This window comes from Myxococcus sp. MISCRS1 (assembly GCF_026626605.1).
Classification (GTDB): domain Bacteria; phylum Myxococcota; class Myxococcia; order Myxococcales; family Myxococcaceae; genus Myxococcus; species Myxococcus fulvus.
The window spans coordinates 6,252,135-6,367,477 of the sequence record NZ_JAPNKB010000001.1; the positions used below are offsets into that span (position 1 = coordinate 6,252,135).

A 115,343-nucleotide genomic window follows, 5' to 3' on the forward strand; every position below is an offset into this window, starting at 1 on the left:
CGCACGACGCTCGAAGGGCTGGAGGCCGCGGCGCGCTGGTTCCCAGGGGAGGTGGTGCGCGTGCAGGTCCGCGAGCCCGCGTTCCACGGCAACATGGCGCTGCTCCCACTGCCCGCGGTTGACCGGATGCTGGTGTGCCCGGAGGTCATCGCGCCTGAGTCCTTCGTCCGATTGCGTGAGCGCTTCGGTGACGCGCGGCTGCTCGTGGTGACGGAGGACGAGATTCGTCGCTACGCCACGAATGGACTGCCGCTGGGGCGGGAGCTGCTCGCGCCCTCGGTGGTGCCCGGGTCGGTGCGTGCCCGACTGGAGGCGCTGGGGATGCGGGTGGTGTCGCTCGACATGGGGGAACTCTGCGAGAAGGGCGGTGGCTCCTCGCGCTGTCTCGTGTCGCGAGCGGTGGTGGAGGATGGGGCGGTGAGCATTCCGGACGAGGCCCGCCTGGCGGCCGTGGCGAGGGACATCGAAGCCGATGCGTGACACCGAGGCCTTGACGCGACAGGCGGAGGCCTTCTTCTCCGCGCACCCGGGCGTATCGCTCCTGGCGCTGGGCGCGGGTGAGCACGCCGAGTCGATGGACCTGTCTCCGTTGGGATTGCCGGCGACGTACCTGCCAGCGGAGCGCAACCTGTCGCTGGCGGCGCAGTACCTCGCGCTGAATCAGTTCGCGTTTGGGGGCATCGGCGTGCCGCGCTGGGTGCTGTCGGACCTGTACCTGATGCCGGGAGCGATTGGACTGCTGCGCTGTCCGGCGAGGATGCTGAAGCCGGAGGCGCGCGCGCATCTGGGGCTGGAGGACGAGGACCCGGCCATCGGCGCGGCGTACTACGCGGCGCCCTCGGTGACGCCGGGGCTGTTCATCGGCGTGTCGCTGTTGAGCTTCCTGCCGGGGACGGGCGCGGGCGCGTGGGTGAAGACGCTGACGTTGAGCATGTTGCGCGCGAAGCGGCTGCGCGGCGTGGCCCAGTGGGACAACCCGAGCGTCCGCGTCCACTCACGACTGGGGCCGTTGCGGCTGGTGGGCCGGGTCCCCGGAGGACACGAGTACGGGGAGCGGACGTTCGTCTACGAAACGGACCTGTCCGACGGCGCGCGCGTGGCGGAGGCGATGGCGCGTCGGCTGTCGCTGCCGCACTCGCGTCGAATCGCCGTCACGGACCTGGCGGAGCTGAGTGAGCTGCTCGACCGCGCCGAGGCGGGCGAGCAGCTCTACCTGGTGCCTCCGGGGGTTCAAGACGGCCATGTCCTGGTGAGCGAGGACGTGACCTGAGTGACTCCGCCGTGCTCACGGTGAGGGCGCGGCGGGGGCGTCCATGTCCTCCTGGAGTGCTCGACGTAGCGCGCTCGCGCCGTCCTTCAGGATGGGCTCGCCGTGCGCGAAGCAGAGGACGTCCACGGTGAGGTGGTCGAGGATGCGCTGGACGCTCTGCCGTGTGCGCAGGGGTTCATCCTGGTACTCGCTGGGGACGAACTCGGGCGTGCCCTGGCTGTCGTGGGTCAGCAAATCCGAGATGAAGGCGACACCGCGAGGATGCTTCTGCATCCACAGCGTGAACATGGCCACGGCGGGTCCAGGCGTGTGGAAGGGGAGCAGTCCGCCCGGCAGCGTGTCTCCGGCCACGTAGATGAAGTCGGGCTTGTCCTCCAGCCCGTACGCGTTCTCCGGGGCCCACACCGGCGCGCCGAACGCCTTCCGGAAGCGCCACGCGGAGCGCTGATGGTTCCCCGCCGTCAGGATGATGGCGGTGACATCGCCGAGCTCGCGCAGCTTCGCCTCGTCGATGGGCAGCGGGTCGATGAGGATGACGGAGCCATCCACGTCCACCACGGCGTAGGCATCGCTGCGCGTGCCGCCGATGCGGTTGTCGGTCACGGTCCAGTGGTGGATGCCCGGCACCAGCTCGACCAGTCGCTTCGCCTTCCCCTTCGGCTCACTCATTCGGTGAAGCTAGGCACCCCCCGGCGATGTCCAGGGGGCACCAGGTCTTCCCGCTCGCCCGCCCGCCACCCCGGCCCTGGAGCGACCACCGTCGGAACCCGGGTGACGGGCCTCACTCCCTGGCCGCGCCCATGCTTCGTTCATGGTGGGTTCACACACGCTCGAGCAGGGTCCCTCGCTGCTCCTGTACGACGCGGACTGTGGCTTCTGCCGCCGTTGGGTGGCGCGGTGGAAGCAGCGCAGCGACGGGGGCGTCCGTTTCCTGCCGGGGCGGAGCTGGCTGCTCCTGCTGCTCGGCATTCCCCGGCGGAACATGCGCCGCGCCACCCAACTGGTGGAGCCCTCGGGACGGGTGACGCAGGGTGCGGAGGCGGTCTTCCGCGCGCTCGCCCGCTCGCCGCGCTGGCTGACACGCGGCATGGCGAAGCTGGGGTTGCTGCCCGGCGTGCTGGGCGTGTCCCAGGTCGTGTACGGCGTCATCGCGCGCAATCGCCGCGCGGCCTCGCGGGTGGACCGCTGGCTCTTCGGGCGCACGGTGGTTCCCCGGGACGGACGCCAGGTGCACTGGCTCTTCCTGCGACTGACGGGAGGCGTGTTCCTCATCGCGTTCACCTCGCTGCGGCCGCAGGTGCTGGGGCTGTTCGGCGCGCGCGGCATCCGTCCCGTGAAGGACCTCGTCGAGTCGGACCTGCGCGAGCAACCGGCGCTCGAGCGCTGGAGACGGCTTCCCACCGTGTTCTGGTTCGACGCCTCCGACGCCGCGTTGCTGCGAGGCTGCCGGGTGGGGCAGCTGCTCTCGCTGGCCGTCATCTTCAATGTCGCGCCTCGGAGCGCGCTCGCGCTGCTGTGGGGCCTGTATCTCTCGTACGCGGCGGTGGGGCGTGAGTTCCTCTCGTTCCAGTGGGATGTCCTGCTGCTGGAGATGGGCCTGCTGTCCGCGCTCACCGCGCCCTCGGGGTTGAGGCCGGGGCTGGGGCGCGCCTCGCCCACGTCGCTGGAGGTGTTCCTCTTCCGGCTGCTCGTGTTCCGGCTCTACTTCGGCTCGGGGCTGAGCAAGTGGCAGTCCGGGGACAGGACCTAGCGTGAGCTGACGGCGTGTCGGCACTACTACGAGACCGCGCCCCTGCCCACGCGGGGTGGATGGTCCGCGCATCATCTGCCCGTGAGCCTGCAGCGTGCGTCGACGGGGGCGGTGCTCGCGCTGGAGGTGGCGCTGCCGCCGCTCGTGTTCGCGCCGCGTCGGCCGAGGCAGCTCGCGTTCGGCGCGTTCTCCGCGCTCCAGCTCGCCATCATGGCCACGGGCAACTACGGCTTCTTCAACGTGCAATCGCTGGTGCTCGGCCTGTGGCTCCTGGACGACGTGAGCCTGAGGCGGATGCTCCCCTTCCTGCGCGAGCCTCCGCCCCCGTCGAGGCGCGGCGCGGGCTGGGGCAAGGTCCTGAGCGCGGGGCTCTTCGGTCCGTTGCTGGTGCTCGGCGCGGCGGACATCCTCCTGCGGTTCGAGCGGAGCGCGCGTCTGCCAGAGCGGGTCCAGCGTTCGCTGTCGTGGCTGCACGGGTGCGCGCGTCCGCTGCGCTCGGTGAATCGCTATGGGCTCTTCAGCGTGATGACGGTGGAGCGGCCTGAAATCATCGTCGAGGGCTCTCGCGACGGCGAGCACTGGGAGCCTTATGGCTTCCGCTACAAAGTGGACGACGTCACCCGGCCGCCCGTGCAGGTGGCGCCGCATCAACCCCGGCTCGACTGGCAGATGTGGTTCGCCGCGCTGAGCGCGCCGCCCAGTTGGTTCATCATGTTCCTGGCGCGACTGCTGGAGGGCTCGCCCGAGGTGTTGTCCCTGCTCGCGCGCAACCCCTTCCCGGACGCGCCGCCCCGCCAGGTGCGCGCGGTGCTGTACGACTACCGCATGACGGACGTGGAGGAGCGTCAGCGCACGGGTGCGTGGTGGACGCGTGAGCGGCGGGGGCTGTACCTCCAACCGCTGGCCCTCGCGCCAGGAGGTCCCTCGCTGGGGGGTGTCCCTCGCCTGCGCTGGTTGGCGCCGGGCGAGTGAACGCCACTGGGTAACAGATGCCCCAGCGGCCGAGGATAGGAACTGGCGGGCTTCCGCGCGGGGTGGCTAGCGTGTCCTGGCGATGTCCACCTCGAGAAGCCCTGTCCCTCTCGTCTTCGGCCGGTACGCGGTGCTCAACCGGCTCGCGGTGGGCGGCATGGGCGAAATCTTCTTGGCGCGACAGGTGGGCGTCAGCGGCTTCGAGCGCCCCGTCATCTTGAAGAGCCTGCTGCCGGACCTGCTGGAGCAGGAGGGCTCGCTGGAGATGTTCCTCGACGAGGCGCGGGTGGCCGGGCGCCTCAACCATCCCAACGTCGTCCACGTGTTCGAGGTCGGCGAGTGGGAGGGCACCTTCTACATCGCCATGGAGTACATCGAGGGCGAGAACCTCGGACGGCTGGCCCGCGCGGCCTCGCGCTCCGGGGCGGCGCTGAGCCCGGGCGTCTGTGCGCGCATCATCCGCGACGCCGCGCTCGGGTTGGACCATGCGCACCAGGCCGTGGATGCCCAGGGCGTGTCACTGGACCTGGTCCACCGTGACATCAGTCCGCAGAACATCATGGTGCGACTGGACGGCGTGACGAAGGTGGTGGACTTCGGCGTGGCCAAGGCGAGCAATCGCTCCACGCGCACGCGCACCGGCATCCTCAAGGGCAAGCTGCGGTACATGTCACCCGAGCAGGTGCGCAACCATCCGCTCGACGGGCGCAGCGACCAGTACGCGCTGGGCGTCGTGCTGTGGGAGCTGGTGACGCACCGTCCGCTGGTGGAGACGGACAACGCTCCCGAGGCGATGCGGCGCATCGCGCTGACGCCCGCGCTCAAGCCGTCGATGCTCGTCGACGGTGTCTCCCCGCTGCTCGACAGCATCATCCTGCGCATGCTGGCCAAGCCGCGTGAGCAGCGCTTCGAGCGCTGCGGCGACGTGGCCCGGGCGCTCCAGCAGTACCTGGATGAGACGCCGCGCGGACCCGAGGACGACGTCGCCCAGACGGCCGAGCGGCTGGTGGGCGAGATGGTCCGCGCGCGGATGCGCGAGTCCAGCGTGGGCCTGGGCAGCCTGCTGCCGCGCGTCTCCGAGTCCAGCGTGACGTGCCCTCGATGTGGACAGTCCACGCGGGGCAGCAGTCGCTTCTGTCCGCACTGTGGCAGCGCCATGGCGGCCATCTCCGGGGGCGTGTCCGGCTCACCGGAGGCGAAGGCACCGCTCGCCACGGCCGAGCCGCCCGCTCCCGGGGGAGATGCCGCGTGCGCGACGCGGACGAGAAGCCTTCGTCCCGAAGGCGCGCGCTCGCAGGACGTCTCGGTGGTCTCCGACGGACAGCTCATCGACCTGGAGGCGCCGCCGACGGAGCTTCACGGCCCTGCCACGGTGACGACGGCCGCGTCCGTGCCGCTGGCGGAGGACGGCCCCGCGGCGACGGTGAGGATGCGGGGGCGCGAGGCCGGCTCCCTCAAGCGCAAGCTGGTCATCGTCACGGTGGCGCTGGAGGGCGCCGAGGCGCTGCGCAAGGCGCTGGGGCCCGAGGAGGGGATGGAGGCCGTGGGCCAGCTGATGGACCTGGCCGCGGCCATCGCCGAGCGACACGAGGCGGAGGTGGTGCAGCTCACCGAGTCGCGCTGGAGCCTGGCGTTCGGCCTGCCCGTGTCGCGTCGGGATGACCCGGCGCGCGCGGTCCGCTGCGTGCTGGAGCTGCTGCGCGCGGTGGAGGCCTCGGGCGTGTCTCCCGCGCCGACGCTGCGCGCGGGCCTGGAGTTCGACGCCGTGCTGGTGAGCGGAGGCGGTGGCCGCGCGCCGTGGCGCGTGACGGGCGTGGGACTGGAGCACTCCGCCGCGCTCGCGCAGGCGGCCGCCCCGGGAGAGGTGCTGGTGGGCTCCGCCGCGAAGGGCTTGCTGGAGGAGGGCGTCCGCTTCGGACCGGAGCGGAGCCTGGCCTCGGGGAGCGCCTGGCGCGTGGAGGGCCTGGGCGGCGTGATGCGTGGCACGCCCTTCGTGGGCCGTGAGGACGCGCTGGTCGCCGCGCGACGGGTGGTGGACGCGCTGAAGGCGGGGCAGGGGAGCGCCCGGCTCTTCTCGGGGGCGGCGGGCATGGGCAAGAGCCGGCTGCTCGAGGCCGTGGCGGAGCAGGCCGCACGCGAGCCGGGGCCGCGGGTGGTGAGGACCAGCGCGGAGGACCTGCGCGGCGCGGGGGCGATGGGGTTGATGCGCTCGGTGCTCACCAGCCTCGCGCGCATGCTGGGCCCCGTGCCCGAGGGGGCGCCGCTCCAGCCGCTCGCCCTGTTGGGCCTGTCCTCGCAGGAGGTCGCCGCGCTCTGGCGACGGTTGTCCCAGGGCGGACCCTCGGGCCAGCTCCAGGCCGCCGACGCCGCGCTGACGGAGACGCTGCTGCGCGCGGCACGCGTCGGCGGGCTGTTGCTGCTCGTGGATGACGTGCACCACGCGGACGTGGCCTCGCTGGAGCTGTTGGTGGCGCTGGTGAGCGCGCCCGGCTCCCGCGTCGCCTTGATGGCCACGACGGCGCCGGAGGCGTTGCCCGTCGCCATCACGTCGCTTCCCCTCTCGGTGCTGGGAGGCATGCCCAGGCCGGAGCTGCGGACCCTGCTCGCCTCGGCCTTCGGCGCGCCCCCGAGCGCCGAGGTGGAGTCGCTCGTCTTCGAGCGTTCGAGTGGCAACCCCTCCTTCGCGCTGGAGCTGATGCGGGCCCTCGTCGAGCGCGGCGCCGTGCAGCGGCTGGGCGGCGCCCTGCAGGCCACCCAGCCGCTGGGCGAGGCGGTGTTGCCCGACAGCCTCGGCCTCGCGCTGGGCGCGCGTCTGGACCTGCTGCCGCCGCCGCTGCAACGCTTCCTGTCCCGCGCGGCCGTCGAGGGGGCCGTCTTCTCCGCCGCGCTCGTGCGCGCCTCGCTGTCGGACGAAGTCGTGGAAGCGGACGTGCCCGAGCTGCTGGTGGTGGATGGGTGGCTCACGGAGGTGAAGGAGCGTCCCGGCTGTCTGCGCTTCACGCAGGAGCTGGCCCGCCAGGCCTTGCTGGAGCGGCTGCCCGTGAGCGCGCTGCGCCGCGCGCACCAGGCGCTGGCGGAGGCGCTGGGCAAGGACGCCTTCGCCGCCGAGCCCGCGCGCGAGGTCCGCGTGGCCGACCACCTGCTCGCCGCGGGCGCACCCGGAGCCTCCGCGGCCTGTGAGCGCGCGGGGGAGCGGCTCTCCGCGCGAGGGGAGTGGCGGGCGGCCTTCGACTACTTCCGACGCGCCATGGGCGACTCCCCTGGCGCCACGCCCGCGGCGCGGCTCTGGCAGTGGGGCATGCTGACGCGCGCGTGCACCTGTCTGACGCAGGTGGACCCCGCCTCCGTGGCGTCCATCGCGGAGCCGTGGCTGGGGAGGCTGCCCGACACCGAGGCGCCCGCCGCCCGCGCGGAGCTGGTGCGCCGCATCGCCGCCGCGGAGCTGAAGCTGGGGCAGGTGGCCGCCGCGGAGGCCCGACTGCTGGCGATTCGCGAGGCCGCCGCCACCGAGCCGGAGGTGGAGGCGTGGGTCCTGGGCGAGCACTCCCGGGCCCGCGAGGCGCGGGGGGACATCACGGGCGCGGTGGAGCTCGTCACCCGGGCCTTCCTGCGGATGGGCGGCAAGCCCGCCCGGGCGCCGGACTTCTACTGGGAGCACCTCAACCTGCTGGGTCGCCTGCAGCTGCGCCTCCAGCAGGCGGAGAAGGCCCGTGTCAGCTTCACCCACGCCGCCGAGCAGGCGCGCGCCACGGGCAGCCTCGTGGGTCAGGCGCGTGCGCTCTCCAACCTCGCGGGTCTGCGGGTCCTCGCCGGAGAACACGCGGCGGCCCTCACGGAATTGGAGCGTGCCCTTTCCCTCGCGGAGCAGGCGGGGGATTCACAGGAGGCGGCCCGAATCCACTACAACGCGGGCCGGTTGCTGGGCGCGGGCGGCCAGCTCGCCGAGGCGCGCGTGCGATTGGAGCGCGCCCGGGAGCGCTCCCGAATCGCGGGCTGGCGCGAGGGGGAGGCCCTGGCCACGCAGGCCCTGGGTGCCCTCGCTCCCCGGCCCTGAACGGTCCATCCCACAATCCCTGGCAGGTTTCTGGCTTTGGTGCGGTTCATTGAATTCAATGAATTGCTAGACCATGCCCACGCCCGCCTCTCGAAGTCCGATGGCCGTCCCGACGCCCGGTGGCGCGCCCGTGCTCACCGCGGAGGAAGCCGCGACGGAGGTGGGGCACGCGCTGAACAAGGTGCTGGGCGCGTACCGCTTCTATGCGGAGGGCCACGCCGCGCTGGCGGAGGTCCAGCAGCGGCTGGTCGAGTGTGTGAGCCGCTACCACGCGGTGACGGGGGAGGCGGTGGTGCTGCACATCCGCTCCTCGGCGTTGCTGTTGGGGGACGTGGTGCTGGTGGAGTCGGCGTCGGCGAAGGACTCCGTGACGCGGCCGCTCTTCCTGGAGGGCGTGCAGGAGGTGTTGTGGCAGCCGGGTGTGGAGGCGGAGGAACTGGGGGCGTTCCTGGCCATGTGGCACCGCGCGCTGCAGCGCACGCTGCCGCCGGAGTACGACTTCTACACGTGGTTCTGGGAGCGGGGGTTCGAGGACATCGAGCTCGTCGTCGCGGAGGTGCCCGCCTCGGCCGAGACGGGCGAGTCGGCGCAGACGGAGGCGCAGCTCGCCGAGCGTGAGGAGCAGCTGTTCGCGGACCTCACGCGGCGCCAGTCCTCGGGCTCGGGCCGGCGTCGTCCGGTGGGGCACGACGAGTGGCTCGCGCGCCTGGAGGCGGAGGTGCTGGCCCCCGTCAGCGCGCAGGACCTGGTGCGCTCGGGGGCGCCGGCGTTCGAGGGCGCCAGCGACGCGGAGGTGGCGGAGCTGCGCGCCCTGCTGGAGCGCGAGCGCGGCGGCGTGGGCGTGCATGAGCGGAGCGTGTGGATGGTGTGGGGCCTGCTCGCGGTGTGCCGCGAGGAGGAGCGCGCGGCGCTGCTGGGCTGGATGGAGGAGCTCCTGTCGGGGTTCGTCTCCCATGGCCGGTGGGCGGAGCTGTCGCAGGTGGTGCAGGGCATGACACGGGATGCGCGCGCATCCGGGGCCCGCGCGCCGGACCTGTACGCCGTCACGCGGCTGTTCTTCCTGGAGGCGCCTCGCTTCGCGCTCGCCCAGGCCACGGCCCAGCCAGGGGTGCTGCTGCGCGTGCTGGAGCTGTTGAGCGCGCTGCCTCGCGACGCGCTCCAGGGCGCCACGGACCTCTTGTTCGAGCTGCCGTCTCCGGAGGCGCGCGGCGCGCTGGCGAAGCTGCTCGTGCGCCGGGGTGTGTCGCTGGGCGTGCTGGTGACGCGCGCCGCGTCGCTGGGGGAGCGGGACCTGGACTGGCTGCAGTTCCTGCGCGAGGCGGGCCCCGAGGCCCAGCCGCTGACGGCGGCCTTGCTCTCGCACCCCAGGCCCCGGGTGCGCGCGGCGCTGCTGTCGCGGCTCAATCCCCGGGATATCGAGCCGCAGCGCTCGGCGCTCCTGCGGCTGCTGGCGGACCCGGAGGCGGAGGTTCGCGGCGCGGCGCTCGTGTTGCTGGTGCGGCACGGGGTGGAGGCGGCGGTGGGGCCGCTGGTGTCGCGCCTGGAGGTGAAGCTGGAGGCGCGTGAGCGGATGGCGGTGCTGCGCGCGCTCGCGGACCTGGGCGGGCCCCTGGCGGGCGCGGCGCTGCGCACGGCCTTCGAGCGGGAGCAGGACGTGGAGCTCAAGGCCCACTGCGCGCGGTGCATCGGCGTGCTCGGAGACCCCAGGGCCCGGCCGCTCCTGGAGGCCGTGGCGAGCAAGCTCTTCGCGCCGCGCGTCCTCAAGCAGGCCTGTCGTGAGGCGCTGGCGCAGCTGGCTCCGGTGGGCTGAGGCGCCTGGGGCGCCAGGTGGGGGAACCATGGAGACGGAGTCGAATCGGGACGACGCGGCGCGGGTGGGCCCCAGGTTGATGGGGTTGGTGGTGCGCTGCCTGAACACGGTGTCCCTGCACGACGTGGACAACGCGGGCGTGAAGGAGGGGCTCGAGGAGCTGGGCGCGCTGCTGGACGCGGAGCTGCGAGGGCAGAAGTCGGTGGAGCTGCAGTGCGTGGGCGGCATCCCCTTCCTCAACGGCGCGCGGATGAAGCTGGGCGAGGAGCACCTCGAGATGGCCGTCTCGCTGCGGCGCTACCTGGAGCACCTTCAAGTCCAGGAGATCTCCTTCGGCGCGGGGCTGCGCCGTGAGCACCTGCGCGCCTTCCTGCTCGCGTTCCAGAAGCACCGGCGCGCCCAGAAGCCCCAGGCCATCCTCAACGAGAAGCTGGGCCCCATCCGCCTGCGCGAGGTGCTGTCCTCCCACAACGTGCTCACGCCGCGTGAGGTGATGCTGCGCTACTACGCGCGGCTGGTCGTCCTCCTCAAGCACGTCATCACCAGCCAGTCGCCGGTGCGCGTGGAGCGCTTCCGGCGCGTGCTGTTGCGGCTGGCCGAGGCCTCGGTGGGTCACGAGGCGCTCCTGGTGGGCCTGACGCGCTTCCGGCGCACGGACGTGGACGGCGGTCAGCACGGCGCGGCGGTGGCGGTGCTCTCGCTGTTGATGGCGCGGCGGATGGGGATGTCGCGCGCGCAGCAGCTCGACCTGGCCCTGAGCGGCCTGTTCCATGACCTGGGGCGGGGCGCGTCGACGCTGCCTCCCGAGCAGGAGTTCGACCGGGCCTCGCACGAGCTGCTGGCGCGGCGCGGGCCGCTGAAGACGGCGCTGCGGTTGTTGCAGCGCCCGCTGGACGCGGGCCGGCTGGAGCGCGTGGTGGCCGCGCACGACTGCCTCCAGCCGGCGTGGAGCGGCCCGGTGCAGCGCCCGGTGGGACTGGCGGGGCGGCTGTTGGCGGTGCCGTGTGCCTTCGACCTGCTGACCTTCCCGGCGCCTCCGCATCCAGGGCTGGCGCCGGACACCGCCCTGCGGCTCATCACCCACCGGGCCGGGACGCGGTTCGATGCGCGCGTGGTGCGCCTGTTCACCTCGGTGGCGGGCTTCTATCCGGTGGGGACGCTGGTGCGCCTCTCGGGCGGGCAGCTCGGCGTGGTGATGGATGTCCCCTCGGACGCGGCCCAGGCGGCCAGGCCCCGCGTGCGGGTCATCCAGGGCGCGGGCCGCACGAAGGCGGACTACGTGGTCGACCTCGCGGAGCCAGGCCAGCGGCTGGACATCGTCGCGTCCCTGGACTCCACCGAGAGTGACTTCAACGTCCCGCACTTCCTCTTCGCCTGAGGGCCTCGGAGCCGCTGGGGGCGGGAGGATACCGCCTGTCTGGACGGGTGCTCCGGCGCGACGGGGGCGGAAGCTGTTCGTGGGTATCACCGGGGCCGGCGAGCGTGGTTAAGATGGGCGCTGCCCCCGCCCTCGCTACCGTTGTCGACGCCGCCGTGAAGACGCCACGCATTCCTTTTCGTTCCGTCCTCCTCGTTGTGCTCCTCGGGCTCCTGAGTGCTTGCGGTCCGACGCCCGGGTCCCTGACCTTCCAGCCGCTGGAGTCCCAGTTCCTGCGCACGCCCGGGCAGAGCGTGAAGCTGGACTACGTCGTCCTCGACACGGAGGGCGAACGCATGCGCGAGCCGAAGCTGCGCTGGACCAGCTCCGCGACGGACGTGGCCCTGGTCCAGGACGGCGTGATGACGGTGCGCAAGTCCGGCAAGACGGTCATCGGCGTGACGGGCGGCAAGGTGCGCGAGGCCCTCAACCTGGACCTGGTCATCCTCAACTCGCTCGACGTGCGCGCCCCGGGCGCGGACTTCCTGGAGGTGGGGCGCACCATCAAGCTGCGCGTGGTGGCTCGCAACGAGCAGGGCGCGTCGCTCCAGAACGTCACGCCGGAGTTCCGCTCGTCCGACGAGTCGGTGGCGAGGGTGGAGGACGGGCAGGTCGTCGCGGTGAAGCCCGGCTCGGCCACGGTGAGCGCGAGCCTGGGACATCTGGCGCGGCACATCGCGGTGCAGGTGGTGCCGGCGGACTTCGCGAGGCTCGGGCTGAACCTGACGCATCACCAGTTCCAGCGGCGCGGGCAGTCGGTGTTGCTGCTCGCGCGGGCCTTCAACCGCAACGGCGTGGTGCTCGACAGCGTGCCGCTGGAGTGGTTCACCTCGGATGCGTCCGTGGTGTCGGTGTCCAAGGATGGCCGCGTGACGGCCGTGGGCCCTGGGCGCGCCGTCGTCTCGGTGGTCGCCGGTCGTCGCCGCTCCGCCGCGGAGTTCGTCGTCCCCTGAGTCTGTCGCGGGCGGGCACGGGGAGCGGACTCCCACGTGCCCGCGAGCGGCGACGGCTCGGGCCTACCGCTTCGGCGCGGGAGGCTTGGGGCCCGGCTGCTTCTGCCGGGGGCGCTTGCCCTTCTTGTCCAGGTCATCCGGGCAGGGCGGACGGGGGCCGTCGCTCGGCGGCTGGATGGTGAACTCGACGCGGCGGTTGAGCGCCATGCCCTCCTCGGTCGCGTTGTCAGACAGCGGGCGGCTGCGCCCGAAGCCCTGCGAGCACACGCGCTCGGCCGCCACGCCCGTCTCCACGAGGAAGCGCATCACGCTGGCCGCGCGACGACGTGACAGGTCCAGATTGTACGCGTCGCTCGCGCGAGCATCCGTGTGGCCTTCCACCAGCACTCGGTCCATCTCCGGGTTCTCGTTCATCACCCGGGCGACCTCCTCGAGGATGGGGAACGACTCCGAGAGGATGACGTCCTGGTCCGTGGCGAAGTTCACCTGCTCCAGGATGACGATCTTGTTCTTCTCCCGGCGGGCCAGGGGGCACCCGTGGCGGCCGCGGCCACCCGCGGGCTCGTCCGGGCACCGGTCGAGTCGGTCCACCACGCCGTCGCTGTCGCGGTCCGTGTCCGGGCAGCCGGCGTTCTCCACCGGGCCGGGCACGTCCGGGCACTTGTCTCCCGCCCCAATCACGGAGTCCCCATCCGGGTCGACCGGGGGCGGGGGCGGGGGCGGCGGCTCGGGCGGCTCCTTGAAGCGCTCCAGCGCCTCCCACTCGCGCGTCTTCGCCGGAATCCAGATGATGGACGTGAAGAAGCTCAGCGTGGGCGAGGCCAGCGAGCACCCGCAGCCCGCGCCACCGCCGAAGGTGAACGTCACGCCGGTGGAGCTGTACCAGCGCAGGCCGATGAGCAGCTCCGCGGGAATCTGCCGCTCCGCGCCGGGGGCCTTCTTCAGGGCCACCGCGCCGTTCACCGCACCGAGCGCGGTGATGCCGCTGCCGCGCAGGATGGGGACCTCGGCGCCCAGGCCGAAGGGCGCCATGTCCCCGAGCGCCACGCCGTCGAAGACGCGGTCCGGCCGCTTCCAGAAGCCGCCGTTGAGCGCCAGGAGGATGCCGTTGCCGAAGCGGTAGTCGAGCACGAGGCCCGGTGCCCACGTCAGCTCGCCATCCCCCGCGAACGCGTCCTGCGCGCCCGTGGGGAAGCTCACGTTGAGCGTCATCGCGGCGCCCCAGCCCTTGCCCTCGGCGGGGCGGCGCATGCCGGGGATGGCCACCTTGCCGGTGAGGCGCAGGTCGCCGAGCACGAAGCTCTCCACGCTGCCCTCGGTGCCGATGACCTCCAGGTTCTGTCCGCCCTGCGCGAGGATGAGCGGCAGGTCCACGCCGAACTCGCCCCAGTCGAACAGGCCCACCATGGCCATGACGTCCAGTTGGAGGCGGTTGCCGACGAGGCTGATCTTCTCGAGGTCTCCGCCCTCGGGGACGAGGGTGAGGGGGTTGAGCGAGTAGCTGAAGTAGGGCCCCGCGGCCACGGACAGGTGCGACAGCGGACGGGACTGGGTGACGACGACCAGGTCCTGGGGCGCGGCCGACGGGCGGAACAGTTGGACGTCGAAGCGGGCGTCCGGTTGGGCGGAGGCGATGCTGGCCCCTCCCAGCGCCAGGAGGAGGAGGGGCAGATGGAAGGGTTTCATCGGACGCGGCGGTGGGAGCGCAGGAGCAGCAGGCCCGCGGCGAGCAGGAAGAGGATGGTGGCGCTGCCGGCCGGGGTGGCGTCCTCGGTGGTGCCGCAGCAGAAGGCGCCGCCCTGAGGGTCGGTGCCGGGCTTGCGACGGCCGCGCTCGCACTGCTGGGTCTTCGCGGAGCAGTGCTGGACGCCGAGGCAGTCGTTGCTGTCTTCGCAGGACTCGGAGCAGGTCTTGTTCGCGGTGTCGCACGTCCCGCCGCAGGGGCAGTGGGCGTCGGCGAAGCACTCCACGCAGGCGGCGCCGTCGCAGACGAGGCCCGCGTCGCACGTCACCGCGCAGGCGCCGGCGTTCTCGCAGGTGCGGGTGGTGGGGTTGCACTGGCCGCTGCCGCAGTCGTCATTGTTGCGGCAGCCCACGCAGGCGCTGTTCTGGACCGAGCCGTCGGAGAGACAGAAGGGCGCGTCCACGTCGCAGGCCTCGCAGCGCGAGCCGCAGTGTCGGTCGGTCGTGCAGGAGCTGCATTCACCGCTGAGGCAGAACAGGCCGTCGCCGCACTCGAGGTCGGTGCGGCACTGGACGCAGACCTGGCCGTCGAGACAGAAGGGGCGCTCGCCGGGGCACTTGGCGCAGGCGGGGCCGCAGGCCTCGGCGGTGTTGCACTCGGGGATGGCGGCGACGCAGGTGCCGTTGAGCGGGTCGCACTTCTGGCCCTCGGCGCACTGGTCGTCGGTGGTGCACTCCACGCAGGAGGGCGAGGCGCCGGGCGTCAGGGCCGCGCACTGGGTGCCGTTGGGGCAGCAGTTGCAGGAGTTGCCGGCGCAGGCGTCGTTGGTGGCGCAGGGGCCGCACTGGTGATTGCTGCAGACCTCTCCGCGAGGGCACTGCGAGTCATTGTTGCACTCGCGGCACTCGTGGATGTCGGTCGCGCAGACCTGACCGTTGGGGCAGTGGGCGTCCTCGGTGCAGGGCACGCAGGTGGCGGTGGGCTCGTCGCAGACGGTGCTCCCCGGGCAGTCGCTGTCATCGTTGCAGCCGGAGCACTGGTTGGTCGCGAGGTCACAGCGGCCGGTGTTCGGGCAGTCCTCGTCGCCGTTGCATCCGCGGCACGTGTTGTCGGTCAGGTCACAGCGGCCGTTCGGGCACTGTGAGTCCTCCGTGCAAGCCACACACTGGGTGACGCCGTTGAGGTTGGCGCAGTAGGGGGAGGAGGGGCCACAGCGGGTGCAGGACGCGCCGCAGAAGAGGGCGGAGTCGCAGGGTGCGCAGAGCGCAGCGCTGTTGCAGTAGTAGGAGGTGCCGCAGGTGCTGTTGCCCTGGGAGTTCACATCCGCGCGGTTGCATTGTTCGCAGCGATTGGGCGAACCGGCGTAGGAAGGAAGGCCGTTCTCCGTCTGGAAGAACTGCGCGGGCTGGAGCAACTGGAAGCCCGAGTTGTAGAGATTGATGATGGGCGCTTGATTCGCGGCACGCTCGAAGTCAGTGAACGCTCCCGTACGCATGGACAGCTCAAGCGCAGCGTGCTCGCTGACCTGGGCGTAGATGATCTCCACGGCGTAGAGCCCCGGCACGGTGAAGGTGACCGAGTTCGTGGTTCGCCATGTCGGGAGACCAAGCTGCGGGGGGCGATTGATGACCGTATAGGATTGCGTTCGGTCGTAGATGACGAGACTGATGGCATCGTCAGCGTAGAAGCCGAAATGCAGTACCTGGCCAGCGAGGCTTGAAGGGATATTCAGGTACCCGCGAAACCGCGAGACGAAGGGCGTGGTGTCATCTTCATCGTTGATGACGTTGAAGCTGCATCCGCCAACCGAGCATCCCGGTAATGTGGCTTGCCCCTCGAAATCGCCGTAGCTCAGCGTTCGGCCGTCGTTGAGGTTGTTGGATAGATCGAACGGCGTACGGAGTACGGTGGTGACTCGACTCTGCCTGCTCGCCGGCTCCTCGAAGAACCCGTTGATGACGTCGATGTATGTGCCCCGACTCTGGGGGAACTCATTGACGGCCCTCGTCCACACATTGGACGCGACACACAGGCCCTGTCCGTTCTCGTTCAGTGCGGGGACGATGGGCGGCCCGGAGACGACGACGTCAGGTAGCTTCTGGCCCCAGGCAGGGAAAGCCAGGAGGCACACCGATAGGACGGCGAGCGCGAGCCGCTCGATACTGAACAAGGGGGATTTCAAGGCGGGGGCCAGCATGCTGGAACCCTCTGACAAACTCAAATCCCCGGACACACGGGCCATCAAGCGAAGATGTGACGTGGCAGGTCAGGTGTTCCCAAGATGACCTGAGCCTCAACTCCGGCGCGGATGTGTCAGATAACCGGAAGAGTTGGAAAGTCCCGCCTCCTCGCGTGTGCGCACGAATCCTACGCGGCGCGGACCTCCCCGTTCCGTGCCGGAGACGTCACGCCCGACGGCAGGCCACATCCCCATCCTGCGAGCGGATGAACGCGGCGGTCAGCTCGGTGCCCACGGCCGCGCCCAGGACCTCATAGGTGCGTCGCCGCGCGCCCCCCACCACGGAGGGCTCATGTGCGAGCGACTCCGGGTGTCGCACGAAGATGTTGTACCCCACGATGCAACCATCGGCGCGCAGCACCGTGATTCCATCCGTGGCCATCATCCCGCGCAGCAACTGCCCCGTGGCACGCACCGCCGTCGCCGCCGAGAACGTGGCGTCCACGTGGTAGCGGTCCAGCAACGCCACCACGTCCAGCGGCCGAGGCAGGATGATGCCATCCACGAACAGCGTGGAGCCCGCGCGCTCGCGAGGCAGCACCGCCACCAGCGTCCCATGGGACGTCTGCATCACCTCGAACAACACCCGTCGGAAGAACCCCCGCGCTCGCTCGCGACTGGCGCTCGCCACGCCCTGGGTGATGGCGTCCGCCAGCTCGTCGAGAATCACCGGCGGCGACGCCGACTCCACACGCGCTCCGGACAGGTACACGTGCCGGCACAGCCCACCGCCGGCGCGCAGCTCCAGCATGTTGTCCGCCAGCTGGAGCACGCCGACGACCCCCGCCTGCGCCTCTTCGACGCGGCGCAGCCGCTCCAGCGGTGACTCCGCGAGCGGGAACGGGTCCGTGCGGAACACGCCGTACGCGAACCCCTCCGGCACCCGCAGCAGGTACAGCGCCCACCACCGTCCCTGTCCCAGCTGCGCGCACTGCTTCAGCGCCCGCTGGATGGTGGCGCGCGTGCGCGGCCCGATGCCGATGGCGAGGGGGTCATGCCCGCCCAGGAGCGTGAGCATCCGCGCCAGGTCATCCCCCACGAAGGCCATGGGGAACAGCGGGGCGCCCTCCTCGCGGTAGCGCGAGAGCGTGACGATGAGCTCGCCGATGGAGTCCGCCGTCTGCGCGCACGTCATCCCGGCTTCGTCCAGGAACGTGCCGACGGCGTCGGTCAGCAGGTGGCGGAAGGAGAGGACCGGAGGTGGGGAGCCCGGTGCGTCGGGGTCCGAGCCATTCATGACGCGCGCAGCATGACGCATTGTCGCCGCACACGCACGGGCGGAATATCGCCCGTCCTGTCCGTCCGTCCCGCCCCTTCCTCAGCGTCTCGGTTTCTCCCAGACGAAGAGGACGACGGCTCGGTCTCACGCCAGCTCGGCCCGGGTCGCCTCCAGGCGCGTCGCGGTGTGGTGCCACGCCTCCGCCAGCCCGTCGAGGTGCCCGAGCACGCCCGAGAAGAACCGCGCCTCCAGCGCCCGAGCCAGCGTGGCGCCGTGCGCGTCCGCCCACTTGCGGGTGACGCGGGCACGCACCTGCGCGCCCAGGAGGTCCACGAAGCGCTCCATCAGCGGCGTGGACAGGAGCGTCCCCGCCCACACCACCGCGTCATGCCCGAAGCCCCCGGTGGCCACCGTCACCACCGCTGCCGCGCCCGACGGCACCGAGTACACCAGCGTCGTCATCGCCTGGAGCAGCTCCTCGCGCATGCCTCCCTGCAGCTCGGCCGCCACCAGGTCGCGGCAGTACGCATACAGCGTGGCGCGGTCCGCCGCGTGGGCATGCAAGGCCTCGAAGCCCAGCGGCTCCTCCAGCTTCGCCAGCGTCACCGGCCCGAAGGCCTCCGCCAGCAGCGCTCGCGTCGCCGGGTCCCCGCGCCACGCGGCGACCTCCGGCGCGAAGGCATCCACCAGCCGCCGCACTCCATCCGTCAACGTCGCGTCCACCGTGCGCGTCGGCGTCTCGGCCCCCTCGGGCTCCGGCCCCGTGAAGGACTGCCGCACCTTGCGGCTCACGTACGTCAGCGCCGTGGCCAGCCCCCGGAACGGCAGCCGCACCCACTTGTGGAACTGACTGCGCGCATCCAGCTCGTCGCGGAACGCATCGATGAGCACGTCCGCGGGCACTGCCTTCAGGGCCGCCGCGGCGCCCACGCCCTCGAGCTCGTGACGCAGCCGTTGCCGCAGCCGCTCCGGCTCGCTCGCCGCGCGCCCCGCCGCGAGCGCCACCGCCCCCATCTCCGCGCGCGCATCGGCGAGCGAGGCCTCCAGCGCCCGGGCCTTCAGCTCGCGCGCGTGCTCGGCCTCTCCCAGCAGGGAGCCCAGCGCGGGCTTCCCATCCAGCGGCACCGTCGCCAGGGGCCGCAGGCCCGCCTCCACCTCCGGCTGGTGCGGCGCCAGGTAGCGCGCGAGCGGCGGATGGCCGACATCCGAGGCCAGCTTGTCCAGGTGCCCGCGCGCCACCTCCTCGCGAGAGGCCTCGTTGTAGACGAGCAGGTATGGCCGCCCATGGCCGACCGCGGCGCGCAGGAAGTCCACCAGCGCGGCGTTCTGGTACGTCTGCCGGCTCACCACGAACACGAGCACGTCCACCGTGACGAGCAGCGCCTCGGCGCGCTCGCGGTTCTCCCGGTACACGCTGTCGAAGTCCGGCGTGTCCATGACGAGCAGCCCGCGCGGCACATCCTCGGCCAGCACCAGGTACAGCCGCCCGGAGGGCCCCGGCTGGTCCACCGGCGCCGACTCGCCCGACGCGACCGGCACCGTGTCGTAGCGGCGGGTGAGGAAGTCCTTCAGCGCGCCCGTCCAGGTCTCCGGGTGGGCCGCCGCCAGACACTGCTTCGTCAGGCCTCCCTCGGGCCTCGCGGGCGACAGCGACGCGCCCACCAGCGCGTTGAACAGCGTGGACTTGCCGACATTGTTGGGGCCGGCGATGGCCACCAGCAGCAGGGGCGCGTCCGCCGAGCCGAGGCGGGGCAGCAAATCCCGCCGCAGCCGCTCCGCCAGCCGGCGGGCCAGGTCCGCGTCGGAGGGGTCCGGGAACCGCTCGGCGGCAGGGAGGGCGTCCAGGGCGGACGCGAGCGCGTCACGCAGGGTGTAGGGGTCTCGCGTCATCGGAGGTCCGCGCACACCAGAGCATGCGAACGGGCAGGTGCCCAGATGCTTGCGCGGTGGATGTCAGTTTCGGAGCAGGCGCGAGCGGCGCCATCCCGGGTGTAGGGTTCGCGCCATGCGCACCCTTGTCGCCAGCCTGCTGCTCTGGGGGCTCGTCGGCTGCACCGCCGCGAACACGAACACGCCCGTGTCCACGGAAGCGGCGCACGCCGGAGCTCCCCTGCCGTTCATCGAGGATGACTACGCCCGAGCCCTCGCGGAAGCGAAGGCGAAGGGGGTTCCCCTCTTCGTCGACGTCTGGGCGCCGTGGTGCCACACCTGTCGCTCCATGAAGGCGTACGTCCTGTCGGACAAGTCGCTGGCGCGCCACGCCGACCGCTTCGTCTGGCTGGAGGTGAACACCGACCTGACCCAGAACGCGGCGTTCCAGGAGAAGTTCCCCATCGAGTTCTGGCCCACGCTGTACGTCATCGACCCGCGCGCGGAGAAGCCGCTCCTGCGCTTCGCGGGCAGCGCCACCGTGTCGCAGCTGGAGAAGCTCTTCGAGGACGGCGAGCGCGCCTACAAGGGCGGCGTCACCGGCGCGGAGGCGCTGCTGGCGCGCGGTGACGCGCTCCATGCCGAGGGCCGCTCCGCCGAAGCGATAGAGACCCTGACGGAGGCCCTGGCCGAGGCGCCCGCCGACTGGTCCCGCCGGGGGCGCGCCCTGGAGTCGCTCATGACGGCCATGTACGGCGCGATGCAGGTGGAGCCGTGCGCGAAGAAGGCGCTCGAACTGCTTCCGGGCACGCCCCGCTCGCTGTCGTGGGCCAACGCCGCGATGTTCGGCCTGATGTGCGCGGTGTCCATGCCCGAGGACGCGGCCGGGGTGAAGGAGCTGCGAAGCGCGCTGGAGGCCAAGGTGGTGGACGCCATGGGGGCTCCCGTCATCGAGATGTCCGGTGATGACCGCTCGGGGCTGTACGAGGCGCGCCTCATGGCGCGCGAGGTGGCCAAGGACGAGGCCGGCAAGAAGGTCCTCGCCGAGGAGTGGCTGGCCTTCCTGGAGGCCGAGGCCGCCAAGGCCCCCAACCCCGAGGCCCGCGCCGTCTTCGACGCGCACCGCATGGGCGCGGCCATGAAGCTGGGCACGCCCGAGCGCGCCATCCCCGCGCTGGAGCAGAGCGAGAAGGACCTGCCCCAGGACTACAACCCGCCCGCGCGCCTGGCCACGCTGTACCGGACCGTGGGACGGCTGGACGACGCGCTCGCCGCGAGTGACCGCGCGCTGGCCCGGGTGCAGGGCTCGCGTCGGCTCAGCGTGATGTCCGGCCGGGTCGACATCCTCATCGCGCGCAAGGACAGCGCCTCCGCGGTGAAGACGCTGGAGGAGGCCCTCGCCTTCGCCAAGACGCTGCCCGCCGTGCAGACGTCGCCGCGCATGGTGAAGAACCTGGAGAAGAAGCTCGCCGGTCTCCAGGCCGAGGCCCAGCCCGCGCCCAAGTAGCCCGCGGGGCTCAGCGCGCCGTCGTCCGAGCGGCGGCGGCGCGCGTGTCCAGGTCGAACAGCTCGTAGGACTCGACGGGGCAGTGGCTCATGCCTCCGTCGACGAAGACCAGCGCCGCCTGGGTGTCTCGCGGTGGCGGCGGCGCGCCGTGGGCGCAGTCCACCCGGGTCCCGTCCGTCACCAGGTTTCGCACCACGCCGTCGCGCGGCGTCAGGTTCGTGACGCCCATCAGCTCCAGCACCCGCTTGTCGCGCGTGTGGCCCACCACCTGGGTGAGCCCCCTGGGCAGTCGCCTCGGGTCGAAGCGCCGGCGCGGCGTCTGTCGGGTGCGCTCGGCGTCGTCGGGCTTCAGGCTGGGGCGCTGGTAGAAGATGCCCGTGCCCTCGCCCCGCGCGGCGTCGCCCGGCTGGTGCAGGTGGGGCACCTCCAGCGGTCCGCCCTTCCACCGCGCCACCGCGTCATCCACCGCGCCGTTGAGCGCGCGCGCCACCGCGTCCGCGTCCGCGTGCTGCTCGGGGGCGAGCCCCACCAGGTCCAGGTCCTCCCGCGTCACGCCCGCGTGGAGCACGACGAGCCCGGGGCCCGCGGCGTGGGCGGTCCGGAAGCGCCGCGCGCGCAGGAGGAACTCCACCCACGTGCGCTGCGGCTCACGGAAGTTGCCGAAGTCGCGCGCCACCAGCTCCGCGGTGGGCACCTGGGGCCAGCGCTTCAAGAAGGCCTGCTCACCCGCCTCGTCCGTGTGGCCCTTCTGGTAGACGCGGTCCGCCTCCGCCTGCGCGGTGGCGAAGCTCGCCGCGTCGAAGCCCGCGAGCTCGCCCACGCGGCCCAGGTCATGATTGCCGAGCAGCAGGGTGACCTGGTCCGCCGGGTGCGCGGAGAGCCACGCCACCAGGGCCAGCGCGCTGTCCGCGGCGCGCTGACGCTCCTCGGGCGGACCCCAGTCGAAGTGGTCCCCCACGGAGACGAGCTGGACGTCGGGCAGGAGCCAGCCCTCCGCGCTCAACAGCCCGTGGTGGTCGAGGATGCCCAGCACCTTGTCGAAGTCCGCCTGCGGGTCCCCCATCACGAGGCGGCGACGCCGGGGGACGCCCTCGGGCGGGGCGGAGAAGGGGCCCGAGTCCAGCGCGTGTCGGGCGCGGGCGCGGGCGGCCTGGAGTCGGAGGGCTGCGGAGTCGTTCACTCCGCCCATTGTAGACGCGCGGGCCCCGCGGGCGCGCGCGTCATCAGGACGTCTGGAAGAAGCGCGCGATGAGGGCCGAGCGGCTCTCCACGTGGGCCTTGGCGAGCAGGTGCGTGACGTGGACCTCGACGGTGCGCTCGGCGCAGCCCAGCCGGCCGGCGATGGACTTGTTCGTCTCGCCCTGGACGATGTGCGTGAGCACCTCCGACTCGCGCGCGGTGAGCGACCAGCGCGCGGCCAGGGCCTGCACCCGCGCCGCGGCGCTCGAGGCCGTGCCCGTGTCGATGGCCAGGTAGTGCGGAGGCAGCCCGGGAGTACGCAGCGGCGTGAGCGTCAGCGGGCCCGAACAGGGCACCCCCTGCGCGCCCCGGCGCAGCTGCTCCATCAGCTCCGGCTCTCCACGGTCCAACCACACGCGGCCCGCGCTGTTGGCGTGCACCACGCGGCCGCTGCGGCTGACCACCCAGGCGGCGCGCCCCAGGGCCTCCATCGCCACCTCCAGCGCCGTGGACATCAGCCCCGACTCGCGCAGCCGCGTCTCCATCGTCAACCGCCGCTGCAGCGCGGGCGTCAGCGCCTGGAGCACGCGCTGCTCGCGCTCGGTGAAGGGCTCCTCGCGCATCAATCCCATCCAGCCCAGCAGCGCGGGGCCCTCGCACACCAGCGTGCGCAAAAAGGCCATGCGCTCCATCCCGAGCTGGCGATACACCGCCCCGGAGCGCACGTTGACTCGGTCCCTCTGCGCCTCCAGCTCCGCCTCGCTCAATCCCAGACGCCGCCCCACCTCATACGCGGGCAGGTCATGCAAGGGCATCTGCCGCGCCTCGGACTCCTGGAGCGAGCGGAAGTGCAGCGCCCGGTTGCGCTGGGCGGGCGCGGGACGTGCGGGGTCGTACCAGCCCCAAAGACTCTCCCGGTCCGACAGGAAGGTCTCCAGCGCGTCGAAGACCGCCTCCGTCGGCTGCGGGAAACCCGAGCTGTGGGAGTAGCTGACGTGGTAGCGGTCAGGTCCCACATCCACGCCGTAGGCCACCGCGCGCTCCGCCTTGAGCGTGTCGCGCAATGCCTCCAGGACCATGGGCAGGGACTCAGACCCCGGCTCCGCCTCGACGAGCAGGGCCTCCAGGTCCGCCAGGATACGCTGTTCCTCGGAATTCAAACGAATCAAGGTATCCTGAGTATACGATGCCAATGAGTGGCTCCCACTATCCCACCCGGACGTGGAAGTTGTGAGCTGTTGAGCATTGAGCTGCGACATGCCCTGGAGTCTGAGATGTCCGGGTGGAATCCGACATCAGGGGTTCCCCGGATGGTATTCCCATTGCGCTCGAAGAGACAATGAGGGGCAGGCCCACCGGGGGGGAGGGCCTTTCGCGGTAGGTTTCATGTGAGCGCGCGCCGGGGTCGAAAGTCGATGCCCGGCGCGTTGCCCTTGAACCCCGCACCTCCCCGCCGCGTAGCGCCCGACGCACCTCCTGGGATGCCCGCTTCGCGCCTGGGGCCTGTCCTGGCCTCCCAAGGCCGCGAAACATCATGTGTTCCAGGCTCGGCACGTCACTGGCTAATTGATTCATGGAAATGAATTCCTTCCGTGAAATTGCACGGTGTCTCGTCATGCTTTCACGTCGAACGAATGCTCATTCACCAGGGAGGGTGTCTGGAATGACGACCAGGAGCTCGGCGCGTGCGTTGGGAATGGCGGTGTTGTTGGCGGTGACGGGGTGCAGGACACCCGGGGCGATGGGCCATGGCGGGATGAGCGCGTCGGAGGGCTCGTCGGATGGCTCTGGTTCCGGCTCGGGCTCGGGGGACTCGTCGAACGGGTCCGGTGACTCGTCGAATGGTTCGGGCGATTCGTCGAACGGGTCTGGGGACTCGTCGAACGAGTCGGGGGACTCGAGCGAGCGGACCTCGCACAGCTCGGAGGAGGGCGGCTCCAGCGAGTCGCGCTCCAGCGACCGCAGCGAGACGGGGACGAGCGAATCGGAGAGCGGCGGGGAGGGGAAGGAGTCGCGCTCGGAGACGAGCAACAGTGACAACAAGGATGGGCGCGTGGTGTCGGCGACGACGGTGGCGGCCACGGTGATTGGGCTGGGCGTGGTCATCTGGCGCGTCGTGGCGGCGGCGGAGCGACGCAAGGGGCCTCCTCCCGAGGAGGTGGGGCGCGCGGCGCAGGTGTATCTGCAGTCGAGGACGCACCAGCTGCGCGAGGACCTGGCGCTGGGCGCGGGGCCCACGGTGGAGGACCTGGCGGCGGCGGCGAGCATCCGTCGGGAGAACCTGCCGACGTTCGGCCGGCTCCTGCGCGCGAACCGGCGGGAGCTGCTGGCGATGGCGGACACGCGGACGCTCACGGCCGAGCGCGCGCTGGCGTGGCTGGCGCGGGTGGGGGAGCTGGCGCGAACGGACCCGCGGCTCGATGAGGACCGACGCGCGTTCCTCGCGGTGCATGGGGAGGAGGTGGCCGCGGAGGTGGCGCGGTGAGCCGCGGCGTGGTGTGGCTCGTGGTGCTCCTCGCGCTGCCCGTGTGGGCGCGAGCGGCGGGGGTGGTGCGCGAGGGGGACTCGGAGCCGGGGGCCTCCCCGAACGAGGACTCGCTGGCGGCCCGTGTCCACGCCCTGTCCCGCGCGGGACTGGTGCTGCGAGACGCCGCGGCACGCGACGCCGTGCTCGTGCGTGAGGTGGAGCAGGGACTCCAGTCCCTGCCCCCCGCGATGAGGCGCTTCCCGGGCGGCCCGCTGGAGCTGGTGCTCCACGCCGAGTCCTCGCCGTTGGGCCTGGGAGACGGAACGCAGACTCGCCCCGACTGGTCCGAAGGCCACGCGCGCTTCCATCTCTACCGGTACGCACCGTCGAAGGACCGTCGCGCCACGCTGCGCCTCTCCCGGCTGACGGACGAGGACGCCGAGCGGCTGTGGCGACGTCGCGCGGTGGTGCACGCGGTGACGCAGCGGTGGGAGGACGTCTTCGCCTGGAGTCGAGAGACACGGTGGCGCCGGTTGTCCGGCTGGATGAAGCCCTTCGAGCGTCCCCTGGTCTGGAAGGAGCAAGCACGCCTGCACTACGCGGGCGCCTTCAGTCGCGAGCGAGGTCAGCACAGCGCGGCCCTGGACCTGGTGACGTTCGCCGAGGAGCTGTTCGTCCCGGTGGAGTCCCTGCGCGAGGACGCGCTGTCCGTGGACGAGCAGGTGCGCTGCCAGGAGTTCTCCAAGACGCGCGCGCTGACGGAGTTGCTGGAGTCCTCGGGCCTGGGCGCCTGGCCCGTGCGCGCACCCTGTCCCGCCTTCGATGCCTGGGCCGAGCGCGACCTGCTCTCCCACCTCGAGGTGCTCATGGTCGCCGCCACGGGACGACAGCCCGAGTCCCTCTTCGGACATCTCCTCCTGCGTCCGGTGTGGCGCGAGGGCGCCCAGGTGCGCGGCCCCTCCTTCGAGCGTGTGGTGCAGCTCGTGGCCCTCACGGGCATGGAGCCCAAGGGCCTGGGCTACGTGGTGAAGGGGATGACGGGGAGCTACGACACCGTCTTCCTCACCGGCACGCTGGGCGACCTCGCGCACGAGTCGCTCGAGCTCGAGCAGCGCACCATCCGCCGCTTCCGCCTGCGCCTGACGCACGGTGAGGAGACGCGGATGCTCGAGCGCATCTGGGAACTCGAGCGGCGCGGGTACATGGGCTACTACTTCTTCACCGACAACTGCGCGAGCGCGCTGCTCTTCCTGCTCAACGGCGTCCTGGAGAATGACCGTCAGGTGCGCCCGCCCGGACTCATGTGGGTCCTGCCCTCGGCGACGCTGGATGTGCTCGCGAGGCTGGAGGTGCTCGGCAAGGCAGGGCCCGCGGGCCCGCTGCTGGAGCTCATCCCGGACGCCTTCGAGTCCACGGGAGAGCGCGCCGCGCGAGCGGACAAGACGCGCCGCGAGGCCCTGGAGTCGCTCTCCGGACACGTGGACGCGCGACCCTTGTCACGCCTCCTGTCCCTCCACGCGCAACTGCAATCCCGCGAGCCCGAGGTCCGAGGCGAAGCCTACGCCGCGCTGCCGAGAGTCGTGACGGCGGTGCTCGACACCGCGAGCCCCTCCGCGCGCGCCACCGTGCGCCAGACGCTCCACGCCTACGTGGCCCACGCGGTGCGGGTCGAGCGCGCGGCGGTGGACCGCATGGACGGCGAGCGGCTGCGAATCGAACGTCAGCGATTGCTGGCCCTGAAGACGCCCGTGGCCGGCTCGGCCGAGGCGGGGATTCGCGAGCGCCAGCGGGTCTTCGAGCGAGAGGACGCGCTCCAGCGCAAGCTCGCGGTGCTGGACCGCACGGCGCTGCTCCAGCAGGCCCTGGCCACCGCGCCCCGTCGGCCACCGACGCCCGAGGAGCTGAAGGTCCTGGTCCGCGCCGAGCGCACCGAGGCCACCTTCATCCTCGCCACCGACGCACAGGGCGCACTCAACGACGGCGTGTTCGCGGACGTGGACGCGGTCGCCTTCCTCGGTGAGGACCGTCGCCGCAAGGTGGCGGACGAGACGCGCTGGGCGGCCTCGGCGCTGCGCGAGTCGGGCGCGGCGCGCACGGTGGTGAGCGTGGGCGTTGGCTTCCCCGACACGGGCGCCGTGCGTCCCCTGGTCAGCGTGCGCACCGCGGGCCTCGCGGAGGCGCTGGGCGATGCGCGCCAGCACGGCTTCCAGGCGAGCAGCGAACTGCGCGTCCTCGACGGCGAGCTCTCGCTGGAGCCGCGCTGGGGACCGCCGCGCGTGGTGTCCACGGACATGACGCTGGTGGGCTACCGCACCTTGCAACGAGAGCCGCTCGCGCTGCATGGCTCCGCGTGGGACTCGCTGGGCTGGGGCGCGGAGGCGCGCGTCGCCACGGACACGGCGCGCGCGGAGCCCTACCGCGCCACCGTGCAGGCGGAGGCGCTGGTGGTCATCGACGAGGCCGCTCGCTTCTCGCGCTTCACGGCGGTGGGCGTGGGCGGGCTCGCGAGGATGCACTGGAGCCAGACCTCCCTCGCGCCCGCGGCGGGGCCTCGCTTCTCGCTGACCCACCGCACGGGGCTGCCGGGCTCCGGCGCCAACGCGGTGCGCCTGGAGGCCGCCTACGCACCCACCTGGCGCCTGGGCGACGCGCGCCTCACGCACGAGGCGGGCGCATGGCTCCAGGTGGAGCTGTGGCTGGGGCGCGCGGGGCCCTTCGGCGTGCTGCTCACTCCTCGCGCGCAGGCCCGGTGGGAGGGCTCACTCGCTCCACCGTCACGTCGGGATTCACCCGCACCGTCGACGTGGTGGTCCGGTATGTCGGACCGTCGGCTGCTAGTCGGGTTGGAGCTGCGCTGAGGTCCTCGGTGAACAGGGGGCGGCTGGCCGCGCCCGTCACGGCGCCGATGAACGTGCCGATGACATGCAGCGCTATCCAGCCTCCGAAGCCCAGCCCGGAGAAGATGCGCAGCGAGTTGTTGCCGGCGAAGAACGACAGCCCCGCGAGGATGGCGGGCACGGCGATGGAGCTCACCACCGCCGCGGCCAGCGCGCGCTTCAAGGTGCGCGCATGGAAGCCGCCGAACACGCCGCCGATGAGCCCGTTGAAGAGCGGCACGAAGAAGACGACGAGGCTGGTGAGGACCATCGTCACCACGCTCACGTCGAAGCGGTTGTGCTTGAGGTGGATGCCATCGGGCTTCATCCCGATGCCCGGCGGCAGCTCCGCGTAGGAGAACTCCCGGTGTACGTCGTGCACATAGGGCGGAGGCGAGGTGTCCTTGTCGGTGCGGACCATCTCCATGGGGTACGAGCCTTTCGCGGCGGGCGCGGTGCACCCGGCTCCCGTTCAGGTGGGGCTGGCGGCGGGCATCGGGAAGGGCCGCTGACTCCACCGGAGGGCGGGCCGGCTGGGTGGCCCCAGGCTCCTTCCGGGGAACAAACCCGGGAAAACCGCTTCCGTGCCCCGAGGGGCGGACGTGGTGGGGCTTGGCGGCCCGCCGTCTGCGGCTATGCTGCCGCGCCCGGTAGTCCCCTCACGTCCGTACGGAATTCCCATGAGCCTTCGTCGAGCCCTGCTGACCGTCGTCCTCTCCTCCACCGCCCTCCTGTCCGCCTGTGCCCTGCGCCCGACCTACCGGGAGCTGGTGGCGCCGAACGCCGCCGAAGTCACCGCGGGCCAGACGGTGGCGCTGCGCGTGGTGGACGGCGCTGGCAAGCCCGTGCAGGGCGCCAAGGTGCGCGCGGGCGAGCGTCGCACGCGCATGAACCTGGTCAGCGACGCGGACGGCCTGGTGACGCTGGAGACGAACGCCGACCTGCTGAAGGAGAACCCGCTGGTGGAGGTGGTGCTCCCCAAGGGCGTGTCGCAGTACCGCCTGCAGCTCGTTCCCTCGGGTCAGTCCCCCGCGGAGCTCGCGCCCCAGGCCCCCGCCGCCCCGGAGCAGGCGCCCGGCACCGAGGCCCCGGAGGCCCAGCCGACGACGCCCGCCTCGCCGGAGACCGCGCCCCAGGCTCCCGCCACGCCGGCGACCCCCGGCACCTGAGCCGGGAGTCGTGAGCCCCCTTCGCGCGAGGCTCAGCCGAGCTTCGCGCGGAGGAAGTCCACCGTCCGGGTCCACGCCCGCCGTGCATTGTCCGGCGAGTAGACCTCCGGACGGGTGTCGTTGAAGAAGGCGTGGTTCGCGTCGTAGCGGTGGAGCTCCGCCGGCACGTTCGCCTTCTTCAGCTTCGCCTCCAGCGCGTCCACCCGGTCCGGCGTGCACCAGTCATCCTGCGTCGCGAAGTGCCCGAGGATGGGCGCGCGGATGCGGGTGACGTCCACGCTGTCCGGCGGAATCCCGTAGAAGGGCACCACGGCGTCGAGCCCCGCGTCGTTCGCTCCCGCCAGCAGCGTCAGCGCGCCGCCCATGCAGAAGCCCAGGACGGCGACCTTCGTGCCGGCGCCGCCACGCTGGCGCAGCGCCTCCGTGGCGTCCTTGAGGGCCTGGCTGGCCTTGCCCCAGTCCATCTGGGACAGGAGCTTGTCGGCCTCCTGCGCGTCCTTCGTCGTGCGGCCGCCGTACAAATCGGCGGCGAAGACGGTGAAGCCCTCCTTCGCGAGCCGGTCGGCGATGCCTCGGATGTGCTCGTTGAGGCCCCACCACTCGTGGACGAGGACCACCGCGCCCTTCGCTGGAGTGGCTTCACTCAGATAGCCCGCCAGTTCCTGGCCCTGCTTGCCGGTCAGCCTTGCCTGCCCTGCCATGCGTGCACCCCTTGAGTGATGGACGAGGCGGCGTAGCTTAGTCTCACGGGTGCGAGGTGCCCGGGTCCGAAGTGGACTGTGTCGGAGGTCGGAATGTCGAAGGCGTTCACGAAGGAGGACTCGGGCGGGGACGAGGTGCTGGTGCCGCCGCGGCCGAAGTCCTCCTCGGGCGACAAGCGCTACATCACGCCGGAGGGCTATCGCGCCCTGCAGGAGGAGTTGGCGGCCACGCAGGGGCCGGACTCCGGGGCCGAGGGGCTGACGCCGCTGGAGGCGGGAGTCCGGCGCCAGGAGCGCGAGCGCCGCGCGCGCCACCTCGCCGCCACGCTGGAGGAGGTGCGCGTGGTGGAGCCGGAGGCGGCGCGGGAGGGCCATGTCTTCTTCGGCGCGTGGGTGGAGCTGGAGGACGAGGACGGCGAGCGCACGCGCTATCGCATCGTCGGCCTGGACGAAGCGGACGTGAAGTCGGGCCGGCTCAGCGTGGAGTCTCCGCTGGCGCGGGCACTGCTCGGCAAGGAGGTGGGAGATGCCGTGGTGGTGGAGCGGCCTCGCGGGGCAGTGGAGTACACCGTGGTGTCCGTGGAGTACGCGCCACATTGAGGCGCGGCGTCAGCGCTTCGTCGCGATGACGGTGGCCAGGGGCGAGAAGGGCTCGGGGAGGATGCCGTCGCGGACCTCGACGCTGAAGCCCTGCGCCTCCAGCAGCGCGCGGGCGCGAGGCACCAGGAACGTCAGGTAGTACATGACGAAGGGCGGCTTCCACAGGGCGTTGCGCACGCGCATGGCGGCGTTGAAGCTCCGGGCCACCCAGTAACCGGGGCGCAGCTTCGACGGTGGATGGCCGGTGACGAAGAGGAACCGCCCCCCGGGACGCAGGGCCTGGTGGATGCGCTGAATCAGCCGGGGCTCATCGGCTTCGAGGATGTGGCCGAAGGCGCCGAAGCACGTGGCCACGTCGAACGCGGCGTCGAAGGTCATCTCCAGCGCGTCACCCCGGATGAACTCGAGGGCGGCGGTGCCCGGTGCGCCGGAGAGCCTGCGGTCCGCTTCCTCGAGCATGCCCTGGCTCACGTCGATGCCGGTGACCCGCTCGCGGGCCAGCGGGCGCAGGTGGCGCATGGCGGCGCCGGTTCCACAGCACACGTCCAGCGCGGTGCCGACGGAGCCCGAGGGGCCCAGGGCTTCGATGGCGGCGCGGAGCACGGGGTCCGGTGTGCGGAAGGGCGTGTAGTCGAACTTGGGGGCGAGCAGGTCGTAGCCTTGCTCGACGGAGGAGAGGGCCTGCTCGGCCAGCTCGAGGAGGGTGGGCCCCTGACGGTGGAACATGGTGCCCGAGGATGTAGCGCACCCGGGGCCCGGTCAGGGCGGGTTCTCGGCGGAGATGTGCACCATGAACGCTCGGGGTAGGCTGGGCGGATGCGCCGTGTCGCCGTCGTCGCCTTCCTGGCGCTCCTCTTCGTCGACTGTCGGGATGAGCGATTGGTGCCGTCGCTCCCGCCGGGCTTCCACGTCGATACGTACGCGCAGCGCTCGGCGTCGGCGGTGGATGTGTTGTGGGTGGTGGATGATTCGGCCTCCATGGCGCCTCGCCAGGAGTCGCTCGCGCGCAACTTCCAGGCGTTCATCTCGCTCTTTCGCGAAGGGCGCATCGACTACCGCATGGGCGTGGCGACCACGGACACCTTCGCGCGTCCCGGGGAGCTGGTGGGCACGCCGCGGGTTCTGCGTCCGGACACGCCGGGGCTGGAGCAGGCCTTCGCGGACAGCGTGCGAGTGGGGACGGGAGGGAGCGCGTACGAGACGGGGCTGGAGGCCGCGCGTCAGGTGCTGGAGCGGCTGGCGCGCGAGAACGCGCCGGTGCTGGAGGCGCGAGCGGCCTGCGTGTCGAGCTGCGCCACGGATGCGTGTCGGGAGGCGTGTCGCGCGACACATGCGGTGGAGTTCCTGCGTCCGGACGCGTGGCTGTATCTGGCGTTCGTGACGGACGAGGACGACCGCTCGCCGCACGACGTGCGCATGTACTGGCGGGAGTTCTCGCGAGCCAAGGGGCTGGGCAATGACGGGACGGTGGTGGCGTCGGCCATCATCGGGGATGTGCCCTCGAATGGCTGTGGCGCGGAGCCGGGGGCGCGGTACGCGGAGCTCGTGTCCTGGATGGGCGGAGCGCTGGGGAGCATCTGCGACGAGGACTTCGCCGAGACGCTGCGCACGCTGGCGACGAGCGCGGTGGGGCTGAGGCGCTCGTTCGCGCTCGCGCGTGTGCCTCGGAAGGACTCGCTGAGGGTCCGTGTTCGCCACGCCTGTGGGACGCCGGAGTCCTCTCTGAGGGCCTGTGTGTCGGTGGACCGCGCGGCTTGCGAGGGGCGGTTGGCGGATGCGCTCGAGGTGGTGTGCGTCCCCGAGGCGGGAGGCGAGCACGGGTGGGTGTACCAACCCGAGCGTGGGACGGTGTTCTTCGCGGGGGACTCGGTGCCGGGGCTGGGGTCGCGGGTGGAGCTGGAGTACGTGGAGGAGGGGTCGTGAGGCGCGGGTGGCTCGTGTGCTGGCTGTTGGTGGCGGCCTGTGGGAGGGACGCGCCGCCGTCCTCGGTGGTGCCGCGCTGGGTGGCGCCCGCGTCCACACTGGATTTCGGTGCCGTGCCCGCGCTGAACGAACGCAAGGTGTCCCTGCCGTTGGTGAACGTGGGACGCGCGTCGCTGCGAGTGGTGAGCGCGGTGGTGAAGGAGGACGGCAGCCCGTTCCGAATCATCTCCGTTCCCGAGGAGGTGCCCGCGCAGGCAGAGACCCCACTGGTGCTGGCCTTCGTGCCGCCGCGTGAGTCGAGCTACACGGCGACGCTGGTGCTGCGCACGGACGACCCCATTCAAGAGGACGTCGAGGTGTCGCTGCGAGGAGAGGGGCGCACGGCCGCGGCGCTGGAGCTGGAGCCCGCGTTGCTCGACTTCGGGCGGGTCGCCGAGGGACATGTCGTGGTGCGGCCGGTGAGGCTTCGCTCGCGAGGGAGCGCGCCGCTCGTGCTGGAGTCACTGACGCTCGAATCGCCTGCGTCTCCTGTGTTCCAGCTCGTGGGCTCCACGCGGACGCCCGCGGTGCTGGACCTCGCGAGTGAGGTCGAGGTGTCGGTGCAATACGGGGTGCCGTCCGGTGTCGCCGCCGAGGACGTGAGTGGAGCCCTGGTGCTGCGGACCACGGACCCGGACCAGCGCGAGGCGCGAATGCAGCTGCGAGGCAGCGTGAATCTCGCGCCGGTGCCCGTGGTGAGCGCTCCGGGCGAGAGCGTGCCGGGAGGCGAAGTGGTGCTGGAGGGCACGGCCTCGATGGACCCGGATGGAGACGGTCCGCTCACGTACGCCTGGGAGCTGGTCTCGCTGCCCGTGGGCGCGCGTGCGCAGGTGTTGTCCCCAGGGGCGTCCAGCAGCGTGTTGCGCTTGGACCCGGTGGTGTCGGGTGAGTACGAGGTGGCGCTCACGGTGACGGATGCGGCGGGCGCGCGCAGCCTGCAACCCACGCGTGCGCGAGTCGTGGCGGTTCCCGCCCAACAACTGTGGGTGGGCGTGACGTGGAACCACGCGGAGACGGACCTGGACCTGCACGTGCTGCGAGGCGTGGACGCGGTGCTGGGGTCCGTCGATGACTGTCACTACGCGAACCCGCGTCCCGACTGGGGCGCACCCGGATTCGCTGAGGACCCGGAGCTGTTGAGGGATCGGCTGACGGGCTTCGGTCCGGAGGTCTTCGGCTACGAGCGCCCCGTGTCAGGCCCGTACCGGGTCGCGGTGGTGCTCTCGCGCGAGAACGGCGCCGTGGACCCGCGCAGTGAGGCCACGGTGCGGGTGTATGACCGGGGAGTGCTGAAGGGCGAGTTCCGTCGCACCCTGTCGCGCCAGGGCGAGGTGTGGACGGTGGCGGACGTGCAGTGGCCCTCGGGTGTCGTCACGGAGGCGCCGTGAGGACGGGGTGGTGGCTGTTGGGGCTGTGCTGGCTCTTCGCCTGTTCCTCCACGGAGAAGATGCCACCGGAGCCGGATGTGGACCCCGGCCCGAAGACCTGTGCACGGCGCGAGGACTGTGATGGAGGGCAGGTCTGCACGCTCGCCGAAGTGTGTGGCGCCTGTGAGTCGAGCGGTCAGTGTCGGCTCCGTGAGCGCTGCGAGGCCGGAGCCTGTGTCGCGCGCGAGGGCTGGGGCGAGGCGTGCGTGGCGCACGCGGACTGCGGCTTGGGACAGTGGTGTCGCCAGGGACTGTGCCGGGCGAGGGCCGACGTGGTGCTGTGCCCGATGGGCACACGTGAGGAATGTCCGACAGGTGAGCGGTGCAACGCGGGCACGCTCGTGTGCGAGGAGGACCTCGGGTGCATCGAGGACTCGGACTGCGGCGCTGAGGGGCGCTGCAATCCGGGCCTGCATGCCTGTGTGCCACGCTGCACCGAGGCCACCGCGTCGGCGGTCTGCGCGGAAGGGGAGCACTGCTCAAACGAGCGCTGTGTGCGGTGCGAGGAGGACTCGGACTGCGCGGTGGGCTTCACCTGTGACGCCGCGGGCCGCTGCACGGTGACGCCGAGGTGCTACTCGGACCGAGACTGCACGGTGCCCCACGTGTGTCACCTGGCGAGTGGGCAGTGCCTGCCGAGCCTGCCGCCCTGCTCCTCGGACGACGACTGTGAGTCAGACCGACGCTGTGACCTCGGAAGCAGGGCCTGCATCCCCAGGAGCTGCCAGCCGGACGTGCTGGAGCCCAATGACACCGTGGCCACGGCCCATCCCGTGAGCGCGAGTCGCCATGTGCGGCTCACCCTGTGCCCAGGTGACGTGGACCACTATTCGCTCACGTTGGAGCGGGGTGACCAGCTCGGTGTGAATGTGGAGGCGGAGGTGTTCGCGGAGCCGGTGTTCTCCTCGTCCCTCCAGGATGCGAGTGGAAGGGTGCTGGCGACGGGGCGCTTCCGGTTGTCGCATGTCGTCGCGGAGCGAGGCCTGTACACGGTTCGCATCGCCTCCCGGGACGCGGTGCCGAGAGCCTACGACGTGGGCTTCTTCCTCTCGCGGGGAACACCTTGCGACGATGACGACCACGAGCCGAACGACACGGTCGAGACGGCCACGGCGTTGCCGGAGGACCTGAGGCTGGACGGGATGCTCTGTCCCGGGGATGCGGACCACCTGCGGTTCTCGGTGCCGCCCTCACGTGGCGCACGGGTGTCACTGTCGGGCTACACGGCGGACCGCGGGCTGCTGCGCCTGTGTGTCCTGAAGGGTGGCACCGAGCTGGGGTGCTCAATCGACACGACGGGTGCCACGGTGGAGCTGCCCGCGTCGGCGGTGCAGGGCCAGTCGCTCACGGCCAGGGTCACTGGTGATGATGCGCGCACGACGAACGGCTACACGCTCCAGGTGGAGTGGCTCCCATGAGGACCACGTCATCGCGGGTGTTCATCCTCCTCGCCACGTTGCTCGCGGCATGTGGTGGCTCCCCACGCCCCTCAGGGATTCCGCCAGACGCAGGGAGTGTTCCTGATGCGGGAGCGCAAGACGCGGGGACCCACGCCGATGCGGGCGCACCGAGCGCGCCGGTGATTCAGTCCGCGCTGCCCGCGCGAGGTGGGCGGGGCGGCGGGACCTGGGTGACGCTGAAGGGCCGAGGCTTCGTCGAGGGCGTGGCCCGTACCGCACCCGAAGCAGCAGCGCGCACGACGCTGCGAGTCGGCTCGAATCCCGTCCGTGACTTCCAGCTCATCGACGACGCCACCCTCGACCTGCGCACGCCTCCTGGAGTGGCAGGCACAGTGGACCTCACGCTCCAGAACCCGAACGGCACGGCAGTCTGTGAGTCCTGCTTCACCTACGTCGAGAGCTTCGACGTCCGCGCGCTCTCGGAGGACACGGGGGCGCTCTCCGGAGGAGAGACCGTGTCGATGCTCGGCGAGGGCTTCCCTGAGGGGCCGGGGCTCCAGGTCCTCTTCGGTGACATGGCGAGTCCCTCGGTCACGCGAGTCTCCTCGTCGGAGCTCCGTGTCCTCGTCCCCAGGGGGCGCGTAGCTGGCTCCGTGGACGTGCGAGTCCAGGGCCACGGTGTCGGTGACGTGCTCCGACGCGCGTATCGCTACCTCGAGGACACGCGCGTCACCCAGGTCTCACCGCTCACGGGTCCAAGAGAGGGAGGCACTGTCACCGTCATCACGGGCCAGGGCTTCGAGGGAGCGACTCAAGTCCTCCTCGGAGACACACCCGCCACCGCGCTACGGGTGGAGTCCTCCACGCGAATCGTGGTGACCACTCCACCCGCACCGTCCATCGGAGTCGTGCCCATCCGCATCGTCACGCCGAGAGGCACCTGGACCGTGCGCCAGGGCTTCGCCTACGTGGACGACTCCCCGAGTGCACCGCTCGCCCTGCATGGAGTCTTCCCGAGAGTCGGAGCCCGGGACGATGGCACCGTGACGCTGATGGGGACCTCGCTCGATGCGCCCGACCTGTCCGTCACCTTCGATGCCGTCCAGGCGCAGCTCGTGAGTGCCACCGCGACGACCGCCACGGTCCGGGTCCCTCCCCGGGAGACGCTCCCGCGCACGGTCTCCGTGAGTGTCCAATCCGGCGCCATGAGCGCGAGCCTCACCCAGGGCTACACCTTCCGTCTCGCGCTCGACCAGGTGACGCCGGACCATGGGCCCGCGACAGGCGGAACCCAGGCTCGACTCACGGGAACCGCACTGCCTCCAGACGCCGTGGTGCACGTCGGCGCACTCTCCGCGCCACAAGTCACGGAGTCGAGCGAGACGGAGCTGCGCTTCCTCACACCACCAGGAGGCGCGGGGCCGCACTCGCTCCATGTCTCCTCCGCGAGCGACCCGGAGAACGAAGCGCTGCTTCCAGCGTCCTTCACCTACGAAGCCGCGCTCACCCTGTCCCAGGTCGAGCCCTCCCGTGGTGCCGTCGCTGGGGGCGCCCGGGTCACGGTAAGAGGCGCGGGCTTCGTCGACGGAACGTCCGTCACGTTCGGAGGAGAACCCGCCACCGACGTGCTCATCCACGACGCGCACACGCTGACCTGTCGCATCCCGGCCTCACGAATCCAGGGACCCGTGGAGGTCGCCGTCGTCCATGGCTCACAGCGCTCGGCGCTCCCCGAGTCCTTCCACTACTTCGACCCACGAGGCCCCGGAGGTCTCTCCGGCGAGCCCCTGATGGGCACGTTGAACGTCACGGTGCTCGACACGTCATCGGGGAGCTATGGCCAACCCGTCTCGGGAGCCACGGTGCTGCTGGGCCCGGACCCCACGCCCCTCCTCCATGGCGGCACGGACGCGCGAGGACAGCTCACGCTCTCGGACCCACGCATCGCGGGCGCGCAGGTCATCACGGTCTTCAAGCCGGGCCACGACGTGGTGACGGTGGCGGGCATCCGCTCGGAGAACCTGACGGTGTACCTGCGCCGTCTCGACCGTGAGGGCAACCCCGGCAATCCGCCCGTGCCCGCGACCGCGCGCGTCTCCGGCCGCGTGCGAGGCTTCAAGCCCCCGCGACCTCTTGGCGCCAATGAGGTGCTCGAGGCGCGAGTCTTCGTGGCCCAATCCAGCCCCGCGTCGGGTCCACCGTTCACGGGAACGGGCGACCGTCGCGCGGAGACCTGGCGAATCCGCGAGGACGGAGGCTCCTTCCTCGTCCTGGCCCAGCCCGGGCTGCGCGCCGTGTACGCGGTGCTGGGGGTGCTCAGGGACGGCGTGGACTTCGAGCCCTATCTGCTCGGCATCCGCCGAGGTGTCGCGGCCTCGGGGACGCGGGCGGCGGAGAACCAGGATGTCATCTTCGACATGCACCTGGATGTCACCGCACCGCTCACCGTGGAGGGCCCACTCGTCATCGCGGGAGGCGAGGGACGGCATCAGGTCTACGCCTGGTTGGACCTGGGCGCGGAGGGCCTCGTGCCCCATCCCCACAACTGGGGCACGGGCACGCGCCTCTACACGAGCATCGAAGGACCCGGACCGCGCCTCGCTTTCCCACAACTTCCCCACGTGGACGGCGCGAACCTGCTCTTCCTCGACCTGCTGCGAGGAGCCACCGCGTATCCCCAGAGCCTGCTGTACCACCGTCAGCCGGGAGCCCTGAACGGAGGCGTGACACTCGCGCCGATGTTGCCACTGCCTGTCTTCACCCAGCCGGGTGCTCGCTTCGAGGGCACGGTGTCTTGGACGCCCACGGCCTCCACCGCCACGCCCGAGGTGCAGTTGCTCACCCTGCTCGCGCCCGGAACGGAGGGCGGCGTCCGCTGGACGGCCGTGCTCCCGGGAGGGCAGACGCAGGTGACGCTCCCCGGACCCGCGCTCGCGGCACTCCGCGCAGAACTGCCCGAAGGCGCGCGACTGCGAGCCGACCTCTCCCTCGCGCGAGTCCCCCGCTTCGAGTACTCGCAATGGACCCATGACGCGTTGTCCACGGCGACCTGGACGGCGTATGTCCTCGGGCGCTCGGAGGTCTTCGACCCGTGATGCGCCGTTGGACGTGGCTCGCCGTGCCCCTGTTGCTCCTCCTCGCCGCGTGTCCGAGTGACTCCTCCGTGGACTCGGAGGGCTGTCGGGTGGACGCGGACTGTGGCTCGCCCACGGAGTGGTGCAACTCCGCGGGCTTCTGCCAGGACCGCGCTGGCTGCGAGTCGAACGCCGACTGCGCCGACGACTCCCTCTTCTGCGACACGAGCACCGGCACCTGTCTGACGCGAGGGCGCTGCGCCACGGATGTGCACTGCCCGTTGGGCGAAGTCTGCGACGTGTCGCGGACCACCTGTGTCACGGGCTGCCGCTCCTCCGGAGACTGTCCAGGCACCGCCTGTCGCTGCCAGGACGCGCCATGCCTCTGTGACGCCACCACGCCCGAGGGCCGCGCGGCCTGTGCGCTCGGTGTCTGCGACGCGGGCTTCTGCGCGGACGCGAGCGACTGTGCCTTCGGCGAGCGCTGCGGTGCCGCGACATGCTTCAGCGACTTCGACCCCGTGCGCCGTCCCTACTGCGCGAGCTGCACGTACGGCGGCGGCCTCCAGGTCTGCGGCCGTGGCGCCAACTTCTGTCTGCGGGAGACCGCGAGCCCCGGCACCGCCTTCTGCGGCGCGGACTGCTCGGAGGGACAGGGCTGTCCCCACGGCTACCAGTGCGCGGACGTGGTGGTCGTCGCCAGCCGTGCGCGCTGCCGCTCGGATGCGGAGTGCGCGCCCTCGCCGTCGCTGCCGTGCCGCGAGGATTCACACTGCGGACGCGGCGGTCAGTGCGTGAAGACCCAGGGCCAGGAAGTCGGCGCGTGCGCTGGGCGCTGCTCCATCGCGGAGGGCGACGTGGAGGGCTTCTGCACCTGCCAGCAGGACACCGACTGCGTGCAGGACGCGTGCAGCCAGGGCACGTGCACGGTGAGCCGTCGCGCGTGTGGCAGTGACGTCGACTGTCGCCCCATCCGCTGTGTGGACCACCAGGGCGCGGGGGGCTGCCTCGTGGGCCGCAACTGCGCGCCCGAGGAGGGCCTCACCTGTGCCGAGGTCGCTCCTCGCTGACGCCTCCGTGGAGTCCATGTCCTACATCGCCCCCCTATGTCCGGAGGGGGCGGAACTCCTGGTGTTTGAATGTTCCTGGGGGTGCCCCGTCAGAAGGTGCAACACGACGGAGGATGGACGACATGGCTTTCAAGACTGCTCTCGCGACCCTGGCTCTCGGCACCCTGTTCTTCGGTTCCTCGACGGCCCTCGCGGCCGACAGCAGCATGCGCGACTGGGCCACGCAGCAGGCCCGCCGCAACGATGACCGCCGCCACGACGACCGCCATGACGACCGCGGTCCCCGTCCCGACCGCTACGAGGCCCACGTCCACAACGGCCACTGCCACCACGCTCCGGCGCCGCGTCCGCCGCCGCGCTCGCAGGGCCGCTACGAGATGCAGACGGTGAGCCGCTGGGTCGAGGGTCGCTACGACCAGGTGTGGGTGCCGGAAGTCTGCCAGGAGCGCGGCAACCGCCGTCACCGCGTCACCCGCTGCACCGGTGGCTACTACGAGAACCAGTGGGTGCCGGGCCGTTACGTGCAGACCACGGAGTGGGTGTGGGTGTCCTACGACCGTGGCGGTGACTGGCGCTCCAACCGCGTGCACCCGGCCAGCTACGTCCGGTAGCACTCGCTGAAAGACCTCCAAGGGGACGAGGGGCGGTGCCGGGATACGGGGGTATCCGGCATCGCCCTTCGACTTTTCAGCGGGGCCTGTTAGTCAGTGCGCCGCATGGGGACGGCCTTCATCACCGGAGCAGGAATCCGCATCGGTCAGGCGGTGGCGAGGGCGCTGGCCCATGCCGGATATGACGTCGCGCTGCACGCGAACCGCTCGCTGGAGCCGCTGAGCTCGCTGGCGGACGAGCTGCGCGCCCTGGGCCGCCGGGTCACCGTGCACGCCGCTGACCTCAGCCGCCCCGAGGCGGTGGATGCCCTGGGCGCGAGCGTGCGCGAGGCCTGGCCCGCGCTCGATGTCGTCGTCCACAACGCGGGCCTCTACGAGCGTGTGCCCTTCGAGGACATCTCGCGCGAGCAGTACCGCACCATGCTCGGCGTCAACCTGGACGCGCCCTTCTTCCTCACGCAGGCGCTGTTGCCCTCGCTGCTCGCGGGGAAGGACCCCGTGGTGGTCCACATCTGCGACATCGCGGGCGAGCGGCCGGAGAGCCACTTCGCGCACTACTCGGTGAGCAAGGCGGGCCTGCTGATGTTGACGCGCGCGCTGGCGGTGGAGCTGGCCCCGCGCGTGCGGGTCAACGCCGTATCGCCCGGCGTGGCCGCCTTCCCGGAGAGCTTCGACGCCGTCGCGCGCGAGCAGATTCTGCGCCGCATCCCCATGGGGCGCGAGGGCAGCGTGGAGGACGTGGCGCGCGCCGTCGTCTTCCTCGCGAAGGACGCCCCCTACATCACCGGGCAGGTCATCGCCGTCGACGGGGGCAGGAGCGTGATGCTGTGAGCGCCGAGCTGGCCTTCCATCCTCCCGTGGTGCGCGACAGCCAGGGGCACTCGCTGGATGTCATCGAGCTGCGCGGCCTCACGGTGGACTGCATCGTGGGCGTGTACAACCGCGAGCGCGTGCTGGCCCAGCCGCTGCGGTTGGACGTGGCCCTGTTCCTGGACACGCGCAACGCCGCCACGGGCGGACGGCTCGCGCACACCGTCAACTACGGGCGACTGGCGGGCGAGCTGCGCTTCCTGTTGGAGGCGTGTCGGTTCGAGTTGCTGGAGTCCGCCGTGGAGGCGGTGAGCCGCTACCTGCTCGTGCCGCCCACCCAGGATGTGCCGCGCGCGCAGGTGCAGGCGGCCACGGTGCGAGTCATCAAGCCCCTGGCGCTCGGTGGGCTCGCGCTGCCATCGCTCCAGGTGCACCGCACGGCCGAGCAGATGAGCTACGCCTCCGAGGAGCGCTCCTTCGGCCGCCTGGACGTCATCCACGAGGGCGCGGGCTATGGCGTGCACCGTCTTCGCGTGAAGCCTGGTGGCAGTCTCCCGGCGAGCGAGGAGGCGGCGGTGGAGGCGAGCGACCTGGTGCTGGGGCCGGAGCTCCTGATGCGGGGCCACCCCGTGGCGCGAGGCATGGCGTTCCATGATGCCCCGTCCCTGGCGCGCCGTTACGACAACCCCTCGACGCAGGAGCAGACGGTGCTGCGGGTGTCTCGGCCCCGCGTCGTGACGTCCGAGGCGCCCCGGGTGCACGAGGCCCTCGTCGGGACTTCCTATTACCCTCTCGACGAGCCCGCGGCGCCGGGCCTGGCCGCCGACACGCTGCCCTGAGGACGACGCGACACCATGCAGCTCGACAGACGGATGCAGCTCTTCGTGGTGCTGGCGGCGGTGTTCGTCACGGCGCTGGTGGTGGGAGACCTCATCGCCGTGAAGCTGTTCGAGGTGCACCTGGGCGGCGTGGTGGCGGTGATGTCCATCGGCATCCTGCCCTTCCCGGTGACGTTCCTGCTGACGGACATCCTCAACGAGTTCTACGGCAAGAGGACGGCCCGCTTCGTCACGTGGGTGGGTTTCTTCATGGCCATCTTCGCCTTCGCGGTGATTGCCATCGCGGTGCGGGTGCCCATCGCGCCGCTGACGCGCGCGCCGGACTACCAGGGCACGGTGGAGAGCGCGTTCAACAACGTCTTCGACGGCTCGCAGCGCATCCTCGTCGCGTCGATGGCGGCCTATCTGGTGGGCCAGTTCACCGACATCGCCCTGTTCAACCTGCTCAAGCGCGTCACGAAGAACCGGCTCCTGTGGCTGCGCGCCACGGGCTCCACGCTGGTGTCGCAGCTCATCGACACCGTGGTGATGCAGTTCGTCGCGTGGACGGGCGTGCTGCCCACGAAGGTCATCGTGGGCATCGTGCTCTCGTCCTACGTCGTGAAGGTGCTCGTGGCGGTGGGCCTGACGCCGTTCATCTACCTGGGCCACTCGCTGGTGGAGCGCAAGCTGGGCATCAAGCCCCTGGTGTTGGGCGCGGACGGTGAGCCCGAGCCTGCCGCGGACCTCGCAGCCCCCGCGCAGTCGCGCGCCGCCTGAGGCGGGGCTCACGGCACCAGGCGCTGGAGGAAGGTGTCGGTGTCGTCGGCGGTGAAGGGCTCCTGGGCGCCGAAGGCCCGCGTGCCGGTGAACGAGCCCGCGCTCGCGAGGTCGCCTCCTGGCAGGAAGGTGATGTCCCGCAGCTGGAGCCCCGGCGCGCAGGGCTCGGTGGCATAGGGGGCTCTCCACGACAGCGCTCCCCGGGCGCTGAGTCGCGCCAGCTCCGAGCCGCAGCCATGGCGGAAGAGCACCGCTGTGCCGCCGTTCACATCCGACGTGAGCCGCGCGCCGCTGGCCTCCGCCGACGCCGTGCCCGTCAGCGCGTGTCCCCACAGGGGGCGTCCCGCCGCATCCGCCGCGAGGATGAACGCGGCGCGCGGACAGCCCCGCGCATCACAGGTGGGCGAGAGCACGGAGCCACCCCAGTGCAGGGTGCCCGCGAAGTCGCCGGTGAAGCGCAGCCCGCCGTCCGCGGCGAAGGCGACGTGCGTGAAGTTCGGTGCGTCGGGGCCCACCTCCAGCTCCCAGTACACCTCGCCGACGGGTGACAGCCGGGCGATGAAGCCGATGCTCTCGAACGGCGCCAGGGGCCGCTGGCCCACGAGCACCGCGCCGCCATCCGGGTCCAACGCCACGGCGGACGCCGAGGACATCGCGGGGAGCTCCTGGGACCACCGGACGGTGCCTCGCGCGTCGTAGCGCGTGACCAGCCGTCCGTGCGCCACCACCACTTCACCCTCGATGTCCGGCGTCAGCGCCTTGAGCGTGCCCGTCGAGCGGGCCCACTGCGGCGAGCCGTCCGCGGCCAGCTTCGCCACGAAGTGGCTGTCGGCGATGAGCGTCTCGCCCAGTCGCAGCCGTCCCTCCACCTTGCCGGCGATGAAGAGCTCCGCCGTGGAGGCGATGCCCAACAGCTGCGCGTGCGCGATGGCGGGGCCTCCCTCCGAGGAGGGCTCGGCCGTGAAGGTCCGCGTCCAAAGCACCTGCCCCGCGCCATCGTGATGCGACAGCACGAGCGACGTGCCGTTCGCCTCCACCGATGTGGGACCGGAGGTGCCCGTGGCCCGCGAGGTGCCCAGGAGCACCAGGCCGCCGAGCCCATCCGAGGCCAGGGCCACGACCTCCTGCTGTCCGGGGAGCCGCGAGTGGACGGTCCACCGCGCGTCACCGGGCTCGAGCTTCGGAGGCTCGGGAGGCTGCGGAGGAGGTTCCTCCTCGCGCGGAGGAGGCTCGATGGGGGCGTCGCTCCCACCACAGCCGAGCACGGTCCACATGCCCAGCATCAGCCCCGCCGTGCTTGCCCGCCACCGTCCCATGTTCATTCCCCGTGAATCTGCTCGTCCTCCGGCCGGTGGCCAAGCTGGGGTCCGATGCTCCCGGAGGCAAGGTGGGCGTTGGGGACTGAACGAAGTCAGGGCAGGGAGGCGCGCGAGCGGGTCAGCTCGCGCCAGCGCGCGAGGGTCAGCGCCGTGTAGGGCCCGCTCTCCAGGCCATAGGCGCCCAGCGAGAAGCCGTCATTCCACTCCACGAGGGCGGTCTCCCCCGAGGAGAGCACGCCGAAGTCCACGGCGTAGCCCGCGGTGGCCTCCCCGGAGGTCTCCAGCAGACGAAGGGCCTCGCGCACGCGCTCCTCGTCGAGCGCGACGGTGGGGTCCCCCGCGTAGTGACGGATGCCCACGGATGTGACCTGCGCCACGAAGACGCGGTACTCGGTGCGCCACTGCACCACGTCCGAGCAGAGGAGCGGCGTGGCCCGAGACGCCCTCTCGAGGAAGAGCAAATCGTCGGCACTCTGGAAGACATGCCCCGTGAAGCGCTTCCTGCGCCCCTGGGGCTTGGCGAACACAGGGGGACTGGAGACATCGAGCACCCTCGCGGTGAGCTCGCCCACCGTGCTGCTCCACAACCGGCGGTGGAGGAAGGGCGTGAGGCAGGAGGGATAGTCCCGGGTGGGGGGCGGCTCGATTCCGAGCTGCTTCAAGGCGCCCAGGACCGTGGGCACATAGCCCGCGACGAGCGTGTCCGGGGTCAGCGGGAGCTGTCGCCGCTCCAGGCGCTTGGCGGTGAAGCACTCCGTGGGGATGCCCAGCGCGCGCAGGCCCTCGAGCAGCAGGCGCATCTCCGGCTCCATCCGCCCGTGCGACTCCTCCTCGATGAAGGCCCGCGTCAGTCCGTGCATGCGGTGCCTCAGCCTCCCGCGCGCGCGAGCGGCGTGAGGATGTCGCGCCAGTGCGAATAGAGGGAGAAGTGCCCTCCGCCCGGCAGGAAGTGGGGCACGGCGGTGGGGATGCGCGAGGCGAGATAGCGCCCCATCTGTGGCGGCACGATGCTGTCGCCGTCCCAGTACCAGAGGTCCACGTCGCGGCGAATCTCCTCGAGCGGGAAGTCCCACGGCGACGCGAGGATGTGGGCCTCACGGCGGATGCCCGCGACACCTTTGCGCGTGGCCTCGCGTCGCCAGCCCTGCACCTGCGCGGCGATGAGCGGGTCGGACAGCACGCGACGGTCATCCGGAGAGGCGTGGGCCATCACCGCGGCGAGCGCGCGGTCGGGGTTCGCGCGCACCTGTCGGTCATGCATCGCGAGCAGCGGGTGCAGCACCCACTCGGGCCAGGCGGCCATGGCGTAGGCGTTGCGGTAGTCGCGATTGACGCCCTCCATGCCCCCGGGGCGCTTGAGCGGCGAGGCGCCGGAGACGATGGCCGCGCGGAGGATGCGGTCGTCCAGGTGCCACGTGGAGACCGCGGCGTAGGGGCCACCCGCGGACACGCCGAAGAGGGAGAAGCGCCCGATGCCCAGCGCGTTGGCGAGCTGCTCCAGGTCGCTCGGGAAGTCGAGCAGCGTGCGGCCGGGTTGATGGTCGGACAGGCCGTAGCCGGGGCGGTCCGGCGTGATGAGGCGCACGCCGAGCCCGTGGGTGATGCGGTCATCCGGGTGGCGCATGTAGCGCGAGCCCGGGTTGCCGTGGATGAAGAAGACGGGGACGCCGTCCAAATCGCCCGACTCCACGTAGGCGAGCCGTCGCCCGTCCTTGAGTCGCAGGGAGCCTTCGCGCACCTGCACGCCGGAGGTCCTGTTCGAGAACGCGGTGTTCATGACTCCATCGCTTTCGAGCGAGCGCCAATCCATTCGGCGATGGAGGGCCACACGTGGGTGGAGCCCTTGCTGGATGCGGACAGGCCGATGTGGCCGACGGGGTAGCGCCGCGTCTCGGCGTCCTTCGTGCCCACCAGCTTCACCAGGGGCTCGCTCATGGCGGGGAAGGCGATGGTGTCCTGCTCGGCGATGACGTTGAGCACGGAGGCCTGGATGCGTCCCAGGTCGATGTTCTCTCCGCCGACCTTCATGCGTCCCTGGTGGAAGAGGTTCTGCTGGTAGCAGTCCTTGATGTACTGGCGATAGACCTCGCCGGGGAAGGGCACGGGGTCGGCGCCCCAGCGCTCCATCGCGAGGAACGTGGTGACGAAGTCCGGGTCGTCGATGCGACGGCACACCTCCAGCCAGCGGGTGACGCGCTGCACGGGCGCCACCATGAGGAAGCCGCTCTCCAGCACGGGCGTGGGCACGTTGCCGTAGGCGTCCACCAGCGAGTCCACGTCGAAGTGGTTGGCGGAGGTCCACAGTGTGTAGACGCCGCCCTTGCTGAAGTCCACGGGCGTGGCCTGCGCCACCAGGTTGCGGATGCCCTCGGGATACAGCGACGTGTACGCGAGCGCGAGCGTGCCGCCCATGCAGTAGCCGTAGAGCGTCAAATCCCGGCTCTTGCTGACCCGGAGCGTCCAGCGCACGGCGGTCTGGATGAGCCCGCCGAGCAGGTCGGACCAGGTGAGGCGCTCCTCTTCCTGGCCGGGCACGCCCCAGTCGATGGCGTAGACGTCGAAGCCCTCGTTCGTGAGGTGCTCGATGAGGCTGCGGCCCGGCAGGAAGTCGAGGATGTACCAGCGGTTGATGAGCGAATAGACGAAGAGGATGGGCGTGCGGTGGCGTCGGCGGGGCGCGGCGTAGCGGAGCAGCCGCATGCTGCCGCGCGTGTACACCACGGTGTGGGGCGTGGCGCTGACGGGCGGCTCACGGACGCCGGACGCGCGCTCGATGAAGGGCTTGAGGTACGGGTACGGGTTGAAGGGGCGGGCCTTGAGCGCGTGGGCGACGGCGCGGGTGAGCTGGAGCTGGCCCGTGACGAAGGAGCGCAGGCGCTGGGGCGAGGAGGCGGTCATGGCGCGTCACCGGGCTTCTTCGCGGTGTCGGAGGCGGCCTCTTGTTTGTGGAGCAGGTCCACGACGACCTCCAACTGGGAGCCGAGGGCCTCGACCTGGTCGTTCACGCGGCGGAGCTGGTCGCGGAGGTTCTCGACCTCGGACGTGGTGGGCAGGCGCAGGGTGCGCAGCGCGCCTTCGACGAAGCTGTTGCGGCGGATGCGGGCGTTGAGGCCCTGGCGCATCACGGTGCCGCTGGCGCGCAGATAGGTGGGGCTCTCGGCGACGCGAGAGAGGGCGCGGGTGAGGCCCTGTTCGGCGCGGGTGAACACCTTGCCCGTGCGCGTCTCCGGATGGGTGAGGTGGCCCAGGAGCTTCAGGCTCCGGGCGAGGAGTCCCCGAGGAGGAGGCGGACGTTCCGAGTCGCTCATGGCCTTGAGGCTAGCCCAAGGGTGCGCGGGAGCGCAGGGGTCAGCGCTCGAAAAGTGAACCGAGATTCATGTTTTGGGCGATGAAGGGCTCGGCCCGGATGTTCACGGCGCCGGTGTGCGTGGCGCAGGGCGTCCAACGCCCGGCCTCCAGCCGGTAGACCTCCAGTTGCTGCTGGCGTGGGTCCAACAGCCACAGGTGCTTCACGCCCGCGCGGGCATACAGGTTCATCTTCGCGCCCCGGTCCCGGGAGGCCGTGGAAGGGGAGAGGACCTCACACACCCAATCGGGAGCGGTCGTCATCCCCACGACCTGTGGAAGCTCGGGCATGCGCTCGTGTCGCCATGCGGCCAGGTCCGGCACGAGCACATTGGGCCCCAGATGCAGCTCGGGCTCGGGCAGGAAGACCCAGCCCCCGGGGCCTCGCCTGCGGAGCCCCTGCTCGAACGGACTCAGCACGATTGCCAGCCGGATTGCCGCACGTCCATGGGGAGGCAGCGGACGCGGACTGACGTGCAGCTCACCGTCGATGATCTCTCCCACTACATGCTCGGGAAGCTCTTCGAGCACTCGGTAGAGGCTCCTGTCGATGGGTGACTCGTCACTCATGTCGCCCCCAGGATGAGACTCCACCACCACCCGTGCAACCCGACCCCTGACCTCGTGCTGGATGTCCTCGTTCATCCGTTCAGCATGCATCATACCTCTGACATCCTCAATCAACCTGAGGACTCATCAGGTATGAGACCCGGAGAGCACGAAAACTCCGGGCTGGCCCCAGTCCGCTCAGCCCTGACGCTTCACCGCGAGCGGCCCGAAGGCCTGCGCCACGGGCATCAGCGACATCACGTTGATGTTCACGTGGGCGGGCCGCGTCGCCACCCAGTGCACCGTGTCCGCGATGTCCTCGGGCGTCAGCGGCTGCGTGTTGGCGTACACCGACGCGGCGCGGGCGTCGTCACCGCGGAAGCGGACGTTGGAGAACTCCGTGCCGCCCACGAGCCCCGGCTCGATGTCCGTCACGCGCACCGCCGTGCCCAGCAGGTCCGCGCGCAGGTTCAGGCTGAACTGCTGCACGAACGCCTTGGTGGCCCCGTAGATGTTGCCACCCGGATACGGATAGTCCGCGGCCACCGAGCCCATGTTCACGATGTGCCCCCGGTTGCGCGCCACCATCCCGGGCAGCACCGCGTGCGTGCAGTACATGAGCCCCTTCACGTTCGTGTCGACCATCACCTCCCAGTCCTCGAGCTTCGCCGACTGCGCGGGCTCCAACCCCAACGCCAGCCCCGCGTTGTTCACCAACACGTCCACCTCGGCGAACCCGGCGGGCAGCCCGTCGACCACCCGCTTCACCGCCTCGCGGTCCGTCACGTCGAGCGTCACCGGCAACAGCCGCTCCCCCAACTCCGCGCGCACCTTCTCCAACAGCTCCGTGCGGCGTCCGGTGGCGATGACCCGCGCGCCCTCCTGGATGAAGCGTCGCGCGATGGCCAGGCCGAACCCGGCCGTGGCTCCCGTAACCAGCACGTTCATGACGTCTCCTTCGGATGCGTTGCCCGCGCGCTAGATGGCACGGCCCACCGGCTCGCGCACGGGGAAAGGCCCGCCCTTCCTCCACTCCACGGCTCGTCAGGGCCGGCTTCACGACGCGCCCCCGCTCGCACGCTCCCGCCCGGAGCGGGCTTCTCCCAGAGTGAAGTCTGCATTCCCATCTCGGGAATGAATCCGCCTTCATCCGCACACCTCCCGAAATAGCGAGGCGAATCCGAGGCCGTCCGAACATCAGCACGGCTTCTTCGTGCTCCACGCAACCGCCTGGAATCGCGTTTCTCGCCTTCTTCCCCTCCGGCCTGGCGAGCCTGGCTTGCCGTTGCATCGGGGAATGAACAGGGCGCGAGCCCCGATTGGCGGCCGTCCCCGCGAGCGCCCCACACGCCGCGACCCACACAAGGAGTCCGACCGGATGCGCCAACGCTTACCGCTGATGACGGCTTGCTGCTCCGTGGCCCTGCTTGTCCTCCTCGCCTGCAATGGCAAGAGCGAGCTGACGCAGAACACGGGCTCGAGGCCGCCTCCGGACGGCACACCCTCGACGGGCACCGGGAACCCACCCGCGCCCACCACTCCCACGACGCCGACGAACCCCACCCCCGAACCCTCCTCGCCCGACCCCGAGGAGCCCTCCGAACCCACCCCCACCCCCCAAGAGCCCACGCCGGAGCCAGAGCCGCAGCCGCCCCCCGAGCCGCCGAAGCCCAGCTACACGCGCATCCTCTGGGTGGCGCCCTCCGGCAGCGACAGCGCCTCCGGCACCGAGAACGCGCCCCTGCGCACCGTGACGCGCGCCCTGACGCTCATCGCGCCGGGCGAGGCCATCTATCTGAAGACGGGCAACTACGCCGAGCGCCTCAAGCTGGAGGAGCGAGGAGGCTCGGAGGCGAAGCGGCTCACCGTGAAGGCGGCGCCGGGCCACGCGCCCGTGGTGAAACCCAGCGGTGAGTCCGCGCTGGTGGACGTGCGCGGCGCGTACTGGAACGTGGAGGGGCTCACGCTGGACGCGGCGGGCAGCTCCACCTTCGCCGTGCTGTGGCGGGGCAGCGCCGCGCACCACGGCGTGCTGCGCGACTGCGTGGCGAAGAACGGCACCGCGGGCGCGGGGCTCAACGTGTCGGAGAAGGCCCACGACATCCTCATCGAGGGCAACACCATCTCCAACTTCAGCCGCGGCAGCAGCGACAGCCACGGCGTCATCGTCCAGACGACGTCCAAGAACGTCGTGGTGCGCGGCAATGACATCCACCACAACTCGGGCGACGCCGTGCAGTGCATCGGCCCCGAGGGCGGCGCCACCGTGTCCGGCACCCCGTTCGACAACCTGCTCGTGGAGGACAACGAGCTGCACGAGAACCGGGAGAACGGCGTGGACGTGAAGACGTGCACCCGCGTCACCCTGCGCAACAACATCATCTGGGGTCACAAGGCCACGTCGTCCTCGCGCGGCGAGGGCATCGTCATCCACCTGTCCGCGTCCGACGTGACGGTGGAGGACAACGTGCTCTACGGCAACGGGCGCGCCATCAACGTCGGCGGCAACCGGGTGAACGGGCCGCCCGCGCGCATCGTCATCCGCCGCAACCTCATCCGCGACGGCCTGGGCGGCGGCGAGGACGGCGGCGGCATCCGCGTGGACACCACCAACGACGTCAAGGTGCAGCACAACACGGTGTGGAACATGCCGGGGCCGTGCCTCACCTTCGGCCACGGCGACACCGGGCCGAGCGCCAGCCTGGACGTGCGCAATAACGTGTTCGCGGGCTGCGCGGTGAATGTGCGCGCAGGCTCGGGGCGCTCGGGCGCGGTGATGGACGGCAACCTCTTCTTCCGCACGTCGGGAGCGGCCGTGTTCAACGTGGATGGCTCGGACACGGGGCTTGCGGACTGGCGCTCTCGCACGGGGCTGGACAAGCGCTCGTTGGAGAAGACCCCGGCCTTCGTCAACATCGACACCGGGGACTTCCGTCTGGGAGCGAACTCGGCGGGTCGCAACGCGGGTCTGGGGTTGGGATTGACCTTCTGTGGCACGGCCCCCGACCTGGGGGCATTCGAGTCGGACTGCCCCTGAGGCATCGGGGCGTGTAGAGTGGGCACCGTCCCCCCTACCGCCCCGACCCTCCACGTGCCGTCTCCGTTGGAATTCGCTCTTGGCATCACGCTGGTGCCTCCGGCCTCGCCCGCCCGGGAGCTCCTGGCCGCGTCCGCCGCGCGCGCCGGCCTGCGCGTGGTGGATGGCATGGAGGGCGCCGCCCTGGTGCTGGTGGACCTCACCGCGCTGGGCGGTGGCCCGGACCTCCAGGCCCTGCTCGACTCACCGCGCGCCTCGCACGTCACCCTGGTGGCCCTGGTGGAGCCCACCGAGCGGGGCTTCGCCGCCGCCGAGCCGCTGCGCCCTGCGGACGTGCTCACGGTGCCGGTGGCCGCGCACGAGCTCATCTTCCGCCTCCAGCGCGCCGCCGGACGACACCTGGAGCGCGAGGCCCAGGAGCGCGGTCAGGAGGACTTGTCGCTCCTGTTGGAGCTGACGGCCGACTACGCCGAGACGTCGGACGTGGAGGCGCTCCTGCACGGCGTCACCCGGCGTCTGGCGGAGAAGCTGGACATCGCGCGCGCCACGCTGGTGATGCTCGGCCGCAACGCGGACGAGGGCGTCATCGTCGCGGCGAGCGATGACCCGGCGCTCAAGGATTTGCGCATCGAGCTGTCGCGCTACCCGGAGATTCGCGAGGTGGTGCGCACCGGTCGCCCGGTGGTGATGGAGGAGGCGCCCACGCATCCGCTGCTCGGCGACGTGGAGCGGCGCGCGGTGGCGGCCCGGGGCATCCACGCCATCGCCGCGCTGCCCCTGCCCATCCGAGGCGAGGTGCGGGGCGTGCTGCTGCTGCGCGCGGCGGGACGGCGGCGGACGTTCACGCCTCGCGAAATCGACTTCCTCACCACGGTGGCGCACGCCACGGCGGTGGCACTGCGCAACGCGTCGGTGCTCCAGCTGGTGCGCGGGCAGACGGAGGCGGAGAAGACGGCGCGCCTGGCGGCCGAGGAGCAGGCGGCGTCCTTCAAGCCCTACCAGCTCTTCTTCGCGCACGTCAGCGAGGGTGTGGCCATCCTCGACGACAAGGCGAGCGTGCTGTCGCTCAACCCCTCCGGCGCGGCGATGCTGGACTATCCGGCGCCCGAGGCCCGGGGGCGGCACCTGCACCAGGTGACGCAGCCGGTGGACGACGGCGTGCTGATGGAGCTGGTGACGGCGGCGTCGCGCGGCGAGGCGCGCTCGGGCGTGGACGTGGAGGTGTGCACGGCCACGGGGCGCAAGCTGACGCTGTCGATGTCGGCGGCGCCGCTGCGAGACGAGGACGCGGCCACCATCCTGTCGTTCCGCGACGTCACCGACGCGCGGCGGCTGGAGGACGAGCTGCGCCAGACGAAGGACTTCCTGGAGCGGCTCATCGACTCGTCGGTGGACGCCATCATCGCCGCGGACCTGAAGGGGCGCATCATCCTCTTCAACAAGGGCGCGGAGGCGCTGTGCGGCTACACCGCGCAGGAGGCGATGGCGAACCTCACCGTGGAGCAGCTCTATCCGCCCGGCGTGGCGCGGCGAATCATGGCCACGCTCAGGGGAGCGGAGCACGGCGGCAAGGGCCGCATGTCGCTGACGCGCGAGGACCTGGTGCACCGCACCGGTGAGCGGGTGCCGGTGAACATGACGGCGTCCATCGTGTACGAGGGCGGGCGCGAGGCGTTCAGCGTCGGCATCTTCACGGACATGCGCGACCGGATGAAGCTGGAGCGCAAGCTGTCCGACGCGGAGACGCGGCTGGAGGAGAGCGAGAAGAGCGCCGTCATCGTCGCGCTCGCCGGCACCGCGGCGCACGAGCTCAATCAGCCGCTGACCTCGGTCATGGGGTACGCGGAGCTGCTCAAGCGCAAGCTGAAGGAAGAAGACTTCGCCTGGAAGCCGGTGGACATCATCTACCGCGAGGCGGAGCGCATGGCGGAGATCGTCCGGAAGATTGGGAAGATCACCCGCTACGAGACCAAGGCCTACATGGGGGAGCAGCAGATTCTCGACCTGGACAAGGCGACCTCCCATGAAGACTGAGACCCGCGCCATGCGCATCCCCAGCGGCCCAGGGCCCGAGTCCTTCCAGGCGTTCTTCGAGGCGCTCGACGCGCCCGTGGCGCTGTGTGACCCCATGCTGCGGCTCTTGGCGGTCAACGAGGCCTTCCACCGCTTCTGCGCGGACCACCAGGTCACGGTGGAGGACGTCGCGCGCACGCTGTCGTCGGTGGGCGTGCCGGTGGACAACTCGAGCTGCGACGTGGAGCTGCCGTTCGCCGGGAAGCCGGGCGCGGTGGTGACGCTGTCCAGACGGGGGGACGTGGTCGCCGTGCGGGCGAGGAACGACCCGGAGCTGGCGCGCAACCGGCTGGTGGTGGCGGAGCGGGCGCTGCTCGAGCAGGCGCGCACGGAGGGCGTGCTGCTGGACCTGGGCCGCAGCGTGGCGGAGGCGGGAGGCGAGGAGGAGCTGGTGGCCGCGGTGGCGCGCGGGGTGAAGGAGCTGTTCCCCGGGCGCTCGTTCTGCATCCGAATCACCGACTCGCGCACGGGCGGGCTGACGTCGCTCTACGCGGAGGGCCGGCTGAAGGAGGGCGCGCACGAGCCGCTGGTGTTGCTGCAGCGCGCGGTGGAGAAGCTGAACCTGGGGCGCGCGGCGCTGCCGCCGGGGCGGGTGACGGTGCTGGGCGAGGTGCCGCTGCTCTTCGTCGGGAGCACGCATGGCGTGAGCGCGCCGCTGGTGGCGAGCGGGCAGCTCTTCGGCGCCATCAACATGGAGTACCCGGAGGGCCTGGACGCGGACGTGCAGCACGACGAGCGCGTGCTGTTGCAACTGGCCAGCCAGGTGGCGGTGGCGGTGAAGAACGCGAAGCTCATCGACGAGCTGACGTTCGTGCGCAAGTACCTGGAGGACCTGCTGGAGAAGGCGAACGCGCTCATCCTCGTCGCCAATCGGGACAAGCAGGTGGTGGTGTTCAATCAGGCGCTGAGCGCGCTCACGGGCTTCCGGAAGGAAGACGTGCTGGGCAAGGACATCTTCTGGCTGGTGCCGGAGAGCGAGCACCTGCGCTTGTCGCAGGTCATCGCGGCGGCGATTCGCGGCGAGTCGGTGAACAGCTTCGAGACGCGGCTGTTGTCACGCGAGGGCCACGAGGTGCGGGTGTCCTTCGCCACGTCGTCGATGCTGGCGCACCACGGCGAGGTGGAGGGGGTCATCGCCATCGGCCAGGACATCACGGTGGTGAAGGAGCTGGAGAAGCGCATCATCCACGCGGAGAAGCTCGCGTCGATTGGGCAGCTCGCGGCCAGCGTGGTGCATGAAATCAACAACCCGATGACGGCGGTGGCCACGTACGCGGACGCGCTGTTGCAGCGCTCGCGGACGACGCCGGGTGCGAACCCGGCGGACCAGGAGAAGCTGCGGAAGATTTTGGAGAGCAGCCATCGCATCCTGCGCTTCACGCGCGATTTGGTCAGCTATGCGCGGCCGGCGCAGGACCGGCCGGAGCGGGTGCAGCTCAACGCCGTGGTGGACATGGCGGTGGGCTTCTGTGAGCACGTGGTGGGGCAGGCGCGGGTGAGCGTGCACCGGGAGTACTCGGAGCTGCCGCCGCTGTCGGCGGTGCGGGCGAACCTGGTGCAGGTGTTCGTCAATCTCATCACCAACGCGTGTCACGCGATGCCGCCGGGCGGCTCGGTGATGCTCTCGACGCGGCGCGAGGGTCAGGAGGCGGTGGTGTCGGTGCGAGACACGGGCACGGGCATCGACCCGAAGCACCTGCAGCGCATCTTCGAGCCCTTCTTCACGACGAAGCCGGAAGGGAAGGGCACGGGGCTGGGGTTGTCCATCTGCCAGGGCATCGTGGAGAACCACGGTGGCCGGCTCACGGTGGAGAGCACCGTGGGCGTGGGTACCACGTTCTCCGTGCGACTGCCACTGCCCGTGGAGTGACAGCGGCCGCCTTTGCTCAGTCCCAGCCGCGCAGCTCCACGCGGACCTTGCGCACCAGCAGCTCCCACTCCTGACGCTTCATCGTCGTCAGGATGCGACCGCCGATGAGCGTGAGGCCCGCGAGCGTCATCACCAGGAAGCCGATGCGATGGTCCCTCAGGCCCGCGTCGAGCAGGTTCGCCACCACGTCCAGCGTGAGGAACAGCGTGCCCAGCGCCAGGTACGCGCGAATCTGCAGCGCCATGCCCACCACGACGCCCAACAGGCACACACCTCCGAAGACGAGCGCATACGTCCCGTCCGGCGACTGGCCCACGCTCATCGCCAGCTTCGACGCGGCCGGCACGTACAGGAGCAGCCCGCCCAGGATGCGCACCGTGTTGCGCGCCGCGTGCGGCAGGCTCTCCGTGAAGAGCTGCCCCAGCATCAGCAGCAACAACCCCAGCGGCGCCAGGTAGATCTCCAGCCCCTCCAGTCCGAAGGCCAGCGCCGCGATGAGCAGCGCCAGGTTGCACGCCGCCGCCGCGAAGGCGCCGAACATCCGGCTGCGCTCCACCGCCCCCAGCGCCGCGTACAACAGGCCCGAGCCTCCCGCGAGCAGCGCCGCCTCCCGCGTCGCCTCGCCCGGCAACACCAGCGCCATGCCGATGGGCAAGAGCGCCGCGAACCTGCGCGTCGCCGCCTCCACCGGCTTCACCCCCGCGCGCCGCGCCATCACCGTCACGCCCACCAACACGAAGCCCAGCGCCAGCGCGAAGAGCGCGTCGTGCTCGGCCCGAAGCCCCGAGGCGTACAGCGCCCGCACCATCGCGTACACGCCCACCACCGCGAGCTGCACGAAGTAGACGTGCCGCCCCGTGTGCTCCACCCAGGCGCAGTGCAGCGCCACCAGCACCGACAGGCCGATGGCCGCGATGGCCAGCCTCAGCGCCTCGTCGGACGGCTGCCCCACCACGGCGAAGAGCGTGAGCATCAGCCCGCTCGTCACCAGCCACCCGTCGCGCCCCCACGTCATCCCGCCCGCGATGTCCAGCCGCCGCGTCCGCGCCCACCGCTGCGCCGCCTGCATCGCCGCCACCGCTCCCGCGGCCGCGAGCGCCAGCGCCGCGCCATGCACCGAGAACAGGTCGTCATAGCGAAGCCAGGGGCCCGACAGGCTCGCGCGGATGGTGAAGAACGTCATCACCGAGGCCACCACCGTGGCCCCCATCATCCCCGTCGCCATCGCCGCGACGAGTGACGCGAACGAACCCTTCCAGCGGAGCGCCGCCACCATCACCGCCGCCGAGGACAGCGCCAGCGTCACCGCGAAGGCCGGTGACACCATCCACGTCCCCCCCAGGCCGATGAGCACCTCTCCCAGGAGGTTGAGCGCCGCGAACGTCGGCGACGTGTCACCGTTCACCGCCAGCGCGTACAGCCCACCGGCCGCCAGGTAGACCATCATGGCCTGCTGGATGCGGATTCGCGCCGGCCCCTCGGGCATCCCGCGCCGCGCCACCACCCACGGCCCCACCGTCACCACGAGCAGCCCCACCAGCGCGAGCACCGGACCCGGCCACGCCTCGAGGATGGGCACGCGATGCGCCGCGGCGTGCACCAGCAAGAGGACGCTCACTCCCAGGACGCCGCGCCCCTTCGTCCGTGCCCCGCCGACGAACAGCACCACGCCCGTGGCGAAGACCAGCCCCGCCGCCATCAGCCCGGGCTGGAAGAGCGCCGCCAGACTGACGAGCACCACCGTGGTGACCGCGCGACGGTGCAGCAGGTGCCGGAAGGACTCGGGCAGCCCACGAATCGAGGCCGCGGCGTAGACGAGCCCCACGGCCGCGATGCCCACGAACGCGCGCTGCCACAGCAGGAACAGCGTGTCCCCGGGCGAAAGCCACGCGCCTTCCTGGAGCCAGTGGTAGCCCTCCGCGCCCGCTCGCACCCACTGTCCATCCGGTGGCGCCAGCGACACGAGCGACGGCCCCAGCAGCGACTGCCGTGCCGCCCAGAGCGCAGCCCCTGGAATCCCCAGGTACAGCCCCACGTTCGCCAGCGGCACCGAGCGGAACGAGCGCGCGAGCAACAACATCAGCATCGCCGCGCCCAGCACCATCAGCGGCGGGATGATGCCCAGCGCGCGAGACGGGTCCGGCAGGCCGACGAGCACCGCGCCCTTGAGCAGGACGAACACCAGCGCCAGCACGCCCGCGTGGGGCACCAGATGGTAGTGCGGCCCGTGAGAGGGCTTCTCCAGTCGCGCCGCCACCCACGGCCCGAAGCGCCGCGTCGCCAGCGCAATACCCCACAGCGCGATTCCGACGAGCGGATGGCGCATCGCCACGATGTCCGGAGGCAACGGACGACCCGCGCGGTTGATGATGGCCGTCAGCGCGATGAAGCCACCCATCGCCGCCAGCGCCACCACCGTGCCGCGCAGCTGCCAGTCCACGAACCCACGCGACACGAAGGCCAGCAGCGCCACCGCGGCGAGCATCCCTCCCGCGAGCAGGCACAGCGCGCGCTCCGCGTCGGAGGGCAGCGTCAGCCAGTGGGCCAACGTGAGGGTCGCGATGATGGCCTGGGCCAGCGCCACCGTCGCGAAGCCGTCCGTGTAGAGCGACAGCCCGCGCGCTCCCAGGGGGAGGGGGACCAGGTCGAACACCTTCCGTCCCCAGAAGCCGCGCACGGGCGGCGTCCCGTCGGTCACCACGGGCACGCGAGGACGCAGGGCCGCGAAGACGGCGAAGCCGAACGCCACGGACGCGGCGACGAGCGCCGCCCGCGCCGACTGGAAGTCCCACGTGGTCCCCAGCACCTGCGACACGACGAGCGAGACACCCAGCGCCGCCAGGAGGGTGACCAGCCGGGTTTCATCCCGCCGCGCTCGCAGGAGCAACCACGCGGACGCCCACGCCGTGGGCAGCGCGAGCCACGCCGTGCCAGGCAGTCCCGAGAGCAGTTCGGGGACCACCGGCGAGACGGCGACGGACAGCACCACGCCCGCCGAGGCCAGCACCATCGAGAGGTCATCCAGCGGCAACAACGCGTCGCGCGGAGCCGCCGGCTTCGCCCACGCGAGCTGCACGTGCCCCACGACGCCGTAAAGCGTGGCCAGCAGCGCGAAGACCGCCAGTCGGCTCCACTCTCCCGTCAGCTCCGGGGTTCCATCCACGAAGGCCAGCGCGCCGAAGAGCGCGGCCAGGCCTCCCAGGTAATGCAGCGCGCGCCAGCGCCAGCCGCCCGTGACATGCGCGACCAGGGCGATGCACAGCCCCGTCAGGACGCGCGGCCACGGCGTGCTCTCGCCCTCGAAGCGCGCTACCAGCGGCATCGACGCCACCGTGGCGACCAGGCTCCACGTCAGCAGCTTGATGCTCAGCATCGCCGCCGCGAACCTGCGTGAAGCGAACATCAACCCGGACGCGGCCACGGCGCCGCCGAACACCCACCAGCCCGCATCCGTGGGCGCCACGACACGCGCCACCAGCACACCCGCCAGCAGCGTGGCCATGACCGCGGGATGGACCAGGGCCCGACGTCGCGACTCGAGCAGGAAGAAGACTCCCGCGGCCACCACGGGCGCGAGCGCCGATGCGGCGGCGACCTGAACATCATCTCCGGCGCCCAGGGTGAACGCACCCAGCGCGCCCGCGAGCGCCCCGGCGGACAGCACCGCGTGCGCCACCGTCTCGACCACCGCGCTCAGTCGCGGATGCGTCCCGCGCGCGAACTCCGTGGTCGCGACCAGCGCGAGCACCGTGGCGAGCCCCTGCGTCCAGAGCGTCATGCCCGCGAACAACGCGCCGCCCGGCTCCATCGCGTCGAAGCCCGAGGGCGCGCTCGCCACGGCGAACACCGCCAGCCAGAGCGCGCCATGGAGCGCGGCGCAGGCGGACACCAGCACCGTGCTCGCGTCCTTCGCGGCCCGCCCTCGCCACAGCGTGGCGCCCAGGGCCACCACACCCACCGACGCGCAGAGCACACGCGCCCACGGCGCATCGTCGAGCCCCATCAACGGCAGTCCCGCGAGCAGCGACGGGAACAGGGCCAGCGCGAGCGCCGACGCGGACGTCCCGTACAGCAACCGGCCCGCGGAGCGCAGCGGCACCAGTCCAATGGCCGTGACTCCGAGCGCCACCGGAATGCCCACCGTCAGCGACAGGCCCACGAGCGAGGACATCGCGATGAAGGCCACGGGCAGCAGCGCGAGCCCGATGCCCGACAGCACGCGGCCCACGGGCAACGAGCGGCGTGACAGGAACACCCCCAGCCCGATGAAGGCCGCGTGGTAGCCCCACAGCGCGCCCGTCACGAGGAGCTGCCGGGGCACGCCGCCCAACGCCTGCCAGGCCTCGCGCACGCCCATGAGCGAGCCGCCCAGCACCAGCACGGCGCCGAGGAACCACCAGATGAAATCATTGAGCCGGGCCGAGCTCGCGGGCTCCGCATCCAGCGCGACCATCGCCTCCAGCCCGCCGCCCAGCGCTCCAGAGGCATCCCGCGCGAAGAGCGACTGTCCCGAGCCCAGCGCGGAGCCCAGGTCGTCCTCGCTCGCGTCGCGGTCCCCGTGCTTGCGGCGAGCGGCCTGCGCACGCTCCTCCTTCGCCGCGTTGTCCAACGAGCGCGCGAGCGCTCCGGCCCATCCCCACGTCCAACCCTCCGCGCCTCGCACCGACGCGGCGACACCGTCCGCCCAGGCCTCCACGCGCGCGGCGGGGTCCAGCGGCGGCGCGACGGGGACGACCTCCGGCGCGGTGACGACCGCGGGCTCGGCGATGACCGGCGTCAGCGTTCCTTCGAGCCGCAGCGCGGTCGACTCATCGATGAGCGCGCCGTCGCGCCAGGACGCGATGTGTCGCCACAGCGTCGTCTTGACGAGGGCCTCGAAGTGCGGCTCGGTGACGGGCACGAGGGCGTTGCCACATTCCTGGCATGACTCCCCCGATGCCCCGTCGCGAAGTCGCGCGCAGACTGGGCAGATCATCCACCCAGCATAGCCGCACTCACACCCACCTCGCTGCGCCTGCTCGGCGGGTCATGAAACATCCAGCCTGAGTCGCGAAGTGCTCTCACGCTTTCCCCATCTCTGGGGCGTACGAGCGGCCTCGAGGGCGCGGGGTTTCTCAGTCCCTCATGTAATGGCAGGTGTATCCGCCTGGATTCTTCACCAGGTAGTCCTGGTGGTAGGCCTCGGCGGGGGTGAACTCACCGGCGCGGACGATTTGCGTGACGACGGGGCGCTTCCACTTCCCGGAGGCATCGACGCGGGCCTTCACGGCCTCGGCCACCTGCCACTGCCTGTCGGAGAGCACGAAGAGGGCGGAGCGGTACTGCGTGCCCACGTCATTGCCCTGGCGGTTGAGCGTCGTCGGGTCGTGCATGCGGAAGAACCACTGCTCCAGCAGCGTCTCGTAGCTGAGCACCTTGGGGTCGAACACCACGCGCACCGACTCGGCGTGTCCCGTCCTGCCCGTGCTCACGTCTTGATACGTGGGCCGCTCCAGCGAGCCCCCCGTGTAGCCGACGTCCGTCTGGAGCACGCCCGGAATCTTGCGCAGCAGGTCCTCCATCCCCCAGAAGCAGCCACCCGCGAGCAGCGCCGTCTCGGTGACACCGGACGCGGCCAGCGCCTTGCCCACGTCGACCTTCGGCGCCGCGGCGCTCGTGGGCTTGCGACCGAACAGCGCGAGCCACTCGCCGTACCCCTGCTTCTCCAAATCGTTCACGGACACGAAGCGCAGCGACGCGGAGTTGATGCAGTAGCGCTGTCCCGAGGGGCGCGGGCCGTCATCGAACAGGTGTCCCAGGTGCGAGTCGCCGGCCTTCGAGCGGACCTCGACGCGCACCATGCCCAGGCTCTCGTCGCGCTTCTCGACGACGCGGGCGGTGTCCACGGGCTTGGTGAAGCTGGGCCAGCCCGTGCCCGAGTCGAACTTGTCGCGCGAGGAGAACAGCGGCTCTCCGGTGACGACGTCGACGTAGAGCCCCTCTTCGTGGTGGTTCCAGTACGCGTTGCGGAACGGTGGCTCGGTCGCCGACTCCTGCGTCACCTGGTACGCGACAGGGGAGAGCGTGCGGCGCAGCTCCGCATCCGAGGGCTTCTCGTAGCGGCGGGTGTCCTTCGTCACCGCGAGCGTCCCCGACTCGAGCGCGCCGCCTCCCGAGGCCGCGCCGCTCGCCTGGGTGCACGCCGCGAACACCGCGAACGCCATGCATAACCACAGGCTCCGCGAGGCGCTCGCTGAAGCGCGACGCGAGGTGACGACGAAGGTGGACGACATGGCGCAGACCTCTTCCGGTGACGCCGCGACGCGCGGGGGTTCTGTTCCCTTACGCGCGGGCCCCGAAGTCGGTTTCAGCCGCGGTGACACTTGTGTCGCGGGCGCCCCGGACAGCCGGCGGACGACCGAGCCCGCCGCGCCACGCATGCCCGCGAAAGACACGTCGCCAATCCTGCAGGGAGTCGAGGGAGGACCGGCCGTGGCGCCGCGCTTCGAGGCTCACGTGATATCGCGGTCGTTTCGAGCCCGCCGCGCTCCCCGACACGCACGTCGCCCTCGATGCGGGATGTCGGCGTCTCGAGGGCAGCCCCGCGAGGTGCGGATGAGTGCTGTCGCGACGCCCGCGCCAGCACCCGGAACGACGACGAGGCTCAGCCCTGCTGGGGCTTGTCCTCGTCGTCCAGCTCGCGGCTGAACTCCTCGTTCGTGAGCAGGCCCTTGCGCGCCATGATGCGCATCAGCGCCCAGAACTTCCGCTCCAGCTCCTCGACGCGGTCCGGGTCCTCGCGCGCCTGGCCGAACAGATAGTCCAGATCATCGAGCACGCCGCCGCCCGAGGCGGGCTTGGGCTTCGCCGCGGACTGCTCGCGCTTCTGCTTGCGCTGCTCCTCTCGCGTGCGGATCAACTCCGCCAGCGACGTGCGCTGCGTCGTCTCACCCGGAGGAAGCTCCTCGCCGACGATGACCTCCTCGTCATCCTCCTCGGGCGCGACCGGCGCGGGCTTCGCGGGCACCGCCGGACGCGGACGCGCCGTGGGGGCGGGCCGGGGCGGGGTCGCCGCCGCCGTGCCGCTCGCGGTCGCCACCGGCACCTTGTGGTAGTAGCGCAGGATGGCGCCACGCACGGCCGACAGCGCCGCCACGCGCACGCTGACCTTCAGTCCCGTGGTGAACTCGATCTCCTCCACCGCCGGTACGTTGAGTGGATCACTCATCGCGACCACGAGCTGACGGCGCCCGCCCACGCTCTCCAACGCGATGGGGAACAGGTCGTGCTGCTCGCAGAACCTGGCGCGCAGCATGTGCACCGCCGCCCACTCGGGAGTCACCGCCGCCAGGTCCACCTGCGGCATCCCCAGGGCCTGGCTCAGCGCCCCCGCGAGCGTCGCCTCGGTGATCGCCCCCTGCGCGATGAGTGTGGCTCCCAACCGCTGGCCCGATTTCCGATGGGCCGAAAGCCCCGCCTCGAGCTGCGCGACGCTGATCGCCCGCTGCTCCAGGAGCAGCTCGCCAATGCGCTTCCTCGCCATGGCGCCGGCATTACCACGCGGCCCCCAGGCGCCCAAGCGCCCGCAGACACAACCGCCCGTTCTTGGGAAGCCCCCGGAAATGGCCCGCATTGCTGCCTGGAGTCCATGCTGGCAAGGGGTACTCCAGCGCAAAATTCCTGTGAGATTTCAGCACTTAACGCCGGGCCCCCTGCCTTGACACCCCAGACAGCCATTCCTAAAGTCGGCACCACCGTTTTCAACATCCATTCCTGCCGCCCAATCACTGGGGCGCACGCCCGGGGGGGCGACAGGTTCTGGAAGGTCCGGAGCGCCGGGCCGAGCCGCCGTGGAGGCAAGACGCGATGAACCTGGGGTTTTTGACGAATCTGGCCGTGCTCGCCAACGCGGGGGGCCCCGAGCGGGGCTTCTTCGAAGAGATTGCCAAGCGCTGGGAGGCCGGTCAGTGGGGTATGTACCCCATCGCCGCGTGTCTCGTGGTGGCGCTGTCCATCATGGTCGAGCGCACCATCGTGCTGTTCGGCAAGGCCTCCATCAACAAGGAAGCCTTCCTGCGCGGCCTCAAGAAGCACATCTACGCGGGTGACCTGGACAAGGCCATCAACTACGTGGCGGGGCAGAAGTCCACGCCGCTGACCAGCGTCATCAAGGCCGGTCTGATGAACGTCCCGAAGGGCCAGGACGAAGTGCAGGCGGCGCTCGACGAGGCCACCCTGCGCGAGACGCCCCGCCTGGAGGCCCGCTCCGGCTACCTCGCGATGCTCGGCAACGCGGCGATGCTCGCCGGTCTGCTCGGCACCGTGTCGGGTCTCATCTCCTGCTTCGAGGCCGTGGCCAACGTGAACCCGGCCGACAAGGCGACCATTCTCGCCAACGGCATCTCCGAGGCCATGAACTGCACGGGCTTCGGGCTGGTGACGGCGATTCCCTGCCTCATCGCCTTCTCCGTGCTGATGGGCCGCACCCAGTCGCTGGTCAACGACATCAACGAGACCAGCGTCTCCGTGCTCAACCTCATCGTGGCGAACAAGGACAAGTTCAAGAACCTGAACGTCCCCGCCGCTCGGGACCACCACGACGACTGAGTCGGGTCTCCCGCTCGGGAACCCGCGACCCGGGCGCGCTGTCCTGTCCCCATGAGTGGGGACGTGCGGCGCGCCCCTTTCAGTCTCTTGCCGCGCCTCACCGCGCGGGGCCTTAGGAGGAGAACGCCATGGCTGGCGGAATGGACACAGGTCAAGGTGGCAAGGGCGGCAAGAAGCCGCTCGATGCCGCCATCAACCTGACCGCTTTCATCGATCTGATGGCAGTGACCATCAGCTTCCTCATCATGACGGCCGTCTGGACCCAGATCGGTCGTCTCCAGGTGTCCCAGGCGGGAGGTCCCTCCACGGAGGAGGAGCCGCCCCCGACGGAGACCAAGACGGTTCAGCTGACGCTGCTCATCACCCCGACGGAGCTTCGGCTGTCGGCGGACCAGAGCACGTTCGACCCCATCCCCCTCACCAAGGACGGCAAGGGGAAGACGGACCTGTCCAAGCTGGTGGCGCGCTTCAAGGAGTTGAAGGCGCAGCTGCCGGACCAGACGGCCATCACCCTTCAGCCCGAGGACAAGGTCCGCTACGAGGACCTGGTCCGCATCATCGACGAGTGCATCGGCTCTGGGTTGCCCCAGGTGTCGGTGTCCGCGGCGATGGGCTAGCCGAGCACGGAGCCACACCCAGTCATGGCCATCAAGGTTCCAGGCAAGCGGTACGGCAAGCGCCTCCAGCACTCCAAGGTGTTCGGGCACGGCGCGCACGGCAAGCGCAGCGGCTACGCCGACCTGCTCATCACGCCGCTGGTCGACATGTTCGTCATCATCGTGCTCTTCCTCATCGCGAACTTCTCCGCGACGGGTGAGGTGCTGATGATGACCAAGGACATCCAGCTGCCCGAGGCGGTGAACGTCGCGGAGGTGGAGATGCACCCCGTCGTCATGGTCTCCGGCGACCAGGTCAGCGTCTCCGGCACCATCGTCGGACGCGTGGAGGACTTCTCCAAGGACGAGTACCTCAACATCCCCGCGCTGGAGGAGAAGCTGCGGGACATGAAGAAGCAGTTCGAGGACCTGCACGCGATGGCGAACGACGACGCCAACACGTTCAAGGGCGACATCAACATCCAGGCGCACAAGGACGTGGAGTACGCCATCATCAAGCGGGTGATGTTCAGCTGCGCCACGGCGGGCTACAACAACATCAACTTCGCGGTGATGACGGTGGCGCCCTCGGACGGTGGTGCCACCGCGGCGGCCACGCACTAGCGACGCGCATCCTCGAGCGGTCTGCTCGAACGCCCTGGCCCACCGCGGCCGGGGCGTTTTCGTTTTGTCTGGAGACCTCATCCCATGCAGCTTCGTGCCGTCTTCTTCGACCTCGATGGGACCCTGGTGGACTCGCTGGGCGACATCGCCGACGCGATGAACCATGCGCTCGCGCGCCATGGCCTGCCCACGCATCCGGAGGCCGACTACCGCCGCTTCGTCGGCGAGGGGGTGAGGGAGCTGGCGCGGCGGGCGGTGCCCGCGGGCCGCGAGGACCAGGCGGCGCCGGTGCTGGAGACCTATCGGGCGTACTACGACGAGCACCTCTTCGACCGGACCGCGGCCTACCCGGGCATCCCCGCGATGCTGGACGCGCTCGCGCGGGACGGCGTGGTGATGGGCGTGCTGAGCAACAAGTCGGACAGCTTCGTGAAGCGGCTGGTGGAGCGGCTGTTGCCGGGGCTCCCCTTCGCCCGGGTGTATGGCGAGCGGCCCGGCATCCCGCGCAAGCCGGACCCGACGGCGGTGCTGGGGATGGCGACGGAGCTGGGGGTCGAGGCGGGCGTGTGCGGCTTCGTGGGGGACACGGCGGTGGACATGCTGACGGCGCGCGCGGCGGGGATGTACGGCGTGGGCGTCACGTGGGGCTTCCGCGACGTGGCGGAGCTGCACGGCAATGGCGCGCGCGCGGTGGCGACCACGGCGGAGGAGCTGCTCGCGGCGCTTCGCTCGGCCCGGGGCTGACGTCACGCGTTCAGACGGACCGGGTCCTCCTCGCGGCGCCCGGTGACTGTCCGTAGCGACGGCGGAAGGCGTTGCCCAGGTGGCCCTGGTTGGCGAAGCCCGCCTCCAGCGCCACGTCCGCGAGCGGCAGCCGGGTGTCCAGCAGGAGGGCGAGCGCGTGTCGCAGCCGCACCTCCTGGAGGTGCTGGTGGATGCCGGTCCCCGTCACCTTGCGGAAGACGCGGCAGGCGTGGAACGGGGAGACGCCCGCGCTCGCGGCCAGGGTCTCGACGGAGACCCGCGTGTCGAAGTGAAGCGCGGCCTCGTGTGCGATGGCGTGAGCGATGTCGCGCTCGCGCGGGCTCACGGTGGTGGAGCCTCGCTCGCCGGGCGTGAGGATGAGGCCCAGGGCCTCCTCCACCTGGACGCGCTCCACGGGGTCCTCGCGGAGGAGGGACTGGAGGCGCACATAGGCCTCGGCGCTCACGGCGAGCGTCGACGCGTCCGGGTGCGACCAGCGACGCAGCCACGCTCCTCTCACGGACAGGCAGGCGTCGCCGCCGCCATGGGGATGGCGGATTTCACAGGGCCGCTGGGGACCGAGCCTCAGTCCGACGCCAGGGGACACCACGGCCCGCGTCCGCGAATCGCGGTACTGGAAGCGCCCGTGCAGCGCGAGGACGAGCCGCTCGCTGTCCACGCCTTCCTCCCGGGGCCTGGGGCTGTCGTGTCCGTCGCAGGTGACGCGGGCGAGCTGGAGGTCCGGCGCGCTGTACAGGAGCGAGGCGTGCATGCGCGGCATGTCGTGAACATGGCGCGTCGCCCGAGGCGCGGGCAAGCGGTCCGGTGCGCGTGTGCTCGCGAACAGTGGGAGCAAGGATGTGTAAGACGGCGCCGCCGCTGTTCCCTAGGGTGGTCTCTCTTCCACGGGCTACCCCATGACCTACCTGGACCTTCTCTCGAAGTCCTCGCGCCGCTGCGTCCGTGCCTGGCAATGGACGCGCGAAGACGAGCCCTGCGGCGAATACGCGGAGCTGCACGAGCTCGCTGATGGCTGGGCCCTGGCGGGCTCGGTGGTGCTCTCACGGGAGGGGACGCCCTTCCTCGCGGAGTACTCCGTGGAGAGCGACTCACGGTGGCGGACGCGACAGGTCCACGTCGCGCTGCGAGGGGCGGGTGTCTCGCGGACGCTGGACCTGCGCGTGGATGAGGGGCTGCGCTGGTGGCGAGGTCGCGAGGAGGTGGTCCAGCTCGCGGGCTGCACGGATGTGGACCTGGCCTTCTCTCCGTCGACGAACACGCTGCCCATCCGCAGGCTGTCGCTGGAGGTGGGGCAGGGCAGCGACGTGACGGCGGCGTGGGTGCGCATGCCGGACCTGTCGCTCGAGAAGCTGCCGCAGCGCTACACGCGCCTGTCCCCCACGCGCTATCGCTACGAGAGCGGCGGTGGCCGCTTCACCTCGGAGGTGGAGACGGATGAGCTCGGACTGGTGACGCGCTATCCGCCCGCGTGGGTGCGCGTGTCCTCCGCTTCGCGCTGAGTCCATCCCGGACAACGCAGTGCCATTCACAGGGGCGCCGAGCGACTTCGGTGCCTGATGGGAGACGTGCATCATGATGTCGAAGCCCGAGTCACCGCTCTCGCAGCGTGCGCTGGAGCTGCTGCGCGCGGACGGACCCTTGCCCGCGCTGGCGGATTCCCTCGCCTTGTTCGGCCGCTTCATCGGCGCCTGGGACGTGGACGTCGCGTTCTTCGACGCCACCGGGAGACAGACCTACCGCCAGCCCGGCGAGTGGTCCTTCTCGTGGGTCCTGGACGGACGCGTCATCCAGGACGTGCTCATCTATCCGAACCCCGAGGGGCTCGATGCGTCCGCGGGAGCGAGGCGCATCGGCACATCGCTGCGGCACTTCATCCCGGAGCAGGGCACCTGGCGTGTCGTGTGGATGGGCGCCACCGCGGGGTACCTCGTCTCGCTCGTTGGTCGCCCCGTCGGCGATGAAATCCACATCGAGGGGAAGGATATGGACGGCAAGCCGCTGCGCTGGATGTTCACCGCCGTCACCGACGACGCGTTCCTCTGGCGGGGCTTCATGTCGGACGACGGCGGTGCCACCTATCGGCTCACGCAGGAGATGCACGCGCGTCGCCGCGTCCATCGCACCTGAGTCGCAGGGGGCGCCTCACGGCGGGTGGCTTTCGCGGCCCCTCCCCACCCTTTACGATGGGGCCGTGAGGTGCATCGCTTGATGGAGCAGGGCCACGTGCCTGGGGTGAGGGGGCTGGCGGAGCATCGTCTCGGACGCAGGTCCGCGTGGACCGTTGGACGAGGCGTGCTCGCGAGGGTCCGATGCGCCGCGAAGCCGCAGTGCACGAGCCGTCATCTCCGGGAGTGGGTGACGTGAGCACCGCGACGAAGACGGAGGGCGCGCGAGCCGAGGCCACCGAACAGAGCGCCGCTCCCTCCGGCGAAGTGGCGACGCCATTGAACGAGCTGGTCGCCGTGCAAGCGCCGCCCGGCGACGCTCCGACAGCGACGGCTCCCAAGAGCCCACGTCGAAGCGCGGTGAGCGCGGCCCTCTCGAACCTGTGGCCCGTGCTGAGCGTCACGTTCTCGCTCCTCGGCTCGGGGCTGTGGGGCGCGCTCAAGGGGTTCTTCATCTTCGGTTGCGTCGGCCTCGCGCTGGCGCTCGCCTTCGTGCTGGCGCCGCTCTGGCTCGGGAGCGCGCGAGGGCCTCCCTGGCTGGACATGCTGAGCCTGGTGCTCATGCCCCTGTCGCTCGCGGTGACGGGCGGCTACGCGATGATGCTCCGTGGCGGCGCCTCCCGGCTCGGCGAGGAGGCGGAGAAGCGCGGCTGGCTGGGCTACCTCTACGCGGTCATCAAGCCCGCGGCGCGGCAGCTCGCCGGGCGCCTGCGGAGCAAGGGCACGCTCAGCCGCAAGGAGCTGCTCCGAGCCGTCAAGGAGTCGGTGGCCGAGCGCGCGAGCGAGCCCTCGGCGCCGTCCACCGTCGCCTCGCGACCGGGTGGGCTGGAGCGCTTCTTCATGGAGCAGTCCTACCGGGTGCTGGGCGCCATCGCCGTGCGCGCGGTGGTCGCCTCGCCGGATGGCGCCACGGCGGTGCGGGAACTGGAGTCGCTGGCCATCGAGCGGCTGCAGGTCGCGCTCGTGGAGCGGCTGGAGGACCTGTTCCTCGTGCAGCAGGTTCTGGCGCTCGGCGTGGGGCTGCTCGTCGGCGCGATTCCGCTGTTCATCCTGCTGCTGCTGTCCTGACGAAAAGAAACGCGGGTCGGCCCTCCCCCTGGACCGACCCGCGCGAGCCCGCATCTCACGCCGTTCAGACGACGGTGACGCGGTACTTCTCCTTGTCCTCCGCGCGGTTGTAGGCCGTGGCCGCGGCGATGATGTGGCACACCCAGCCGAGACATCCGCCGGTGCCAATCCAGAAGCCGGGGGTGATGATGAGCCAGAAGACACCGCGCAGGATGTCCCCGTTGTAGATCTGCCCGACGCCTGGGATGAGGAAGGACAACAGGGCTGCGATTCCGGGACGCGACATCGTCTTGGTACCTCCTTGTTCTTCCCTACGCGCGCCGGCCGGAGCGATTGCATCCGGAGGGGCATCCCACCTATCGGCTCCTGGACGCTTGGCTGCCCTGCGCGGCGAGGGGAAGGTGCAATACCGTTCCCAGCCCGCTACCATGGTCCCACTTTGTGAACCCGTCGGGTCGGCGGACGGGCTTTCCGGGGGGATGGTCATCATCGGGCTGCTTCGAGCCAGCGCGCGCGCGCTTCGCGGGCGGCATCTCGTCGAGATGCTGGTCCTGGCCGGCGTGTACCTCGCCGTCGCTCGGCTGGGCCTCTCCCTGGCCACCGTGGGTGGAAATGTCAGCCCCGTGTGGCCCCCCACCGGTGTCGCGCTGGCCGCACTGGTGCTGCGTGGACCCGTGCTGTGGCCGGGCGTCTTCCTGGGCGCATGTCTGGCGACCCTGTCGACGGGAGCGCCCCCGGCGGTGGTGCTGGGCGTGGCCACGGGCAACACGCTGGCGATGGTGCTCGGCGCGCTCCTGACGCGGCGGCTGCGCATGGACGCGGACCTGTCACGCATCCGCGACGTGGTCGTCCTGTGCGTGGGCGCGGGCGCGGTGTGCACCGGGGTCAGCTCGCTCGTCGGGCCGCTGTGCCTGTTCTGGGGCGGCGTGCTGCCGTGGGAGCAGATGGGCCACGCCGTCTGGGTGTGGTGGGTGGGGGACATGATGGGCGTGCTCGTGGTGGCGCCGCCGCTGCTCGTGCTCAGCCGCCCCGCATGGCCCGCCCGCCTGGGCGAGGCGCTGGCGCTCTCCGGGCTCACGACGGTGCTGGGCGTGGGCATCTTCCTCTTCCGGAACTCGCAGCCGGGGCTCGCGCACGCGGCCAGCTTCCTCTTGTTCCCCATCTCCGCGCTGGCGGCGCTGCGCTTCGGACCGCGCGGCGCGGCGCTGGCGACGCTGGCCATCTCGGCGGTGGCCATCGTCGGCACGGTGCGCGGACAGGGGCCGTTCTCCTCGGGCAACGTGGCGCAGGACCTGCTCGTGCTCCAGCTCTTCATCGTCATCAACGCGGTGACGGGCCAACTCCTGGCGGCGGCGAGCGAGGAGCGGCGGCGCGCGGTGGAGCGGCTGCAGCTGCTCGCCACCACGGTGCGCGGCGTGCACGAGGGCGTCTTCATCGCGGAGGTGGTGGGGCCCGGCCGGCTGCGCACCGTCTTCGCCAACGAGGCGCTGAGCATGCTCCTGGGCCGGCCTCCCGAGGAGATGGTGGACCAGGACCCGTGCCTGCTCTATGGCGACCAGGACCCCCGGCTCACGCAGCGCGTGCACTCGGCGCTCCAGGCGGGCGAGTCCCTCTGCGTCGAGGTGACGGTGCCGCGCCGGGATGGCCGCATCGTGTCCACGGAGGTGCTGCTGTCGCCGGTGCGCGCGACGGGCGGGGACGTGTCCCACTTCGTGGCCACCCATCGCGACATCACCGCGACCAAGGAGCTGCAGGCGCGGCTGGTGGCGGCCGAGCGCGTGGCCGCGGTGGGGACGCTCGCGGCGGGCGTGGGGCATGAAATCAACAACCCGCTGGCCTACCTGGTGCTGAACCTGGAGTCCGCCTCTCGCGCGCTGTCGGAGAACGGGATGATGGCGATGCGGGACGTGCAGGCCAGCGTGCGCGGCGCGCTGGAGGGCGCCGAGCGCATCCGCCTCATCGTCCGCGACCTCCAGGTGTTCAGCCGGCAGGGGGACCAGGAGCGCTCGCTGGTGGACCTCAACGCGCTGGTGCCTCCGGCGGTGCGCATCATCAGCCATGCGCTGCGCCACCGCGCGCGGCTGGTGGAGGAGTTCGGCCCGGTGCCCAAGGTGCTGGGCAGCGAGGCGCGACTGGGGCAGGTGCTGCTCAACCTGCTGGTCAACGCGATGCAGGCGGTGCCCGAGGGCAACCCGAGCCTCCACGAGGTGCGCGTGCGCACCAGCACGGACGTGACGGGCCGGGCCCGCGTGGACGTGGTGGACACGGGCGTGGGCATCGCCCCGCAGGTGATGTCGCGCATCTTCGAGCCCTTCTTCACCACCAAGCCCTCGGGAGAGGGGACCGGGCTGGGGCTCGCCATCTGCCAGCAGATCGTCCGCACGCACGGGGGCGACCTGGAGGTGCGCAGCGAGGAGGGCAAGGGCAGCGTCTTCACCATGTACCTGCCGGCGGCGCCGGTGCAGGTGGAGGTGCCGCCGCGCCCGGTGCCCCGGAGCAAGGTGCCCATGCCCTTGACGGGCAGGCGGGGGCGGGTGCTGGTGGTGGACGACGAGCCCCGGCTGGCGCAGTCGATGCGGCTGCTGCTGGAGCCCTACCACGACGTCGTCACGGCGACGCGCGGCCAGGATGCGCTCGCGCTGGTGGCGGCGGGGAACCGCTTCGACGTCATCCTGTGTGATTTGCAGATGCCGGAGATCGACGGCGCGGCGCTCTTCCGGCGCCTGGGGGTGATGGCGCCGGAGTTGATTGAGCGCGTGGTGTTCATCTCCGGCGGGGCCTACACCGCGGAGACGCGCGGCTTCATCGAGACGGTGCAGAACCTGGTGCTGGAGAAGCCCGTCCGGCCCGAGGTGCTGATGGCGTCGGTGGACGCCGCGCTGGCCGCGCTCGACTCGCGAGACGAGGACGAGCGCGAGCCGGTGGTGGCCCGCGCGGGCGGCGCGCGTCACTGAGGACGGCGCCACCCGGCGGAGTGTGTCACGGCTGACGGGTGCTGATGCGCTGCTGGAAGAGCCAGGTCCAGAGCGCCGGGTCCGCGAAGGCGTTCTGCCACACGGTGTTGGAGTGCCCCACGCCCGGGTAGGTGGTGATGGCGTGCATGGCGCTGGTGGTGCCTCCGCACTGCGTCTCCAGCTTCGTCTTGAGCGCGGTGGATTGGGACGCGGCGCCCATGGTGTCCGAGCCGCCATGGAACGGCCAGATGGGCAGCGTGCGCAGGTTGCAGAGGTTGGTCGTGTTGGCGGAGACAGGATAATTGGTGACGGCGAGGGGGACGAAGGCCGAGACGCGGTCCATGTAGCTGGCGAGCCCGGTGGACTCGTAGAGGACGTTGGCGCCGCCGCTGAAGCCCGCGAAGTAGACGCGGTCCGCGTCGACCAGGAGGTCGCGCTTCAGCTCGCCAAGCAGCGCCATCAGGCTGCTGACGTTGAAGTAGGCGTTCTCTCCACTGACACGGCCGTTGGTCCAATAGTGCATGGACACGGCGATGGCACCGAAGCCCGCGCGGTAGGTGGCGTCGCGCAGGTTCCAGGCGAGCCCTTCCGCGTTGGTGTTCACCGCCTGGTGGTCGTTGGTCAGCATCACGCCGCCGGTGCCCGGGAGCGAGAAGACGATGGGCCAGCGGGTGTTGCGGTCCGCGTTGTATCCGGCGGGGAGGAAGAGCGCGTAGGAGTAGCGGGCGTCCTGCACGGCGATCTGCTCACCGGCCGTGCACGACAGCGGACCGGTGGTGGGCGTGGTGGGATGGCCCATCACGCGCAGCTCGCGCACGTGGGCGTTGCTGGGGCCCAGGCCGGTGGCCGGGTCTCTGTATTCGAGCCACAGGAGGCGGACCTTGGAGGCGACCACGGGCATGGTGAAGGTCACCGTCTTCACGGTCGTCGTCTTGGGGTTGTTGCGCACGGAGCCGCCGGGGATGGGCTTCCAGCAGCCGCCGTCCCACGCCAGCAGGTCGAAGTTGACGAGGGCCTCCGGGGAGTCGACGTAGAAGGACGAGTGCAGCTCCACGCCGTGGATGAGGAAGCTGCCCTGGAGGTCGATGTCCAGGTGCGTGCCCCGCTGGGTCGTCCAGCCGGACTTCCAGAAGGTGGACAGGTTGTCGTCGGTGACGCGAGCTGGGACGTTCGCTCCGTCGGTGGACAGGGCGGTGGCGGGCTTGTTCTTCGCCACGTTCGTCAGCGTGGTGGTGGGGTTGCTCACCGTCACGGTGACATCGTCCGAGTGCGTGGCGCCATCGTCATCCGTCACGGTGAGGCGGAAGACGAGCGTGCCGGCCGCGAGCGCGCTGACGGACAGGGACGGCGTGTTGGCGCCGCTCAGCGAGGCGGTGGGGCCGCTCACCTGCGCCCACGCATAGGACGCGATGCTGCCATCTGAGTCGGTGGCGGAGCCGGTCAGCGTGATGCCCGCGTTGGGCAGCACCACCGTGCGGTCCGCGCCCGCGTTGGCCACGGGCGGCTGGTTCACCCCGGGCGTGGCGGGCGCGCCGAACACCCAGAGCTCCTTCACGCGGCAGTTCGAGCCCGCGGGCTCGTTGCACAGGAAGCGGACCTTCTGGCCCCGCACCACCTGCGTGAAGGTCCGGGACACGGCGACGCCCGTGGCCGGGTTGCCCGTCACCGTCGAGCCAGGGATGGGCTGCCAGCTCGTCCCGTCGTGGTACTGGAGCGCGAAGCTCGAGATGGCCCTGTCGCCCTGGTAGCCCGTGTAGACCTCCATCCGGTGGAGGTCGAACGTCCCCTGCAGGTCCACGTCGAGATACCGCTGCGAGGTGAAGTACTCACCGGTGCACCAGCGCGAGTCATCCGAGGTGATGTTCCCGTCCACCGCGTACTGCGGGAGGAAGACGTAGGGGTCCGTCTGGTATTGCGATGCCGTCGCCGGCTTGTTCAACGTGACGTTGACCAGCGTCTCCAGTGACGCCGACCGCGAGGACTCCTCGATGGGCGCCTGGGGCGTCGGGTCGCAACCGCTCAGCGCCAGGGCGCCGACACAGCTCCCCAGCAGGATGAAGGACTTGTTCAAGGCGAAATCTCCCGGACAGAACAGCAAAACAAGTTCTAGTCCAGGAGTGCACTCCAAGTACACGGGTAGGCTGGATGCTGAAGTTTCAGCGATACAGAAACATGTAGATGTCGATAGCAGTCACCCAGCCCAGGCGATGCGGATGAGGCCCTTCGAGGCGCCGGACTACGGCTTCAGCCCCGCGTAGACGGCGTCACGCACGGCGCCGGGGAACGCGCCCGACATGCCCTCGAACGCGGTGTTGGTCAGCGTCACCACGGTGACGCCGCTGCGCGGGTCCACGAACCAGTTGTGTCCGTACGCGCCGCCCCACTGCCACGTGCCCTGCGCCTGCTCACCCTGCGCCAGCTCCGCGTCCGCCAGCACCGCGGAGATGAGCCCCCAGCCCCAGCCCGGTCCCTGCGTCTGCGACTCCGCCCCCACGTGCACCGCGCCGAGCTTGTCCACGCTGGCCTTCTTCAGCACCGGCGCGCCGCCCTTGCGCAGCGCCTCCAGGAACTTCACGTAGTCCGCCGCCGTCCCCACCATGCCCGCGCCGCCCGAGGCGTACGCCTCCGCGCTCAGCGCCCGTCCCGGTGAGAAGCGGACCTTTCCGCCCCAGAGCGGCACGTCCTGCGTCCTGCCCATGCGCGTCGGCGTGGGCTTGCCGTCCGCGTACGCCGCCACCAGCCGCGAGGCATCGCCCGCCCGGAAGGACGTGTCCTTCAAGCCCAGGGGCCTCGTGACGAGCTTCGCCACGGCCTCCGGCAGCGGCGCCCCCGCGGCGCGAGAGACCACGGCGCCGAGCACGTCCGTCGACAGCGAGTAGTTCCAGCGCTGCCCCGGCTCGGAAGACAGCGGCACCGTCGCGAGCCTGCGCAGGTTCTCCTCCAACGTGAGCCCAGCCACCTCGTCCAGCCCGTCGGAGACGCCCGCCTTCTCATGGGCGGCCTCGCTCTGCGGCTGGAAGCCGTACGTCAGCCCCGAGGTGTGCGTCAGCAGGTGCTTCACCGTGATGACCGGCTCGCGGCCATCCGACAGCTTCGGCCGGAAGTCAGGCAGCCACTTCGTGACGGGGTCCTCCAGCGACAGCTTCCCCTGCTCCACCAGCGCCAGCGCCGCCACCGAGACGAGCGGCTTCGTCATGGACGCCAGCCGGAACACGCTGTCCTCGCGCATGGGGTGCTTCGCCTCCCGGTCGGCGAAGCCCGCGGCGCGGCGGTAGACGACCTTTCCATCGCGGAGCACGGTGACCACCGTGCCGACGATGCGCTGCTCGGCCAGGGCCTGGTCGATGACCGCATCCAGGTTGCGGGCCACCGCGGCCGGGCCGGTGGCCGTCGGGGCCGCGGTGGACTTGGGAGCAGCGGAGGACACACCAAGGCTGGCAGCCACCAGCAGGCTGGCGATGGCAGGATTCATGGGTCGGGACTCCTTTTTATGTAGCGGGTGTTATTTAAATAGGACTCGCCTCCCACGATTTCAATAGTGAGCGTTATGAAAAAGGACCTGTCCCCCCGACCCCGAGGTCGGCCCCGGGAGTTCGACGAGACGAAGGCCGTGGACCGGGCGCTGGAGGTGTTCTGGCGGCTGGGCTACGAGGGCGCGTCCGTGGCGCAGCTCACCCAGGCCATGGGGCTCACCGCGCCCAGCCTCTACGCCGCGTTCGGCTCCAAGGAGGGCCTGTACCGGCGGGTGCTGGAGCGCTACCAGCAGGGCCCGGGCGCCTACACCTGGAATGTGTTCACCGAGGAGCCCACCGTGAGGGCCGCCGTCGAGCGACTGCTGCGCGAGACGGCCCATCACTTCACGCGCCGCAAGCAGCCTCCCGGCTGCATGATTTCCACGGCGCTCCTGCGCTGCGCGGAGGAGCACCAGCCGGTGGCGGACTTCGTCGCGAGCCTGCGCACCCGCGCGGTGGGCGTGTTCCGCGAGCACATCCAGCGCGCCATCGCCAAGGGGGAGCTGCCCGCGGGCACGGACGCGGAGGCCATGGCCCGCTACCACGGCGCCATCATCCAGGGCATGTCCGTGCAGGCCCAGGACGGCGCGAGCGAGGCGGAATTGCTCGGGCTGGTGGAGGTGGCGATGCGGGCCTGGAGCCCTCCGGCCAGCCGGCCTCGCGCGCGCTGACCCGGGGGAACACCGCCCTTTCGGGCCGGAAAGTCCCTGCGAATCCGGCCGGTTGCGCCGCTCCTTGTCCCACCTCCCCCATGCCGCGCGGGTTTGCGGTGCGACGGGCGTCCGGGAGGCTTATCAACACGGGTAAGGATGCCCGACATGACCGCCCAAGAACGCGTCGAGACCGCCGCCGCCCGCGCGCTGAAGGTGTTTCCGCTGCCGTCGGCGGTGCTCTTCCCCCACACCCTCATCCCCCTGCACATCTTCGAGCCGCGCTACCGGGACATGGTGCGTGACGCGCTCGCGGGGGACCGCGTGGTGGCGCTGGCCCAGCTGGAGACGGGCTGGGAGGGCAACTACGAGGGGCGTCCCCCCATGCAGCCCATCATGTGCGCGGGCGTCATCGCCTGGGACGAGCAGGTGGAGGAGGGCCGCTACAACATCCTCCTGCAGGGCGTCAGCCGCATCCGGATGATCTCCGAGCTGTCGGGGGACAAGTCCTACCGCGAGGTGCGCGCGCAGGTGCTCGCGGACCACCCCTACCAGGGGCCCGAGGAGGAGCGGCTGCGACAGGCCGTCTTCGAGCTGGCCGGGCGCGTGCCGCCCACCTTCGCGGAGAGCCTGCTGCCGGTGGCGGCGCGCGCGGGCGGAGGGATGCTCGCGGACGTGGTGGCCTCGGCCATCATCCCGGAGGCCGAGCGGCGCCAGCAGCTGCTCGTCGAGCTGGACGTGAAGCGCCGGCTGGAGGCGGTGCTCGCGGACGTGGGTGAGCTCATCGCCCGGCTCCAGCCCGTGCGGCCCTCCGGCCCACTGAACTGAAGCACCCCGGGCCCCCCGTCGCGGGGCTTGCCTTGCGCGTCGCTCCAGGCATTGCTGGGCCCCTCGTCGGGAACGAAAGGGGAGTGGGGAACCATGCGGCTCGTGAAAGTCGGCATCGCCAGCGTCAACACCGTCGTCGGAGCCTTCGTCCGCAACACGGACAGGGCCCTGGCACTGGCGAAGCGGATGGCCGAGGACGGCGTCACCGTGGGCGTCTTCCAGGAGCAGCTCATCGCCGGCTACCCGGCCGAGGACATGGTGCAGTGGCAGGGCTTCATCGACCGGCAGTGGCCGGAGCTGGAGCGCTTCGCGAACCAGACGGCGTCGCTGCCCACGGTGTTCCTGGTGGGCGTGGGCGTGGCGCTGCAGGGCCAGCGGCTCAACTGCGCCGCGGTGGTGGCCGGAGGGCGGGTGCTGGGCCTGGTGCCCAAGGAGAAGCTGCCCACGTACAGCGTCTTCTATGAGGCGCGCACGTTCGGCCGCGGCCAGCCGGGCATGGCGGAGGTGTACCGGGGCGTGCCCCTGGGCGACTACCTGTTCCAGTTCGACTTCGGCCTCATCGCGCCGGAGGTCTGCGAGGACATCTGGAGCGCGGATGGCCCCATGCGCCGGCGCACGTACTCGGGCGCGGAGCTGGTCATCAACCTGTCCGCGTCCCCGTTCCGGCTGGGCTTCGTGGAGACGCGCCGCGAGCTCATCGCCACGCGCGCCGCGGACCACCAGTGCACCATCGCCTACTGCAACGCGGTGGGCAGCAACGACGGGCTCATCTTCGACGGCGGCGGCTTCCTCAACCAGAACGGTCGCCACGTCATGGAGACGCCGCGCTTCCAGGAGGGCTACGCGGCGGCCGTCGTCGACCTGGACCGCACCCTGCGCCTGAGGGGCGAGGCCACCACCTGGCGCGTGGACCGCGAGTCGTGGCTGTCCTCCGGTGGCAAGAGCGTGCCGGTGCTCGACTGCACCAAGACGGTGGCCACGCGGCGCGAGGCGCTCACGTATCCGGTGCCGCCGCACAGGAGCTTCTTCCTGCCCGCCCCCGACAAGCGCTGCCCCGCGCGCGAGGCCTTGTGCGAGGACATCCTGGACGCGCTCGCGCTGGGCGTGGGCGACTACTTCGAGAAGACGCGCGCCTTCAAGGTGCTGGGCATCGCGCTGTCGGGCGGACGCGATTCGCTGCTCACGCTGCTCATCGCCCACCGCTACGCGAAGCGCGCGCGGCCGGACAACCCCGGCTCGCTCATCCAGGCGTTCTACATGCCCAGCCGCTTCTCCAGCGACTCCACGCGCGAGGCGGCAGAGACGATTGCGCGCGAGCTGGGCGTGGCCTTCCAGGTCGTCTCCATCGACGAGGCCTTCGAGCGCGAGCGCGCCGTGGCGGAGACGATGCTGGGCGGCGCCCCCGTCACCGCCATCACCGAGCAGAACATCCAGGCCCGCCTGCGCGCCCAGCGCATGTGGAACTGGAGCAACTCCTGCGGCGGCCTGTTCCTGCAGACGGGCAACATGAGCGAGAAGTCCGTGGGCTACACCACCATCGGCGGAGACCTGATGGGCGCGCTCGCCGTCATCTCCAACGTGCCCAAGACGGTGGTGATGTACCTGCTGGACTACCTCCAGGAGACCACCGGCCACGAGGGCATCCGCAAGGTGCTCGCCAAGCCCGCGGGGCCAGAGCTGGCGCACAACCAGGTGGGCGAGGAGGAGCTGATGCCCTTCCCCATCCTGGACGCGTGCTTCTACCTGTTCGCCGCGGAGAAGCTCACGCCCGCGGAGATGCTCCAGGCGCTCACGGCCATGTTCCCGGAGGTGGACGCGACGCGGCTTGCGGGCCACGTGGACAAGTTCGTGCGGCTGTTCAACCAGTCCATCTACAAGTGGGTCCAGTCCCCGCTGTCGCTGCACATCGGCAACCTGGACCTGGACCGCGAGCGCGCGCTGCAGCTGCCCGTCGTCACCGGCTCCGAGTGGCTGCGCGCGAAGTGAGCCACTGAACGCGCCACCGTGTTGCCCGTGCCCCACGTCCGCCCGCTTGCTGGGCGTGGGGGCGCGCTGGGGTGATCTCCACCCTTGTGCTCCTTGCCGGATGTCGCCCCGGAAACAACCTTCATGTCAGCCACTCGACGACGGAGGGTTGGATGAAAGCGAAGATTCTGGCTGGCGCCATCGGGGCGCTCATGTACGGCACCTCGGCCTTGGCTTCGGATGGCGATTGCCCGCCGCCCCAGGCGAGCACGGAGCGCCAGGGGCAAGGCGTGTTGTTGGCCCAGTCGCAGGACACCTCTTCGGGCAGCTCGGACGTGCTGCAGGAGGAAGACATCATCATCGAGACCGAGCCGGTACCCGACTCCATGGGCGTGGACGACGACTCGGGCATCGGTGGCAGTGGAACGAGCGGGCAGGATGACTCCTCCAGTGGGAGCAGCCAGGCCCTGCCGCCCGCACAGGGCGAGCTGCGCCTGAACATGCCGCTGCGCTGTGAGCCCGTGGACTCGCAGCAGCAGGGCACGGGTGGCAGCGGCTTCGACAGCCAGCAGCAGGGCATCCAGAGCGTGCCAGCTCCGGCCCCCGCTCCATCCGCGCCGCAGCCTCGTCCCGAGGCGGGGGCTCCGGTGGAGCCGCAGTCGGAGTCCTATCCGGCGCCCGAGCAGGACGCCTTCGGTGGGAGCGGCGTCGCGGCGCCTCCGCCGGCGGACTATCGGCCCTCGGCGGAATCGGCCGAGCCCATCGAGCCGCTCGAGGTGAAGAAGAAGGACAAGCACGACATGAAAGGGCTGAGCCTGCTGCTCAACGGCGGTGTGGAGGGCTACACCGGCGCGCTGGCTCCGCAGCTCAACCCGGGCCCCACGGCGGGTGTGACGGCCGCCATCCGGCCCTCGAAGGTGTTCGGCATCGAGCTGGGCTACACCGGCGCGCTCAACAACATCGACTCCAAGCGCGGCGAGGTGGACACGGACGGTCCGGACCTGGTGCGCAACGGCGGTCAGGCGGTGGCGACGCTCGGGCTGACGCCCACCCCGTGGCAGCCGTACGTGCTGGGTGGCATCGGCATCAGCGACTACAACTTCCGAGGCGGCCAGTCGCTGGGCTACAAGGATGACACCGTGGGCAACGTGCCGGCCGGCGTGGGGCTGCGAGGCCACGTGGGCAACTTCACCGTGGACGCGCGCGCCAACTACAACTTCCTCTTCGACAAGGACTTCGCTCCGGGCATCGACTCCGGTGGCGGTGACTTCGACGGGGGCGGCAGCTACCAGGGCACCGTCAGCGTGGGTGGTACCTTCTGAGGGGCGGTCCTGACGCCTTCACACAGGGCGTGGTCAGTGGCGCGGTGCCCGGTAGCCAACGGGCCCGCGCCGCTGTGTTTTCAGGTGCGGCGCGCGGGGCACCCGCGGGTTAAGGTGAAACCTTCCACTGCAACAGGAGAGGGAATGAGCCTGAAGGTCGAGGATTCGAAGGTGGGCACCGGGACGGAGGCCACCGCCGGCAAGTCGGTCACCGTGCACTACGTGGGGACGCTGACGGACGGCAAGAAGTTCGACAGCAGCCGGGACCGGGGCCAGGGCTTCACGTTCCGTCTCGGCGCGGGTCAGGTCATCCAGGGTTGGGACCAGGGCGTCGCGGGCATGAAGGTGGGCGGCGTGCGCAAGCTCACCATTCCCCCGGAGCTGGGCTACGGCTCGCGCGGCGCGGGCGGCGTCATCCCGCCCAACGCCACCCTGGTGTTCGAGGTGGAGCTGCTGGACGTCCGCTGAAGTCATGCCCCGCTGACGGCGGGGAGAAACGAGGGCCGTCATGGCGACGGTGGAAATCACCAAGGACAACTTCAAGGAAACCGTCGGCAAGGACGGTATCGTCATCCTGGACTGGTGGGCGTCGTGGTGCGGCCCGTGCCGTCTCTTCGCGCCCACCTTCGAGACGTCGTCCGGCAAGCACCCGGACATCGTCTTCGGGAAGATAGACACGGAGGCGCAGCCGGAGCTCTCCGGGGCCTTTGAAATCCGCTCCATTCCCACCCTCATGGTGTTCCGTGACGGCATCCTCCTGTTCGAGCAGGCGGGCGCGCTGCCGGCCGCCGCGCTGGAGGACCTGGTCCGTCAGGTGAGGGGCTTGGACATGGCGCAGGTGAAGAAGGAAATCGAGGAGCGCCGGGGCAAGGAAGCGCCCAAGGCCTGAGCGGCCTGGCTTCGCGCGAGCGGATGGAGGTCCGTCCGCTCGCGTGAGGTGGGGCGGCTCACCAGTGGATGAGCAGGGAGAAGTCCTTGTAGGGCGGCTCGCCCGACTCCAGCTCGACGCGGAAGCGGCGCTCGGGGTTGGTCTGCAAGAGGCCGCTGCGCACCAGGCCGCTGCACCACGCGGGGCCGAAGAACTCGTCCTTGAAGCTCAGGCGCGCGGTGGTGTCGGAGACGCGCTCGTACTCGCGCTCGCCGAAGGTGCTGGTGGCGCCCGCCAGGCCCGAGCCCACGGACAGGCCGCGGTGCGGGTCCTCGCCGGTGATGGCCATGACCATCTCGCCCACGGGGGCGGAGAAGACGTGGGAGGCGGCGGTGAAGGACAGCTGCTCCACCGCGGCCGCGTAGTCCTCACCCAGCTTCTCTCCCACGGACAGGGCGCCCTCGTGCAGCAGCGCCAGGTAGTCGCTGGCGGGCCGGTGGGTGGGCGCGCCGCGCGCGGGGACGGCGGGGATGGGCGCTTGGGCGGCGATGGCGAGCGACTGGCCCATCCTCCTGGCGATGCTCTCCCTGAGACAGTGGACGAACAGGTCGAGCACCAGGTGTTCGGGACGGCAGAGAGCCATGCGGGCTTGCAGGTGCGCGGGAGAGTCCATGTCACTTTCCTAGCGGCGCCCGGTGGGCCAAGTCCAGGGGGGCGGGCTCGTCCGCGGGTCGCTCCGTCATTTGGCGACCGTGCAAACCCCTCCGCCGTTGAGGTGGGCCTGGTCGACGATGCTCTGGGTGACGAATTGCTGCAGCGTGCGCACATCGTGGGCGCCGGGCAGATACACCACGGGTTGACCCGCCGCGTCGCGCAGCTCGCCTCCGTCCCGACCTCGCAGGTCGGTGAGCAGCTGGGAGGCGAGTCCCTCCGGAGTGATGAGGTTGCCCTCGGTCGCCGTCGCGGCGATGGCGTCGAAGCGCAGCTGCACGCCCCGGTGGGTCCCGAGCCTGTCGTAGAACATGTGTTCGGCGTGGATGGTGACCTCCACGTCCGCGCGTGAGCCCTCGGGGACGATGATGCCCTGGGTGCCGTCCACCCCGTTGATGCAGTCCACCATGCGCGCGTCGACGGGGAAGCCCATCCGGAATTCGAACACACCCACACCGGACTTCACCGCGCGCCCCTCCACCCAGTAGCTGAAGCCGCGCTCGCGCATCCTGTGCAGGTCGTCGGCGGAGACCTGTCCGTCGGCCAGCTCGGTGCCGTCGTGGGGAGGGCTGACCCGGAAGCCCACGTCCCAGCGGCCCGCGGGCAGGCCCGAAAGCTCCGTGAGCGGGATGTCTCCCTTCTGCACGTCCACCAGCACGTGGCGCGGGCTTTCGCGCACCTCGCCGGACGCGGACGTCAGGCGCACCTCGCCCAGGGACACCAGGTACTTGGTGAACTGCACGGACCAGCCATCCTGGAAGAGGGTGTCCGGCAGGCCGCGCTGGGTGCCGTCCCCACCGCTCATCGTCACGTGCACGTCTCCGGTGGCCACGTTGTCGCAGCCCGCGAACAGCAGGGGGGCGAGCACGCAGAGCAGGAGACCTCTCGGGTTCGTTTTCATGTTCCCGGGATGTATATGCAACCAAGTTGCGATTCAAGCGGGCTCGTTGTATCTGCGAGCGGTCGACGTTCGCGGTGGCGGGTGCCGCCGGTTCCAGGAGTGAGGGCCTCGCCGTGTGGATTGCGATGCTGGTGATGTGTGCGATGGGGGCGCTGGAGGAGGTGCCCATCACACCGCCGGTTCCGGTGGAGGCGGCGCCGCCGTCGATGCCCGTGGATGCGCCGGTGCTGGAGCGGCCGGCGACGGTGGTGTTGCGGCTGACCATCGACGAGGCGGGGGAGGTGTCGCGCGCGGAGGTGCAGGCCTCGGCGGGGCGGGTGTTCGACCGGGCGGCGATGGAGGCGGCGGTGCGGTGGCGCTTCCAGCCGGCGCGACGGGGTGAGGCGCCGCTCGAGGTGCGGGTGGATGTGCCGGTGCACTTCGTCCCGGAGGCGGCGGGTGGCGTGGGGGCGCACCATCATGGTGAGGCGATGGCCGCCACGGCGGTGCCGGCGCGAGGGAGCGAATCGACGGGCGCCCGGTCCACGTCGGATGGTTCGGCGGCTGGCGGTGAATCGCCGAGCGATGAACTCGGCTCCTCGATGGCGTCCCGCTCTTCGCGGGAGGCGTCGGCTCGAAGCGCGGCGGCCGGGGCTGAATCGCCGAGCGATGAGCTCGGTTCCGCGGCGGAGTCCCGCTCGTTGCGGGGAGCTTCGGCCCAAGGCGCGGCGGCTGGTAGCGCATCGCCAGGTGAGGCGACGAGCATCGCGTCATCGGCGCAAACAGGCGCTGCTCCGGGCGCTTCAACCTCGGACGACGCAGAGAGTTCGGATTCGTTACGGGAGCAGGGCGTCACAAGGGAGACGAAGTCCTCCGAGCGGGTCCTCTCCACCACCGTCCGCGATGTCGCCGCGGCGCCTCCGCCCGTCGCGGTGGGCGACTTCCACATCGAGGTGGGGCAGCTCGCGGACGTGCCGCGCAACTCCGCCTCCGACCTGATGTTGCTCGCGCCCGGCGTGATGCTCGCGAACCACGGAGGCGAAGGACACGCGGAGACGGTGTTCATCCGGGGCTTCGACGCGGGCGAGGGCAAGGACGTGGAGATGCGCCTCAACGGCGTGCCCCTGAACGAGGTCTCCCACGCGCACGGCCACGGCTACGCGGACACGTACTTCATCATCCCGGAGCTGGTGGACGCGCTTCGAGTGACGGAAGGTCCCTATGACGCGTCCCAGGGAGACTTCGGCGTGGCGGGCACGGTCGAGTACCAGCTCGGGCTGAAGCGCCGGGGGCTCACCACGTCGGTCAGCTATGGCAGCTTCGCCTCGCGTCGGCTCGCGCTGGTGTGGGGCCCGCCCGAGTCCAGCGAGGCCACCTTCGTGGGACTGCTCCTGCGTCAGGGCGACGGCTTCGGGCCGAATCGCTCGTTCGCCAACGCGAGCGCCATGGCGCAGGTGGAGCTGCTCCTCGGTGACGACACCCGGCTGCGGTTGCTCGGCACGAGCTATGGCGCGCGCTTCGCCTCCGCGGGTGTGGTGCGCGAGACGGACGTGGTGGACTCGCGGCTGCCCTGCGCGCCGGACGCGGACTCACAGTTCTTCTGCTTCTACGACGAGAACCAGGGCGGCGCGAGCCAGCGCCACATCGTCTCCGCCGAGCTCCAGTCTCGGCTGAAGCGCGGCGGCCGACTGGTGCAGCAGGGGTACGTGGTGCTGCGCCAGACGCGCATCCGCGACAACTTCACCGGTTTCATGCAGGACACCCCGCCCGTTGGTCAGTCCCAGCGAGGCGACACGGCGGAGGGCTTCTATCGCGGCAACACGCTGGGCCTGCGCGGTCGGTACATCCCGGGGCTCACGTTGCTGGGGGAAGCGCGTCCGCTGGAGCTGGGCTACGTGGCCCGCTACGACGACGTGCGCACGCGCTCACGGCGACTGCGGGACAGCGGCGGCGCGCCCTACGCCACGCTCTACGACAACCAGGTGCGCACCACGAACCTGGGTGGCTACGCGTCCCTGCGTGTCTCGCCCCGTCCCTGGCTCACGCTGCGCGCGGGCCTGCGGCTGGACACGTTCCTGTTCGGCGTGGAGGACCTGAACCGTCCCGCGGTGGACCGGGACGGGCCCCGGCTCACGGATGAGTCCGTGGATGCCTATGGCTTCTTCGCCAGTCCCCGGGCCAGCGCGGAGGTGAAGCTGTCGCCCCGGCTCACGTGGATGACGAGCGCGGGGCTCGGCGCGCGCTCCAGTGACGCGGCCGCGCTGTCCGACGCGGAGCTGGCGCCGTATGCGCGGGTGGCCTCGGGAGAGACGGGGCTCGGCTGGCGGCTGGAGGGCGAGGGGCATCCGTACACCCTGGAGGCACGCGGTGCTGTCTTCGCCACCCGTGTGTCGCAGGACTTCGTCTTCGACGAGCGCCTGGGCCGCAATCAACCCATCGGCGCGTCGCAGCGCCTGGGCGCCTTCGCCACGGGCCGCTTCGTGTGGAGCGAGTGGATGGACGTGCAGGCCTCCATCGCCTGGGCGCGCGCCACGCTGCCCACGCCCGGCGCGTCCGCGTGGAAGCTGTGGGATGGCGCGGTGATGCCCTACATCCCGGCGCTGCTGGGTCGACTGGATGCGTCGGTGCGCGGCGACGTCACGCTCGCGGGTGAGCGCGTGGGCTGGAACGTGGCGTTGGGGCACAGCGCGGTGGGGCCTCGGCCGCTCCCGCTCGACCGCTACAGCGCGCCCGTCTTCCTCTTCGACGTGGCCACGCGCGCGCGCTGGAGCTGGGTGGAGTTCGGCGTGTCCGTGGAGAACGCGCTCGATACGCGCTGGCGCGAGACGGAGCTCAACTACGTCTCCAACTTCCGTGGCGCGGATGCGCCCGCCTCGCTGCTCGCCACGCGGCACTTCACCGCCGGGCCTCCGCGCACCTTCCGCGGCACCCTCACGCTGTACCTGGACTTCGAGGAGGACTCTCCATGAGCTCGCCCGTGTTTCCTCGCGGCATGTCCCGCCGTGCCTTCACGCTGGGCCTGGGCGCGGCCCTCGCGGCGGGTGGCTCAGCCTGTGGACTCTCCGGCACCGGTGGTCGCGGCATCGTGTTCCACATGGGCCTGCGCACCGCGCTCGCGCCCGAGGCCACGCAGCTCGGTGAGTTCACCACGGACACGGGCTGGGGCGTGCGGCTCACCTCGGCGCGGATGGTGCTGGGACCCATCTACCTCTTCGAGAACGCGTCCCCCCTCCAGCAACAGGCGCGCGGTGTCCTCCGCTCGTTGATGGACGTGCTCCTTCCCACGGCCCACGCGCACGACGGAGACTTCTTCTCCGGAGGCACGGTGCTCGGTGAGTGGGACCGCGAGGTGGTGTTCGACCTGCTCGCCCAGGGTGACGCGCGGGTGCTCGGGCGCTCTCCCGGCATCGCGGGCCGTGCGCGCTCGTTCTCCCTGCTGCTCCAGCCGCCCTCTCGGGCACTCGGCGACGAGGGCGCGGCGCTGCAGGGGCACTCCGTGCTGATGGAGGGCACGGCCTTCCGGGGCGAGCAGCGCGTCCCCTTCCGCGTCGCGCTCGACTTCCCTCCGCCCGTGGAGCTCCAGCGCGTGGACTTCGTGCCCATCGAGGCGGACCTGGACGACGACGGCCTCTTCGTCGTGGAGGTCCGCCCCCATCAGTGGTTCCAGGGCGCGCACTTCGACCGGCTCCCTCCGTCCACCGAGGGGCTCCCGGTGGACGTGACGGCCGAGACCCAGGTGCACCGCGCGTTGTCCGTCAACGTGCGGCGCTTCACCGCCTTCTCGGGAGCGTGGGAGCCGGGCTTCACGTCATGAGGTGCTCGCGCCACCGGGCACGGGCGACGCGCTCCGGCCGCTCACTCGCGAGATGCTCAGCCACACCAGCGTCACCGCGAGCCAGCCCACGGTGAGCGCCCGCCAGGACATGGGCGCGTTCGCCTGGACGAGCCACAGCGTCACGGCGCCCCCCATGGCGAACACCCGCGCCATCTCCAGCGGCAGCCCCCAGCGCTTGGACTCCATCATCCCGCCCCACGCGGTGGCCATGCCCCAGAAGAAGACGCTGAGCACCAGCTTCTGCCAGCCCGACAGCGGCGAGGCGTGGTGGCTGACCAGCAGCATGAAGGGCATCGACGCAATCATCTGGAAGACGAGGTAGCCGCGGATGTTGGGCAGCTCGGTGGACTGGAACTTCACCTCGACGCCGGTCTGGTTCCACTTGGTCTCCACCCGGGCCGGCAGGTCCGCGGGGCGCCAGCCGGTGGGCATCACCCACAGCCGCAGCTTGTCCCACCAGTTGCGCGTCTTCACCGCGTCGCTGCACAGCTTCGCCCAGAACTGGAAGTTGATGACGGTGGGGTCCCACGTGTTGGGCGGCGTGGTGACGCCGTAGGAGCACTCCTCCGTCTCCTCCCGGTACGTGCCGAACATCTTGTCCCAGATGATGAGGAAGCCCGCGTAGTTCTTGTCGATGTAGACGTCATTGCGCGCGTGGTGCACGCGGTGGTGCGACGGCGTGTTGAGCCAGGACTCAATCCACCGGGGTAGCTTGGGGATGACGCGGGTGTGGGGGATGAACTGGAGCACCAGGTGGAAGGCCACCATGGCGAGCACGGCCTCCGGCGAGAAGCCGATGACGACGAGCGGCCAGTAGAACAGGAACGAGAACAGCCGCTGGGTGACGCTGGCGCGCAGGGCCACCGCGTAGTTGAGCTCCTCGGTGGAGTGGTGGGGCGAGTGCGCGGCCCAGCCGATGTTGGTGCGGTGCCCGAAGCGGTGGAACCAGTAGAAGAGGAAGTCGACGCCCAGGAAGAGCCCGACGAGCGCCCACGGCGAGGTGCTGTCGATGCGCCACAGGGACAGCTCGCCCAGCAGCGTGAACAGGGGCAGCACCATCAGCGCCACGGCCACGTTGACGCACTGGTTGAGGACCGCGGTGCCCACGCTCGCGATGGAGTCCTGGAAGCTGTAATAGCCGTTGCGCTTCGCCACGCAGTAGATGAACTCGCCCAGCGCCAGCGCGATGACGAAGGGCGTGGCGATGGCGTAGACGTTGATGGACATGCCCTCGGGTGTACGGCGCCCGGCTCGCTGGGCGCCTTAACCTGGGTTAACCTCGTCCCACCTACCCGTGAGATTCCCGACGCTCTACGAGCAACTCGCCCCGCTCGGCCCCATTCCCCCGAGTGAGTGGGAGCGCGCCGAGTCGTTCGCGAGGGAGCAGGCGGTGGAGCGCAAGGCCCACTTCCTGCGTCCCGGAGACCCGGCGGACCGCTTCGCCGTGGTGCTCCAGGGCGTGTTCCGCCTGGTGCGCGTCTCCGCGCGGGGCGGCGAGTCGGTGAAGGCGTTCCGCGCCGAGGGTGAACTCCTGGGCGCCTACGCGGAGATGTTGCAGCGACAGCCATCGATGACGTCCATCGAGGCGCTGGAGCCCGCACGGGTGCTGGTCTTCCGCACGCGGGACTTCCAGGCGCTGGAGGAGGGCCACACGTGCTGGGTGCGCGTGGCGCGCCGCGTCGCCGAGCGGCACTTCCTGTTGAAGGAGCGCCGCGAGCAGGAGTTCCTGGAGCTGTCCGCGGAGGAGCGGCTGGACACCTTCTGGGCGGAGCACCCGCACCTGCGCGGCCGCGTCCCGCAGCGCGACGTGGCGGCCTACCTGGGCATCACCGAGGTGGCCCTGAGCCGCATCATGTCCAGACGGCGCAAGCGCACCGAGTGAAGCCCGCACCCAGGGCCCACACGGTGCGCTCGGTCCTTCGACGCGCGCTTCAGTACCGCTCGAAGACGAAGGTGAACTTCTCCAGCGGCGTCGGGCCGTAGGTGAGGCGCAGGAAGCGGTCACCGGCGGGCGCGGTGAACTTCAGCGTGTGGGTGATGGCGGGCAGGCAAACCTGCGGCGCGGGCGTCACGGTGGAGGGGACCACCGTCTCGGCCTCCGTCACGTCGTGCACCACGATGGGCACGTCCTGGTTCAGGTACAGGACGACCGGCCGGTCGCGCTCGTCCGAGACGACCTCCGAGTAGCCGAGGAACGCGCCGCCGTTCGCGGGGAGCGTCAGCTCGTAGAACTCGTGGGGCGCGTCCGTCGCGGGATACATGGCCGTGGGGGATGCGCCCGCCGTGACGGCGACAGGGGCCTCCAGCAGGGCGTGGCCACAGGCGTGCTCGGTGACGCCGTCGCGCTTGCCCGTGGTGAAGTCGAGCCGCCCGTCTCCCAGGTTCGCGTGCGTGGTGTCCAGCGCATGGCCCGCCTCGTTGCGCAGGAGCGTGAGGTCCACCGAGTAACGGCTCTCCTCTTCGAGCGGCGGCAGGTCCGACTCCGGCCGGGGAATCGAGACGGTGAGCGTCAGCGCGTCCTCGGACCAGGTGCCCGTGAGCGAGCGCGGGGCGTTGGCGGGCGTGCTCTCATCCCGCAGCGTCACCCGGCCCTCCGTGACGTCCATCTTCTCGTTGAACGTGACGGTGACGAGCCGCCGCAGCGTCGTGCTCGTGCCGACCTTGTACGTCTGCACCGGCAGCACACCCGTGGCGCCCTCCGCCGGATTCGAGGTCACGACGTGGGGCCGCGCGACGTCCGCGCCCACCTGGAACGAGAAGCTGTACGCCGTCGCCTGTCGGTTGCCGGCGAGGTCCTCGAAGCGCTCCACCGTGACGTCCACCTTCGCGCCAGCGCGAAGGGGTTGCGTGGGGTGCGCGATGAGCGTGCGCCCCTCGTCCTCCCAGTGCCCCGTCTCCAGCGAGAGGGTGACGTCGCCATCCGCGGCGCGCACCGTGCCCGAGTCCCGCTGGACGGGCTCGCTGAAGCGCACCGTGATGGCGCTGCCGGGCGCCACGTCCACCGCGTCGGCCGCGGGCGTGGTGCCCGTCACCGTGGGCGGCGCGGTGTCGCCCGCGTCGGGGCCCGCGTCCGTCGTCGAGCCTGCATCCGGAGGCGTGGGCGTGGGGTCGTCATTGTCGCAGCCCGTCAGGGCCAGCAGGGTGCAGGTGGCCAGCAACGTGGCCGCGTTGGAGAAGCGCATCGGGTGTGACCTCGCGAGGGTGAGTCAAAGGACGAGGGCGGAGCACCCCGGATGTCTGGGGTGCCCCGCCGGGAGTCACGCGGACTCCTTGTGACGAATCAGCGACTGTCAGCAGTTGAAGATGGCGGGGTTGGTGTCGTCGCAGTCGAAGCGCGTCTTCGAGTAGCCGCTGTTGACCTCACAGGCGAAGCGGTAGACGGGCGTGTTCACGCCGTAGCCGTCACCGTCCTGGTCCCGGTAGTAGCGGTCGCGGTTGTTGTAGAGGTACTCGGGGACGATGCCCACCTGGTTGCCCGACGCGGTGGCCGAGACGACGATGTACTCGGTGCCCGGCGTGAGGTCGTAGACCTGCGCCTTGATGAGCGAGCAGCCCGTCTCCGCGACGGACTCGTTGATGAGCGGCGACACCGTCGCGCTGGTGGTGGCGTTCACCACGGTGAGGGCCACGTTCTTGTTCACGTAGAACGCGACGGACTCCACGGTGCCGCTCCCGGACACGTTGGTCGGGGTGAACGTCACCGAGCCCTCGGCGCCCGCCGGCAGGGTGAGCGTGTAGTGCTTGTGCTGCGTGCTGATGTCCGGCGCCGTGTCCACGCGCGTGGCGCTGGCCGTCACGTTCACGTTGTCGCCGCTGTTGCTCGCGTGGGTGCACGCGTGCGTCGTCATGAGGGTGTCGTCCACCGACACGCACCCGGCCTCCAGCGGCTGCTCGGCCTGGCCGGTCGACTCCTGCTCCACGTCCTCCGTCGGTCCGCAGGCCGCGAGCGACAGCCCGAGCAACGCACCGCAGAGGGTCTGCTTCAGCATCTTCATGTGGGATTTCCTTTCAAGGCCGGGCGCGACGCGCGGGCACCGGAGCGGCGTCCCGAGACACGCCACGGCTCCGGTATTCATGTCTTAATGGTAACTCAGTTGCAATAACGGCGCGTACGATTTCCAGGAGTCATCGCGTGTCTCGTTACTGGAGGTGTTCGATGACCATGCCGAGCTCGGTGAGCGAGGTGGGGCCTAGCGTGAGCGTGTATTGGACGCGGTCGGTCAGCTCGTAGCCGACCATGTGTTTCAAGCCCGAGCAGAAGTCGCCGGTGGGCCTGGTGCCCGCGGGGGTCACGGTCTTCTGGACGGCGGTCTCCACGAGGGTGACGGGGACGTCCGGGGTGCTCAGGTAGACGACAAAGTTGCCGGAGGCGAAGGCCTTGTAGCTGAACGTGCCGGTGTACTGGCCATCCACCTCGCGCAGCTTCACGGTGTAGTAGGTGTGGAAGTCGTCGACGCGAGGGTCGCGGGTGGTGGAGGCGGTGACGGTGACGAAGGGACCGCTTTCGACGTGCCAGCAGGCGTGTTCTCCGTCGTCGCCGAAGTCGAAGCCCTCGCTGGGGACGTAGTCGGGGTCCACGACGCAGGAGAGGCCGTCCTGCGCGGCCAGGTAGCCCTTGTTGCAGTGACACCAGTCACCCTCGGGCTCGCGGTGGATGTGGCCATGGGGCTCGCACGGGTCCGCCGAGGGCTCGGGTTTGGGTTCGGGCGGAGGGGCGTCGCCACCGCAGGCGGAGGTCGCCAGGGCGAGCGTGGCCAGGAGGGCACGGAGTTTCCAACGCATGGGGGAGCGCTCCACGAAGGCTCGAGAGGTGGATGTCATTGAGAGGCGGGCTGGGAAGAAGGTCTTGAACGACGCTGCCTGGGGCGGAAGTGCCCGGAACGGTTCCAGGCACCCGCGGGTGAGAGGGGTTACTCCTCGTGGTGGTGACCGGCCTCCTCGACGATGAGCGAGAAGGAGGCGTTGCGGCGCAGCACGGAGCGGAACTCCAGGTAGTACTCGGTGTCGGCCTCGAGGTCCGCGAGGATGGTGGTCTTCAGCGCGCCGCAGACCTCGGCGGGGACTTCGTAGCGGCACTCACGCGCCACCTCGGTGCCGGTGGCCGCCTCGTAGATGCGCAGGCCGCGGTGGCGCGACAGCATGAAGGCGAACTCACCGGACTCGTCCGGGAGGAACGAGACGCGGCCGGCCCAGCCCCAGGAGTTCGTGCTCCGCGGCAGGCTGATGTTGAACGTGGTGTGGGGCGCGCTGACGTCCACCAGCACGGGGGCGCCGAGAGCCGCGGCGGTGACGGGCTCGAAGGGTCCCATCTCCGCGTGGATGCACGCGTGCTCGATGACCTCGTCGAGTTCCTCCGGCTCGTCGCAGGAGGGCAGGGCGCCGAAGAGCAGCGCGGACTCGCTGGTGGTCAGCGCCTCGGCCTGGACGGCCGGCTCCTCGGCGGTGGTGCCGCAGCCGGTGAGCAGGAGCGCGACGCTGGTGGCGAGCAGGGACTTGTGCAGCAGGGACTGGGGCTTCATCTGGGGACTTCTCCTTGTTGTGGGTACGGCGGGTGTGTCGACTGCGAAGGGCGGTGGTTCAGGGCGTGTCCGGACGGAGCACGACCCAGGTGGCCAGGACCTGGCCCGAGGCGAGGTGCTCGGCGGGGAGTTGCAGGTGCGCGGCGTTGCCCGGCAGACGCAGCTCGGGCGTGAGGCGGAAGGCCGCGTCGTGCGTGGCCGCGTCCGGGAAGGTGACGCGCGTGACGCAGCCCGCGGCGAAGCAGCGCGGTGGCTCGGCCTCGACGGGCTGGATGCTCGTCGCCATCCGCTGTCGCCACGTGTCCAGCGCTTCTCGGGCCCCGGCGGTCCAGGGCTCCTGGCTCGCGCCCGTGGACTCCAAGGCCGCGAGCACGGCGTCACGGCGCGCCTTGGGGTCGGCGGGGGCCTTGCGCAGGGACTGGACGAGCAGCTTGCGTGACTCGGAGAGGGGACGGCGTGCGCGGACGGAGGGCGCGGGGGGGAGCTGCTCGAGGTCGGGCGACTCGAACTCCAGCGGCTCGGGCTCGTCGGGGAGCGGAGGCTGGGTGGGCGCGGAGGACGGGGGGCGCGAGGGCGCCATGGGCTGGGGAGCAACCGCGACGGGCTCCTCCCTGCGCGTGGGCTCGACCTGGAAGTCCTGGGGGGCCACGGGCGGCGTCGGGAGGTCGGGGAGTCGCAACAGCGCGGACGCGACGCACGCGAGCGCGAGCCCCGCCACTCCCACGCTCCAGATGATTCGCTTCATCGCTCTGCTCCCGCGCCAGGACCGTGTCGGCGGCCGACGAGGGCGTCAGCCGGTCAGTCCCCGCGAACCCCGCAAATATGCAACTGAGATCTAAAAGTAATCAAGTTGCATTTACTGGGCATGGCTCCGGCCTGGTCCGAGGGGTGGGCGAGTCGGGACCCGCTGCGGGGGTGTGTTGGGAGGCGCCGCGAACTCCGTGATGGGTGGCGGTGCGCACCCGCGGCCGGTGGACTTGCGCGGCCTCGGGGGCCCGCCGCGCCGCGCGTCACGCGCACGACGTGCCCGCGCTGCTCGCGCGAATGTGCGGTGACTTGTTCCGGACGGTGAGGTCACCGTCGGACGCTCGCGGAGGGGCGGCACCTCGGGATGCAGGGCGCACGTGCCCCGGCGGCGATGTTCATGTGGATGTGGGAGGCTGCTCCCTCTGGAGTGGCAACCGTCCAGCGCTCGCGGAGCGAGGGCGTCACATCGGGAGGCCGCGTGGGTCGCCCTGGCCGCGACGCTGCACGAGTGCAGGGGCTGGTCCGTCCGGAGGGCACACGTCGTGCGCGCGAAGAGACGTCATCTCGGGATGCGTGAGCATCGCGCATGCCGTGATGCCCATGTTGGTGAGCGGAGGGCTGGCATCCAGTCGAGGCGCGGGTCCGCTGGGAGCGCTCACCCGTCACACCGTCGCCGAGAAAACACTCAGGTCGACGGGCGTCAGGGAGCCAGGACTTCACCGAGCCTCGCGCTCGGGGACGACAGGAAGGCGCCGGACCCAGGATGGCCGGCGCCCACGAAACTCAGGAACTCAGGCCGCGCTGGCGGTGACGCCTACGTCCTCGACAGCGGCGAGTCGAGGTCGATGCGCCTGGGCCCGGTGGTTGGCCTCGGCCTCTTCGGCGGCCTGCTCCTCGGCGCGGTTCCAGCAACCCAGCGCCTCCACCCAGCCCTCGAGCAAGTCCATCAGCGCGCTGCGCTGCTCGCCCCCCAGCGGCATCAACAGGCGCGCCATGCGCTCCTGCACCACCGAGTCCGCGTTCTCCGCCAGCGCCCGTCCCTGCTCGGTGAGCCGCACGCGCACGCGCCGGCGGTCATGCCGCACCGAGCGCTCGCGCTGCACGAGCTTGGCATCCTCCAGCCGGTCCAGCAGCCGGCTCAGGCGGGGCAGGGCGATGCCGCCCAGGCGGTCGGCGAGCACGTTGACGGGCAGCAGGCTCTCGGCCTTCAGCCACCAGATGGCCTGGACCTCCATGGGGTCCAGCTCATGGTGAGGCAAGGCACCCAGGGGACTGGCGAGCGCGCCACACCGCGCCACATCGATGACCAGGTTGCGTAACCGCGCCACCTGAACACGCACTTCCGCCGAAAGCTCGGTCATCTTCGTGCCTCCGCCTCGCGGACACCGTCTCCCCGAACCGGCCCTTGGGAGTCCGTCGGTCGTCCGCCATGAATGGAGGGCTTTCGCCCCCTGCTTGGGGACGTGAACGTGGCGGCGAAGGAGGCATATCGGACCCGTTGGAATATTTCCGGATCCGCGGGGAAACCCTCACCCCGCCTGCTGGGGGCGCTGGGCCTTGGCCTTGGCGTGGGCCTTGTCGAAGCCCTCGTAGAAGCGCACGGCCTGCTCACCCACGCGCTGGATGTGCTGGTTGTTGAAGTACGCGGTGATGGGGGCGGCGACCAGCGGCATGGCCCGTCCCAGCGTGTGCATCCCGCCCTTCTCCAGCACCATCGCGGCCAGCTTCCCCATCACCTTGGGGCTGGAGCGTTGCACGGGGCCCAGGCCGTTGGCGTAGCCGAACAAATCCAACATCTCCCCCCGGGCGCGCTCGCTCTTGAGGTTCACCTTGTAGAGCGTGGCCACGTCCGTGAGCAGGATGATCTGCAGATAGGACATGAACAGCAGGTCCGCGGGCAGCGCCACCAGGCCGAAGACGCCGCTGACGCCGCCCACCATGCTGGCCAGGTTCTTCTTGTCGTCCACCAGACGTTGGGCCAGCTCCCGGGTGTCCGCGCGGGGGTAGCGCTTCTCCAGCTCCGCCACCCGCACCCGGGCCCGCTTCGTCTCCTGCAGGACGATGTCCGACAGCCGCGCCGCGCCGAGCTTCTTGAGCTCCGCCGGGGTCAGCTTCTTCATGAAGGCCAGCCGCTCGGCCACGCTGTCGTAGAAGGCCATGAGGTGTGTCTCCCGCCTCGGGTTGTCCCGGGTCCTCTAATAACCCCGCTCGGCGAGGTAGAGGTCCACCAGCGCGCCTTCCTCGTACCAGGCGTGGCGCATCTCCGCGTTGAACCAGCGCGAGTCCGGCTTCGCCCCGCGCACCTCCAGCTTCACCTGGTTGGGCGACGTATCGATGACGGCCGCGCGCGCCTTGCACGCATAGCCCGGCTCCTCGCCGTAGCCGCCCTCCAGGCAGACCTCGTCACCGACCGACAGGCGCCGCGTGTACTCGGTGGCCAGGTAGAGCGCCTCGTCGCAGTGGCCGCGCACCGAGGACTTCCCGTGGCCGGCGCAGCGCGTCTGGGGCGGCGCCTTGATGACGGGGATGGCCCCGTAGAGAGGGTCTTCGTCGTTGGGGTTGGGCCGGAACGAGCCCACCCCGGAACATCCGGAGAGTCCCAGCGCGAACACGCTGACTCCCGCCCACAGCCGCCTCATCGTGATGGTGCCTCCGGGGCCATGGGCCCCCCTCTAAAAGGTGGGGCGAGCATGGCAAAAGGCGCGCGGAGGCGAAAGCCGACGGCGGGAGGACGCCTGCCCTCAGGCAATCCGGCGAGCGGGCCCTGGAATCTCTTCCGTCTGTCCGGGGACGATGCGGTTGGCCGCGTCGACGAAGACGACCTTGGGCTTCCAGTCGCGGGCCTCGGCGTCCTCGACCTCGGCGAAGGTCGCGATGATGACCAGGTCGCCGGGCTTGTTGAGGTGTGCGGCGGCGCCGTTGATGCAGATGACGCCGCTGCCGGGCTCGCCCTCGAGGGCGTACGTCTCCAGGCGCGTGCCCTGGGTGACGTTCCAGATGGCCACCTTCTCGTTGGCGATGATGTCCGCCGCGCGGAGCAGGTTCAGGTCGATGGTGACCGAACCCTCGTAGTCGAGGTCGGCCTGGGTCACCGTCGCGCGGTGGATCTTGGACTTGAAGAGGATGCGGCGCATGGCGTGTGTCCCACGAAGGGCGCCCAACCGTAACGGCTGTGACGCCCTGGGACAACCTTCAGGTGCGCTCCTGCCCGCCCGGCGCCCGGACGGGCGTCATTTCACGATGTTGACCAGCTGGCTCAGGTTCAGCGGGACGGACTGCGAGTCCGAGGTGAGCTTGCCGTCCAGGCTCAGCTTGGCGTTGCCCCCCGAGCGCAGGGCCACGGCGGCGGAGGCGGCCCGGGCGAAGTTGATGGTGAGCGGCAGCGTCACCTGCTTCGTCCCGCTGCCGTCGAGCATGCCCAGGTTGCCGGTGGACAGCGTACCCACATCCGCGCCGGCGACCTTGAGCGCGCCGGTGATTCCGGCGACGGGCAGGGGGAAGCTGTTGCGGTTGGTGATGGCCAGGGGGAACTCGACGGTGGCGCTGGTCAGCCCGATGTTGGTGATGCGCGGGGGCTGGAAGGCGACCTGGGGAATCTTGGGGACGTCGAACGCGCCCTCCTTCTGGAGGGGGAAGGAGAGCACGCCGATGGGCGTCTGCACGCCGACGCTGCCCTGGGCCTTGTAGGCGGCGCGGTCCTTGTTGAGGAAGGTCTCCACCACGGGGACGATGTCCGCGAAGCGCACGTTGGCGGGGAAGACCAGCTCGCTTCGGCCATTGGCCTTGAGGTTCAGGCCCTTGCGAGGCTTGCCGGCCACCACCTGCTTGCCCTCGACGAAGAACGAGTAGTCCACCGAGGCCAGCTCCAGACCGAAGCCGTTGGGGTTGTTGACCTCGTAGACCAGGTCGACGGTGGCGTCGGAGAGCGACGCGCTGGACAGCCGCGCCGTCTTGAAGGTGAGGGTGGGCTTCTTGAAGGCCTTCTTCAGCGCGCTCTGCAGGCCAGCGCAGCCGGCGAGGGTGGTGAAGCAGAGGGCGAACAGGACGAGGGCGAAGCGTTTCATCGTGGGCATGGGCGTATCACCAGACGGCCGCGCCCGCGTGGGATTCACGCTCGGGCGGTGTCGAGGCAATCACTTGCGGGGGCGGGTGTACTAGGAGGCGGCAGGTGTTAAAGGTCGGTGCGCCCGCACCCTACAGGGAGACACACTTGGCCGGGGCCCACACCCACATCCGCTCCATCCTCCGCCGCCTGGCCTGGGTCCTCGGGCTCGTGGCGCTGTCGGCCTGCTCGCGGGGCGGTTCGTCCCCCCAGGCGCGCACCTTGAAGCTCGAGCCCTGCCAGTTGGAGGGGCTGGCGCCCCAGGCGCAGTGCGGCACGCTGGAGGTCTTCGAAAACCGGGAGACGAAGACGGGCCGCAAGCTGTCCCTGCGCGTGGCGGTGGTGCCCGCGCTGGCGGCGCAGCCCCAGCCCGACCCCCTGGTGTTCCTGGCGGGAGGGCCCGGGCAGGCGGCCACCCGACTGGGCGCCGTGCTGCGCGCGGTGGAGCACATCCGCCGCCAGCGCGACATCGTGCTGGTGGACATGCGCGGCACGGGGGACTCGAGCCCGCTGGACTGCGAGTTCCTCCCGAAGGACGCCGGGCTGGCCGACTACTTCAGCGAAGACGACGACCTGGCGCCGCGCATCCGCGCGTGCCGGGAGCGCTGGGACGCGGACGTGCGGCAGTACACCACGCCCATCGCCATGGCGGACCTGGACGAGGTGCGCGCGGCGCTGGGGTACGAGAAGCTCAACCTCTGGGGCGGCTCCTACGGCACGCGCGCGGCGCTGGTGTACATGCGCCAGTATCCGGAGCGGGTGCGCACCGCCATCCTGGACGGCGTGGCGCCCATGAGCCTGTACCTGCCGCTGTACATGCCCCGCGACGCGCAGCGCTCGTTGGATCTGCTGCTGGCCCACTGCGAGAAGGACGCGGCCTGCGAGAAGAACTTCCCTCGGCTGCGCACGCGCACGGAGGCCCTGCTGGAGAAGCTTTCCCAGGAGCCGGCGCGGGTGCGGGTGGCCCATCCGCGCACGGGCGTGCCGGAGGACATCGTGCTGACGCGCCAGGCCTTCGTCGGAGCGCTGTTCGGGCTGCTCTACAGCGCGGAGGACTCGTCGATGGTGCCGCTGATGCTGGACCGGGTGACCCAAGGTGACTGGGCGCCGTTCGTGGCGCTGAACGTGGGGCGCGGCGAGCGGATGGAGAAGGTGATGAGCCGGGGCCTGCAGATGGCCGTCGTCTGCGCGGAGGATGTCCCGTTCCTCGACACGGCCGCGGTGGAGCGCGAGGCGAAGGGGACGTGGTTCGGCGCGAGCATGGGCCTGGAGATGATGAAGGCGTGCGAGGGCTGGCCCAAGGCGACGGTGCCCGCGGGCTTCCGCGACGCGGTGGTGTCGGACGTGCCCACGCTGCTGCTCTCCGGAGAGCTGGACCCGGTGACGCCTCCGGCGTGGGCGGAGGAGGCGAAGCGCACGCTGAAGAACAGCCTGCACGTGCAGGTCCCGGGCGTGGGGCACAACACGCTGGGCGTCGACTGTGTGCGCAAGCTGATGGTGGACCTGGTGGCGGACGGTCGGGTGGACACGCTGAAGCCCTCGTGCGGCGCGGGACTCGCGCGTCCGCCCTTCTTCACGTCCTTCGCCGGACCGGTACCCTGAGGACGCGACGCGGATGATTCGAGCGACGAATCTGCACAAGCGGTTTGGCGCCGTGACGGCGGTGGAGGATGTGTCCTTCACCGCCGAGGACGGGAGAATCACGGGCCTGCTCGGCCCCAACGGCGCGGGCAAGACGACGACGCTGCGGATGCTCTACACGCTGGTGCGCCCGGACAAGGGCACCGCGGTGGTGGACGACGTGGACGTGGTGGCGCGTCCCGAGGATGCGCGCCGGGGGCTGGGCGTGCTGCCGGACACGCGGGGCCTGTACCCGCGGCTCACCGCGCGCGAGCACGCGCGCTACTTCGGGGAGCTGCACGGGCTGTCGGGCGCGGCGCTCGACAAGCGCGTGGACGAGCTGGTGGACCTGCTGGACATGAAGGACATCGTCGACCGGCGGGTGGAGGGCTTCAGCCAGGGCGAGCGGGTGAAGGTGGCGCTGGCGCGGGCGCTGGTGCACGGGCCTCGCAACGTGCTGCTGGATGAGCCCACCAACGGCCTGGATGTGATGAGCACGCGCGCGGTGCGCACGCTCCTGCGCCGCCTGCGGGACGAGGGGCGGTGCATCGTCTTCTCCAGCCACGTCATGCAGGAGGTCGCCGCGCTGTGCGAGCGCGTCGTCGTGGTGGCGCATGGCCGGGTGGTGGCGGAAGGGACGCCGGAGGCGCTGCGGCAGGCCACCGGCAAGGACAGCCTGGAAGAGGCCTTCGTGGCGACCATCGGCAGTGAGCAGGGGTTGATGCAATGAAGCGGCTGGTGGGCAGTGTCCTGCGCAAGGAGCTGACGGACCACGTCCGGGACCGACGCACGCTCAGCTCCTCGCTCCTGTGGGCGGTGTTCGGTCCGCTGGTGTTCCTGGCGACCTTCCAGCTCATGTCCAACATGATGCGGGACAAGCCGCTGGAGCTGCCCGTGGTGGGCCGGCAGCACGCGCCCAGCCTGATGGCGTTCCTGCAGCGGCAGGGCGTGACGCTGAAGGAGGCGCCCTCGGACTACGAGGCGCGCGTGCGCACGGGCGTGCTGGACGTGGTGCTGGTGGTGCCGGAGGGCTACGGCCGGGACTTCTCCACCGGGCGCACCGCGGACGTGAGCCTCATCATGGACAGCTCGCGCACGGCGGCGCGCAAGTCGGTGCAGCGTGCGCGGATGATGGTGGAGATCTACTCGCGGCAGGTGGGCGACCAGCGGCTGTACGCGCGCGGCATGGCGCCGGAGCTGGCGATGCCGGTGGACGTGGAGGAGCTGGACCTGTCCACGCCCGAGCGCACCGCGGCCACGCTGTTCAACATGCTGCCGCTGTTCCTGGTGATGGCCACCTTCACGGGCGGCCTGCAGGTGGCGAGCGACACCATGGCGGGTGAGCGCGAGCGTGGCTCGCTGGAGCCGCTGCTGCTCAACCCGGCCCCGCGCGGGGCGCTGGTGGCGGGCAAGTGGCTGGCCACGGTGACGATGGCGGCGAGCACGGTGCTGGTGTCGCTCGTGGGCTTCGTATTGGTGGTGCGCGCGGTGCCGCTGGAGGAGCTGGGGCTCAAGGCGCGCATGGACCTGCCCATCGTCCTGGGGATGGTGCTGGCGGTGCTGCCGCTGACGCTGGCGGCCTCGGCGGTGCAGCTGTGGGTGTCCACCTATGCGCGCTCGTTCAAGGAGTCGCAGACGTACCTCAGCCTGCTGACGGTGGTGCCGACGCTGCCGGGCATGTTGCTGGCGATGTCGCCGGTGCAGACGCAGACGTGGATGTTCGCGGTGCCGGTGGCGGGCCAGCAGATGCTCGCGGCCGAGGTGATGCGGGGCGAGGCGCTGGGGCCGCTGCCCTTCCTGCTCGCCGCGGCGTCCAGCGTTCTGCTGGCGCTGGTGGCCCTGCGTGTGACCACGGGGTTGTTGTCGAAGGAGAAAATCGTCTTCGGCCGGGCCTGAGCGGGTGTGGGCAGTGTCGTCGAGGCGTCGGTTGGGGATGCGGGCTGGCCGACGCCGGGTGACATCGGCGGGAGGTTGGCCTCCAATGGGGTGTGATGACACCCGAGAGAGAAGCCCTCCTGCCCCTCGCCCCGGCCTCCGTGGCCACCGCCCAGGGCGAGCCCCGATTCGGCACGTACCAGGGTGAGCTGCCCGAGGTGGACCTGCCCCGGTTGCTGGGTCGCTGGGCGCCCGAGCGCACCACGCGGCTGCTCAAGCGCAAGCGGTGGCACTACACCTTCACGGCGACGCCGGAGGTGGCCGCGCTCTTCGCGGTGGTGGACCTGGGGTACTCGGCGAGCGCGTTCGCGGTGGCGTTGGATTTGCGCGAGCGCAAGCCGCTGTGTGACGTGAGCTTCCTGGGCGTTCCCTGGCCCATGGTGTCCTTGGGGGACAAGCCCGGCGCGGGGCTCGACGCGTCGTTCCGCACGTTGGGTGGGAAGCTGGCCATCCGTCGGGGCGAGGAGGACGAGCGCTACCAGGTGGAGGTGGACGTCAGCCGCGTGCGCACGGGCAGCCTCAACACGTTCCAGTGGAATGGGGAGATGTTGGTGGCGGGCGGGCCTCCCGCGCTGACGGTGATTGCGCCGGTGCAGGGGGACGGGCTCGTCAACGTCACGATGAAGCGCAACGGGCTCTTGTCCTTCGGCGGCATCGAGGCGGGCGGCAAGCGCTTCCGGCTGGATGGGGGCGTGGGCGGTATCGACTACACGCAGGGGTACCTGGCGCGGCACACGGCGTGGCGCTGGGCGTTCGCGGCGGGGCGACTGGCCGATGGGACGCCGGTGGGGCTGAACCTCGTGGAGGGCTTCAACGAGACGGCGACCGAGGCGAACGAGAACGCCTTCTGGCTGGGGGACCGGCTGTATCCGCTGGCGCGCGCGCGGTTCGAGTACGACACGAAGGATTTGCTCGGGCCGTGGCGGATGACGACGGTGGATGGCGCGGTGGACCTGCGCTTCACGCCGTTCTACGTGCACCGCGAGGAGCGCAACCTGCGGCTCATCATCAGCCACTTCGCCCAGCCGGTGGGCTTCTTCGACGGCACGGTGACGGTGGGGGGGCGGACACACCAGCTCTCGCACGTCCCCGGCGTGAGCGAGGACCAGGACATGCTCTGGTGAAGAAGCAGGGCTCGCATCGTGCGTGGAGCCCGGGGCCGGAGGCGCTAGGCTGGGAGGCCCACGCCGTTGGTCCGGAGTGAGCCCATGTCGTCGTGTCCGCACTGCGGTCAGCCGCTTTCCGATGCTCGCGTCTTCGCGTGCCCGTCCTGTGGGCAGAGGGTGGGGGCGTCCGCGCGTGGGACCGAGTTGCCGGACGACGCCGCGGAGTCGGCGCGCCGGGCCGCCGAGGCCACAGGGCGCGCGGTGCGCACGGTGCTCGAGGACCCTCGGCTGCGTGAGCGGCTCCCTGGGGGCTCGTTGCCGTTGCTCGGGTCGGGGCTCGTCGCGGCGGCGGTGCTGCTGCCGGGGCTTCCCTTCATCAGCGGGACGATTGGCATCCCGTGGTCGGTGGTGATGCTGGGCGGGAGCCTCCTGCTGGGGGCTCGGGAGTGGAGCGCGGCGGGGCGGCCGGTTCCTCCGCTCCTGGAGCAGCTCGCGCGGATGGCCGCGTCCGCCACGTTCCTGTTGCTCTACACGTCGCTGGTCATCACCTTCGCGTTCCTCTCGCTCGGGCTCGGGTTGGTGCCGCTGGTCTGGGTCGCGGCCGCGGTGGTGCTCGGGTACGTGCAGTGGCGCGTGTTCCAGGCGTCGGCCGCCGCGATGCCGGAGCTGCGGCCCGCGCCGGGGGCCGCGCGGTTGAAGCGCTGGGTGCTCGGCGGCGCGGCCGTGTGCGCGGTGTCGCTGCTGCTCACGTGGGGCTCGGGGATGCGGACGTGGACGTCGCTGGGTGGCTACGGCTACGACAACAGCCTCGTGCACGAGGTGGACAGCACCGGTCGCTCCACGGGGCACTCGTACATCGAAACCCGTTACGGGTGGCAGCCGGGCATCACCAACACGTTCACCTCGTTCGCGACGTCCGGGCGTGCTCGGCCCGGGGCGCCGCTGGTCGTCATGGCGCTGATGTCGCTCGCCATGCTGGCCGCCGTGCCCCGGCTCCGTGAGGCGATTCCATCCCAGACGCCCTACATCCTGGCGGGCGCCATCACCGTGTGGGGGCTGCTGGGCCTGTCCATGCGACTGGGGCCGCTGGTCTTCCTCGCGGGGGCATTGGCCATCGACTTCGCGCTGTACCAGGCGCATCGCGCGGCGAACGCGCGGGAGGAGCCTCCGCCCGGGAACGGCGACTCATCGAGCTCCGGCCCGACGAGCGCCTGAGACACGGGCTCGCTGTCATGGCGAGCCCGTGGGTCTCACCTGCCCGTGCGGCGTGACTCGACGATGGCCTTGAACGAGCGGCTGCGCAGCTCGTCCAGCGTGAGCCCCGTGGCGAGCACTTCTTCCTGACTGAGCGCGCCACAGCTCGAGCCGCGTAGGAAGAAGTTGAGCAGGCCCTGGCCCGTGGCCGCGTCGTCGAACACGTCGCCCACCAGCGTCGCCTGCGCCGCCTTCTCCATGAAGGCCTTGAGCCGCCGCGTGGCCGCGTCCAGCCCTTCGAGGAAGAACGCATACACGGCCGCGTAGCGCACCGGGAGCTGGGCCGGATGCAAGTCCCACCCCTGATACCAGCCGCGCTCCAGCGAGTGCCGGATGTGGCGATACGACATCTGCCACACCCGCTGCACCGCCTCCGCGTTCTCCCGCAACTGCGTGGGCAGGAGCGCCGTGTCCCCCTGCTTGCGATGCGGAGGCACCGGCATGACGTTCGTCGCGCCGTCCGCCATCTGGATGCCCGTGCCCGCGAGCGACACCTGCACCAAATCCCGCAGGAAGTCGCAGGCCGGGTGCAGCATGCTCTGCACATGCGCGCTCACACTGAGCGCCGCCGTGTAGTCATACAGCCCCAGGTGCACGCTGGAGCATCGCCCCGCCCCCGCGGCCACCAGCGCCGACAGGTGCAGCTTCCCCTCCCGGTCGAACAGGGCCTGCGGCGTCTCCACCATCAGCTCCAGCCCCAGCGCTCCCTTCTCCAGGCCGTGCTCCGTCTCCAGCACCTCCAGGATGCGCGCGAGCGCCGCCACCTGCTCGGGCAACGCGACCTTGGGCAGCGTGACGACGAACGACGGCGGCACCTTCCCGCCGCTCTGCTCCAACAACGTCGTGACGAACAAGTCCAGCGTGCGCGACGCCCGCTCGAACAGCTCCTCGCTGAACGACTTCACCCGGATGCCGATGAACGGGGGCAACGTCCCCTGCTCCAGCCCCCGCGCCAGCTCCTTCGCCGCGGACACGGCGTGGCCATCCTCCTCCGCGTCGGAGCGGTGGCCGTAGCCGTCCTCGAAGTCGATGCGGTAGTCCTCCACCGGCTCGCGCTGGAGCTTGTCCACCACGCGCTCGTACACGCGCTGGGCGAACCTCCCTCGCTGGGGCAACCCCAGCCCGTGCGCCAGCTCGGCCGAGTCCGGCGCATAGTCCTTCAACGCACCGAGGGCCAGGTCCCCCAGCTTCCGCGCCGCCTCCGCGCGGAAGAGGTGCGCGCCGCCGTACACGACGTGCACCGGCTGGCGACGGGGGGAGTCCCCCGGGTACGTGCGTGAGAACCCGGCGTTGGCTCGCCGGAGGGACTCACGCACGCTGGAGAGGCTGTTGGGTGTCAGGGTGGTCTTCATCGAGTGCCTCTCGAACGGCGGCTCACGCTACGGCTGGCGCTTCAGCCAGGCGCTGACCTCCGGACCGCAGCGCTCCCGCAGCTCCACGTCCTGCGACAGCCGCTCCAGCGTCTGCGCCGTGGCCTGCTGCGCGTCGTTCACCGGCTGCTCCTTGAGCAGCGTCCTCACCGCGTCCAGGTGCTCGCGCGTGAGCAGCATGCCCAGCGACTCCACGATGCGGCGCACCAGCATCGGCGCGCCGCCCGTGCGGGCGACCACGTCCTTCCACTGCTTGCGCATCTGCGCCCACCAGGACTCGCGGCCCGTGCGGTTGGCGAGCAGGCCCGTGGCGAAGCTCGCCACGTCCTGCGTCTTCACCGTGTCCGAGAAGAACAACGCGCGCGCACGCTCGGCCAGCGCGGGCTCCTCGAACGCCGTCAGCGCCATCAGGTACCGACGCTGCGTGGCCGGGTCCGGCTCCTTCGGCATCCGCTGCAGGAAGGTGTCGAACAGCTCCGAGTCCCCCGCGCGCGCCGCCATGGACACCGCCGCGTCGAGCAGGTTGGGCTCCAGCGCGTCACGCTCGCCCTTCAGCATCGACGTCACCCGCCGCCGCGCCTCCTCGAGCACCTTCGGCTCCCGCGCCAGACCGCCCAGCGCGCGCACCAGCGCCGCGCGCCGCAGCTTCACCCGGTCCGTCTCTCCGGCCAGCGCCTGCCACCCGAGCTTCTCCAGCCCCGGGCCCAACAGGCGCGCCACCCACGCGCGCACCCGCGCCTGGTCCTCGCCCTCCACCAGTCGGCTCTCCACGTACGCCAGCCGCCCCACCAGCTCGTCCAGGACCGAGTCATCCTCCTCGTTCCCGAACAGCGCGGCCAGGTCCAGCATGTCTCCCACCGTCGCCCGCCCCGAGCGCACCAGCGCCCACTGGTCCGCCAGCAGGGAGATGCGCTCCGACGGCGCCAGCACGTGCAGGTTCGCCGACAGGCCCGCGAGCGTCGCCTTGTCGTAGGCCACCCGGTAGAAGCCCGTGGAGCCCGCGTTGGCGCACAGCCACTTCACCGCGCCCGAGCCCGCCTCCAGCTTCACCGTGGCCTGCTTGTCGCGCAGCAGCACCCGCTGCTCCTTCACGCCGCTGGCGTCCTCGTACCGGAGCACCATGGGCACCGGCCACTTCTCCGCGCTCGCCACGCCGGGCTCCGAGTAGAAGCGCTCCTGCGACAGCGTCACCTCGCGGCCCTCCACGCGCGCCGTCACCAGGGGGAAGCCGCTCTGGCCCACCCACGCCGTGGCCAGCTCCTCCACCGGCTGCTTCGCCGCCTCACCCAGCGCGTTCCACAAATCCTCCTTCACCGCGTTGGCGCGCGCGTGCCGGCGCATGTACAGCCGGATGCCGTCGCGGAAGGGGCCCTCGCCGAGGAACCCTTCAATCATGCGCAGCACCGCGCCACCCTTCTCGTACGTAATCGCGTCGAAGCTCTCGCCCGCCTCACCCGCGTTGTTCACCTCGCCGTGGATGGGGTGCGTGGACTTGAGCGCGTCCAGGAACAGCGCGCTGGTGCGGTGCGAGTCGAAGTCCAGCCACATCCGCCACTCGGGGCGCCACTGGTCGACAATCTTGAAGGCAATCCACGTGGCGAACGCCTCGTTGAGCCACAGGTCGTCCCACCACACCATGGTGACCCAGTTGCCGAACCACTGGTGCGCCAGTTCGTGCGTCACCACCTCCGCCACGCGCTTCTGCACCGACAGCGGCGCGGTGGCCGGGTCGAGCAGCAGCGCCACCTCGCGGTAGGTAATCAGGCCGGCGTTCTCCATCGCGCCCGCCTCGAAGTCCGGGATGCCCACCTGGTCCACCTTGGTGAAGGCATACGGCAGATCGAAGTATTCTTGGAGTCGCGGCAGCACCGCGAGCGCCACGTCCTGGCCGAAGCGCGTCAGGTGCTTCTTCTCCTCCAGCGCCCAGGTGCGCACGGGCACCGTGCCCACGTGCTCCACGGGCGTGCCCACCAGCGGGCCCACCACGAGCGCGATGAGGTAGCTGCTGAGCACCTCCGTCTCCTGGAACGTCACCTTGGTCAGCGCGCCGTCCTGCTCCTCCTTCACCACCGGGCCGTTGCCCAGCACCGCGAGGCCCTGGGGCACGCGGACGCTCAGCGACCACTTCGCCTTGAAGGCCGGCTCGTCGAACGAGGGGAAGACGCGGCGGGCGTCCGCGGCCTCGAACTGCGTGGCCGCCACCTTGCCTGCCGCGTACAGGCCGCGCAGGCCGTCCGTGAAGGGGCCCGTCCAGGCGACGTCCAGCTGCGCCTCGCCCTGGGGCAGCGGCGCGTCGAAGGTCAGCCGCACCGTCTCGCTCACGGCGTTGACCTGGATGGAGGCGGGCTTGTGCGACGCGCCACCCTTCGCGCGGAACGTCACGTCCCCCAGCTTCAGGGAGATGGCGTGGAGGATGATTTCGCGCGTGGGCTCCGCCAGCGTCACGTCCACGGTCTGCTGACCGGAGAAGGTCTTCGCCTCCAGGTCCAGGGTCAGCGTGGCCGCGTAGCGCTGGGGGCGAACGGTGAGGGGAAGGCGGAAGTTCTTGTCTTCGGTCGGATGCGCCATAGGGAGGCGGAATCTAGCCTCGCTCAGGGCGCGCGTTCCCACTTCTGTCACGCCGGTGCAAGAAACCTGTCGCCGGCCGGGTGGGGTGTCGTCCGCCACACCCTTCCCGCGGGCCTATCCCCGAGCCCTCTTCGGGCCGCGCGGGACGGGCTTGGGCACCAGCTGGTGGAAGAGGCTGGATTCGCGCTCGAAGAAGCCCTCGGTGTGGAAGGAGTGGGGCAGCTCCAGGAGCTGGAAGTCCAGGTGGTGACACAGCTCGTGCAGCAGCGTGCGCAGGTACGTGCGGAAGGCCACGACGCGCGCCTGCTTCGCGGTGCGCATCCAGACCTGGAGGCGGGGGAGGCGCCCGGCCTCCCACGTGTACAGGCCGTGCAGCTCACCCTCCTCGGAGGACGGGCGGACCTCCAGCACCTGGACCCGGACGGTGGCCACGTCCAGCCGCTCGCACAAGGCATCCGTCAGGGCCCGGCTCGCGCGCTCCAGGGGGGCCCGGGCTCCGCTGGCCAGCGTCTCACGCACGGCGTCGACGAGGGGGGACAGCGCCCCGGGGGCCCTCACCCGCAGGGACTTCACCCCGTCGCTCATGCGGTAGATGCGCTGCTGCTCGGGGTCGAGGTTCTCGTAGTAGGCGAAGGGCACGGGGCGGCCGCGCACTCTAGGCGACCGCCGTGCGGCGTGATGCGTCGAGGTGCCAGGAGGACGACTCACCGGGGCAGGGTGGGAAAGGGATTGCTCAAGGGAGGGGCGTGCGTGGGGTGGGGAGATGTTCGCGAGCGGACGTCGGAGGCGTCGAGGGACAGGGCACGTCCATTGCTGTGGCGTGCCGGTATGCATCGTGGCGTGTGGTTGGGGGCGTTGGTGGGGTTGTGGCTGTGGGGTGGAACGGCCGAGGCCGCGAGGCGGAGCCCTCCGAAGCGGGCCGCGGCCGTGTCCCTGTCGGACCGGGCCGTGTGGCGCGCGAGGGGCTGGGTGGGACTGGGCTCGCTGAAGACGGTGAGCAGCTCGGTCAACGATGACTGTTCGGGCCTGACGCAGCTGGCCTACCGCCGCCCCGGGCTCAGCCTGATGCCGTCGCTCACCCTGCCCGGGGAGAACGGCGTGAAGGCCATCTACCGGAAGGCGGGCTCTCTGGGCGCGCTTCGCCAGACGCCGAAGCCGGGGGACCTGGTGTTCTTCCGCGAGACGCTGGACCGCAACAAGGATGGACGTCGCAACGACGGGCTCACGCACATCGGCATCGTCGAGAAGGTGGGGAAGGACGGCACCGTCACCTTCGTGCATCGCGCGGGCGGTGGGGTGAAGCGCGGCCGCTTCAACCATGCGCGCCCGGACGTGCACAAGGACGAGAAGGGGCGCGTCGTGAATGACTGGCTGCGCCGCCGCGAGAAGCGCCAGCGGGCCTACCTGGCGGGCGAGCTGGTGGCCGGCTTCGCCTCCGTGGACGACAGCTGGCAGGCGCCCGTCACCGCGTCTCGGACGCAGCGCTGAGGGGGAGGTGACGTCCGGGTCGTGAGGCGCTATGCACGGCGCTGATGTCGACCACGGATGGACGACCGGAAGGCTCGCCGGAGGGTCCCGAGGCCACGGCCCGGACGCCTTCGGTGGTGGCTGTGTCCTCGCAGGCCCCCGCGCCTCGTCGCCGTAGGACGTGGCGATTCAAGCTGGTGCTCGGGGCCGTGGCGCTGCTCCTCGGCTTCGGGCTGTACGAGTACGTCACGCTCCCCAAGGCCGCGTCACTCGAGAAGGAGAACCCGAAGTCGACCGCGCTGATGGACCATCGCGCCGAGGAGGCTCGGGCCGAGGGGAAGAAGGTCCGTCGGCGGCAGCACTGGGTGCCGCTCGCGTCGGTGCCGAAGCACGCGGTGGACTCGGTGCTCATCTCCGAGGACGCGAGCTTCTATCTGCACGAGGGTGTGGACACGACGGAGATGCGCAAGGCGCTGGGGGAAGCGTGGGCGAAGGGGCAGCTGGGGCGCGGGGCGTCGACCATCACCCAGCAGCTCGCGAAGAACCTCTGGCTGTCGACGGACCGCAGCTTGTTCCGCAAGGCGAAGGAGCTGGTGCTCGCTCGGCGATTGGAGGACGCGCTCTCCAAGAAGCGCATCCTCACGCTGTACCTCAACGTCGTCGAGTGGGGGAACGGCGTCTATGGCATCGACGCCGGAGCGCGGGAGCACTTCGGGGTGTCCGCGTCACAGGTCTCCGTGGCCCAGGGGGCCATCCTCGCCGCGATGTTGCCCGCGCCGCGCAAGCGTGGTCCGTCCTCCGGCTCTCGCGCGCTGTGGCGGCGTGCGCACTGGATTGTGGACCGGATGGAGTCCGTGGGCCGCATCTCCGAGGCGCAGGCCACGGATGCGCGCGGGGACATCGACCGGTTGTTGGGGCGCACGCCCGCGGGGAAGAGCGACGATGGAGACGAAGGCGCGGACGACGACGCGTGACCTGCGCGATGGCTCGCGAAGCGCCAGGTGCCATCGTGCGCCTGGTTGATGCCCGTGCCTCTTCGCGCCGTCGCTCCGTGGGAGCCTGCTTCACGAGCCTCCAAGGTGGCTCGTGGCCTCCGCTGAGCGGTGGTCGTGCGTTCAGGGCGTGAGCTGGAGGAACAGCAGGTCTCCCGCGCCTCGCGAGGTGTACGACGTGTCTCCGGGCGCCAGGGCTTTCGTGAAGGGAACGCAGAGCCGGGCCTGGCCACCATACGTGACTTGGAGGGCCACGCTGTCCGGCGCGGTGCTCCCCAGCTCCCGGGCGTCGAGGTGCTTCCCCGTGCTGTCGTAGCGCGCGACGAAGTGGAGGACTTCACCCCGTGAGAGCGCCGTGCTCCCGAGCGCGCCGCCTCCGAGGTCCAGCTTCGCGTCCCGCGTCCAGCCGGCGACGACCAGCTCGCCCTTCGAGCTGCGGCCCAGGGACTGGCCGCGCGCGGCTCCCGCGCCGCCCATGACGCGCGCCCAGCCATCCGCCGCCGTCTCGTGCAGCGTACCGAGCAGCACGTCCTCGCTCGCCTCGACCTCCTTCCCGTCGAAGGAGAACCGGCCGCTGACGTCACCGACGAAGGCCACGTCCCCACGTGCCATGGGCGTGAGCGCACGGATGCTGCCCTTGGCTCCGTTGAACGCGCGGAACCACTGCGGCGTGCCGTTCGCGGAGAGCTTGCCGAGGAACGGCGTCTCTCCGCCCGTCGCGTTCAGCAGCCACGAGTCCGTGTGCCCGCCGATGTAGATGAAGCCCGCTCCATCCGTGGCGAGTGCCTCCGCGCTCGAGCCCTCGTCCCCACCAGGAAACGCGAGCGACCACTCGTGCGCCCCGCTCGCATGGAACTTCGCGAGGAAGAGGGCGGGCACGGAGTCATCCCGCGTCCGGTTCCCCGGGTCCGCGTAGAGCCTCCCGCGCCCCAGGCCCATCTCGCCCGTGAAGTGGCCCGTGATGATGACGCTCCCTCGCGAGTCGAGCGTCACCGCCTGTGCCCTCGCGAGCCCCGAGCGCGTGTCTGAGAGCTCCGCGCGGAAGCCTCGGGACCACAGCGGTGTCCCTTCCGGGGACAGCTTGAGCAGGAAGATGCCGGACGCCACCGACGCCTCCTCGATGTACGTCAGCGCGCCCGTGCCCAGGTCTGGGTCACCCTGATACGCGCCCACGACCCAGACCTCACCCGAGGTCGCCACCGCGAGCCCCGTGGCCTCCACGCGCTCGCCCACCGTGTAGGCTCGCGACCACTGGTGCGAGCCATCCGCGCCGTAGCGCGCCACGACGAGTCCTCGCTCGCCCTGGAAGATTTCGCCGCCGAAGTCACCGCTGTCCTTGAAGGCGCCCGCGACGAGGAAGTCGAGCCCATCCTCCGCGCTCGCCATCGCCGTGACGCGCTCGTCTCCTGCTCCACCTCGATGCCAGCTCCAATCCGGTGCGGGTGTCCGAGGAGGCGCCGTCGGCTCCCGTGTCTCCACCACGAGGCGCGGCCTCATCGCCGGGTCCACGTCCTCGCGCGAGGCGAAGTCCGCGCCGTCGATGTCCGTCGAGAAGAGCCCGAAGTCCCGCGTGCCGTTCCCCGTCACCGCGGACGTCACATCCAGCTCCACCCAGCGGCCGGCGCGCACCTCCTTCGCGTCGGACAACGCGGGGCCCACCGCGGCGGGCTGCCGGTCGAACGTGACGCTGTCCTCCTTCCAATCGGAGTCCACCAGCCGGACGACAGGCCCATGGCCCGAGCCGTTCGTCACGAACAGCCGCAACACCGCGCGCTTCACCGGGCCCTTCAGCCCCGACACCTCGAAGCGCAGGAAGGAGCGGTACTCGACGGGGGCATCGTCCACGTAGAGCTGTGACGCGGCGCCGAAGTTCTTGTGGGGCCTGACGGAGTCGACGTGGGCATCCGCGACGGCGACGAAGGTGCCGCCTCCGGTCGCGAAGTCGCCCTGCTGGTCCAGGGGCGTCACCGCTTCGGGTGACGTGAGGCCGCCACAGTGCGGCAGCAACGCCAGGACCGCCATCGCCCCCGCCTCTCGCCATCCCCGCTTCCTGCTTCCGTGCATCGTCCCCCTCCACGCCGCGTGCTCGCGAGGAGGCCGGCTGTGCATCGAGGGTGCCGCGCGCGGACGTGCGCGGCCCGACCCTCGCCTCATCCCGACGGACGAGGCGAGGGGCAAGGCGCTTCCTCCGAGGAAGAAGACGAGGGCCCGGCGTGGGGCGCTACAGTCCGCCCGCTTCCAGCGCGCCACCCAATCCCGGGAAGGGCTTGGTCAGCACGGCCTGGAACACGATGTCCTCGAGGACAATCTCGACGGGGAACCGGGGTGTGCCCAGCCCGCTGCGCACGACGGTGTTGCTGACGATGAACCAGACGCGCCGCTTGCCCACGGCGTCCTTCAGCGCGGGATGGTCCAACCGGATGGGGGTGCGGGTCTCCGGGTCGAAGTCCCGCGTGGGGAGGATCTCCGCCGCCTGCGCGTAGTACGCGGGCCGGTTCAGGTCCGAGTAGACGAGGGGCTCGTCCGGTGTGGCCTGCCCGGTGAAGGACAGCCGCATGGACGTGCGCAGCGTCAGCGACGGGGATGGGTTGACGATGGTGAACGTGGAGGAGACCTCCTCCACGACGATGTCCAGGTCCTCGGTGTTGACCGACTCCTCGGGCAGGTCGAGCGCCACCTCGGCGTAGACGGGCTGGAGCACGGAGGTGACGGGCACGCGCACGTCGAAGGGCTCGGTCGCGATGTCGATGCGCGCCGAGCAGCCGGACAACATCAGGACACTGCAGGCGAAGAGGGCGCGCATCATCGGAAGGACCAGGAGACATCGAAGACGGGAAGGACGGGGAGCGTCTCGCCGGGGACGGCCGGGTCGCTCAGGTCGACATACGTGGCGCCGAGGCCCAGGCCGAAGCCCTCGCCGCCATAGCGGATGCCCGCGGCGGCGCGCAGCTTCGCGCCACCCTTCACCCGCACGCCGGCCTCCGCGACCACGGACCAGTGCCCGACGAAGTTGAAGGCCGCGCCGCCGGTGAAGGACAGGTAGTCGGTGGTGTAGCGCGCGTAGCGGGCCTCGCCCTGCACCAGCAGCCGGCCGAGCGACAGGCCGTAGACGGCGTAGAACGAGGGGCCCTGGAGCTCGGGCTCGAAGCGCTGCAGGCCGGTCGTCCGGGACTCGACGATGCCCGAGTAGACGGAGGCGCCGACGAAGTGCGTGTAGCGCGCGCCCAGGACGAAGCGGTGCGGGCCGGACGCGAGCGCCCAGCGCAGGCCCAGGTTGGGCGCGAGCAGCAGGTCCGCGTAGACGGAGGTGTCCAGCGCGAGCCCCGCGAACAACGGCAACGCGGAGCGCTGCAGCCCGAGCACGGGCGCGTCGATGACCTCCGCCGCGTCCGAGCCCATCAGACGCGCGGTGTTGGTGCGCACGCCGGCAGGGGGCTCCGCGGAGGCGGGCAGGGGAGACAGCCAGGCGGCGAGGAGACTGCACAGGGCGGCGGTTCCGGTGCCAATGGCTCGCACGCGAGAACGTCTGGAGTGTTTCAAATGGGGTGCTCCTGAAGTGGGCGACGCGGGTCCGGCGTGCGCCTCACGTGAGCGAGGTTGTATCGCTCGACAGCGGCGGGGTCGATGGGTGGTCCGGGCGGTCATTTTCAACCTGCCCCGGTGAAACCACACTCATGCACGAGCAGCCGTGTCTTCTGTCGGTCCGGTTGCCTGGTGTCTCGTGATTCGTTCAATGCCTGCCAAAGACATGAGCCCGTGTGCATCCGGCGGATGGGCGGGAACACCAATGGGCGGAGCGGTGGGCGTGCTGGCGGGCGACCGGGAGCGGGTCGGCTCGCGAAGGCTCCGAGCCTCGCGTCTGGCGCATGAGTGGAACTCACAGCGCGACGCTGTGAGCCTCATGGCATGAGGAGCACCAACGCCCCTTGGCGGTGGGGTGCACGCTACCCTCGCGAAGGGTGCGGCCTCATCACCCGGGCATGCCGGCCAGGCGAGCGCGGTGCCCGCCTGGGGATGCCGCCGCACCGTACACGCGGGCCTGACGGGCCCGAGGAGCACCAGGGCCGTGGACGTCGAGCAGGAGCACGCAGGGGCGGAGCGGGAGCGCGCGCTGGAGCTGCTGCGCCGGTTCGGCTGGAACGCCACGTCCTTCCAGGTGCTGATGCCGGGCTTCCGCTACTGGTTCGACCCCGCGGGTGACGCCTTCGTCGCGTACGTGGACACGGGCGGTGCGTGGGTCGCCGCCGGAGCGCCCATCGCCGCGGAGGCGTCGCTGGCGCGCGCGGCGGAGGGCTTCCGTGCAGCCGCGAGGCGCGAGGGTCGGCGCGTGTGCTTCTTCGCCACCGAGCCGCGCTTCACCGAGGCCGTCCCGATGGAGTCGCTCTCCATCGGCGAGCAGCCGGTGTGGGAGCCCTCCCGCTGGGACACCATGGTGCGCGGCAGCAAGAGCCTGCGTGAGCAACTGCGCCGCGCGCGCGCTCACGGCGTGGTGGTGCGCGAGCTGCCCTCGGAGGTGCTCGAGGACGCGGAGCACCCCTCGCGGCAGGCGCTGGAGCGGCTCAAGAAGCGGTGGCTCGCGTCGCGGCGCATGGCCCCCATGGGCTTCCTGGTCCAGCTGCGCCCGGACTCCTTCGCGCGCGAGCGGCGCGCCTTCGTCGCCGAGGCGAAGGGCGAGCTCATGGGCTTCCTGCTCGTGTCCCCCGTCTACGCGCGCGACGGCTGGTTCCTCCAGGATCTGGTGCGCGACCCGGAGTCCCCCAATGGCACCGCGGAGGCCCTGGTGGACGCGGCCATGCGCACGGCCGCCGCCGAGGACCGCCGCTACGTGACGCTGGGCCTCGCGCCCCTCTCCGGCCCGGTGCGCCCGTGGCTGCGGCTGGCGCGCGCCTGCGGCAGGCCCCTGTTCGACTTCGAGGGCCTGCGCACCTTCAAGGCGAAGTTCCGCCCCGATTCCTGGGTGCCCCTCCACCTCTCATATCCGGAGCCGCGCGGCGGCGTGCTCGCCGTCTACGACGCGCTGCGAGCCTTCGCGCGCGGCAGCCTGGTGCGCTTCGGCGTGGCCACGCTGCTCAGGCGCCCCCGCCTGCTGGTGCACGGGCTCGCGGTGCTGCTCGTGCCCTGGACGGCGCTGCTCGCGCTGCCCACCACCACGCGCTGGTTCCCGTCCCTGCGCGTGCAGTGGAGCTGGGTGCTGTTCGACGTGGCGCTGGCCGCGGGGCTCTTCTCGCTGGTGCGCCGCTGGCGCGATGGACTGGCCACCGCCCTGGTGTGCCTCACCGCCGCGGACGCGTGCCTCACCTTCGTCCAGGCCGCCGTCTACAACGCGCCCCGAGCGCGCGGCCCCGTCGACTGGCTGGTCATCACCGCCGCCATCCTCGCGCCCGCCACCGCCTCCGGCCTGCTCGTGCGCGCTCGCGACTTCCGCCTGCCCGCGCGCTGACGCACCGCGCTCATTCCCTGCCGGACATCCCGCCCTCGCGGGTTTCCACAGGTCGACACTCCTCCGAAAGTCGCCTGGACCCGAAGGCAGGGAGAATGGTGTTTTCCGGAAAGAGCTGTTCCGGCTTCGGGCGCCGCGACTTTCTCGCGGCGCCGTCCGTCGCCGGTTGGGAGGGGTGACCATGCGAACGCCGTGGGGCGTTGCCCTGTCGCTCGCCGTGTTGCTGTGGGTCCACGAGAGCCACGCCGCGCCCGAAGCCCCGCGCTCGGCTCCGCCACCCTCGCCGTTGCCGCCCGGGGTGTCGGCCGTGCTGTGGAAGCTGTCGGTGCCGGAGAGCGCGGCGCCCACGCCGGAGCGGGTGGCGTTGGGAGAGAAGCTCTACAACGAGAAGCGTCTGTCCCTGGATGACAGCGTGTCGTGCGCCACGTGCCACGACCCGGCCAAGGGCTTCACGGACCACCTGCCGGTGTCGGCGGGCGTGAAGGGCCAGTTCGGCATGCGCAACAGCCCCACGGTGCTCAACGCGCTCTTCAACGCCTCGCAGTTCTGGGACGGGCGCGCGGCGACGCTGGAGGACCAGGCGAAGCTGCCCATCCTCAACCCGGTGGAGATGGCCATGCCGTCCCCCGAGGCCGTGGTGGCCAAGCTCAAGGGCATCCCCGAGTACGTCACCGCCTTCCAGCAGGTCTTCAAGCGCGACATCAACTACGACGACCTGGCCGCGGCCATCGCCGCCTTCGAGCGCACGCAGTTCTCCGGCAGCGCCCGCTTCGACCGCTTCATCCACGGCGAGACGAAGGCGCTCAACGAGTCCGAGCGCCGGGGCTGGGCGCTGTTCAACGGCAAGGCGCGCTGCAACTCGTGCCACGCGGGCAACGCCGTGTCGCCGCTGTTCAGCGACCAGAAGTTCCACAACATCGGCGTCTCCGCCCACAACCAGGACTTCCCGCAGCTGGCCCGCGAGGGCCTGAAAATCGTCCGCCTGGGCGACGAGAAGCAGATCGACGAGCTGGCGCTCCAGACGCGCTTCTCCGAGCTGGGCCGCTTCCTGGTGACCAAGCAGGAGAACGACGTGGGGGCCTTCAAGACGCCCACGCTGCGCAACGTGGGCATCACCGCCCCGTACATGCACGACGGCACGCTCGCGACGCTGTGGGACGTCATGGACCACTACAACAAGGGCGGCGTGGCCAACCCGTTCCTCGATGGAGGGATGCAGCGGCTGGGGCTGACCGAGCCCGAAATCGACGACCTGGTGGCCTTCCTCTTCACGCTCACCGACGAGCGCTTCACGAAGCTCAACGGCCAGGAGCTGGCGAAGCAGCGCGCGCGCAAGAACAAGCGCCCGGAGCGGGACACCGCGGTGGCGATGGGGAAGAAGGGGAACCTGGGAGACCTGGCGCCCAATCCGGACCTGGCGGTGAAGAACCCGGCGGACATCGGCGTGTATGGCACCGAGACCTTGCCCAAACCCGCTTCGACGAAGCAGCCCTGAGGAGGCGCCGTCCATGGGGAACAAGTTCCGCAGCATCGAGACGAAGCACCACGAGGAGCGCGACGCCTTCTTCGAGGGCCTCAAGCGCCTGGACCGCCGGGCCTTCCTGCGCGTGGCGGGGATGTCCGCCGGCATCGTCGCCGGCATGGGCCTGCGCACGCCGCAGAGCTTCCAGCTGGTCAACGTGGCCGAGGCGCAAGGCACCAAGCCGCGCTTCACCTTCGCGTACATCTCCGACACGCACCTGTACGAGCAGAAGCTCAATGACCGCTTCGTGCGCTCCATCCTGAAGGCGGTGGACGACGTCAACGGGCTGGACCCGCAGCCGGACTTCGTCCTCTTCGGCGGGGACCTCGCCCAGCTGGGCGCGCCGGGCGAGCTGAAGCTGGGCGCCCAGATTCTCAAGAGCGTCAAGGCGCCCGTGAAGATGATGGTGGGCGAGCACGACTGGTTCCTCGACATGGGGGACATGTGGAAGGACCTGTTCGGCGCGCCGAACTACTCGTTCGACCACAAGG

At 70.8% G+C, this 115,343-nt stretch carries 93 protein-coding genes and 1 pseudogene (2 of these 94 cut by a window edge); 51 read left to right on the top strand and 43 right to left on the bottom strand.

Translation table 11 applies throughout. The features are described from left to right. Both OWM54_RS24870 and OWM54_RS24875 read left to right on the top strand, forming a co-directional pair. On the top strand, nt 1-480 hold the 3' portion of the coding sequence (locus OWM54_RS24870) for a dimethylarginine dimethylaminohydrolase family protein (protein WP_267699104.1). 417 nt of this gene lie to the left of the window's left edge; the window shows 480 of its 897 coding nt (coding positions 418-897); its start codon lies beyond the left edge, outside the window; the stop codon is at nt 478-480. Continuing rightward, nucleotides 473-1,270, top strand: a complete 798-nt coding sequence (locus OWM54_RS24875) for a hypothetical protein (RefSeq protein WP_267699105.1) — start codon at nt 473-475, stop codon at nt 1,268-1,270. Before OWM54_RS24870 ends, OWM54_RS24875 begins: the two co-directional genes overlap by 8 nt. Before the next feature lie 15 nt (nt 1,271-1,285). On the opposite strand, the gene OWM54_RS24880 is transcribed toward OWM54_RS24875, so the two are convergent. After that, complete coding sequence (locus tag OWM54_RS24880; RefSeq protein WP_141325702.1) at nt 1,286-1,939, bottom strand: MBL fold metallo-hydrolase; 654 nt, start codon at nt 1,937-1,939, stop codon at nt 1,286-1,288. Nucleotides 1,940-2,081: 142 nt separating this feature from the next. Between OWM54_RS24880 and OWM54_RS43425 the strand changes: the two are divergent. From OWM54_RS43425 to OWM54_RS24905, 5 genes and pseudogenes are all read left to right on the top strand, one after another. Further along, nucleotides 2,082-3,992 (top strand): annotated as a pseudogene (locus OWM54_RS43425) (lipase maturation factor family protein). An 82-nt stretch (nt 3,993-4,074) separates the two neighbouring features. Next, a complete protein-coding gene (locus OWM54_RS24890; RefSeq protein ID WP_267699106.1) occupies nt 4,075-8,046 on the top strand; it encodes a protein kinase domain-containing protein in 3,972 nt (1,323 codons plus the stop codon). Between the two features lie 100 nt (nt 8,047-8,146). Beyond that, entirely contained in the window at nt 8,147-9,856 is a 1,710-nt protein-coding gene (locus OWM54_RS24895; RefSeq protein WP_223782865.1) for a HEAT repeat domain-containing protein, read from the top strand. Between the two features lie 28 nt (nt 9,857-9,884). Further along, nucleotides 9,885-11,234 carry an HD-GYP domain-containing protein gene (locus tag OWM54_RS24900; protein WP_267699107.1) on the top strand — a complete coding sequence of 450 codons (1,350 nt, stop codon included), beginning with the start codon at nt 9,885-9,887 and terminating at the stop codon, nt 11,232-11,234. Nucleotides 11,235-11,389: 155 nt separating this feature from the next. Continuing rightward, the gene (locus tag OWM54_RS24905) at nt 11,390-12,226 is read left to right on the top strand and encodes an Ig-like domain-containing protein (protein WP_141325697.1); all 837 of its coding nucleotides are present in this window, start codon (nt 11,390-11,392) and stop codon (nt 12,224-12,226) included. Nucleotides 12,227-12,289: 63 nt separating this feature from the next. Here the strand turns inward: OWM54_RS24905 and traB are convergent, their stop codons facing one another. The 4 genes from traB to OWM54_RS24925 form a co-directional block, all read right to left on the bottom strand. Beyond that, entirely contained in the window at nt 12,290-13,912 is a 1,623-nt protein-coding gene (traB, locus tag OWM54_RS24910; protein ID WP_223749582.1) for an outer membrane exchange protein TraB, read from the bottom strand. Further along, complete coding sequence (gene traA / locus OWM54_RS24915) at nt 13,909-16,152, bottom strand: outer membrane exchange protein TraA family protein (RefSeq protein ID WP_324289144.1); 2,244 nt, start codon at nt 16,150-16,152, stop codon at nt 13,909-13,911. Before traA ends, traB begins: the two co-directional genes overlap by 4 nt. 163 nt (nt 16,153-16,315) lie before the next feature. Further along, nucleotides 16,316-17,386 carry a hypothetical protein gene (locus OWM54_RS24920; protein ID WP_223749584.1) on the bottom strand — a complete coding sequence of 357 codons (1,071 nt, stop codon included), beginning with the start codon at nt 17,384-17,386 and terminating at the stop codon, nt 16,316-16,318. Nucleotides 17,387-17,512: 126 nt separating this feature from the next. Beyond that, nucleotides 17,513-19,258, bottom strand: coding sequence for a GTPase (locus OWM54_RS24925; RefSeq protein ID WP_223749585.1), 1,746 nt, complete (start codon nt 19,256-19,258; stop codon nt 17,513-17,515). Between the two features lie 115 nt (nt 19,259-19,373). Between OWM54_RS24925 and OWM54_RS24930 the strand changes: the two genes are divergently transcribed. Next, a complete protein-coding gene (locus OWM54_RS24930; RefSeq protein ID WP_223749586.1) occupies nt 19,374-20,744 on the top strand; it encodes a thioredoxin family protein in 1,371 nt (456 codons plus the stop codon). 10 nt (nt 20,745-20,754) lie between these two features. Here the strand turns inward: OWM54_RS24930 and OWM54_RS24935 are convergent, their stop codons facing one another. The 3 genes from OWM54_RS24935 to OWM54_RS24945 all read right to left on the bottom strand — a co-directional run bounded on the left by OWM54_RS24935 (nt 20,755) and on the right by OWM54_RS24945 (nt 23,966). Continuing rightward, nucleotides 20,755-21,933 carry a metallophosphoesterase gene (locus OWM54_RS24935; protein ID WP_408888873.1) on the bottom strand — a complete coding sequence of 393 codons (1,179 nt, stop codon included), beginning with the start codon at nt 21,931-21,933 and terminating at the stop codon, nt 20,755-20,757. A gap of 34 nt (nt 21,934-21,967) precedes the next feature. Then, nucleotides 21,968-23,092, bottom strand: coding sequence for a response regulator transcription factor (locus tag OWM54_RS24940; protein ID WP_046716674.1), 1,125 nt, complete (start codon nt 23,090-23,092; stop codon nt 21,968-21,970). 469 nt (nt 23,093-23,561) lie between these two features. Further along, complete coding sequence (locus OWM54_RS24945; RefSeq protein WP_223749588.1) at nt 23,562-23,966, bottom strand: hypothetical protein; 405 nt, start codon at nt 23,964-23,966, stop codon at nt 23,562-23,564. 10 nt (nt 23,967-23,976) lie between these two features. Between OWM54_RS24945 and OWM54_RS24950 the strand changes: the two genes are divergently transcribed. The 3 genes from OWM54_RS24950 to OWM54_RS24960 all read left to right on the top strand — a co-directional run bounded on the left by OWM54_RS24950 (nt 23,977) and on the right by OWM54_RS24960 (nt 28,435). Then, entirely contained in the window at nt 23,977-24,408 is a 432-nt protein-coding gene (locus OWM54_RS24950) for a hypothetical protein (RefSeq protein WP_223749589.1), read from the top strand. Further along, the gene (locus OWM54_RS24955) at nt 24,405-27,248 is read left to right on the top strand and encodes a DUF4105 domain-containing protein (RefSeq protein WP_267699110.1); all 2,844 of its coding nucleotides are present in this window, start codon (nt 24,405-24,407) and stop codon (nt 27,246-27,248) included. Before OWM54_RS24950 ends, OWM54_RS24955 begins: the two co-directional genes overlap by 4 nt. Before the next feature lie 698 nt (nt 27,249-27,946). After that, entirely contained in the window at nt 27,947-28,435 is a 489-nt protein-coding gene (locus OWM54_RS24960; RefSeq protein WP_223749591.1) for a hypothetical protein, read from the top strand. A gap of 32 nt (nt 28,436-28,467) precedes the next feature. Here the strand turns inward: OWM54_RS24960 and OWM54_RS24965 are convergent, their stop codons facing one another. Beyond that, the gene (locus OWM54_RS24965; protein WP_223749592.1) at nt 28,468-29,136 is read right to left on the bottom strand and encodes a dienelactone hydrolase family protein; all 669 of its coding nucleotides are present in this window, start codon (nt 29,134-29,136) and stop codon (nt 28,468-28,470) included. Between the two features lie 93 nt (nt 29,137-29,229). Between OWM54_RS24965 and OWM54_RS24970 the strand changes: the two genes are divergently transcribed. Continuing rightward, on the top strand, nt 29,230-29,736 hold the full coding sequence (locus OWM54_RS24970; protein WP_267699111.1) for a GreA/GreB family elongation factor: 507 nt from the start codon (nt 29,230-29,232) through the stop codon (nt 29,734-29,736). A gap of 9 nt (nt 29,737-29,745) precedes the next feature. Here OWM54_RS24970 and OWM54_RS24975 read toward each other — a convergent pair whose 3' ends face one another. After that, nucleotides 29,746-30,462, bottom strand: coding sequence for a class I SAM-dependent methyltransferase (locus tag OWM54_RS24975; RefSeq protein WP_267699112.1), 717 nt, complete (start codon nt 30,460-30,462; stop codon nt 29,746-29,748). Nucleotides 30,463-30,552: 90 nt separating this feature from the next. Here OWM54_RS24975 and OWM54_RS24980 point away from each other — a divergent pair, with 90 nt between their 5' ends. The 9 genes from OWM54_RS24980 (at nt 30,553) to OWM54_RS25020 (ending at nt 41,688) form a co-directional block, all read left to right on the top strand. After that, nucleotides 30,553-31,659, top strand: coding sequence for a vWA domain-containing protein (locus OWM54_RS24980; protein WP_267699113.1), 1,107 nt, complete (start codon nt 30,553-30,555; stop codon nt 31,657-31,659). Beyond that, the gene (locus tag OWM54_RS24985; protein ID WP_267699114.1) at nt 31,656-33,086 is read left to right on the top strand and encodes a choice-of-anchor D domain-containing protein; all 1,431 of its coding nucleotides are present in this window, start codon (nt 31,656-31,658) and stop codon (nt 33,084-33,086) included. The genes OWM54_RS24980 and OWM54_RS24985 overlap by 4 nt, the downstream gene beginning before the upstream one ends. Next, the gene (locus tag OWM54_RS24990) at nt 33,083-34,543 is read left to right on the top strand and encodes a DUF7107 domain-containing protein (protein WP_267699115.1); all 1,461 of its coding nucleotides are present in this window, start codon (nt 33,083-33,085) and stop codon (nt 34,541-34,543) included. The genes OWM54_RS24985 and OWM54_RS24990 overlap by 4 nt, the downstream gene beginning before the upstream one ends. A gap of 161 nt (nt 34,544-34,704) precedes the next feature. After that, nucleotides 34,705-37,620 (top strand): IPT/TIG domain-containing protein, encoded by a 2,916-nt coding sequence (locus tag OWM54_RS24995; RefSeq protein WP_267699116.1) that lies wholly within the window; start codon nt 34,705-34,707, stop codon nt 37,618-37,620. After that, nucleotides 37,617-38,669 carry a hypothetical protein gene (locus OWM54_RS25000; RefSeq protein WP_267699117.1) on the top strand — a complete coding sequence of 351 codons (1,053 nt, stop codon included), beginning with the start codon at nt 37,617-37,619 and terminating at the stop codon, nt 38,667-38,669. Before OWM54_RS24995 ends, OWM54_RS25000 begins: the two co-directional genes overlap by 4 nt. Nucleotides 38,670-38,791: 122 nt before the next feature. Beyond that, on the top strand, nt 38,792-39,280 hold the full coding sequence (locus OWM54_RS25005) for a hypothetical protein (protein WP_223782848.1): 489 nt from the start codon (nt 38,792-38,794) through the stop codon (nt 39,278-39,280). Nucleotides 39,281-39,385: 105 nt separating this feature from the next. Next, entirely contained in the window at nt 39,386-40,111 is a 726-nt protein-coding gene (locus OWM54_RS25010; protein ID WP_223749600.1) for an SDR family NAD(P)-dependent oxidoreductase, read from the top strand. After that, nucleotides 40,108-40,929 carry a dihydroneopterin aldolase gene (locus OWM54_RS25015; protein ID WP_267699118.1) on the top strand — a complete coding sequence of 274 codons (822 nt, stop codon included), beginning with the start codon at nt 40,108-40,110 and terminating at the stop codon, nt 40,927-40,929. Before OWM54_RS25010 ends, OWM54_RS25015 begins: the two co-directional genes overlap by 4 nt. 15 nt (nt 40,930-40,944) lie before the next feature. Beyond that, nucleotides 40,945-41,688, top strand: coding sequence for a queuosine precursor transporter (locus OWM54_RS25020; protein WP_267699119.1), 744 nt, complete (start codon nt 40,945-40,947; stop codon nt 41,686-41,688). 8 nt (nt 41,689-41,696) lie between these two features. Here OWM54_RS25020 and OWM54_RS25025 read toward each other — a convergent pair whose 3' ends face one another. The 7 genes from OWM54_RS25025 to OWM54_RS25055 form a co-directional block, all read right to left on the bottom strand. Continuing rightward, nucleotides 41,697-43,004 carry a PQQ-binding-like beta-propeller repeat protein gene (locus OWM54_RS25025; RefSeq protein WP_267699120.1) on the bottom strand — a complete coding sequence of 436 codons (1,308 nt, stop codon included), beginning with the start codon at nt 43,002-43,004 and terminating at the stop codon, nt 41,697-41,699. Between the two features lie 95 nt (nt 43,005-43,099). After that, nucleotides 43,100-43,867 (bottom strand): ATP-grasp domain-containing protein, encoded by a 768-nt coding sequence (locus OWM54_RS25030; RefSeq protein WP_267699121.1) that lies wholly within the window; start codon nt 43,865-43,867, stop codon nt 43,100-43,102. 8 nt (nt 43,868-43,875) lie between these two features. After that, complete coding sequence (locus OWM54_RS25035; RefSeq protein ID WP_223749605.1) at nt 43,876-44,784, bottom strand: alpha/beta fold hydrolase; 909 nt, start codon at nt 44,782-44,784, stop codon at nt 43,876-43,878. Then, nucleotides 44,781-45,905, bottom strand: a complete 1,125-nt coding sequence (locus tag OWM54_RS25040) for an alpha/beta fold hydrolase (protein WP_267699122.1) — start codon at nt 45,903-45,905, stop codon at nt 44,781-44,783. The genes OWM54_RS25035 and OWM54_RS25040 overlap by 4 nt, the downstream gene beginning before the upstream one ends. Further along, nucleotides 45,902-46,315: a hypothetical protein gene (locus tag OWM54_RS25045; protein WP_074954179.1), complete on the bottom strand. Its 414-nt coding sequence runs from the start codon at nt 46,313-46,315 to the stop codon at nt 45,902-45,904. Before OWM54_RS25045 ends, OWM54_RS25040 begins: the two co-directional genes overlap by 4 nt. A 40-nt stretch (nt 46,316-46,355) precedes the next feature. Continuing rightward, entirely contained in the window at nt 46,356-46,922 is a 567-nt protein-coding gene (locus OWM54_RS25050; protein ID WP_267699123.1) for a Uma2 family endonuclease, read from the bottom strand. 177 nt (nt 46,923-47,099) lie between these two features. Further along, nucleotides 47,100-47,849: an SDR family oxidoreductase gene (locus OWM54_RS25055; RefSeq protein ID WP_223749609.1), complete on the bottom strand. Its 750-nt coding sequence runs from the start codon at nt 47,847-47,849 to the stop codon at nt 47,100-47,102. A 430-nt stretch (nt 47,850-48,279) separates the two neighbouring features. Here OWM54_RS25055 and OWM54_RS25060 point away from each other — a divergent pair, with 430 nt between their 5' ends. The 3 genes from OWM54_RS25060 (at nt 48,280) to OWM54_RS25070 (ending at nt 53,881) form a co-directional block, all read left to right on the top strand. Next, entirely contained in the window at nt 48,280-49,938 is a 1,659-nt protein-coding gene (locus tag OWM54_RS25060; RefSeq protein WP_267699124.1) for a right-handed parallel beta-helix repeat-containing protein, read from the top strand. Between the two features lie 168 nt (nt 49,939-50,106). After that, nucleotides 50,107-51,972, top strand: a complete 1,866-nt coding sequence (locus OWM54_RS25065) for a PAS domain S-box protein (protein WP_255653490.1) — start codon at nt 50,107-50,109, stop codon at nt 51,970-51,972. A gap of 10 nt (nt 51,973-51,982) precedes the next feature. Next, the gene (locus tag OWM54_RS25070) at nt 51,983-53,881 is read left to right on the top strand and encodes an ATP-binding protein (protein WP_267701164.1); all 1,899 of its coding nucleotides are present in this window, start codon (nt 51,983-51,985) and stop codon (nt 53,879-53,881) included. Between the two features lie 16 nt (nt 53,882-53,897). Here OWM54_RS25070 and OWM54_RS25075 read toward each other — a convergent pair whose 3' ends face one another. The 3 genes from OWM54_RS25075 to OWM54_RS25085 all read right to left on the bottom strand — a co-directional run bounded on the left by OWM54_RS25075 (nt 53,898) and on the right by OWM54_RS25085 (nt 61,403). Continuing rightward, nucleotides 53,898-58,781, bottom strand: coding sequence for a hypothetical protein (locus tag OWM54_RS25075; RefSeq protein ID WP_267699126.1), 4,884 nt, complete (start codon nt 58,779-58,781; stop codon nt 53,898-53,900). A 214-nt stretch (nt 58,782-58,995) separates the two neighbouring features. Further along, complete coding sequence (locus OWM54_RS25080; protein ID WP_408891801.1) at nt 58,996-60,300, bottom strand: bifunctional methionine sulfoxide reductase B/A protein; 1,305 nt, start codon at nt 60,298-60,300, stop codon at nt 58,996-58,998. A 224-nt stretch (nt 60,301-60,524) separates the two neighbouring features. Then, nucleotides 60,525-61,403 carry a general secretion pathway protein GspE gene (locus OWM54_RS25085; RefSeq protein WP_267699127.1) on the bottom strand — a complete coding sequence of 293 codons (879 nt, stop codon included), beginning with the start codon at nt 61,401-61,403 and terminating at the stop codon, nt 60,525-60,527. A 323-nt stretch (nt 61,404-61,726) separates the two neighbouring features. Between OWM54_RS25085 and OWM54_RS25090 the strand changes: the two genes are divergently transcribed. The 4 genes from OWM54_RS25090 to OWM54_RS25105 all read left to right on the top strand — a co-directional run bounded on the left by OWM54_RS25090 (nt 61,727) and on the right by OWM54_RS25105 (nt 64,431). Continuing rightward, nucleotides 61,727-62,467, top strand: coding sequence for a MotA/TolQ/ExbB proton channel family protein (locus tag OWM54_RS25090; RefSeq protein ID WP_046716649.1), 741 nt, complete (start codon nt 61,727-61,729; stop codon nt 62,465-62,467). Nucleotides 62,468-62,595: 128 nt separating this feature from the next. Next, on the top strand, nt 62,596-63,084 hold the full coding sequence (locus OWM54_RS25095) for an ExbD/TolR family protein (protein ID WP_267699128.1): 489 nt from the start codon (nt 62,596-62,598) through the stop codon (nt 63,082-63,084). 24 nt (nt 63,085-63,108) lie between these two features. Further along, nucleotides 63,109-63,687, top strand: a complete 579-nt coding sequence (locus tag OWM54_RS25100; protein WP_141327011.1) for an ExbD/TolR family protein — start codon at nt 63,109-63,111, stop codon at nt 63,685-63,687. An 84-nt stretch (nt 63,688-63,771) separates the two neighbouring features. Beyond that, entirely contained in the window at nt 63,772-64,431 is a 660-nt protein-coding gene (locus OWM54_RS25105) for an HAD family hydrolase (RefSeq protein WP_267699129.1), read from the top strand. Between the two features lie 10 nt (nt 64,432-64,441). Here the strand turns inward: OWM54_RS25105 and OWM54_RS25110 are convergent, their stop codons facing one another. Next, nucleotides 64,442-65,203: a helix-turn-helix transcriptional regulator gene (locus OWM54_RS25110; RefSeq protein WP_223749615.1), complete on the bottom strand. Its 762-nt coding sequence runs from the start codon at nt 65,201-65,203 to the stop codon at nt 64,442-64,444. A gap of 145 nt (nt 65,204-65,348) precedes the next feature. Between OWM54_RS25110 and OWM54_RS25115 the strand changes: the two genes are divergently transcribed. The 3 genes from OWM54_RS25115 to OWM54_RS25125 all read left to right on the top strand — a co-directional run bounded on the left by OWM54_RS25115 (nt 65,349) and on the right by OWM54_RS25125 (nt 67,685). Further along, a complete protein-coding gene (locus OWM54_RS25115; RefSeq protein ID WP_267699132.1) occupies nt 65,349-65,951 on the top strand; it encodes a putative glycolipid-binding domain-containing protein in 603 nt (200 codons plus the stop codon). A 73-nt stretch (nt 65,952-66,024) separates the two neighbouring features. Next, a complete protein-coding gene (locus OWM54_RS25120; RefSeq protein WP_267699133.1) occupies nt 66,025-66,579 on the top strand; it encodes a hypothetical protein in 555 nt (184 codons plus the stop codon). A gap of 233 nt (nt 66,580-66,812) precedes the next feature. Beyond that, nucleotides 66,813-67,685: a hypothetical protein gene (locus OWM54_RS25125; RefSeq protein ID WP_267699134.1), complete on the top strand. Its 873-nt coding sequence runs from the start codon at nt 66,813-66,815 to the stop codon at nt 67,683-67,685. A 64-nt stretch (nt 67,686-67,749) separates the two neighbouring features. Here OWM54_RS25125 and OWM54_RS25130 read toward each other — a convergent pair whose 3' ends face one another. After that, nucleotides 67,750-67,971, bottom strand: coding sequence for a DUF5683 domain-containing protein (locus OWM54_RS25130; RefSeq protein ID WP_046716643.1), 222 nt, complete (start codon nt 67,969-67,971; stop codon nt 67,750-67,752). A 193-nt stretch (nt 67,972-68,164) separates the two neighbouring features. Here OWM54_RS25130 and OWM54_RS25135 point away from each other — a divergent pair, with 193 nt between their 5' ends. Then, the gene (locus OWM54_RS25135) at nt 68,165-70,639 is read left to right on the top strand and encodes an MASE1 domain-containing protein (protein WP_267699136.1); all 2,475 of its coding nucleotides are present in this window, start codon (nt 68,165-68,167) and stop codon (nt 70,637-70,639) included. Nucleotides 70,640-70,664: 25 nt separating this feature from the next. Here the strand turns inward: OWM54_RS25135 and OWM54_RS25140 are convergent, their stop codons facing one another. Together OWM54_RS25140 and OWM54_RS25145 are read right to left on the bottom strand one after the other, a co-directional pair. Further along, a complete protein-coding gene (locus OWM54_RS25140) occupies nt 70,665-72,710 on the bottom strand; it encodes a PKD domain-containing protein (RefSeq protein WP_267699137.1) in 2,046 nt (681 codons plus the stop codon). Between the two features lie 165 nt (nt 72,711-72,875). Further along, the gene (locus tag OWM54_RS25145; protein ID WP_267699138.1) at nt 72,876-74,111 is read right to left on the bottom strand and encodes a serine hydrolase domain-containing protein; all 1,236 of its coding nucleotides are present in this window, start codon (nt 74,109-74,111) and stop codon (nt 72,876-72,878) included. Nucleotides 74,112-74,186: 75 nt separating this feature from the next. Here OWM54_RS25145 and OWM54_RS25150 point away from each other — a divergent pair, with 75 nt between their 5' ends. The 6 genes from OWM54_RS25150 (at nt 74,187) to trxA (ending at nt 79,805) form a co-directional block, all read left to right on the top strand. Beyond that, entirely contained in the window at nt 74,187-74,822 is a 636-nt protein-coding gene (locus OWM54_RS25150) for a TetR/AcrR family transcriptional regulator (RefSeq protein WP_267701166.1), read from the top strand. Nucleotides 74,823-74,969: 147 nt separating this feature from the next. Beyond that, nucleotides 74,970-75,629: an LON peptidase substrate-binding domain-containing protein gene (locus OWM54_RS25155; RefSeq protein WP_223782831.1), complete on the top strand. Its 660-nt coding sequence runs from the start codon at nt 74,970-74,972 to the stop codon at nt 75,627-75,629. A gap of 93 nt (nt 75,630-75,722) precedes the next feature. Beyond that, entirely contained in the window at nt 75,723-77,615 is a 1,893-nt protein-coding gene (gene nadE / locus OWM54_RS25160; protein WP_267699140.1) for an NAD(+) synthase, read from the top strand. A gap of 152 nt (nt 77,616-77,767) precedes the next feature. Then, nucleotides 77,768-78,916, top strand: coding sequence for an outer membrane protein (locus OWM54_RS25165; RefSeq protein ID WP_267699141.1), 1,149 nt, complete (start codon nt 77,768-77,770; stop codon nt 78,914-78,916). A gap of 144 nt (nt 78,917-79,060) precedes the next feature. Next, nucleotides 79,061-79,384, top strand: a complete 324-nt coding sequence (locus tag OWM54_RS25170) for an FKBP-type peptidyl-prolyl cis-trans isomerase (RefSeq protein ID WP_046716635.1) — start codon at nt 79,061-79,063, stop codon at nt 79,382-79,384. A 40-nt stretch (nt 79,385-79,424) separates the two neighbouring features. Further along, a complete protein-coding gene (gene trxA / locus OWM54_RS25175) occupies nt 79,425-79,805 on the top strand; it encodes a thioredoxin (protein ID WP_141326991.1) in 381 nt (126 codons plus the stop codon). 58 nt (nt 79,806-79,863) lie between these two features. Here trxA and OWM54_RS25180 read toward each other — a convergent pair whose 3' ends face one another. Together OWM54_RS25180 and OWM54_RS25185 are read right to left on the bottom strand one after the other, a co-directional pair. Continuing rightward, complete coding sequence (locus OWM54_RS25180) at nt 79,864-80,457, bottom strand: DUF2378 family protein (protein ID WP_223749625.1); 594 nt, start codon at nt 80,455-80,457, stop codon at nt 79,864-79,866. Between the two features lie 66 nt (nt 80,458-80,523). Then, complete coding sequence (locus tag OWM54_RS25185) at nt 80,524-81,396, bottom strand: hypothetical protein (RefSeq protein WP_267699142.1); 873 nt, start codon at nt 81,394-81,396, stop codon at nt 80,524-80,526. Between the two features lie 113 nt (nt 81,397-81,509). Between OWM54_RS25185 and OWM54_RS25190 the strand changes: the two genes are divergently transcribed. After that, nucleotides 81,510-84,344, top strand: coding sequence for a TonB family protein (locus tag OWM54_RS25190; RefSeq protein ID WP_267699143.1), 2,835 nt, complete (start codon nt 81,510-81,512; stop codon nt 84,342-84,344). Further along, the gene (locus OWM54_RS25195; protein WP_267699144.1) at nt 84,341-85,189 is read left to right on the top strand and encodes a hypothetical protein; all 849 of its coding nucleotides are present in this window, start codon (nt 84,341-84,343) and stop codon (nt 85,187-85,189) included. The genes OWM54_RS25190 and OWM54_RS25195 overlap by 4 nt, the downstream gene beginning before the upstream one ends. On the opposite strand, the gene OWM54_RS25200 is transcribed toward OWM54_RS25195, so the two are convergent. After that, on the bottom strand, nt 85,184-86,437 hold the full coding sequence (locus tag OWM54_RS25200) for a sterol desaturase family protein (protein WP_267699145.1): 1,254 nt from the start codon (nt 86,435-86,437) through the stop codon (nt 85,184-85,186). The two genes, OWM54_RS25195 and OWM54_RS25200, sit on opposite strands and share 6 nt — an antisense overlap. Nucleotides 86,438-86,504: 67 nt before the next feature. On the opposite strand from OWM54_RS25200, the gene OWM54_RS25205 reads away from it, so the two are divergent. Then, nucleotides 86,505-87,092 (top strand): Crp/Fnr family transcriptional regulator, encoded by a 588-nt coding sequence (locus OWM54_RS25205; protein WP_267699146.1) that lies wholly within the window; start codon nt 86,505-86,507, stop codon nt 87,090-87,092. 49 nt (nt 87,093-87,141) lie between these two features. Here the strand turns inward: OWM54_RS25205 and OWM54_RS25210 are convergent, their stop codons facing one another. The 10 genes from OWM54_RS25210 to OWM54_RS25255 form a co-directional block, all read right to left on the bottom strand. Continuing rightward, nucleotides 87,142-88,392 carry an Ig-like domain-containing protein gene (locus OWM54_RS25210; protein WP_267699147.1) on the bottom strand — a complete coding sequence of 417 codons (1,251 nt, stop codon included), beginning with the start codon at nt 88,390-88,392 and terminating at the stop codon, nt 87,142-87,144. Between the two features lie 108 nt (nt 88,393-88,500). Continuing rightward, on the bottom strand, nt 88,501-89,205 hold the full coding sequence (locus OWM54_RS25215; protein WP_223749631.1) for a DUF859 domain-containing protein: 705 nt from the start codon (nt 89,203-89,205) through the stop codon (nt 88,501-88,503). Between the two features lie 145 nt (nt 89,206-89,350). Then, nucleotides 89,351-89,992, bottom strand: coding sequence for a hypothetical protein (locus OWM54_RS25220; protein WP_223782824.1), 642 nt, complete (start codon nt 89,990-89,992; stop codon nt 89,351-89,353). Between the two features lie 128 nt (nt 89,993-90,120). Further along, nucleotides 90,121-90,729, bottom strand: a complete 609-nt coding sequence (locus OWM54_RS25225; RefSeq protein ID WP_267699149.1) for a hypothetical protein — start codon at nt 90,727-90,729, stop codon at nt 90,121-90,123. A gap of 58 nt (nt 90,730-90,787) precedes the next feature. After that, nucleotides 90,788-91,474, bottom strand: a complete 687-nt coding sequence (locus tag OWM54_RS25230) for a hypothetical protein (RefSeq protein WP_267699150.1) — start codon at nt 91,472-91,474, stop codon at nt 90,788-90,790. A gap of 793 nt (nt 91,475-92,267) precedes the next feature. Next, nucleotides 92,268-92,837, bottom strand: coding sequence for a MarR family winged helix-turn-helix transcriptional regulator (locus OWM54_RS25235; RefSeq protein WP_223749635.1), 570 nt, complete (start codon nt 92,835-92,837; stop codon nt 92,268-92,270). A gap of 168 nt (nt 92,838-93,005) precedes the next feature. Beyond that, nucleotides 93,006-93,635 carry an EcsC family protein gene (locus OWM54_RS25240; RefSeq protein WP_223749636.1) on the bottom strand — a complete coding sequence of 210 codons (630 nt, stop codon included), beginning with the start codon at nt 93,633-93,635 and terminating at the stop codon, nt 93,006-93,008. A 36-nt stretch (nt 93,636-93,671) separates the two neighbouring features. Further along, the gene (locus OWM54_RS25245; RefSeq protein WP_223749637.1) at nt 93,672-94,115 is read right to left on the bottom strand and encodes a hypothetical protein; all 444 of its coding nucleotides are present in this window, start codon (nt 94,113-94,115) and stop codon (nt 93,672-93,674) included. A gap of 102 nt (nt 94,116-94,217) precedes the next feature. Further along, the gene (gene panD, locus OWM54_RS25250; protein WP_141329993.1) at nt 94,218-94,610 is read right to left on the bottom strand and encodes an aspartate 1-decarboxylase; all 393 of its coding nucleotides are present in this window, start codon (nt 94,608-94,610) and stop codon (nt 94,218-94,220) included. A 96-nt stretch (nt 94,611-94,706) separates the two neighbouring features. After that, on the bottom strand, nt 94,707-95,549 hold the full coding sequence (locus tag OWM54_RS25255) for an LEA type 2 family protein (protein WP_223749638.1): 843 nt from the start codon (nt 95,547-95,549) through the stop codon (nt 94,707-94,709). Nucleotides 95,550-95,686: 137 nt separating this feature from the next. Here OWM54_RS25255 and OWM54_RS25260 point away from each other — a divergent pair, with 137 nt between their 5' ends. The 5 genes from OWM54_RS25260 (at nt 95,687) to OWM54_RS25280 (ending at nt 101,454) form a co-directional block, all read left to right on the top strand. Beyond that, nucleotides 95,687-97,180, top strand: coding sequence for an alpha/beta hydrolase (locus tag OWM54_RS25260; protein WP_223749639.1), 1,494 nt, complete (start codon nt 95,687-95,689; stop codon nt 97,178-97,180). A 13-nt stretch (nt 97,181-97,193) separates the two neighbouring features. Then, a complete protein-coding gene (locus OWM54_RS25265) occupies nt 97,194-97,928 on the top strand; it encodes an ATP-binding cassette domain-containing protein (RefSeq protein WP_267699151.1) in 735 nt (244 codons plus the stop codon). After that, nucleotides 97,925-99,094 carry an ABC transporter permease gene (locus OWM54_RS25270; RefSeq protein ID WP_267699152.1) on the top strand — a complete coding sequence of 390 codons (1,170 nt, stop codon included), beginning with the start codon at nt 97,925-97,927 and terminating at the stop codon, nt 99,092-99,094. The genes OWM54_RS25265 and OWM54_RS25270 overlap by 4 nt, the downstream gene beginning before the upstream one ends. Before the next feature lie 95 nt (nt 99,095-99,189). After that, on the top strand, nt 99,190-100,257 hold the full coding sequence (locus OWM54_RS25275; RefSeq protein ID WP_141329983.1) for a DUF2804 domain-containing protein: 1,068 nt from the start codon (nt 99,190-99,192) through the stop codon (nt 100,255-100,257). A gap of 84 nt (nt 100,258-100,341) precedes the next feature. Beyond that, a complete protein-coding gene (locus tag OWM54_RS25280; protein WP_267699153.1) occupies nt 100,342-101,454 on the top strand; it encodes a zinc ribbon domain-containing protein in 1,113 nt (370 codons plus the stop codon). Between the two features lie 35 nt (nt 101,455-101,489). On the opposite strand, the gene OWM54_RS25285 is transcribed toward OWM54_RS25280, so the two are convergent. From OWM54_RS25285 to OWM54_RS25295, 3 genes are all read right to left on the bottom strand, one after another. Continuing rightward, nucleotides 101,490-102,845 carry a DUF6986 family protein gene (locus OWM54_RS25285; protein ID WP_223749644.1) on the bottom strand — a complete coding sequence of 452 codons (1,356 nt, stop codon included), beginning with the start codon at nt 102,843-102,845 and terminating at the stop codon, nt 101,490-101,492. A 27-nt stretch (nt 102,846-102,872) separates the two neighbouring features. Continuing rightward, nucleotides 102,873-105,431, bottom strand: coding sequence for a M1 family metallopeptidase (locus OWM54_RS25290; protein WP_267699154.1), 2,559 nt, complete (start codon nt 105,429-105,431; stop codon nt 102,873-102,875). A gap of 114 nt (nt 105,432-105,545) precedes the next feature. Continuing rightward, entirely contained in the window at nt 105,546-106,070 is a 525-nt protein-coding gene (locus tag OWM54_RS25295; RefSeq protein ID WP_267699155.1) for a hypothetical protein, read from the bottom strand. A 189-nt stretch (nt 106,071-106,259) separates the two neighbouring features. Between OWM54_RS25295 and OWM54_RS25300 the strand changes: the two genes are divergently transcribed. Both OWM54_RS25300 and OWM54_RS25305 read left to right on the top strand, forming a co-directional pair. Next, a complete protein-coding gene (locus OWM54_RS25300) occupies nt 106,260-106,919 on the top strand; it encodes a CHAP domain-containing protein (protein ID WP_267699156.1) in 660 nt (219 codons plus the stop codon). Nucleotides 106,920-107,107: 188 nt separating this feature from the next. Beyond that, on the top strand, nt 107,108-107,872 hold the full coding sequence (locus tag OWM54_RS25305) for a biosynthetic peptidoglycan transglycosylase (RefSeq protein WP_324289146.1): 765 nt from the start codon (nt 107,108-107,110) through the stop codon (nt 107,870-107,872). A 141-nt stretch (nt 107,873-108,013) separates the two neighbouring features. Here the strand turns inward: OWM54_RS25305 and OWM54_RS25310 are convergent, their stop codons facing one another. The 3 genes from OWM54_RS25310 to OWM54_RS25320 form a co-directional block, all read right to left on the bottom strand. Next, nucleotides 108,014-109,954, bottom strand: coding sequence for a DUF7594 domain-containing protein (locus tag OWM54_RS25310; RefSeq protein WP_267699158.1), 1,941 nt, complete (start codon nt 109,952-109,954; stop codon nt 108,014-108,016). Between the two features lie 157 nt (nt 109,955-110,111). Further along, a complete protein-coding gene (locus OWM54_RS25315; RefSeq protein ID WP_223749650.1) occupies nt 110,112-110,696 on the bottom strand; it encodes a hypothetical protein in 585 nt (194 codons plus the stop codon). After that, complete coding sequence (locus OWM54_RS25320; RefSeq protein WP_267699159.1) at nt 110,693-111,313, bottom strand: hypothetical protein; 621 nt, start codon at nt 111,311-111,313, stop codon at nt 110,693-110,695. The genes OWM54_RS25315 and OWM54_RS25320 overlap by 4 nt, the downstream gene beginning before the upstream one ends. Nucleotides 111,314-111,956: 643 nt before the next feature. On the opposite strand from OWM54_RS25320, the gene OWM54_RS25325 reads away from it, so the two are divergent. The 3 genes from OWM54_RS25325 to OWM54_RS25335 all read left to right on the top strand — a co-directional run. After that, nucleotides 111,957-113,330: a DUF2156 domain-containing protein gene (locus tag OWM54_RS25325; protein WP_267699160.1), complete on the top strand. Its 1,374-nt coding sequence runs from the start codon at nt 111,957-111,959 to the stop codon at nt 113,328-113,330. 181 nt (nt 113,331-113,511) lie between these two features. Continuing rightward, nucleotides 113,512-114,825: a cytochrome-c peroxidase gene (locus tag OWM54_RS25330; protein ID WP_267699161.1), complete on the top strand. Its 1,314-nt coding sequence runs from the start codon at nt 113,512-113,514 to the stop codon at nt 114,823-114,825. 13 nt (nt 114,826-114,838) lie between these two features. Continuing rightward, on the top strand, nt 114,839-115,343 hold the beginning of the coding sequence (locus tag OWM54_RS25335; RefSeq protein WP_046716607.1) for a metallophosphoesterase family protein. 614 nt of this gene lie beyond the right edge of the window; only the first 505 of its 1,119 coding nucleotides appear in the window; its start codon is at nt 114,839-114,841; its stop codon lies beyond the right edge, outside the window.

Coding starts and splice junctions, on each gene's coding strand:
- panD (WP_141329993.1), bottom strand. CDS start 94,610: ATGCGCCGCATCCTCTTCAAGTCCAAGATCCACCGCGCGACGGTGACC.
- OWM54_RS24970 (WP_267699111.1), top strand. CDS start 29,230: ATGTCGAAGGCGTTCACGAAGGAGGACTCGGGCGGGGACGAGGTGCTG.
- OWM54_RS25025 (WP_267699120.1), bottom strand. CDS start 43,004: ATGGGACGGTGGCGGGCAAGCACGGCGGGGCTGATGCTGGGCATGTGG.
- OWM54_RS25195 (WP_267699144.1), top strand. CDS start 84,341: ATGAGCTCGCCCGTGTTTCCTCGCGGCATGTCCCGCCGTGCCTTCACG.
- OWM54_RS25120 (WP_267699133.1), top strand. CDS start 66,025: ATGATGTCGAAGCCCGAGTCACCGCTCTCGCAGCGTGCGCTGGAGCTG.
- OWM54_RS25285 (WP_223749644.1), bottom strand. CDS start 102,845: ATGAAGACCACCCTGACACCCAACAGCCTCTCCAGCGTGCGTGAGTCC.
- OWM54_RS25270 (WP_267699152.1), top strand. CDS start 97,925: ATGAAGCGGCTGGTGGGCAGTGTCCTGCGCAAGGAGCTGACGGACCAC.
- OWM54_RS25045 (WP_074954179.1), bottom strand. CDS start 46,315: ATGAGCGACTCGGAACGTCCGCCTCCTCCTCGGGGACTCCTCGCCCGG.
- OWM54_RS25165 (WP_267699141.1), top strand. CDS start 77,768: ATGAAAGCGAAGATTCTGGCTGGCGCCATCGGGGCGCTCATGTACGGC.
- OWM54_RS25090 (WP_046716649.1), top strand. CDS start 61,727: ATGAACCTGGGGTTTTTGACGAATCTGGCCGTGCTCGCCAACGCGGGG.
- OWM54_RS24895 (WP_223782865.1), top strand. CDS start 8,147: ATGGCCGTCCCGACGCCCGGTGGCGCGCCCGTGCTCACCGCGGAGGAA.
- OWM54_RS25170 (WP_046716635.1), top strand. CDS start 79,061: ATGAGCCTGAAGGTCGAGGATTCGAAGGTGGGCACCGGGACGGAGGCC.
- OWM54_RS25105 (WP_267699129.1), top strand. CDS start 63,772: ATGCAGCTTCGTGCCGTCTTCTTCGACCTCGATGGGACCCTGGTGGAC.
- OWM54_RS24980 (WP_267699113.1), top strand. CDS start 30,553: ATGCGCCGTGTCGCCGTCGTCGCCTTCCTGGCGCTCCTCTTCGTCGAC.
- OWM54_RS25210 (WP_267699147.1), bottom strand. CDS start 88,392: ATGCGCTTCTCCAACGCGGCCACGTTGCTGGCCACCTGCACCCTGCTG.
- OWM54_RS25315 (WP_223749650.1), bottom strand. CDS start 110,696: ATGATGCGCGCCCTCTTCGCCTGCAGTGTCCTGATGTTGTCCGGCTGC.
- trxA (WP_141326991.1), top strand. CDS start 79,425: ATGGCGACGGTGGAAATCACCAAGGACAACTTCAAGGAAACCGTCGGC.
- OWM54_RS25100 (WP_141327011.1), top strand. CDS start 63,109: ATGGCCATCAAGGTTCCAGGCAAGCGGTACGGCAAGCGCCTCCAGCAC.
- OWM54_RS25275 (WP_141329983.1), top strand. CDS start 99,190: ATGACACCCGAGAGAGAAGCCCTCCTGCCCCTCGCCCCGGCCTCCGTG.
- OWM54_RS24920 (WP_223749584.1), bottom strand. CDS start 17,386: ATGAATGGCTCGGACCCCGACGCACCGGGCTCCCCACCTCCGGTCCTC.
- OWM54_RS25020 (WP_267699119.1), top strand. CDS start 40,945: ATGCAGCTCGACAGACGGATGCAGCTCTTCGTGGTGCTGGCGGCGGTG.
- OWM54_RS25265 (WP_267699151.1), top strand. CDS start 97,194: ATGATTCGAGCGACGAATCTGCACAAGCGGTTTGGCGCCGTGACGGCG.
- OWM54_RS24880 (WP_141325702.1), bottom strand. CDS start 1,939: ATGAGTGAGCCGAAGGGGAAGGCGAAGCGACTGGTCGAGCTGGTGCCG.
- OWM54_RS25235 (WP_223749635.1), bottom strand. CDS start 92,837: ATGACCGAGCTTTCGGCGGAAGTGCGTGTTCAGGTGGCGCGGTTACGC.
- OWM54_RS25310 (WP_267699158.1), bottom strand. CDS start 109,954: ATGCACGGAAGCAGGAAGCGGGGATGGCGAGAGGCGGGGGCGATGGCG.
- OWM54_RS25110 (WP_223749615.1), bottom strand. CDS start 65,203: ATGCACGCCTCGCTCCTGTACAGCGCGCCGGACCTCCAGCTCGCCCGC.
- OWM54_RS25330 (WP_267699161.1), top strand. CDS start 113,512: ATGCGAACGCCGTGGGGCGTTGCCCTGTCGCTCGCCGTGTTGCTGTGG.
- OWM54_RS25145 (WP_267699138.1), bottom strand. CDS start 74,111: ATGAATCCTGCCATCGCCAGCCTGCTGGTGGCTGCCAGCCTTGGTGTG.
- traA (WP_324289144.1), bottom strand. CDS start 16,152: ATGGCCCGTGTGTCCGGGGATTTGAGTTTGTCAGAGGGTTCCAGCATG.
- OWM54_RS25135 (WP_267699136.1), top strand. CDS start 68,165: ATGGTCATCATCGGGCTGCTTCGAGCCAGCGCGCGCGCGCTTCGCGGG.
- OWM54_RS25200 (WP_267699145.1), bottom strand. CDS start 86,437: ATGTCCATCAACGTCTACGCCATCGCCACGCCCTTCGTCATCGCGCTG.
- OWM54_RS25010 (WP_223749600.1), top strand. CDS start 39,386: ATGGGGACGGCCTTCATCACCGGAGCAGGAATCCGCATCGGTCAGGCG.
- OWM54_RS24930 (WP_223749586.1), top strand. CDS start 19,374: ATGCGCACCCTTGTCGCCAGCCTGCTGCTCTGGGGGCTCGTCGGCTGC.
- OWM54_RS25035 (WP_223749605.1), bottom strand. CDS start 44,784: ATGAACACCGCGTTCTCGAACAGGACCTCCGGCGTGCAGGTGCGCGAA.
- OWM54_RS25240 (WP_223749636.1), bottom strand. CDS start 93,635: ATGGCCTTCTACGACAGCGTGGCCGAGCGGCTGGCCTTCATGAAGAAG.
- OWM54_RS25060 (WP_267699124.1), top strand. CDS start 48,280: ATGCGCCAACGCTTACCGCTGATGACGGCTTGCTGCTCCGTGGCCCTG.
- OWM54_RS25080 (WP_408891801.1), bottom strand. CDS start 60,300: ATGCGTGGCGCGGCGGGCTCGGTCGTCCGCCGGCTGTCCGGGGCGCCC.
- OWM54_RS25155 (WP_223782831.1), top strand. CDS start 74,970: ATGACCGCCCAAGAACGCGTCGAGACCGCCGCCGCCCGCGCGCTGAAG.
- OWM54_RS25065 (WP_255653490.1), top strand. CDS start 50,107: ATGGAGGGCGCCGCCCTGGTGCTGGTGGACCTCACCGCGCTGGGCGGT.
- OWM54_RS24925 (WP_223749585.1), bottom strand. CDS start 19,258: ATGACGCGAGACCCCTACACCCTGCGTGACGCGCTCGCGTCCGCCCTG.
- OWM54_RS24900 (WP_267699107.1), top strand. CDS start 9,885: ATGGAGACGGAGTCGAATCGGGACGACGCGGCGCGGGTGGGCCCCAGG.
- OWM54_RS24960 (WP_223749591.1), top strand. CDS start 27,947: ATGAGCCTTCGTCGAGCCCTGCTGACCGTCGTCCTCTCCTCCACCGCC.
- OWM54_RS24890 (WP_267699106.1), top strand. CDS start 4,075: ATGTCCACCTCGAGAAGCCCTGTCCCTCTCGTCTTCGGCCGGTACGCG.
- OWM54_RS24875 (WP_267699105.1), top strand. CDS start 473: ATGCGTGACACCGAGGCCTTGACGCGACAGGCGGAGGCCTTCTTCTCC.
- OWM54_RS24935 (WP_408888873.1), bottom strand. CDS start 21,933: ATGGGCGGAGTGAACGACTCCGCAGCCCTCCGACTCCAGGCCGCCCGC.
- OWM54_RS25220 (WP_223782824.1), bottom strand. CDS start 89,992: ATGCGTTGGAAACTCCGTGCCCTCCTGGCCACGCTCGCCCTGGCGACC.
- OWM54_RS25225 (WP_267699149.1), bottom strand. CDS start 90,729: ATGAAGCCCCAGTCCCTGCTGCACAAGTCCCTGCTCGCCACCAGCGTC.
- OWM54_RS25255 (WP_223749638.1), bottom strand. CDS start 95,549: ATGCCCACGATGAAACGCTTCGCCCTCGTCCTGTTCGCCCTCTGCTTC.
- OWM54_RS25290 (WP_267699154.1), bottom strand. CDS start 105,431: ATGGCGCATCCGACCGAAGACAAGAACTTCCGCCTTCCCCTCACCGTT.
- OWM54_RS25040 (WP_267699122.1), bottom strand. CDS start 45,905: ATGACCGCCTCCTCGCCCCAGCGCCTGCGCTCCTTCGTCACGGGCCAG.
- OWM54_RS24965 (WP_223749592.1), bottom strand. CDS start 29,136: ATGGCAGGGCAGGCAAGGCTGACCGGCAAGCAGGGCCAGGAACTGGCG.
- OWM54_RS25180 (WP_223749625.1), bottom strand. CDS start 80,457: ATGGACTCTCCCGCGCACCTGCAAGCCCGCATGGCTCTCTGCCGTCCC.
- OWM54_RS25030 (WP_267699121.1), bottom strand. CDS start 43,867: ATGCACGGACTGACGCGGGCCTTCATCGAGGAGGAGTCGCACGGGCGG.
- OWM54_RS25055 (WP_223749609.1), bottom strand. CDS start 47,849: ATGAACGTGCTGGTTACGGGAGCCACGGCCGGGTTCGGCCTGGCCATC.
- OWM54_RS24975 (WP_267699112.1), bottom strand. CDS start 30,462: ATGTTCCACCGTCAGGGGCCCACCCTCCTCGAGCTGGCCGAGCAGGCC.
- OWM54_RS25070 (WP_267701164.1), top strand. CDS start 51,983: ATGCGCATCCCCAGCGGCCCAGGGCCCGAGTCCTTCCAGGCGTTCTTC.
- OWM54_RS25050 (WP_267699123.1), bottom strand. CDS start 46,922: ATGAGTGACGAGTCACCCATCGACAGGAGCCTCTACCGAGTGCTCGAA.
- OWM54_RS25095 (WP_267699128.1), top strand. CDS start 62,596: ATGGCTGGCGGAATGGACACAGGTCAAGGTGGCAAGGGCGGCAAGAAG.
- OWM54_RS25005 (WP_223782848.1), top strand. CDS start 38,792: ATGGCTTTCAAGACTGCTCTCGCGACCCTGGCTCTCGGCACCCTGTTC.
- OWM54_RS25115 (WP_267699132.1), top strand. CDS start 65,349: ATGACCTACCTGGACCTTCTCTCGAAGTCCTCGCGCCGCTGCGTCCGT.
- OWM54_RS25150 (WP_267701166.1), top strand. CDS start 74,187: ATGAAAAAGGACCTGTCCCCCCGACCCCGAGGTCGGCCCCGGGAGTTC.
- nadE (WP_267699140.1), top strand. CDS start 75,723: ATGCGGCTCGTGAAAGTCGGCATCGCCAGCGTCAACACCGTCGTCGGA.
- OWM54_RS25085 (WP_267699127.1), bottom strand. CDS start 61,403: ATGGCGAGGAAGCGCATTGGCGAGCTGCTCCTGGAGCAGCGGGCGATC.
- OWM54_RS25245 (WP_223749637.1), bottom strand. CDS start 94,115: ATGAGGCGGCTGTGGGCGGGAGTCAGCGTGTTCGCGCTGGGACTCTCC.
- OWM54_RS25230 (WP_267699150.1), bottom strand. CDS start 91,474: ATGAAGCGAATCATCTGGAGCGTGGGAGTGGCGGGGCTCGCGCTCGCG.
- OWM54_RS25215 (WP_223749631.1), bottom strand. CDS start 89,205: ATGAAGATGCTGAAGCAGACCCTCTGCGGTGCGTTGCTCGGGCTGTCG.
- OWM54_RS25130 (WP_046716643.1), bottom strand. CDS start 67,971: ATGTCGCGTCCCGGAATCGCAGCCCTGTTGTCCTTCCTCATCCCAGGC.
- OWM54_RS25185 (WP_267699142.1), bottom strand. CDS start 81,396: ATGAAAACGAACCCGAGAGGTCTCCTGCTCTGCGTGCTCGCCCCCCTG.
- OWM54_RS25280 (WP_267699153.1), top strand. CDS start 100,342: ATGTCGTCGTGTCCGCACTGCGGTCAGCCGCTTTCCGATGCTCGCGTC.
- OWM54_RS25300 (WP_267699156.1), top strand. CDS start 106,260: ATGCATCGTGGCGTGTGGTTGGGGGCGTTGGTGGGGTTGTGGCTGTGG.
- traB (WP_223749582.1), bottom strand. CDS start 13,912: ATGAAACCCTTCCATCTGCCCCTCCTCCTCCTGGCGCTGGGAGGGGCC.